The following is an 81,081-nucleotide window of genomic DNA, read 5'->3' on the forward strand; positions in this document are numbered from 1 at the left end:
GGCAAGCGACGGCTGTTCGTCCCTTCCCACCTGGCCTACGGCGAACGGCAGGTCGGCGCGCACATCAAGCCCCACTCCAACCTGCTGTTCGAGATCGAACTGCTGGAAGTGCTCACCCGCGACGACTGAGCCGAGGGACGGCGGCGGCCTCTGGCCGCCCGTGCCGAACCAATGCGCAGGACGAATAGTCGCTCGGCTACCCGCCCTGCACGAAGCCGGTTTCTCTTCTAATCCGCGGGGCGAGCCGCGGAACCCGTGGCAATGGCGCGAGGCAGGCCGTCCAGCGCACGCAGCAGGCAGAACCCCAGGACGGCCCCCGCCGCGCCCGCGACCAGCATCAGGCCGATCGCGCCCGACCAGTCGAAACGGCTGACGATCAGGCCGATCAGCAAGGGGCCGATCACCTGCCCCAGGTAGTTGCCCTGCATTACCCAACCGATGGCCAGTGGCGTCAGCGAAGGCGCGGGCGAGGCCAGCGGCGCGGTCGCCAGCACGGTGGTGGGGAGCATGCCGGCGACCGCCGAGAAGACGAACCCCAGCGCAATCGCCAGGAGCCCCGGCGTCGCGGCATGGAAGAACGCCGCACCGGTGAGTCCCATCAGGATCGCGGTGCTCGCCAGCAAGGCGCCGGGACGTATGCCGCGGGAAAGGATGAAGCCCGCCGCGACATTGCCCAGGGCGTTCGCCGCGACGATGGCCGCGCCGATGAGTCCCGCAGTCTCCAGGGCGACGCCCAGGCGCTGCATGAGGAACACGGGGAGGAACGTCATCAGGGCGAAGAACTGCAGGTTGTAGGTGGTGAAGCCGAGCGCCAGCAGGGTGATCGCCGGAACCTTGAGCAACGTGCCAAGACCGGCCGGCCTCACGCCTGCCGCCCTGCACCCATCGTCGGCAGGGACGCTGAGCGGCAGCAGCAGCGCCGCGACCAGTACCAGCAGTGCGCTCAGTTGCCAGTCGGCACGCCAGTCCGCGAGCAGCGGCCCGAACAGCATCGAGAGGGCGATTCCGCCTGCCATGAAGGTGCTCCACAGACCGAACACCACGCTGCGCCGCGTCTCGCTGGTGATCCTGTGCAACACGGCGGGCGCCGCCACTACCACGATGAGGAAACCGAGCCCCTCGACGAAGCGAGTGGCAAGCAACCAGGCGAAGTCCTGCATCGACGCACCGAGGAGGCTCGCCCCGCCGAGAATCGCCAGCCCACCGGTCAGCAGCCGGCGGTCTCCCCAGCAACGCACCAGGAGGCCGGCGGCGATGCCGCCGAATACGCCGACGAACGGAAAGGCGGACATGATCCAGCTCAGCGCGGCGAAGTCGCCGCCGAAGCTCCGTTGCAGCGACGGCAGGGCGATGGTCGCCTTGCCGACATGCAGGGCAGCGGCGATGCCGGCGAAGATCACATTGGCAACTGCCAGCCATCGCGGGCTGGCCTGGGGGTGCGGACGAGCGGGAGTGGACGGGCTATCCATCGTTGCCTCCGGGCATGGAGTGGCGCCCGGCAAGATCGCCAGACGCTCTGCGCGGATTCTGATAGCTCAAGTTAACTTGAGGTAAAGAGCCCAGGAATCAAACGATGTGTTCCATCGCCCGCACCAATGGCAATCCGGCACGCCCGCTCAGTAGAAGTGCTCGCCGTAGAGGTCCCAGGCATTGCGCCGGGCTGCCCGGCGCAGTTGCTCGGTGTAATCCCGCCGACCGACGGCGGATCGTCCCGAGCTGGCAGCGACAGCTTCGGTCTCGGTGCGGGACGGTTTGTTGCGCGGAGTGTTCAGGGACATGGCGGCGTCACCAGTTCATCCCCGTCGCCGGCCCGCTCAGCAGTGCCTTCGCCATGCCGCGGGCGGACGCCAGGTCCGGCGCCACGCTCACCGGCGGGCCGTAGACAGCCTGCAGCACCGGCGCCAGTTGCTGCAGGTCGGCGAGGTTGTCCGGCTGGCCGTTGGCACTGAGCAGGATGCCCCGGCAATGCTCGACGAAGCGCTGGCGATTTTCCTTGAGCCACAACACCAGGCGCTTGCGCGCCTGCTGGTCGCCTTCAGCTGTTTCCTGCGGGAGCGGCGGATAGACCAGGGCGAAATCGCGCTCGACGGCCAGCAGCGCCTCGACCTCCTCCAACCAGCGCTCGACATCGGCCAGCTCGCGGGGCATCTCGCGGACCTGGACCAAGGGAAAGGCATCGATATCCAACAGGCTCTTAGCGGGGGCATTCATGGGGGGACTCCTGCGGGGAGGCAAGGCGGAGGAATGAGCGGAAGTGCTTGCCAAAACAGTACTGTACGATACAGTTCTTAAATGACCAGCGTCAACCCTAACGAGAAACGCTCTCAGCAAACCGCCTGGAGGCTTGAACGGACCGTCCCGACGGCCCACCATGCGCACCTTCCGACCGCCACCCCGCGAGGCCCGATACCGCTCATGAACGATGCTTCTCCCCGTCTGACCGAACGCGGCAGGCAACGCCGCCGCGCCATGCTCGACGCCGCTACCCAGGCCTTTCTCGAACACGGTTTCGAAGGCACCACCCTGGACATGGTGATAGAACGGGCCGGTGGTTCACGGGGGACCCTGTACAGCTCCTTCGGCGGCAAGGAGGGCCTGTTCGCCGCGGTGATCGCCCACATGATCGAGGAAATCTTCGACGACAGCGCCGATCAGCCGCGCCCCGCCGCCACGCTGAGCGCCACCCTCGAGCATTTCGGCCGGCGCTTTCTCACCAGCCTGCTCGATCCCCGCTGCCAGAGCCTCTATCGCCTGGTGGTGGCGGAATCCCCGCGGTTTCCGGCGATCGGCAAGTCCTTCTACGAGCAGGGGCCGCAGCAGAGCTATCTGCTGCTCAGCGAGCGACTGGCCGCGGTCGCTCCTCACATGGACGAGGAAACGCTCTACGCGGTGGCCTGCCAGTTTCTCGAGATGCTCAAGGCCGACCTGTTCCTCAAGGCCCTCAGCGTGGCCGACTTCCAGCCGACCATGGCGCTGCTGGAAACCCGCCTCAAGCTGTCGGTGGACATCATCGCCTGCTACCTGGAACACCTGTCGCAGCGCCCCGCGCAGGGCTGAGCGACGCGCCGATCAGGCGGAGGGCGGCAGCGCCTGGCCCGGCAGTTCGGTGAGGTGGATCTCGGTGACCAGGGGTTCCTGGCGCGGCAGGGTACGTTCGAGCAGGGGTGAGAAACGCGCCAGCGCGCCGATCAGGTCCCACTGGGTCTCCAGGGCGGCCCCCAGCTCCGAGAGTTCGTTCAGGACCCGATGACCGACCCGTTGCAGGCGTGGCTCTTCGCTCTGGCTGAGCTCCACCGAAAGGTGCGCCAGCATGGTGGTCATGTTGTTCATGTTGCGTGTCGCCAGGACCAGGATATTGGCCAGCAGGGCGACATCGCTGTCAGGCAGGGAGGCGTGGGGAGAACCGGCGTTGGCGTGCATGCGAGCATCCTTTCTCGAAGTGCGGTCCGGAGCGAACGTCGCGGGAGAATAACATCATATTGCCATTACGCAATATCTCCCACGAAACGCTCAGGTTGATTTCCTGATGCCAGGCAGACCGCCAAGGTCGGCAAAGGTTTCCATCAGGTGGGCCGCCAGCGCCTCGCCGCGCCGACGGCCCCGACGGCTCACTGCATTTCCAGGGATTTGCGCGGCGGCGTGCTGCGATGAGCGGCTCGCAGGTACTGCGGCGGCCAGGGCATCTGCTCGTTGCGCAATTCGTCGGCGGCGTGCAACGGCCAGTACGGATCGCGCAACAGTTCACGGGCAAGCAGGATCAGGTCGGCCTGACCGGTGCGCAGGATATGCTCGGCCTGCACAGGCTCGGTGATCATGCCCACCGTGCCGCTGGCGATGCCGGCCTCCTTCTTCACCCGTTCGGCGAACTCGGTCTGGTAGCCCGGTCCTACCGGGATTTCCGCATTCGCCGCGGTACCGCCGGAAGACACGTCGATCAGGTCCACGCCCAGGTCCTTCAGGCGCCGGGCCAGTTCCACGGTCTCGTCGGGGTTCCAGCCATCCTCCACCCAGTCGGTGGCGGACAGCCGCACGAATAGCGGCAACTCTTGCGGCCAGGCCTTGCGCACCGCGGCGGTGACCTGCAGAAGCAGGCGGATGCGGTTCTCGAAGCAGCCGCCGTACTGGTCGCGACGCTGGTTCGACAGCGGCGAGAGGAACTGATGCAACAGGTAGCCGTGGGCCGCATGCACCTCCGCGACCTTGAAGCCGGCAGCCAGGGAGCGCTCGGCGGCGCGTACGAAGGCCTGCACCAGCGCCTCGATCTGCGCCTCGCTCAGGGCCTCGGGGGTCGTGTGCTGGGGATCGAACGGGATCGCCGACGGCGCCACCGGTATCCAGCCGCCGTCGCCGATCGGCACGCTGCCGTGCTTGCCCAGCCACGGCCGCCAGGTACTCGCCTTGCGCCCGGCGTGGGCCAGCTGGACCCCGGCGACCGCGCCCTGGGACTCGATGAAACGGGTGATGCGATGCAACGGCTCGACATGCGCGTCGCTCCAGATGCCGAGGTCGTCAGCGGTGATGCGCCCCTCGGGCAACACCGCGGTGGCTTCGACTATCACCAGGCCGGCGCCGCCCACCGCGCGGCTGCCCAGGTGCACGAGATGCCAGTCGTTGGCCAGGCCCTCCTGCGCCGAGTACTGGCACATGGGCGATACGGCGATGCGGTTGGGCAAGGTGATTTGACGCAGGCTAAGAGGCTCGAACAGCAGACTCATGGCAGGACTCCCGGTCGGTCTTGGAATAAGTGCTCACACCTGAACTTTAGACCGGGTTCGCGGAGGCCAACGGCCCAAGCGACATAAAGCAGCCGCCCTCCTGGCGGAAGACGGCTTGAGCGACCCCGACCGGCATTCCTTCCTGGAGTGCCGGCCGGGACCACCGAGCTTACAACGCGCTCGGGCAGGTCACGCCGACGGTGCTGAACGCCCGGGTGACGTCAGCCGCCGAGTAGTTGCGGTTCTGCGCCGAGCGAATCACCCCGCAGGCGCCGCTGTTGTAGTTGCTGGTGGCGGTCCAGTAATAGCGGTTGGCGTCGACGAACACCTCGAAGGCCTTGCGGGTATCCCAGCCCGGCGAATTGGCCAACAGGTAGAACGCACGGTTGTACACGCCGCTGGAGTGGTGCACGTCGATGCCGTTGTAGTACTGCGACGCGTTGTCGATGGATCGCCCGTCGCGGCTGGGCTGGTCCATGTAGCGCAGCGCACCGCTGCCCTTCTTGATGTCGTAGCCGATCAGGAAGTCGTTCTTGCCGCGCATGTAGAACTCGGCTGCCTCGCCGGCCATGTCGGAGAACGCTTCGTTCATTCCGCCTGATTGCCCGCGGTAGATCAGCCCGGAGTTCTGCTCGGTAAAGCCGTGGCTGACCTCGTGGGCCGCCACGTCCAGCGACACCAGCGGATAGAACATGGTGGCGCCGTCGCCGAAGAGCATCGCCGTGCCGTCCCAGTAGGCGTTCTCCACGCTGCGCCCGTAGTGCACCTTCATGTACAGCTTGTGGGTCAGCGGGCTGGTGCCGAACCAGTCCCGGTACAGTTTGAACACCACGCCGCCGAAGAAATGCGCGTCGTTCAGCGGCGAATAGGCGCCGTTGACCTGCTTGTAGGTGTTGGTCGGGCAGGCGAAGCGGAACGGCGTGGTCTTGCTGTCGTCGGTGCTGCTGTTCATGTCGACGGTGATGACGTTGCCGTCGTCCATCTCGCAGCGGTCGTTGACGATCAGCGGACCGTAGTCGCTACCGTAGGTGTACTTGCCGATCTTCTGGTTGCCGCCGGGGCCGCCCGCCTCGGCGTGGGCCAGGCCTTCCCACTGATCGAGCACTTCGCCGGTCTTGGCGTCGATGACGAAATGCGGCCGCGACAGTCCCTCGCCGGGAATCAGGTAGGAGACGTTGTAGACCAGTTGGGCGATGTTGTTCTCGCCCAGGCGGATCACCAGTTCCACTTTGTCATTCTCGGTCTTGCGGCCCTGGGCCTTCAGGCTCTTGGCCTGGGCCAGCACCTGCTCGGCGGATACCGCCGCGGTGGTGCTGCCCGGCAGGTCGGCGGCGATGTTGGCGACGAAATGGCCGCTGCGCTGCGCCGCCACGCTCTTGCCGGGACCCTTGACTTCGGTGATGGCTTCGCCGACCACCCGTACGCCGTTGTGGAATTGCTCGTAGCGGGTGACCTGCTTGCCGTTGGGCAGGGTCGTGCTGCGGATCGCTTTCAGTTCGTCGGCACCGCCAGCGCCGACCGCGGCTTGCAAGGTGACCGGGCCGGGCGCGCCCTGGGCAGCCTTGCTGGGGAGTTTGGACACGTCGATCAGGTCGGCGGCAAAAGCGGCCGGCGAAACACCCATGATCGCAACGAACAACAGGTCAAGCGTAGAAACCTTCTTCATCTTGTTCAGTTCTCCTGGTTTTTTCAGGCCGAAGTACTCGGCCGACGCTTACCGCCGCCTTGTGGGCTGATCGGAACAGCCGTATCAGTCCTTCGGGTAGAAGGAACTGCACTCCCCTGGCTCGGTCCCGTTTTCGACGGTGCTTTCGTGTACCAAAAAGAACCCGCGGCCAAACCTGCCAGAACTGGCAGGTAGCCTTGATTTCGCCGGAAATCTGTATGTTTTCGCTGGAATAGCTAACAGAAAAGCAGGGGGCAGCTAGGTTGCCCGTGGCCCCGTGGCGCGTTCAGCGAGGAGCCATGTGGACGATCATCAACTGCACGCTTTCCTGGCCGCGGAATTCGTTGACGTCGAGTTTGTAGGCCAGTTCGGCCCAGCGCACGGTGGGGTTGGGCCACTGCTCGCGGTCGATGTTGAAGGCAATGCCATCCAGTTGCAGCGAGCCGCATTCGCTTTTCAGCACCAGCTTCAGGTGACGCTCGCCGACGATCCGCTGCTGCACCAGCTGGAACACCCCGTGGAACATCGGCTCGGGAAAGTGCTGGCCCCAGGGACCGGCCTGGCGCAACGCGCGCGCCAGCTCCAGGTGGAACTCCTGGATGCTCAACTGGCCATCGGAGAGCAGGCGCCCGGCCAGGTCCTCCTCGGCCAGTTGGCGGCGTACTTCGGCATCGAAGGCGGCGGAGAAAGCGCCGAAGTTTTCCTGCGGCAACGATAGTCCGGCAGCCATCGCGTGGCCGCCGAACTTGCTGATCAGCCCGGGATGACGGGCGGCTACCGCGTCCAGCGCGTCGCGGATGTGGAAGCCGGGAATCGACCGTGCCGAGCCTTTCAGGCTGCCGTCGCCGGCATCGGCGAAGGCGATGGTCGGCCGGTGGTAACGCTCCTTCAGGCGCGAGGCGAGGATTCCGATCACGCCCTGGTGCCAGTCGGCGTCGAACAGGCACAAGCCGAACGGCAGTTGCTCCAGGCTCAGCTCCTTGAGCTGCGCCAGCGCCTCGCGCTGCATACCCTGCTCGATGGCCTTGCGGTCCTGGTTCAACTGGTCGAGCTGCACCGCCATGTCGCGGGCCAGCGCTTCGTCGTCGCAGAGCAGGCATTCGATGCCGAGGGACATGTCGTCGAGCCGACCCGCCGCGTTCAGGCGCGGACCGAGGATGAAACCCAGGTCGGTGGAGGTGATCCGTACCGGAGGCCGCCCGGCCACCTCCAGCAGCGCGCGCAAGCCCGGCCGGGCGCGGCCGGCGCGGATGCGCGCGAGGCCCTGGTGGACCAGGATGCGGTTGTTGGCATCGAGCGGCACCACATCGGCGACGCTGCCCAGCGCCACCAGGTCGAGCAGCTCGGCGAGGTTCGGTTCCTTCAGCCCGCGCCGGGCGAACCAGTCCAGCTCGCGCAGGCGCGCCCGCAACGCCAGCATCACATAGAAGATCACCCCGACCCCGGCCATGGCCTTGCTGGGGAATTCGCAGCCCGGCTGGTTGGGGTTGATGATCGCATCCGCCGCCGGCAGTTCCGGGCCAGGCAGGTGGTGGTCGGTGACCAGCACCTTGAGCCCCGCGGCTTTCGCCGCCTGGACGCCGTCCACGCTGGAGATGCCGTTGTCCACCGTCACCAGCAGGTCGGGACGCTTCTCCAGGGCCACGCCGACGATCTCCGGGGTCAGGCCGTAGCCGTACTCGAAGCGGTTCGGCACCAGGTAATCGACCCAGGCCGCGCCGAGCATGCGCAGGGCCAGCACGCCGACGCTGCTGGCGGTGGCGCCGTCGGCGTCGAAGTCGCCGACGATGAGAATCCGCTGGCCGCCCTCCAGGGCGTCCACCAGCAGCGCCACGCCCTCTTCGATGCCTTTCAGCCGCTGGTAGGGAATCAGCCGCGCCAGGCCCTTGTCCAGCTCCTCGGCGCAACGCACGCCACGAGCCGCGTACAGGCGCGCCAGCAATGGCGGAAGGTCGCCGAGATCGGGCAGGGTTTCGGGCAGAGGGCGGGGTTCGATACGCATCAGGTCACTCGTTCGGCTCGACGGAAGGAAACGGCGGCGGCGATCAACGCTCGCCCTGCAGCCACTCCAGCTGCAACTCGTGCTGGCCGTTCTCGTCGGTGACGAACAGGGTGCCCTCGCTGATCATCACGGTCCAGTTGATCGAACGCGGCAGGTCGCGGGACAGGCTCTCCAGGGGTTCCTGGGGCACTGCCGCGACGTTGATGTTCTTCAGGCTGCGCACGCTGTCCAGCACCTTGGTCTGCCAGACCCGCAGGTTGCCATAGGCGAGCAGGCTGAAGCGCTCGCAGCGACGCGAGCACCAAGTGATGCGCTCGGCGTCCGGCTGGCCGACTTCGATCCAGTGCAGGACCCGGCCGTCCAGGCTCTTTTCCCAGAGCGCCGGTTCGTCCACGTCCGACAGGCCACGCCCGAAGGCGATCTGCTCGCCGTACCACAGCACGTAGGCCAGCAAGCGCACGGCCAGGCGCTCCTCGGTCTCGGAGGGGTGCCGGGCCACGGTCAGGCGCAACGTCTCGTAGACCCCGCGGTCCAGGTCGGTGAGGGAAATATCGGCTTTATAGGGCGTGGATTGCAGGGCCATGGGAATACCGGCGTGGGAAGCGAAAGGGCGCAAGTCTAACCTGAAACCCGCCCGCGTGCGGTCCGCCGGCCGACCGCCTGCCCTGCCTTTCTCGCGTCGCTGCCGCTCAGCGCGGGGCGTAGCGGCCCCAGAGTTCCTCGAACTCGCGCCGATAGGCGCCGATCAGCACGGCGTCGTCGGTTACCAGCAGGTTCTCTTCGTTGTTGACGCTGGCGCTGCGGGTCCAGTTGAAACTGCCGTTGAGCAGCCAGGCGCCATCCACCAGGGCGAACTTGTGGTGCATGTGGAAGGGACTGTCGTCGATTCGCAGCGGTACGCCGGCCTCGCGCAGCGCATGGATGTCGCTGCCTTCGTCGAACTGCTTGTCATCGTCGCTGATGATCCGCACCGGAACGCCGCGCCGATGGCAGGCCAGGATTTCCGCACTGAGCTGGTCGTCGGAGATGGTGAACACGCAGATGTCCAGGCTCTGCCTGGCCTGCCGGCACAGTTCGCGGATCTTCCGCCGACACTCCTCGCCGGGACTGAAATAGGCGCTGGCGCGGCTGCGCGGCGGCGCCGCGGTAACCTCCAGGGTGCGCACCACCTGCTCCAGCCACTTCAGGGCGGCTATCCGTTCGCCCTGCTCCTCCAGGAGGACCAGCTCACGCACCAGGTCGAAGGCACGGTTGCGCAGGAAACGCACCTGGTCGGGTGCCAGCTCGCTGCCCAGTTGGCGCAGTTCGTCCCGCTCCTCGTTGCTCAGCTTCAGATCGGCCAGGCTGTCGCGCAGCTGGCGGTCCAATCCGTCGAAGTCCATTTCCCGCTCCTCGTGTCCTCAGGGTTGATCGTTCTCCAGCGGCCTCTGCTCGCCGCCCAGCAACCGGCCCAGTTCGTCGAGGCGGCTGGATATCTCGTTGATGCGGTTGTGCGTGCGCAGGTCGACGTCGATCTTGCGGTCCATCACCTTGATCAGCGGCAGGAAACTGTCCTGCAGGCAGGCGGCAAGGCTCTCCAGCACCTGCTGCACGCCCGGCTGCGCAGGCGCCGTCACCTCGACGTTCAGCGCCGGCGCACCCTGGCCGAGCTGGCGCAATCCAGCCAACAACTCGTCCCAGGGCGCCGGTTGTACCGGCTGGGGTTCGCGAGCCAGGCCACGGACGCTTTCCACAAGGTCGTTGAGCTGCGCAACCAGCCGTCCGCCGACGTCGGCGTCGCTGCCGCCCATGGACTTGTTGCGCAGGAAGTCACGCTTGATCTGCGCCCAGCGCTCGGCCTGCTCGGGGCTCTGGTTGCCGCGCAGTTCGGCGAGCTTCAGCAGGTTCTCCTCGGCTCCGGTGGTCAGCAGTTGCGACTCGCCCTGGTAGTGGTCGGCGATCAGTTGCAGCAGCTCGGCATCGTTCATCACCGCGGAGATCTTCTCCGCCATCTTGTTCATGTTGCGGTAGCTGCCCTGCAGCTTGAACGGCGGCTCGCTGCGGTACTGGTCGGCCTGGGCGGCGCTGGCGATGTACTGCTGGTTGACCTTGAGCACCACGTCGCGCACCTGCATGAGGCGTTGCAGGGTGCTGCTGATCTCGTTGATCTCGGCACCGCTGTAGCCGTGGGCCAGCTCGTTGCTGGAGAACGGCTTGCCCTCGGCCTTGGCGACGAAGCGATAGACGTCGGCCATGTCGCGGGTGGCCAGCGGCGCGAGAACCGGGTTGGAGGTCAGGGCGTTCTCGATGTAGCTGAGGGAGAACGCCTCCTGCATGCCGCTGAGGGTGTCGCCGAGGTTGTAGATGTCGGCGCGGTTGGCGAGCATGTCGGGAATGCGGAAGACCTCGCCGGACTCGGTGTAGGGGTTGCCCGCCATCACCACGCAGAACTTCCGCCCACGCATGTCGTAGGTCTTGGTCCGGCCCTTCCACACCCCTTCCACCCGGCGCGTGCCGTCGCAGAGGGAGATGAACTTCTGCAGGAACTCCGGATGGGTGTGCTGGATGTCGTCGACATAGAGCATCACGTTGTTGCCCATCTCCAGCGCCAGGTTGAGCTTCTCCAGTTCCTGCCGCGAAGTCGCGTCCGGCGCCTGCCCGGGGTCGAGCGAGCGCACCTCGTGGCCGAGGGCAGGACCGTTGATCTTCATGAAGATCAGCCCCAGGCGATGCGCCACGTACTCCATCAGGGTGGTCTTGCCGTAGCCTGGCGGGGAGATCAGCATCAGCAGGCCCATCAGGTCGGTGCGCTTGTTCTCGCCCACCGTCCCCATCTGCTTGGCCAGGTTGTCGCCGATGACACCCAGGTAGACGTCATTGATCAGCTTGTTGCGAACGAACGAGGACAGCGGTCGCGGCTTGAACTCGGCCAGGCGCAATGCCTCGCGCTCGCGTTCGACGATCTCCTGGCGCAGCGCCTGGTAGCGCCGCAGCCCCGGCAGGAATTGCTGGCGATGGCGACGCAGGCGGCCGAAGAAGTCGTCCACCGCCAGCGCCAGGCCGCGTTCGAAGATGCGCGGATGCTCGCCCATCAGGCCGTCGACCTGGAAGCGCAGGTCGACCTCGGTGATCCGTCGTGGCATCTCCTCGTCCAGCAACGAGAGCGCCACCGCCTCGTCCAGGTAGGCCGCCAGCGGCTGGAACTCGGCGTCGCCACATAGTCCGCGCAGCCAGTTGCCGGCCAGTTCCCACTGGGCGGCGGGCCGCTCGCCGAGACGCTCCAGGGTCTGCCGGTAGTCGTCCCATAGACGCGCGCCTTGCAGGCGCAGCTTGAGTCCTTCCTGCAATTGCCGGGCATATTTGCTGAAGGTGAATTCGGGACGCTCGGCGGACAATTCCCAGACCAGGTACTCGGCCGCCTCGTCGATATGCTGCGGGTCCAGCGCGATGGGCTGTTCGGCGAGCAGCGCACGCATCGCCGCGGCCACTTCGCCGCGAAGGGCGAGCAGGCCGTCGTCACGACCGAACATCTGCTGGATGCTGCGGCTGCTGCGTGCCCGCTCGGGCCAGCCGGCGACTTCCCGCTCCTCGCGCCGGCGGCTCCAGAACAGGCTGGCGAAGGCCCGCGCCGAGGGTGCGTAGCGTAGCAGTCCGGCGCTCTCGCGCAACGGCAGCAGGCGAACCAGGATCGCCGCCGCATCGTGGTCGTGAATGCCTTTCTCGTAGCCCTCCTTGTAGCGCGGTGCGGCGAAATCGCGGATCGCCCGCGCCAGCTCGTCCGGCTGCGCCAGCAGCGCCTGCAAGCGCTCCAGGCTGAAGCCATCGCGGCCCGCGTCGGCGGCGGCGAGCACTTCGCCGGCGAGATATTCGGCGCGGTACAGCGTCTCCGATTCGGATTCCAGGTTCACCTGCCAGAACTCGCGCAACTCATCGAGCCGCGGGTCCTGCAGCGGTTCGAGGAAATCGGTGCCGGTCAGGTGCAGGTACAGCGCGTCGCCGCGCGGCATCAGGGTCAGGTCGAGTTCCTGGGTGTTGACGCTGAAGCGGTGGCGCGGGCCCAGGCGGATGACGTCGCCGCCCTCCTCGAACAGCTCGCTCTTGTCGCGCAATGCGCGGACCGCCTGGTCGCGCGCGGCCTTCAGGCGCGCCTCGACGTCGTCGGCCTTGACGCTGTCCTTCAATTCGCGAAGACGTTCGGCCAGTTCGCGCAACTTGAGGATCAGCGGGTCGGCGGCGAAGAACGCGTTCAGTTCCTCCGCCTGGGTGAAGCGCGCGGTGCGTCGTTGCAGGCTGTCGAGGATTCGCCGGGCGGCGTCGAGCAGTCCCTGGGCCTTGCGCTGGCGCTCGTCGAGCAGGGTCTGCTTGTGCGCTTCGAAGGTTTCCAGCAGCTCCTCGCGCTTGGCCAGGATGTCGCCGAGGAACTGCTCATGGTCGCCGAACTGGCTTTCCAGTTCCTCCAGTTGCACCAGCAGACGCGACAGTTGCTCGTCGCAGCGCTCGGGGTCCTGGGCCTGGGCCAGGGCGTTGGTGATGCCCTGGCCGAAGAGTTTGAACTGGGCACCGAACTGGGCCACGGTCTCGCTCGAACCGAGTCCCTTGCGCCGCTGCTCGGCGCGCGCCTTGGCCTGGTTCAGGCGGGCGTAGATCTCCGAGATCGACTCGATGATGCGGGTCCGCTGGGTCGCGTCGTCGATGCGCAGCGAAGCCATCAGCGAGGACAGCATGTCGAGGTCGCCGGCCATCGCCTCCAGGGCCGCCAGCGGCTCGCCGAGCTGGGCCACGGTCTCGGCTTTCTGCGCCTCGCCATCGAGGCTCTGCAGGCGCTCCAGCAAGGGCTGCAGGGCCTGTTCGCTGGCGAGGAAGGTCGCGGTGGCGGCGGCCACCCGCTCGTGGGCCGCGAGCAGTTCGGCCTCCATGGCGTCGAGTCGCGCCACGTCGATGTAGCGGTACTCGCGGATGGTCAGCAGCAACCCACGCTGGGCGGTGATGCCGTTGAGCCCGTCGACGAACTGCTGCACCCGGTCCCAGCCGTCGGGCAGCAAGCCGGAGAGGAGCGCCTTGTGCCGCTCCTCCGCGTCGACCATCGCCTGGGCCGACTGGCGGCGGATACTTTCGACCTTCTCGTACTCGTCGAGCACCAGCTCGGCGGTCGCCGCCACTTCGCGCAACAGCGGCGCCAAGCCGTCCAGTTGGTCGCTGCCGAGCCAGTGGTAGACGTCGAACAGGCGCTGGGTGTTCTGGCACAGCAGCGAGTAGCGCTGGATCGAAACCGCCGGGGTCTCGATCTCCCGGCACAAGTCGTAGAGGTCGGAGACGCCGCGCACCAGCTCGGCATTGCCGATCCGCCCGAGAAAACCGCTACGCGCCGGTTGGCGGGCCGCGTACTCCTCGGTGCAGAACGGCGTCTGCCAGACCTGCATCGGATGGATGCGGGTCGGTTCCTCGCCTTCGGCGGCGAAGATCACCATGCGCCCGTCCTCCAGGCGCGCGTAGCCGTGGCCGAACAGCGGATTCTGCAACTGGCGGTTGATCAGGTTGTAGGTGAGCAGCACGTTCCGCCCCTGCTCGGGATGGTAGAAAACGTACTGCACGTCCTCGCCGTTGGGCGAGCGTACCGAGCGCTTGAAGCGCATGCCTTCCATGGATTGCTCGAAGGTGCGGTACTCGCCGTTCTGCAGGTAGTAGCCGCCGGGGAAGATGATCCCGTGGTCCTCCGGCAACTGGATGCAGGCCAGGCCGATGGCGTCGATGCGCTCGACCTTGCCGGTCAGGCTGTTGAACACCAGGTAGCGCCACTGCTCCTCGCGATAGGGCAGGACCTTGAGCAGCAGCAGGCTGCCGAGGCGGGCGAACTCAACCTGCGCGTCGTCCAGCGACTGGGTCTTGTCCATCACCTCTTCGCGATAGATGCCCAGGCCGACCTCGGTGTTGTTCTCGACCTTGATGGTCAGGTCGCCGCCAATGGTCTCGACGAACAGGGTGTCGAGGATGTTCAGGTGCGGGAAGCGGCCCTCCACCACCATCTCGCGGGTAGCCCGCTGCCATTCGAAGTCGAACGGTGCCGGCAAGGCGATGTCGCGCTCGCCGCGGTTGTCGATGTAGCGGACCTCGCTGCCGTCGCTGGAGATCGACCAGCGGAACACGCGGATGTCGGTGATCCGCTCGCCGATCTGGAAGCTGGCCAGCAGCTTGCCGTCGCGGATCGCCAGTTGCAGCAGGCGGGTGTTCTTGTAGTAGGTGTAAAGCTCGTTGAAGTCGTTGACGAAGCCCGGCGCGGCGAGAAAGCTGTCCCCCAGTGGCACAGGCTCCGCCTCGTAGCCTTCGCTGCCCTCCACCAGGCGGTAGAGGGAGAACACGTCGGCCACGCCGGTTTCCTTGCGCAGGCCGATGAACACGTTGTAGCCGAACAGCAGGCAATCGCCGACCTGGACGATATCGCGGGCGATGCAGTTGTTCTCGGTACGGATGCGGACCCGGCCGATCACATCCATCTGGCTGTCGCCGAACTCCTCCAGGCGACTGGCGTTGAGCCTTTCGGCGGTCTGCCGCAGGCGCTGGCCCTGCTCCAGCAGGCGCTTGTGCAGCACCTCGTAGGCGCCGCCCTCGGCAACGGCCTTGTCCAATACGTCCTGCGCGGGAGTTGCGGCTTGAGTGTCCGACATCCTGGTCTTCCTGGGTCTACGGCGGTCATCGATGGAAACCGGCCCGAGCGGCCTGCCCCGGGCGCAGCCAACAGGCCACGCCAGGGGCTGCGCCGCTCAGGGCGCGGGCGGAACGCCTCCGCAGTTGGCGGAGGAGGCTGCGGGTCGACTCAGACTTCCGCCGCCGGCTCGTTCTCGTGGCCGCTCTTGCGTTCCGGCATCACCGCAGCGGCTGCGCCACGGCCGTTGAGCAGGCGGGCGAGGACGTCCTGCACCACCGGGCTCTTGCCGACCACACCTTCGATGGCCTTGCCCACCGACAGCGACTTGGCGAAGGAGTTGAAGAAGTCGCCCTCGCCGCCGACGATCTCGATGTTCGCCTTGCCCAGCGCGGTGGCGAGCACCTCGGCCTGCTCCTTGGCGATGTCCTTGTTCGCGGCGATGGCCGCCATGGCCTCCTCGAAGCTCTTCTCCAGCTGCATGCGGAACTCTTCGTGCTGGCGAGCGCTGTCGCTGAGGGCATCCAGGGCGCCGAACTTCTTGCCAAGCCCCTCGGCCTCGGCATTCAGGCGCTGCAGCAGTACTTCCGCTTCCGCGCTGCCCTGGTCCTTGGTGGCCTTGGCCTTGGCCGCGCCGAGCTGCTCCTCGCCGCGCGCCTGGGCGCCGAGCTTCTCGGCCAGCACCTTGGCTTCGGCCAGGCCGTCCTTCTCCTTGGCCGCGGCCTGCGCCTCGAGCACCCGGGCGTCGGCCAGGCCGCGCTCCTCGTCGCCCCTGGCTTCGGCGATCAGTTGTTCGGCACGTACCCGCGCCGCTGCCAAGCCATCCTTTTCCTTCGCCGCGGCGGTGACTTCCAGCACCCGCGCATCGGCCAGGCCCGGCGCTGCGCGCTCGGCCTCGATGCCCTCGGCCAGACGCTTCTTCGCCTCGGCCTGCTTCGACGCCGCTTCCAGCTCGGCCTGCGCCATGGTGTTGATTTCCACCGCCTTGTGCTTGGAGCGGGCCTCGTCGGCTTCCGCCTGCTTGACCTGGCGTACCAGCTCCTGCTCGGCTTCCGCCTGGGCCTGCAGCAGGATCACCTGCTTGACCCGCTCGGCCTCGGAAACCTCGCGCACCTCCTTGATCCGCTCCTCCTCCTGGGCCACGGTCTTTTCCACCGCGACGCGCTCGCGAATCACATTGGCGATGTTCTTGCGCTGCTCTTCCAGCGCCTTTTCCTTCTCGATCTTCTGCAGCTCCACCTCACGCTCGCGGGCGACGATCTCCAGGTCCTTGGCGCGGGTGACCTTCTCCACCTCGATGACCACCGCGCGCTGGCGGTTCTGCTGCGCCACCTCGACCTCGCGCTGGTGGTTCTCGGTGCGCACGTCGATTTCCTGCTGCGCCTGGATCCGCGCCTGCTCGGCCTTCAGCCGCTCCTCTTCCTTGACCCGCGCGGTTTCCGCTTCCTCGCGGGCACGGATGGTCTCGATCTCGCGCTTCTGCCGGGCCTCGGCGTCAGCCTGCTGGCGCTCCAGGGCCAGGGCCGCCTCGCGGGTCTCGACGTTCTTCTTCTTGATCGCCAGCTCTTCGTTGCGCTCCAGTTCGTTGGTGATGACGTTCTGGGTGGCGGTCAGCTCGGTGATCTTGCGGATGCCCTCGGCATCAAGGATGTTGCTCGGGTCCAGCGAGTTCTTCGCGGTCTGCTCCAGGTAGTCGATGGCGACGTCTTCCAGGACGTAGCCGTTCAGGTCGTTGCCGATCACCTCGATGATGCGGTCACGGAAGTCCTGGCGATTCTCGAACAGCTGGACGAAGTCGAACTGCTTGCCGACGGTCTTCAGCGCCTCGGAGAACTTGGCATTGAACAGCTCGTTCACCGCCGAACGGTCGGAAGCACGGTCGACGCCGATGGCCTTGGCCACCTTGAGCACGTCGTCCTGGGTCTCGTTGACCCGCAGGTAGAAGGCAACGGTGATGTCCGCGCGCATGTTGTCGCGGCAGATCAGGCCGTCCTTGCCGCGCCGGTCGACCTCCAGGGTGATCAGCGAGATGCGCATGAACTCCTTCAGGTGGATCACCGGATAGACCAGCGCACCGGTGAAATGCACCTTGGGCGTCGACGACATGTCGTTGACGATCAGCGCGGTGCCTTGCGGGACCTTGATGTAGAAGGCCTTGAACAGGGCCAGCAGGCCCACGACCAGCAGAACGACCAGGCCCACTCCCAGCAGGAGGGGCATCAGCGACGTCATATCCATAGCAGCAGTTCTCCTTGATTCTCACCGAGCCCGGGTCAGATACCGCGGAACTCTTCCTCGGTAACGACCCGATAGGCGTGCTCCGCCTCCAGGTACTCCAGCAGCACGACGCGATCGCCGCGCTTGAAGCCTTTGTTTTCTTCCGCACGAACTTTCAGGATCAGCCCGGCGCCGCCGTCTTCCAGCAACGCCTCGCCATGTTGCAGGGTGACCCGCCCGCTGCGCACCACCGCGACCTGGCCCAGCACCGACTTGCTGCTGGTGCTTTCCAGCTTGCGGAACAGCGGCCGCAACGGCCGGCACAGCGTGGCCGCCAGCGGCGCCGCCAGGAACAGCGCGCCCACCGCCACCACGGCGCCCAACGGGTAGCGCAGCCAGCCGAGCGGCAATGCGCTGAGCAGCCACAGCTGGACGAAGTAGCAGAGGAACCAGGCGAAGAAGGACAGCAGGGTCAGCACCAGGGTGACCGGTACGCCGTTGAGTTTCAGCTTCGCCAGCAGCGCGGCGAGGCCTTCGGCCTGGCCGGCGCCATCGACGACCGACTCGGCGTCGAGATCGAGCACATCGATCTCGACCATGCCCAGGGCGACGATGCCCCAGTAGATGATCGCTAGGATCAGAAGAAAGCTGAACAGCACGGTCGGGAACGACAGCGCCGTCTGCAGGAAACCTTCCATTGTCGCTCTATCCCTGAAAAACGGGCCCGGACGCCTTCGCCGGGCCGCGGGCCTATCAGGCCTTGCCCTTTTCCTTCAGGCGCGCCAGCACGCCATCCACGCTGTTGCCCGAGGCCTTGATCCCAGCCGCGCGCAGCTTGGCGTCCAGCGCATCGTCCGGCGCCGCCGCGCTGGCCAGTTCGGCCGCGGCATCCATGGTCGCCGCGCGTTCGGCCTGGCGCTGCTTGATCCGCTCCAGGGAGTCCACCGCGGTCTGCAGCTTGCTCTTCGAGTTGCCGTAGCGCTGGGCAACGGCCATCTGCGCCTTCTGCACGCTCTCGGTGGCCTTGACCGTATCCACCTGTTGCTTGAGCTGGCGGATGTTGCCCTCGGCCTGGCTCACCGACTTGCGCAACTGGGCTACGCTGGCGGCGAATTCCGCGACCTGGGCACGCTCGCCCTCGAGCTGGTTCTCCAGGGTCGCGATCTTCTCCGCGACCTCCCGGGCCAGCTCCTCGTTGCCGGCCTCCAGTGCCTTGATCGCGTATTGCTCGTACTCGGCGACCTGGGCCGCGCCCTTCTCGACGCGCTCCTGGGCCAGGCGGTGGCCGGCCATGATCGAGGCCAGCGCTTCCCGCGACTTGCGCAGTTCGACGTCGGCGTCGCGGATCTCCTGGTCGAGGATGCGCAGCGCCTGGCTGTCGACGATCGCCTCGCCAACCTCGTTGGCTCCGCCGCGCAGGGCGCTCAGCAGCTTGCTCCATACCGTCATGATGGTGTCCTCCCTCAGGCCCGGGCTTTCAGGTAGCCGGCGTAGACTTCCGTGGCGCGGATCACGTTGCCGGCCAGGGTTTCGATTTCGTGCAGCACGCTGGCCAGCGACGAAGTCGTGCTCAACGCGCCGAACATGCTGTAGCAGCGCTCCTCGCCCGGCAGGTTGAGCAGGCCGATGCTCGACAGCGGGAACAGTTGCCGGCTGAGCAGGACCTCTTCGTTGAAGGCGGTTGCGTCGGTAACGTCGCTTTCCGGCCAGAGCAGCGCCTCGACGATGATCTGCTCGCCCTGGGGCGCGACGAACACCGGCAGGTCGCCGTATTCGCGCATGATCACATAGAGACTCGCTTCCGCCCCCTCGATCAGCTCGATCTGGGCCTCGCCGCTGCTGAACAGCTCGGTGCCGCTCAGGGCCTCGGCCAGCGAGCGAGCGTTCCATACCCGGGCTTCCGTCATGTCTTCCTCCTTCTCCAAATGAGCCGCTCCGGCAGCCGGGCGACGCAGCATCCGCTCGATGCCGGCGAGCGCCGCGGCGTTCTCCGGCAAGATCCAGACTTCCTTCTTCACCAGGCCCTGCTCGCGCAGGCGCTGGCGAAAGACACGCTGATAATGGGCTGATGATTTCCGTTGCATGGACTCACACTACGAGATCACATGTAATATTTCAACAGCTCACATGTAATAAAATCCAACGCACGCGCATATCTACGCCGGGCCGGCCGGAGCATGGAAAAGAAACACGGGGAGGAAAGAGAGAAAGAAATGGCACGAGGGGCCTCCCTGGCTCGGTGTCTGGCGCGCTACATCCTGTATCGACTCCCGCATTAAACCCTCTATGCAAAAGGAATTGAAGGACCGCCGGGCATATCGGGAAAAAACGGGAAACGTCTCACCCTACCGCGGCACCCGCCCGCACCGCCGGCAAATGCTCTAGGCTATGCGCACACTGCAGCCTGACGGACACCGCATGGAACATTCGCCCAAACCGCTGGCCGGCCTGAAGGTGGTCGAGCTCGGCACCCTGATCGCCGGCCCTTTCGCCTCGCGGATCTGCGCCGAGTTCGGCGCCGAAGTGATCAAGATCGAGTCGCCCGACGGCGGCGATCCACTGCGCAAGTGGCGCAAGCTCTACGAAGGCACCTCGCTGTGGTGGTTCGTTCAGGCACGCAACAAGAAATCCCTGACCCTCAATCTCAAGCACGTCGAAGGCCAGGCGATCCTGAAACGCCTGCTCGGCGATGCCGACATCCTGATCGAGAACTTCCGCCCCGGCGTACTGGAAAAGCTCGGCCTGGGCTGGGATGTCCTCCACGCGCTGAACCCGCGCCTGGTGATGGTGCGCCTGTCGGGCTTCGGCCAGACCGGCCCCTACAAGGACCAGCCGGGCTTCGGCGCGGTCGGCGAGTCGATGGGCGGACTGCGCTACATTACCGGCTTCGAGGACCGCCCGCCGGTTCGCACCGGGATTTCCATCGGCGACTCGATCGCCGCCCTGTGGGGCGTGATCGGCGCGCTGATGGCGCTGCGACACCGCGAGGTCAACGGCGGCGAGGGACAGATGGTCGACGTCGCCCTCTACGAGGCGATCTTCGCCATGATGGAAAGCATGGTTCCGGAATTCGACGTGTTCGGTTTCATCCGCGAGCGCACCGGCAACATCATGCCGGGCATCACCCCCTCCTCCATCCACACCAGCGCCGATGGCCGCCACGTACAGATCGGCGCCAACGGCGACGCGATCTTCCGCCGCTTCATGCAGGCCATCGGCCGCGACGACCTGGCCAGCGACCCGCAACTGGCCAGCAACGACGGGCGCGATGCGCGCCGCGACGAACTCTATGGGGTTATCGACCGCTGGGTCGCCTCGCAGCCCCTGGAGGAAGTGCTGGCGGTGCTGGCGCGAGCCGAAGTCCCGGCCAGCCGAATCTACTCCGCCGAAGACATGTTCCGCGATCCGCAATTCCTTGCCCGCGAGATGTTCCTCTCGGCACGCTTGCCGGACGGCAAGCCATTCCGCATGCCTGGCATCGTGCCCAAGCTGTCCGCCACGCCAGGCTCGGCGGATTGGGTAGGCCCGGAACTGGGCGAGCATACCGATGCCCTGCTCGCCGAGCTGGGCTACGACAGCGAGGGCATCGCCGCCCTGCGCCGGGAAGGCGCCATCTGAACGGTACGCGGAGCCCTTCATCGGTGCTCCGCGGACAGGGCGGCCCCTCTCCCCTATCCAGCCAGGGAGAGGGGGTTATCCGCACGCTTCCACGAGCATGGCGCCATCCGGCAAGAGCCGCTGCACCGGCGCGCGCCTTCGGCCTGACCGCCCGATGCGCAACGCGCCCTCGAACGAGACGGTGCTAGCGCGACGAATACAGCAGCACGTGATCCCGCTCGCGGAAGGTCGCCAGCACGTCTTCCTCCATCCGCCCGACCAGCACCTGCAATTCCCGGCGAATGGTCTGCACGGCATCCTCGAGATAGCTTTCGTCGTTCAACTGCACCTTGGCGATGACCCGCTGCAACAGGGTTTCCCCCTGCGGATCGACCAGCGTGACCACCCGTCCGCCATCGGGCCGGGGCTGGCTGAGGGTGAAGGGATGGGGAGCGAAGGCATCGGCCAGTCGTTGCTTCAGGCTGTCCAAATCAGGTCTCCTGTTTCGACGAATAAGACTCGTCAAAGACCGAAAAAACGCGAATAGGGTTCGTCGATGCAAGCATTTACCGGACTAACGGCAGCATCTGGCGAAAGGCCACGTGCCGGCGCAAATAGCCATTCGAGCCGAACCAGGCCAACGCAACGATCAGCCCGCTATAAGGGAAGCACCGGGAAAAACTCCAACCATCCCACCCTCGCGCAACGCCTTCACCTGCTTGAAATTGCAGTATCCGGCGCGTCCGTCAGGCAGTAACAACGAGACTTCCCCCTGCGCATCGAACAGCGAGGATCTCATGACTGCCTTCGCATCCCCCCGCGGCGCCTGGCGCGCCTTCATCCTCGCGCTGGCATTCGCCGCCGGCACGGCACAGGGCTCGCTGCTGTTCGGCGCCGTCGGCCTGGCCAACGACCAGTACGCGCGTCCGGTCGCCGACACCGAGATCGCCAGCACCGCCGTGCTCGCCGATTGTCGTGGCTTCGTCGGGACCATCGCCAGGATCGTCCTGCTGGACGGCTCGATCCGCTGCAACGAGGCTTTTCCCTATGGCTTCGCCAGCCCGATCAGTACCAGCGTCTACTATCCGGCGGACATCGCCGCGTCCGACGCCAAGCTTCCGGTCATCACTTTCGTCGGCGGCATACTTTCCAACGCCGGCAACTATCACGAACTAATGAAACTGTGGGCCAGCCACGGCTTCATCGTGGTGATCTCCTCCGACTTCATCAATTCCTTCCCGCTGATGCACGCCCTCGGCATCCTCGAGGTCGCGAAACTGGACAGGGACCCGACCTCGGCCCTGCATGGCAGGGCCGACTTTTCCCGGACCCTGGTCGCCGGGCACTCCGCCGGCGGCCAGGCCACGCTGCAGAGCGCCAGCCTCTCTGCACAAGCCCTGCAATTCATCGAGCCACGGTTGAAGCTGGTCGGCGCCCTGCCGATCGAGCCAGGCCCCCTGGCCATCGGTTCCACGGTAAAGACCCCGACCCTGCTGCTGACCGGACTGGCCGATGTGGTCGTGCCGCCACTCAGTTGGCCGATCCTCTGGCAGGGCCCGTTGATCCGCGACGTGCCCGCCTGGGGCGCCACGGCCACCACGGCGACCCACTTCAGCCCGCTGCGACAGATCGAGTACAACGAGTTCGCCGGCATCAGCGTCGCCTGGGCGCTGTACCAGGGAAAGAACGATGCCCAGGCCCGCGACTATTTCGTCGGGCGCTACTACAAGCTGGCCAGCGACATCCAGTTCAACGATCCGCTGAGACTGCTCCGCCCCTCGCGCAACAAACTCGCCGCCGCCCTTTGAGAAGACATGAAAAAGCCCGCCATCAAGGCGGGCTTCTTCCTTTCACGACAGGCTCAGAGCGGCTTGCCGCGATTGCCGTGCTGGCTGACGAAGGCCTGTACCTTGGCCAGCTCGTTCGGCAATACGGTGCAGCGCTCCTCGCGCTCGAACAGGTCGGCGAGGTGCGCAGGCAGCGCCGGCGCCTGGCCGATGCCGGCCTTCTCCACCGCTTCGGGGAACTTGACCGGGTGCGCAGTGCCCAGGGTCACCATCGGCACGCTCAGGCTGCGCCGGCATTCGCGGGCGGCACGCACGCCAATGGCGGTGTGCGGGTCGAGCAACTCGCCACAGGAGCGGTATACCTCGGCGATGGTCTCGCAGGTCTGCTCGTCGCTGACCGCCAGGGAGTCGAACAGCTTGCGCGCCTCGGTCCAGCGCTGGTCTTCCACCGACAGCTTGCCGCTGGCCTTGAAGGCATCCAGCAGTTCGGCGACGGCCTTGCCGTTGCGGCCGTGCAGGTCGAACAGCAGGCGTTCGAAGTTGGACGAGACCATGATATCCATCGACGGCGACAGCGAGGGATGCAGGGTGTCCTTGTCGTAGCGGTTGCCGCTCATGAAGCGGTGCAGGATGTCGTTGCGGTTGGTCGCGACGATCAGTTGGCTGACCGGCAGGCCCATGTTGCGCGCCAGGTAGCCGGCAAAGATGTCGCCGAAGTTGCCGGTCGGCACCGAGAACGCCACCGAGCGATGCGGCGCGCCGAGCTGCAGCGCGGCATGGAAGTAGTAGACGATCTGGGCCATGATCCGCGCCCAGTTGATCGAGTTCACCGCTACCAGGCGGGTACCCTTGAGGAAGCCCTGGTCGGCGAAGCTGGCCTTGACCATCTCCTGGCAGTCGTCGAAGTTGCCTTCGATGGCGATGTTGTGGATGTTGTCGCCGAGGATGGTGGTCATCTGCCGGCGCTGCACCTCGGACACGCGGTTGTGCGGGTGCATGATGAAGATGTCGACGTTGTCGCAACGGCGGCAGCCTTCGATGGCCGCGGAGCCGGTATCGCCGGAGGTGGCCCCCATGATCACCACGCGCTCGCCGCGCTTGGCCAGCACATGGTCGAGCAGGCGGCCGAGCAGTTGCAGGGCGAAGTCCTTGAAGGCCAGGGTCGGGCCGTGGAACAGCTCCAGCACCCATTCGTTGCCGTTCAACTGGCGCAGCGGCGCCACTGCGTCATGGGCGAAGACGCCATAGGTTTCCTCGAGGATCTTCTTGAAGTCGGCATCGGCGATGCTGCCGGCGACGAACGGGCGCATCACCCGGAAGGCCAGCTCGTGGTAGGGCAGGCCGACCCAGGAGGCGATCTCCTCGAGGGTGAAGCGTGGCAGGTTTTCCGGGACGTAGAGGCCGCCGTCGCTGGCCAGGCCGGCGAGGAGGACATCTTCGAAGTTCAGGGCGGGCGCTTGGCCGCGGGTGCTGATGTAACGCATGTTCAAAACCTTCGCTGTTGACGCGGGCCCGCGAGCGGCGCCCGGCGTTCGATCAATTCAGTTGTTCGACACGGATGCGGACCACCGGCCCGGACACGCCTTCCAGCGCTTCCAGGGCGGCGATGGCATCGTTGATGCGTTGTTCGATGACCCGGTGGGTAACCAGGATCATCGGCACCAGGCCGTCCTGTTCCTCGGCCTCCTTCTGCATGATCGATTCGATGTTGATGCCGCGCTCGGACAGGATGGTGGCCACCTGGGCCAGTACGCCCGGGTGGTCCTTGGCCTGGATGCGCAGGTAGTAGGCGCTTTCGCAGGCTTCGATCGGCAGGATCGGGTGGTCGGACAGCGCGTCCGGCTGGAACGCCAGGTGCGGTACGCGGTTCTCCGGATCGGAGGTCATGGCGCGGACCACGTCGACGAGGTCGGCCACCACCGAGGAAGCGGTCGGCTCCATTCCGGCACCGGCGCCGTAGTAGAGGGTCGAGCCGACGGCGTCGCCGTTGACCATCACCGCGTTCATCACGCCGTTGACGTTGGCGATCAGGCGATCCGAGGGAATCAGGGTCGGGTGCACGCGCAGCTCGAAGCCGCTCTCGGTGCGACGCGCCACGCCCAGGTGCTTGATGCGATAGCCGAGGGCGTCGGCGTAGTTGACGTCGGCGCTGGTCAGTTTCGAGATGCCTTCGGTGTAGGCCTTGTCGAACTGCAGCGGAATGCCGAAGGCGATCGAGGCGAGGATGGTCAGCTTGTGGGCGGCGTCGATGCCTTCCACGTCGAAGGTCGGGTCGGCCTCGGCATAGCCCAGGGCCTGGGCCTCGGCGAGCACGTCGGGGAAGGTACGGCCCTTCTCGCGCATTTCGCTGAGGATGAAGTTGCCGGTACCGTTGATGATCCCGGCCAGCCAGTTGATGCGGTTGGCCGACAGCCCCTCGCGGATCGCCTTGATCACCGGGATGCCGCCGGCGACAGCGGCCTCGAAGGCGACGATCACGCCCTTCTCGCGGGCCTTGGCGAAGATCTCGTTGCCGTGCACGGCGATCAGCGCCTTGTTCGCGGTGACCACGTGCTTGCCGTTCTCGATGGCCTTGAGCACCAGCTCGTGGGCCAGGGTGTAGCCGCCGATCAACTCGACGACCACGTCGATCTCGGGATTGCACGCTACGTCGAAGATATCGGCGGTGATGGGAGTCGCACCGGTATCGCACTTCGGGTTCGGCCGGCGGGCGGCGATCTGCGCAACCTCGATACCGCGCCCGGCACGGCGGGCAATCTCCTCGGCGTTGCGTTTGAGTACATTGAAGGTACCGCCACCGACGGTCCCCAACCCACAGATGCCTACTTTGACCGGTTTCACGCTGGAACTCCCCATCTCACCTACGACGGCCGGACGCGCCGGCCTGCTATGGTTCCCCGAGCGAATCGAGGTTGACGCGACCACTGTACGGGCCACGACACATCCTGGCGATGGATTCCGCCAGCGGGCGGCGGAAATCGCCAATGATGAAAACAAAAGAGCCGCACATTACGAAGCGGCTCTTTATTAGTCAATTGTTCGGCAGACCCGGCGCTATTTGGCCTCCAGCGCCAGCTTGGCCAACTGCTTGGCCGGCTGGTAGCCGGGGAGCAACTGGCCGTTGGCAAGGACGATCGCCGGCGTTCCCTGCACCCCGACCATCTGGCCCATCTGGAACTGCTTGTCGACCGGGTTCTTGCACTCGGAAGACTTGATCTCCTTGCCGTTCATCATGGCGTCCATCGCCTTGGTCGGCTCCTTCGCACACCAGACCGCCTGCAGTTGCTTGTCGCCCGCCGACTGCGGCCCCTGGCGCGGGAACGCCATGTAGCGCACCTCGATCCCCTGCTCGGTCAGGTCCGGCACCTCGGCATGCAGCTTCTGGCAGTACGGGCAGGTGGTATCGGTGAACACCGTGATGTGCGCCTTGGCCTGGCCCTTGGCCGGATACACCACCATCTCGCTGGCGGGCACGCCGTTGATCGCCTTGGCGATCGCCTGGCTCTCGGCCTTCTCGGTCAGGTTGACCGGCTTGCCGTCCTTCACCTGGTAGAGGTAGCCCTGCATGACGAACTGGCCGTCGGCGCTGGCGTAGAGCACCCGGCCGCCCTTCAGCTGCACCTGGTAGAGCCCCTGCAGCGGGCTGCTGGCGATGGAGTCGATGGGCAGGTCCGGTTGCAGGGCCTGCAGGGTCTTGCGGATGTTCTGATCGGCATTGTCTGCCAGGGCCAGGGTACTCATCAGGCCGAGGGCGGCAGCAGCCAGAAAACGGGTCACGCGCATGTGTCACTCCTGTCGTGCGGTCGGCGAAGCCTACCATAGACCGCTATCCCGACGGGCCCGACGCTTGTCGCAGAACGCTACGAAAGCGCCTCTTTTCGGGTAGGTACGGATTTTTCGGACAAAGCGTCAGCCTCGCGGGTGGTGGCGTGCGTGCAGATCCTGGAGGCGGGCCCGGGCGATATGGGTATAGATCTGGGTGGTCGACAGGTCGCTGTGGCCGAGCAGCATCTGCACCACCCGCAGGTCGGCGCCATGGTTGAGCAGGTGGGTGGCGAAGGCGTGGCGCAGGGTGTGCGGCGAAATCGACGTGCCGATCGCCGCCACCTGCGCGTGATGCTTGATGCGATGCCAGAAGGTCTGGCGGGTCATCTGTTCGCCGCGCAGGCTGGGGAACAGCACGTCGCTGGGCCGCCCGCCGAGCAGGTCGCCGCGGGCCTCGCGCAGGTAGCGTTCGAGCCAGCCGATGGCTTCCTCGCCGAGCGGCACCAGGCGCTCCTTGCTGCCCTTGCCGAACACCTTGACCACGCCCTGGCGCAGGTTGACCTGCTCCAGGGTCAGGCCGACCAGTTCGCTGACCCGCAGGCCGCAGGCATACAGCACTTCGAGCATGGTGCGATCGCGCAGGCCCAGCGGGTCGTCGACTTCCGGCGCCGCCAGCAATGCCTCGACGTCCGCTTCGGAGAGGGATTTCGGCAACGGCTTGCCCAGTTGCGGCAGGTCCACCTGCAAGGTGGGATCCTCGGCGATCAGGCCGTCGCGCAGGCAATAGCGATAGAAGCCACGCAGGCCGGAGAGGAAGCGCGCGGTCGAGCGGGCCTTGTAGCCCTGCTCCAGGCGCCAGGCCAGGTGATCGAGGATCGCGTCGCGGCCGATGCCCTCCAGGCGCAGCCCGCGACCATCGAGCCAGGCGTTGAACTGCTGGAGGTCGTTGCGATAAGCCTCGCGGGTGTTGTCGGCAAGGCCTTTTTCCAGCCACAGGGCATCGAGGAAACGGTCGATCAGGGGATGTTCGAGGGTACTCATGGATGAAGGCTGCGAACCAAATGAAAGCGCGGCTAGTCTTTCATAGCCTGGGCGCTATCGCGAGCGTTGGCCGTCATCGCCACGTAATGGTTAGTCAGGCCGGTCGACAGGAGGTCGGCCGGCTTCCCGTGCCCGCGGGAAAAAGCGGAGCCATGTGGCTCGATGGTTCGCCCCGGCTCAGGACGAGCGGAGCGACGCTGACAAGGAATCCTCGATGGACCAGAACGCTATCCTGCTCGCCCTCGGCGGCATCGGTGCCGCCGCCCTGCTCAGTCAATGGCTGGCCTGGCGCCTGCGCCTGCCAGCCATTCTTTTCCTGCTGCTGTCCGGGATCGTCGCCGGCCCGCTACTCGGCTGGCTCGATCCGGACGAGATGTTCGGCCCCCTGCTGTTCCCACTGGTATCCCTGGCAGTGGCGCTGATCCTCTTCGAGGGCAGCCTGACCCTGCATTTCAGCGAATGGAAGGAAATCGGCACCGTGGTGCACCGAATGGTGACCATCGGCGCGCTCTCGACCTGGGGCGTGATCGCCCTGGCCGCCCACTACCTGCTCGACTTCAGCTGGGAAATGGCCCTGCTGTTCGGCACCCTGACCCTGGTCACCGGGCCCACGGTGATCGTTCCGATGCTGCGGGTGGTCCGGCCCAAGGCCGCGGTGGCGAACATCCTGCGCTGGGAAGGTATCGTCATCGATCCCATCGGCGCCCTGCTGGCGGTAGTGGTGTACAGCTTCATCATCTCCAGCGGCGAAGGCGATGGCTGGCTACACAGCCTGCAGACCTTCGGTGGAGTGATCCTCTGCGGCAGCCTGTTCGGCATCCTCGGCGGCTGGGCGCTGGGCATCGTCCTGCGCCGCCACTGGCTGCCGGACTACCTGCACAACCTGGCGACGCTGGCCGCGGTGCTGGGCGTATTCATCGCCTCGAACCGGGTGATGCACGAATCCGGGCTGCTCGCCGTCACCCTGATGGGCATGGGCCTGGCCAACATGAAGGGCGTCGACGTACGGCAGATCCTGCACTTCAAGGAAAACCTCAGCGTCCTGCTGATTTCCGGCCTGTTCATCCTCCTGGCCGCGCGCCTGGACATCAATGCCCTGCTCGGCCTGGGCCCGGCGGCGCTGCTGGTGCTGCTGCTGATCCAGTTCGTCGCCCGGCCGCTGAACGTGGCGCTGTCGACCTGGGGTTCGCCGCTGAGCTGGCGCGAGCGCGCCCTGCTCAGTTGGATCGCCCCGCGCGGGATCGTCGCCGCGGCGGTCTCGGCGATCTTCGCCATCCGCCTGAGCGCCGAAGGCCATGCCCAGGCGGCGCTGCTGGTGCCGCTGACCTTTCTGGTGATCATCGGCACGGTGGTCCTGCAAAGCGCCACCGCCCGCCCCCTGGCGCGCCTGCTGAAGGTCGCCGAGCCCTCGCCCAGCGGCTACCTGATCGTCGGCGCCAATCCGGTCGGGCGCGCCATCGGCAAGGCCCTGAAGAGCCTCGGCAGCCGCGTGCTGCTGACTGATTCGAGCTGGGAAAACATCCGCGCCGCCCGCATGGACAACCTGCCCACCTATTTCGGCAATCCCACCTCGCAGCACGCCGAAGCCCACCTCGACCTGGTCGGCATCGGGCATTTGCTGGGGGTTTCTCCAGCCGGCGAGCTGAATACCCTGGCGGCCATGCGCTTCCGCCACGAGTTCGGCCATCGCCAGCTGTTCGGCCTGCCGACCAGCCAGGAAGCCAAGCGTACCGACAAGCACCGCTCCAGCGACGAACACCGTGGCCGTCCGCTTGGCCAGCGACCGCTGACCTACGCGCAGTTCGCCAGCCTGCTGTCGCGCGGCGCCGAAATCCGCACCACCCTGCTCACCGACACCTTCGGCTGGAACGACTACCAGGCGCTGCACGGCGAGTCCGCGATCCTGCTGTTCGCCCGCGATCCGAACGGCAGGATGCACGTCGCCACGCCACAGTCCACGCTGGCGCCGGGCACCGGCTGGACGCTGCTGTCGCTGATCGACGCGGAACCGTCAGTCAGCAAGTCGCAGGCCACGGAAATCGCCGACTAGACTTCAACGAACCGACGAAAGACCGTCGTCACCCTATCCAAGGTTGGGTGACAAACGAAGCCCACGAAGAGGATGATTGCATCTAGCCATCATCCTCTTTTTTCATCAGGCCATGACCATGTCCAATCAACAACATTCCCGCCTGGGCCAGATCCTGATCAACAAGGGGCTGATTAGCGCCGCCCAACTGGACGCCGCGATCCAGGCGCAGTTGAGCAACCACAAGCGCCTGGGCGAAACCCTGATCGAGCAGGGCCTGCTGAGCGAACGGCAACTGAAGAAGGCGCTGAAGAAGCAGACCAACCTGCGCCTGGCCGCGACCCTGGTCGCCGCCCTGCTCAGTCCGTTCCAGATGGCCAGCGCCGACATCCAGCGTATGCAGCCGCCAGCGGCCATGAGCCGCCAGGAACTGCCGAAGAACCTGCGTCCGCTGACCGACGTCGAGATGAGCAACGTCAACGCCCAGGGCCTCAACGAAAGCCTCGAGGGCCTGTTCCTGAAGGCCGAGGGCGGCGACGGACTGGCCGCGGTGAAGCAACTGGCGAAGCTGGTGATGCCGATGCTCGACAGCCTGGAGGCGGAAACCTCGATGAGCGACGTTCGCTACGAAACCGGCAAGACGCAAAGCACGCTCAACCCCGACGGCTCGGTCAACCTGCGCCTGCCGAGCAGTATCGGCGAGGTGCGCTTCGACAATATCCGCATTGCCGGCGCGCCGCGCGAGCAGACGTTCGGCAGCGTCAGCCTGCAACAGATCGACCTGTCCCAGGCCTCCCTGAAGATCAGCCTGCGGCCCTGATCCCAACCCAGGGCCGGATCGTCCGGGGATATGGAAAAGGCACCCGTGGGTGCCTTCTTTCTGCCTGTATCAAGCCGCCTGGCTGGCCGGGAACCCCGGCAGGACCGGAACCGGCCGCTTTTCGTCGTCGATGGCAACGAAGCTGAACAGGCCGTGTATGGCCTTCTCGCGACCGTCGGCGTACATGCTTTCCAGGTACACCTCGACCTCCACCTTGAGGCTGGTGTTGCCGACCTTGACCACCCGTCCGACCAGTTCGACGATCGAGCCCGCCGGGATCGGGTGGTTGAAGTCGATGCGATCGGTGGAAACGGTCACCAGCGGCAGGCGGCAGAAACGGGTCGCGGTGATGAACGAGACCTCGTCCATCCAGGCCAGCGCAGTCCCGCCGAACAGGGTGTTGTGGTGATTGGTGGTGGGCGGGAATACCGCCTTGGTCACACGGGTTTCGGAAAGCTCGGTGCGACGCAGGATTTCTTGCTCTCTGGGGGTCATGCCACGAATACCGGATGGAGTGGCTGCCTGGGTGCCGCGGATGTTGTACTGGTTATGCGCTGCCGTGGGCAGTAGGAAGCGCCGCCGGAAAGGCGAACGCCAGACATGAAAAAAGCAGCCCTCGGGCTGCTTTTCTCGGAGAAGAACCGGATTAGACCAGTTTTTCCTTGATGCGCGCGGCCTTGCCGGACAGGGCGCGGAGGTAGTACAGCTTGGCCTTGCGCACGTCGCCGCGACGCTTGACGCTCAGGCTGTCGACGATCGGGCTGTAGGTCTGGAAGGTACGTTCCACGCCCACGCCGTTGGAGATCTTGCGCACGGTGAAGGCGCTGTTCAGGCCACGGTTGCGCTTGGCGATAACGACGCCTTCGAAGGCCTGCAGACGCTGACGGTCGCCTTCCTTCACCTTGACCTGGACGATCACGGTATCGCCGGGGGCGAACGCCGGGATCTCTTTGTTCATCTGTTCAGCTTCGATCTGCTGAATGATCTTGTTGGTCATGCTGTGCTCCTAAGACCGGCAATCGGCCAGCCATCGATACGTTAACTATCGTCCCGCTGACGGATATATTCCGCCAGCAGCTTCTGCTCTTCTCCAGAAAGCGAGCGGCTATCCAGAAGATCGGCGCGTCGTTCCCAGGTCCGCCCAAGGGCCTGCTGCAAACGCCAACGCCGGATGTGTTCATGGTTGCCACTGAGCAACACTTCAGGAACACGTTTGTCCGCGTACACCTCGGGTCGGGTGTAGTGCGGGCAGTCGAGCAGGCCATCCGTGAAGGAGTCCTCCTCGGCGGAATCTGCATGACCCAATGCACCGGGCAGCAACCGCGTCACTGCATCGACCAGCACCATGGCCGGCAACTCACCGCCGGACAGGACATAATCGCCGATCGACCATTCTTCATCGACGTGCTCTTCGATGAAGCGCTCGTCGATGCCTTCGTAGCGCCCGGCGATGAGGATCAACGCTTCCTCTTCGGCCAGTTCGCGTACGCCCGCCTGCGTCAGCTGGCGGCCTTGCGGCGAAAGGTAGATCACCTTCGCCTTCCTGCCCCCGGCGGCTTGCCTGGCATCCGCCAGCGCGCCCTCCAGAGGCTTGATCTTCATCACCATGCCAGGGCCACCGCCGAAGGGCCGGTCGTCCACCGTCTGGTGGCGGTCCTCGGTGTAGTCCCGTGGATTCCAGCAGGCCAGCGTGAGCAACCCCTGCTTTACCGCACGGCTGGTGATGCCATAGTCACTGATCGCGCGGAACATCTCCGGAAAGATGCTGACGACGCCCACCCACAAACGCTTGTCCATGGATGATCAGAAGTCCGCGTCCCAGTCCACCCGCATCTCGCCAGCGGCCAGGTCGATCGACAGCACGCACTGCCCGGTGTAGGGCAACAGGCGCTCGCGGTCGTCCAGGCTGCCCGCGCAGGGCTTGACCACCATGACATCGTTGGCACCGGTTTCCAGCAGATGGTCGATCACGCCGAGCAACTGCCCGCCCTGATCGATCACCTTCAGGCCTTCCAGCTGGTGCCAGTAGTACTCACCTTCCTCGAGAGAGGGCAACTCGCTACGCGGGATGCAGATCTCGTAACCGGTGAAGGTGCGGGCTTCTTCGCGATCGTCGAGCCCCTTGAGCTTGGCGGCCAGGACCTTGCCATGCAGGCGCCCCCTGACCAGCTCGGCCTGCCGAATCTCGCCGTCGCGCCGGAGCGTCCAGCGGCGATAGTCCAGCAGGTTGTCCAACGGGTCGGTAAAGGAATACACCTTCACCTCACCGCGGATGCCGTACACCGAAACGATCTTGCCGATCACGACCAGGTCGTCGGCGGGTGTCGGCATTTCACTCATGACGGCTTAGGCGTTTGCCTTGGCAGCGTCCTTGAGCAGCTGAGCAACGCGCTCAGACGGCTGTGCACCCTGGCCGAGCCAGTAGGTAGCACGCTCCTGGTCGACGGACAGACGCACTTCGCCACCAGTCGCAACCGGGTTGAAGAAACCGATGCGCTCGACGAAGCGACCATCGCGCGCATTGCGGCTGTTGGTCACGGTCAGGTGGTAGAAGGGGCGCTTTTTGGAGCCGCCACGAGCAAGACGGATGGTTACCATGTGAACTTCGTTCCTGTAGTCGGTGCTTGCAAAATGAATGCACGCTGGGCCCACGGCCCGAAAGGCCGCATATTCTAAGGATTATCGGGGAATTTGCAAATCTCTTTTTCGGCCACCCATCGGCCGGCGCGGAGAGCGCGGGAAGCACACGGTCCGCCCGCCGGCCGACGGCGCGAAACCGTCGGCGTGGCCAGCGGCCGCGCGTCCGATCAAAGCTTGGGCATGCCCCCCGGGAACATGCTGCCCATGCCTCGCATCATCTTGGCCATGCCGCCCTTGGCGGTGACCTTCTTCATCATCTTCTGCATCTGCTTGTGCTGCTTGATCAGCCGGCCGACGTCCTGCACCTGGGTACCGGAGCCAAGGGCGATGCGGCGCTTGCGCGAGCCGCTGATCATTTCCGGATCGCGCCGTTCGCCGGGCGTCATCGAGTTGATGATCGCCTCCATCTGCTTGAACTGTTTCTCCGCAGCACCCTGGGCATTGCCCATCTGCGCCAGGTTGACCCCGCCGAGCATCGGCAGCTTGTCCATGAGCCCGCCGAGGCCGCCCATGTTCTTCATCTGTTGCAACTGGTCGCGGAAGTCTTCCAGGTCGAAGCCCTTGCCCTTCTTGATCTTCTTCGCCAGCTTCTCGGCCTTGTCGCGGTCGAGGTTCTGCTCGGCCTGTTCGATCAGGCTGAGCACGTCGCCCATGCCGAGGATGCGCGAGGCCACGCGGTCGGGATGGAACGGATCGAGCGCTTCGCTCTTTTCGCCCATGCCGAGGAACTTGATCGGCTTGCCGGTGATCGCCCGCACCGAGAGCGCGGCACCACCACGCGCGTCGCCGTCGACCTTGGTCAGGACCACGCCGGTCAGCGGCAAGGCGTCATTGAAGGCCTTGGCGGTGTTGGCGGCATCCTGGCCGGTCATGGCATCGACCACGAACAGGGTTTCCGCCGGCTTGATCGCCGCGTGCACCTGCTTGATCTCGTCCATCATGTCGGCATCGATGTGCAGGCGGCCTGCGGTATCGACGATCACCACGTCGATGAACTTCAGCCTCGCCTCGCGGATCGCCGCCTCGGCGATGGCCACCGGCTTCTGGCTGACGTCGGAAGGGAAGAAGGTTACGCCGACCTCGCCCGCCAGGGTTTCCAGCTGCTTGATAGCGGCGGGTCGGTAGACGTCGGCGGAAACCACCATCACCGACTTCTTCTTGCGTTCCTTAAGGAAGCGCGCCAGCTTGCCCGCGGTGGTGGTCTTGCCCGCGCCCTGCAGGCCGGCCATCAGGATCACCGCCGGCGGCGCGACGCTCAGCGCCAGGTCCTCGTTGGCCGCCCCCATCAGCTCCTCGAGCTCGGCGCGGACGATCTTCACGAACGCCTGTCCCGGGGTCAGGCTCTTCGAGACCTCGGTACCGACGGCGCGCTCCTTGACCTTGTTGACGAAGTCCTTGACCACCGGCAGGGCCACGTCGGCCTCGAGCAGGGCCATGCGCACTTCGCGCAGAGTGTCCTTGATGTTGTCCTCGGTCAGCTTGGCCTTGCCGGTGACATGGCGAAGCGTCTGCGAGAGGCGGTCTGTAAGGTTTTCGAACATGCGCGATCCTTCCACGGGGGTTGCGGCAAGCGGCGGATTATAACCAAGAGCGCGTCGCGGGACACGCGATGAAAGACGGAGTGTGTGTCCGGCGACGACCGGAGGCCAGCCTCAAGTCCTTGATTTGCCGATGCGTTCCGTCTTTGCCGAAGCGACTGCCGGGCCAGGAGGTCGCGGCGCCCGCGGCAGGCGGCCCGCCAACCCGGCCACAGGTACGAGAGAACTGTTCGCAACGGCTTTCTCGCGACGCTCGATCTATGCCAAACTCCCTTCCTTTCGGGCCCGCGATTACAAGGACTTATGCATCCCCTGCTGCCCAGCCTCATCGCTGCTGTTCTCTATCTCGGCACCGCCGCCTACCAGGGTGCCTGTGTGTCCAAGCGCACCGCGCCGGGCAAACCCCTGCTGCTCCTGTTCGGACTCCTGGCACTGGTCGCCCACGCCTTCAGCCTCTACCAGCAATTGCTGACCCCGGCCGGCCTGGTGCTGGACTTCTTCAACGCCGCCAGCCTGATCGCCGCCGCGGTAATTCTCCTGACCCTGCTGGCGACCTTGCGGATACCGGTGGAGAACCTGCTCCTCCTTCTATTCCCGCTGGGCGCCCTCACCACCCTGCTGGCGGTACTCATCCCCCACGGCACCGTCGAGCCGATCAACGAACAGCCGGGCATCCTGGCCCACATCCTGCTCTCGATCCTGGCCTACGGCCTGCTCACCATCGCGGTATTCCAGGCGCTCTTGCTGCTGCTCCAGGACTACCGCCTCAAGCACAAGCATCCGTCCGGGCTGATCCGCAACTTCCCGCCCCTGCAAACCATGGAAAGCCTGCTGTTCGGCTTCCTCTGGGGCGGCTGGTCGCTGCTTTCGCTGTCGCTGCTGTCCGGATGGCTGTTCGTCGACAACCTGTTCGCCCAGCACCTGGCGCACAAGACCATCCTGTCCTGCTTCGCCTGGGTGGTCTTCGCCGTGCTCCTCTGGGGTCGCCACCAGCTCGGCTGGCGGGGCCACAAGGCGATCCGCTGGACCCTGGCCGGTTTCTGCCTGTTGATGTTGGCGTACTTCGGCAGCAAGCTGGTGCGGGAATTCATCCTGCACATCTGATGGGCCTCCTTCATGGATGAGCTGCACCCCGGGTACCTGGTCGGCCTGCTGGTTCTCCTGGTCGCCTGCTCGGCGTTCTTCTCCTGCGTCGAGACCGCCCTGCTCAACCTCGACCGTTACCGCCTGCGCCTGCAGGCCAAGCAAGGCCTGCGCGGGGCCCGGCGCAGCAGTTGGCTGCTGCTGCACGACGACCGCCTGCGCGGCACCCTGTTGTTCGGCCGCACCCTGGTCAACGTCAGCGCCGCCGCCCTGGCCAGTTGGGCCGCGCTGCGCCACTGGGGCGTCATCGGCCTGGCCGTCGCCATCCCCGGCATGACCCTGCTCCTGCTGCTGTTCGGCGCCCTGCTGCCGCGCCGCTACGGCGCCCTTCGCTCGGAACGCGTCGCCCTGCCGCTCAGCCTGCCGCTCCTGATCCTGCAGCGCCTGTGCTGGCCCCTGCTGTGGCTACTGACCCTGCTGAGCAACGCGCTGCTGCGCCTGCTCGGCGTCGCCGCGGCGGAACAGGACGACAGCGGACGCAGCCGCGACGAAGAGGCCCTGCATCCGGCCGACAATTCCCAGGCCAGCGAGGTCAACCGGCATGACATGCTGCTCGGCCTGCTGGACCTGGAGAAGGTCACGGTCAACGACCTGATGATCCCGCGCAACGAAATCGAAGGCATCGACCTCGACGACGAACTCGAGGTCATCGTCGAGCAGTTGCGCACCACCAGCCACACCCGCCTGCCGGTCTACCGCGACGACGTCAACCAGATCGAAGGGGTCGTGCACATGCGCCAGATCGCGCGCCTGCTGACCCAGGGCCGCCTGACCAAGGAGAATCTCCGCCAGGCCTGCATGGAGCCGTATTTCGTGCCGGAAAGCACGCCGCTGTCGACCCAGCTGGTGAACTTCCAGAAGGAGAAGCGCCGTATCGGCGTGGTGGTCGACGAATATGGCGAGGTGATCGGCATCGTCACGCTGGAGGACATCCTCGAAGAGATCGTCGGCGACTTCAACGACCTCGACAGCCTCGACAACCCGGATATCCAGGCCCAGGAAGACGGCAGCTTCGTCATCGACGGCAGCGCCAACCTGCGCGAGCTGAACAAGTCGCTTGGCTGGCAATTGCCCTGCGACGGCCCGAAGACCCTCAACGGCCTGGTCACCGAAGCCCTGGAGCAGATCCCCGATTGCGCGGTGTGCCTGCGCATCGGCCCCTACTGCCTGGAAATCCAGCAGTCGGCGGAAAACCGTGTGAAAAGCGTGCGCGCCTGGCATCCCCGCGCGCTGACCCCGCTGGTCGAAAGCGACGCCAGCGTCTGATCCGGGATTGCCGAACCCGCCCTGCGGCGCTCTATAATCGACCCCAGCTTATCCAGCCCTGCCGCCGGTTCCGCCGCTACCCGCAGCCCGAGCCCCGGCCAGTCACCCGCCAGTCCCGCCTGCCCGCCCGGCCCCGATGCCGACGGTACCAGCCGGCGCACGGCGCGCAGCCCCATCCTCCCTGCGCGACCGATCTCGTCCGCCCCACCCGGGCGCCGCGCCGCCGCATCGGCGCACTGGCCATAACCATCCGGCCGCACGGAAGCACTCCGTCGTGCCCCGACTGCCAGGGACCTTCCCACCATGACCGCCGCCACCCTCGCCGCCGACGCCGCTCCGGAACCGGCCAACTCGACCACCCGGGTCGCAGTCGCCAGCTTCATCGGCACCGCCATCGAGTTCTACGATTTCTACGTCTATGCCACTGCCGCCGCCCTGGTGATCGGTCCGGTATTCTTCCCGCAGACATCCGGCACCGCGCAGATGCTCAGCGCCTTCCTCACCTTCGGCATCGCCTTCCTCGCCCGTCCGCTGGGCTCGGCGCTGTTCGGCCACTTCGGCGACCGCATCGGGCGCAAGTCGACCCTGGTCGCCTCGCTGCTGCTGATGGGGGTATCCACTACCCTGATCGGCGTCCTCCCCGGCTACGACAGCATCGGCTACTGGGCGCCGTTGCTGCTCTGCGTGCTGCGCTTCGGCCAGGGCCTCGGCCTCGGCGGCGAGTGGGGCGGCGCCGCGCTGCTGGCCACGGAGAACGCGCCGGCCGGCAAGCGCGCCTGGTTCGGCATGTTTCCCCAGCTCGGCCCGTCGATCGGCTTCCTCGCCGCCAACGGCCTGTTCCTGGCCCTGGCGATGCTGCTCAGCGAGGAGCAGTTCCGTGAGTGGGGCTGGCGGATCCCGTTCCTGCTCAGCGCGGCGCTGGTTGTGGTCGGCCTCTACGTACGCCTGAAGCTGGCGGAAACCCCGGTGTTCGCCAAGGCCATGGCCAAGCACGAGAGGGTCCGCCTGCCGATCGCCGAGCTGTTCGCCCAGCACTGGCGGCCGACCCTGCTCGGCGCCCTGGCGATGGTGGTGTGTTATGCGCTGTTCTATATCTCCACGGTGTTCTCGCTGAGCTACGGGGTGGCCAGCCTCGGCTTCAGCCGAGAGGAGTTCCTTGGTCTGCTGTGCCTCGCGGTGCTCTTCATGGCCGCCGCCACGCCGCTGTCGGCCTGGCTCAGCGACCGCTTCGGACGCAAGCCGGTACTGCTGCTCGGCAGCCTGGCGGCGATCGCCTCCGGCTTCGCCATGGAGCCGCTGCTCAGCCAGGGCTCGACGTTCAGCGTCGCCCTGTTCCTCTGCATCGAGCTGTTCCTGATGGGGGTCACCTTCGCCCCGATGGGCGCGCTGCTGCCGGAAATATTCCCCACCCACGTGCGCTACACCGGCGCGTCGGCGGCCTACAACCTGGGCGGCATTCTCGGCGCCTCGGTGGCGCCCTATATCGCCCAGAAGCTGGTCGGCATCGGCGGCCTGGGCTGGGTCGGCGGCTACGTCTCCGCAGCGGCGCTGCTCAGCCTGCTGGCGGTGCTGTGCCTGAAGGAAACCCGCGACAACGACCTCGGCGCAGTGTCCTGAGTCTCGCTCAGGCTACCGCGACGCCGCCCTTCTCCCTCGCCGCCAACCAGTCGGCGAGGGCCCCGGCCCAGACCTGGTAGCCCAGCTGCGACGGATGAAAGCCGTCGATGGCCAGGTAGCCCGGAAGCAGGTCCAGCGAGATCGGGCAGTAGCCGGCGCCGGTCGCGCCAGCGAGATCGCGCAGCGCCTCGTCGAGCAGCCGCCCGCGCCACCCCAGCAGGGCCCGCAGCAACCCGGGCAAGGCGGAAAAATGCCGCAGCGGCGGCACCGCGGTGCAGGTCACCTGCGCGCCGGCCGCCTGGAAGCCGTCGATCAGGGCCGCGCAGTCGGCACGCCAGCGTTCGAGGGAGCGCAGGCTGGTGGTGTCATTGACGCCGAAGACCAGGATCACCTGGTCGAAGAAACGTCCCGCCACCTGCGGTAGCAGGCGTTCGCGCGCCTCGCCGCTGGTGATGCCGTTCTCGCCCAGCGCCTGCCAGGCCACCGGGCGCCGCAGACGCTCGCCCAGCGCCGCGGCCAGGCGGCCGGCCAGGGCGTAGTCCAGGCAACTGGCGCCGACCCCGGCCACTGTCGACTCACCGAACAACAGCAAGCGCAGCGGCTCTTCGGCACCGGACCCACCGACCAGCCCTTCGCGAGGTCCCGCCGCGGGCGCCAGGCGCAAGGCTCGGCGGCGGGTGCGGATAGCCAGCGGCACCGCCAGCGGCAGCAACGGCAGAGCCGCCGCCCACCAGGCCAGCGTTGCCAGCCGGCGCATCTCAGAGTTCGACGCGAACCGCCTGGGCGGCCCGGGTCGCCTTGGCGCGGGCGGCGTCGATCGACTCGTCGCGCGCCAGGGCCACGCCCATCCGCCGCTGGCCATCCACTTCCGGCTTGCCGAACAGGCGTAGCGCCGTATCCGCCTCGCTCAGCGCGGCGCCGAGGTTGGCGAAAGCGACCTGCCGGGACTTGCCTTCCACCAGGATCACCGCCGAGGCCGACGGGCCGAGCTGGCGGATCACCGGGATCGGCAGGCCGAGGATCGCCCGCGCGTGCAGCGCGAACTCGGAAAGATCCTGGGAAATCAGGGTCACCAGGCCGGTATCGTGCGGGCGCGGCGACACCTCGCTGAACCACACCTGGTCGCCCTTGACGAACAGTTCGACGCCGAACAGCCCGCGTCCGCCGAGGGCCTCGGTCACTGCCCAGGCGACCCGCTCGGACTCGGCCAGGGCCTGCGCGCTCATCGCCTGCGGCTGCCAGGACTCGTGGTAGTCGCCCTTGACCTGGCGGTGACCGATCGGCGCGCAGAAAGTGGTGCCGTCGACGTGGCGCACGGTGAGCAGAGTGATCTCGTAGTCGAAATCGATGAAGCCCTCGACGATCACCCGGCCCTTGCCGGCGCGCCCGCCTTCCTGGGCATAGTCCCAGGCCGCCTGCAGGTCGTCGGGGCCTTTCAGGACGCTCTGGCCCTTGCCCGACGAACTCATGATCGGCTTCACCACGCAGGGGTAGCCGACGCGCTCGACGCCACGGCGGTAGTCCTCGAAGGTATCGGCGAAGTGATAGGGCGAGGTCGGCAAGCCGAGCTCCTCGGCAGCCAGCCGGCGGATACCCTCGCGGTTCATGGTCAGTTGCGCGGCGCGGGCGGTGGGCACCACGGTGTAGCCTTCGGCCTCCAGCTCGACCAGGGTCGCGGTGGCGATGGCCTCGATCTCCGGCACGATGTAGTGCGGCTTCTCCTGCTCGATCACCGCGCGCAGGGCGGCGCCGTCGAGCATGCTGATCACGTGGCTGCGATGTGCCACCTGCATGGCCGGCGCGTTGCCATAGCGATCGACGGCGATCACTTCGCAACCCAGGCGTTGCAGCTCGATGGCGACTTCCTTGCCCAGCTCGCCGGAGCCACAGAGAAGGACGCGGGTCGCGCTCGGCGACAGGGGGGTACCGATACGGGTCATGGAAGAACCTCGGAAATGAAAGAAAACGGAATCCGCTTCAGGCGGAACCGCTGACCAGCCCTTGCGCCTTGGCGCGCTCGAAACAGCGACCGAGCACCTCGCGGCGCTCGTCGTTGCTCATCAGGCCCCAGCGGGTGATCTCGGCCGCCGTGCGCTGGCAGCCGATGCAGATGTCCTGCTCGTCCAGCGCGCAGACATGCACGCAGGGCGAAGCCACCGGTCGCTCGTTCACGCCGGGTCCTCGACGAGGTCGCGGGCGTAACGGCGGGCATTGTGCACATAGTGGGCGGCGCTGGCCTCGAGCATTTTCTTCTGCGGCTCGCTCAGCTCGCGCACTACCTTGCCCGGCGAGCCCATCACCAGCGAGCCGTCGGGAATCTCCTTGCCCTCGGGAATCAGCGCGTTGGCGCCGATGATGCAGTACTTGCCGATCTTCGCCCCATTGAGGATCACCGCGTTGATCCCCACCAGGCTGTAGTCGCCCACGCTGCAACCATGCAGCATGGCGTTGTGGCCGACGGTGACGCCCTTGCCGAGGGTCAGCGGATAGCCCATGTCGGTGTGCATCACCGAGCCGTCCTGGACGTTGCTGTGCTCGCCGATATGGATCAGCTCGTTGTCGCCGCGCAGCACCGCGCCAAACCAGACGCTGGCGCCGGCATCCAGGCGAACCTTGCCGATCACCGCTGCGCTGGGCGCGATCCAGCTGTCGGGATGGGTTTCGACGCGGGCATCGCCCAGGCGGTATTTCATCGCGATCTCCTCATGGCCGGGGTCTGCGCCCCGTCGGTCAACTCAGTTTGATGAACGAAGCCGGCGGCGTGTGCAGGTCGATGGGGTCGTCGTACAGCAGGTTGACCAACTCCACCACCATGATGGCCGTCAGGCCCCAGATCTTGAACTCGCCGAAGCGATAGCTGGGCACGTACCAGCTGCGGCCGAAGTAGTCGATACGGTGGGTGACCTCGCGCGGGTCGTCGCGAAAGAAACTCAGCGGCACGTTGAACACCGCGGCGATCTCGCCGTCGTTGGGCTGGTACTCGACGAAGTCGGGAATGAAGGCGACATAGGGAGTGACCTCGATGCCATGCCGCGAGACCAGGGTGCTCAGCGGCCCGACCACTTCCACCAGGCCCGGCGGCAAGGCGATCTCCTCCTCCGCCTCGCGCAGGGCGGTGCGCACCAGGTCGGCATCTTCCGGGTCGCGCCGCCCGCCGGGGAAGGCGACCTCGCCGCCATGGGTGGACAAACCGGCGGCGCGCAGGGTCAGCACCAGCTCCGGATCGTCGCTGCGGGTGATGGGCACCAGCACGGCCGCTTGGGGGAAGCGCTGGTCGGTATCCAGTTGGCGGGGGCGGTGCGCCTCGATGCGTTGGCGCAGCTCGTCGAGCGTGCAGTTCATACTGCCGGGGTTTCCGAGGTCTTGTCGTTTCCCCGAGATCATGGCACGAAAGCCCCGGCCAGCCCACCCCTCCCGCACGGGGCCTTGTCGCCTCCCGGCCAGCCGAGCAAGATAGGCCTTTCCCCGAAGAAGAACCTGGCATGAAATTCTGCAGCCTGTGCGGCGCCACGGTGGTCCAGCGCATCCCGGACGGCGACAACCGCCTGCGCTACGTCTGCGACGCCTGCCACACCGTGCACTACCAGAACCCGCGTATCGTCGCCGGCAGCCTGCCGGTGTGGGACGGCCAGGTCCTGCTCTGCCGTCGCGCCATTGCGCCGCGCCTGGGCTACTGGACGCTGCCGGCCGGCTTCATGGAGAACGGCGAGACCCTCGCCCAGGCGGCGGCCCGCGAGACAGAGGAAGAAGCCAACGCGCGGATCGGCGACCTGCAGCTCTATACCCTTTTCGACCTGCCGCACATCAGCCAGGTCTACCTGTTCTTCCGCGCCGAGCTGCTCGACCTGGATTTCTCCGCCGGCGATGAAAGCCTGGAGGTGCGGCTTTTCGACGAAGCGGAGATTCCCTGGTCGGAGCTGGCTTTTCCGACCATCGGCCGTACCTTAGAATGCTACTTCAGCGACCGCCGCGAAGGCTGCTTCCCGGTGCGCAACGAAGCCATTGCACCTATGCTGGCTTCCTATAAGAAAGACTGAACGCCAAACACTCGAACACCGCCGCCGTTGCGGCTCAAGGGAACATCGGGGATTTCACTTCCATGCGCTGGTTGCTTGCTTTGCTGTGCTTGACCTTCGCCAGTCTGACCCAGGCCAATGCCGCGCCGAGCCTGGAAGGCAAGGTGGACAAGGTCCTGGTGCTCAAGTCCGAGCGAAAACTGCTGCTCCTCAACAAAGGCAACGTCCTGAAAAGCTACCGTGTCTCGCTGGGCAAGCGCCCGACCGGCCCGAAGCTGGCCGAAGGCGACAACCGCACCCCGGAAGGCTTCTACTGGATCGACTGGCGCAAGACCAGCAACAACTACAACCTCTCCATGCACATTTCCTACCCCAACGCCCGCGACGTGGCCAAGGCCCGGGAAAAGGGCCTGCCGGCCGGTGGCATGATCATGATCCACGGCACCCCGCTGGATGACGAATACCCGGAGTGGTACTTCTCCACCCTGGACTGGACCAATGGCTGTATCGCCATGAACAACACCGACATGCGCGAAGTCTGGAGCGTGGTGAAAGACGGCACGCTGATCGAGATCCGCCCCTGACAGAACCAGGCTGATACCACTCGTCAGCCGTCAGCCACACCAGGAACGCCGCCGCGAGATTTTCCGGCGGCGTTTTCTTTTATCCGTCAAACCTTTGCATCCCTTACTCAGGCCAAGTCAATCGACGGGACGGCTGGCTGACGCGTGCGCGACGCACAACTGGCATTGACGTGGTATTCAAGTGGTATTAGTTTTCCCAGCATTACCGGGCGACAACAACACAATCCGCATCGGAACCTCTCATGAAGACAGCCCACGACCTGCTCCTGGCCCTGCGTCCCGACGAGGCGCAACCCACCCCCCTCTATCTGCAGCTGGCGCGCAATCTCGAGAGCGCGATCCATGCCGGCCAGTGGAAAGCGGAGGAAGCGCTGCCCTCCGAACGCAACCTCAGCGAAACCCTGAACATTTCCCGCGTCACCGCGCGCAAGGCCCTCGAAGTACTCTTCGAGCAGGGGCTGATCCGCCGCAACCAGGGCTCCGGCACCTTCATTACGCCGCGTCTCGAACAACCGCTGTCGCGTCTCTCCAGCTTCAGCGAGATGCTCCGCCTGAAAGGCTTCACCCCCGGCTCCACCTGGCTGGAGCGCGGCATCGCCCTGCCCACCCACGACGAACTGATCCGCCTCGGCCTCTCGCCGACCGAAAAGGTCGCGCGCATGAAGCGCCTGCGCAAAGCCGACGGCACGGTGATGGCGATCGAGAACAGCACCCTGCCGGCACGCCTGCTGCCGGATCCGACAGCGGTCGGCGATTCCCTCTACGAATACCTGGACGGCATCGGTCGCCCGGTGGTCCGCGCCCTCCAGCACGTGCGCGCGATCAACGCGTCCGCGTCCGATGCCGCGTTGGTCGGCATCGCGCCGGGCACCGCGATGCTGCTGATGACCCGGATCGGCTACCTCGAGGACAACACCCCGATCGAGCTGACCGACACCTACTGCCGCAACGACTACTACGACTTCGTCGCCGAACTGCGACGCTGACCGACACGGAGCCGCCATGCTCGAAGGCAACATCCTCACCCCGCAAGGCTGGGTCCTCGGCCGCCTGCACATCCAGGACGGACGTATCCAGCGGATCGAAGGCGAGCCCTGCGATCCGGCCGGCAACGCCGATCCGTACCTGCTGCCAGGCTTCATCGACCTGCATGTGCACGGCGGCGGCGGCCGCGACATCATGGAAGGCGGCGACGCCTTCGCCACCATCGCCCGCACCCACCGGCGCTTCGGCACGACCTCGCTGCTGGCCACCACCATGACCGCTCCGCGCGAGGAGATCGCCGACATCCTCAGCCAGCTCGGCGATTACTGCCGCCGCTCGCTGGAGGGCGGTTCACGGATACTCGGCGTGCACCTGGAAGGCCCCTACATCAACTCCGGCAAGCTCGGCGCGCAGCCCAACTTCGCCCATGCCGCGGTGCTCGAGGAAGTCGAGGACTACCTGCGCCGCGCGCCGATCCGGGTGATCACCATCGCCCCCGAGATCGCCGGTCACCGGCCGCTGATCCGCGCCCTCGCCGAGCGCGGCGTACGCCTGCAGATCGGCCATACCCTGGGCAGCTACGAGGATGGCGTGGCCGCACTGGAAGCCGGCGCCAGCAGCTTCACCCACCTCTACAACGCGATGACCGGCCTGCACCACCGCGAACCGGGTATCGTCGGCGCGGCCCTGGCCCACGCACGCTACGCCGAGCTGATCCCCGACCTGCTGCATGTCCATCCCGGCGCCATCAGGGTGGCCCTGCGTTCGATCCCGTGCCTGTACTGCGTGACCGACTCCACCGCCGCCGCCGGCATGCCCGACGGCCAGTACAAGCTCGGCAGCCACACGGTGACCAAGTGCCTGGGCGGCGTGCGCCTGCCCGACGGCACTCTGGCCGGCAGCACCCTGACCATGGACCAGGCGCTACGCAACCTGGTGAAGATCGGCCTGCCCCTGGCCGAAGCCTCGCAACGCCTTTCGCAATTCCCCGCCGATTACCTCGGCCTCGCCGAGCGCGGCCGCCTGGCGCCCGCAGCCTGGGCCGATGTGGTGCGCCTGGATCGCTCCCTGGAACTCGACGCCGTGATGGTGGAAGGAGAACTCGAATGACTTCGCTGATGCTCGAGGAAGCGCTCTCCGCCGCCACGGTGGCGAGCCGTCAACTGGCCGTGCTCGACGCCTGCCTGCCGGCGCTTGGCCAGCGTCTGCGGGAGGTCGATCCGAACCTGGCACTGACTGTCGCGCGCGGCAGCTCCGACCATGCCGCCAGCTACTTCGCCTACCTGGCCATGCAGCACGCTGGCTTGCCGGTGGCCTCGCTGCCCATGTCGGTAGTGACCCTGAACCGCTCGCCGCTGCGTGTCGCCGGGCAGACCGTCTTCGCTTTCTCGCAGTCAGGACAGAGCCCCGATCTCGTGGACAGCCTGCGCATCCTGCGCGAACGCGGCGCCCTGGGCATCGCCCTGGTGAATGCCGAAGATTCGCCGCTGGAAGCCGCCAGCGAATTCGTCGTGCCGCTCTGCGCCGGCACCGAGCGCAGCGTCGCAGCGACCAAGAGCTTCATCGCCACGCTCGGCGCCAGCGCCCGCCTGCTCGCCCACTGGCAGCGCGACAATGCCCTGCTGGCCGCCGGCCAGGGCCTGGCGGCCGGGCTGGAGCAGGCCGCCAGGCTCGACTGGTCGCCGGCCATCGAGGCCCTGCGCGACTGCCAGCGGCTGATGGTGATCGGTCGCGGCGCCGGCTACGCCATCGCCCAGGAGGCCGCGCTGAAATTCAAGGAAACCTCGGCGATCCAGGCCGAGGCCTTCAGCAGCGCCGAGGTCCGCCATGGACCGATGGCGCTGGTCGAGGAGCGCTATCCGCTGCTGGTGTTCGCTCCCCGCGGCCCGGAGCAGGAAGGCCTGCTGGCGCTCGCCGAGGATATGCGCCAGCGCGGTGCGCAGGTATTGCTCGCCGCCCCGGACGACATCGCCGAACGCGACCTGCCGCTGCAGCGCGCCGCGCATCCAGCGCTCGATCCGATCCTGGCGATCCAGAGTTTCTACGTCATGGCCGCCGGCCTGGCCGAAGCCCGCGGCATGGACCCGGACCAGCCACGGCACCTGAGCAAAGTCACCCGAACCCACTGAGCCTGAGCGCGCGCCCATGAACAACAAGAATCTCGCCCTCAAAGCGCCCCTGAGCGGCCCCGTGATGCCGCTCAACCGAGTACCCGACCCGGTGTTTTCCAGCGGCACCCTGGGCGAAGGCATCGCCATCGACCCACTCAACGACTGCCTGCACGCGCCCTGCGCCGGGCTGGTCAGCCACCTGGCGCGAACCCGCCACGCGCTCAGCCTGCGCGCCGACAACGGTGCCGAGCTGCTGCTGCACGTCGGCCTCGATACCGTACAGCTGCAAGGCGAAGGCTTCGAGGCGCTGGTCGAGGAAGGTACGCGGGTGATCGAGGGCCAGCCGCTGCTGCGCTTCGACCTGGACCGCGTCGCCCGCGGCAGCCGCAGTCTGATCACGGTGATGATCCTGACCAACGGCGACGGCTTCCAGGTACGCCCGCTGACCACCAACCCGGTGGAGGTCGGCGCGCCGCTCCTGCAACTGAGTCCGGAGAAGGCCGAGCAACGTCCGGCCAATCCCGCGCCTGGCGAAGGCTCCGCGCAGCGCCAGGTCCGCGGGCGGGCGCGGGTCGCCCATCATGGCGGTCTGCACGCACGCCCGGCAGCGCTGCTACGGAAGACCGCGCAGGGCTTTTCCAGCCAGGCCGAACTGCACTTCGCCGGGCAGGTGGCCAGCGTCGACAGCCTGGTCGGCATCATGGGCCTGGGGGTCGCCGAACAGGACGAGGTAGAGGTGATCTGTCGCGGCGAAGACAGCGAGGCGGCCCTCGGCGCCCTGCTCGCGGCCCTCGCCAGCGCCACCGCGGGGGCTCCGAAGGAGGCCCCGCGCGCCATCGCCCCGGGCGAGCCGGCGCGACCTGCGGCTGTCGCCGGTACCCTGGCCGGCGTCTGCGCTTCGCCCGGCCTGGCCAGCGGTCCCCTGGCGCGGCTCGGCGCCATCAGCCTGCCGGCGGATGACGGCCGGCATCGTCCCGAGGAACAGCACCTCGCCCTGGACCAGGCCCTGCAACGGGTGCGCGACGACGTACAGGGGAGCCTGCAGCAGGCCAGGCTCGGCGGCGACGAGAACGAAGCGGCGATCTTTTCCGCGCATCTCGCGCTGCTGGAAGACCCGGGTCTGCTGGACGCCGCCGACATGCTGATCGACCAGGGCGTCGGCGCCGCCCACGCCTGGCACCGGGCGATCCAGGCCCAGTGCGAGATTCTCCAGGCGCTGGGCAACCTGCTGCTGGCCGAGCGCGCCAACGACCTGCGCGACCTGGAAAAACGCGTGCTGCGGGTACTGCTCGGCGACACCGCGCCATTGCGGGTGCCTGCTGGCGCCATCGTCGCCGCCCGGGAGATCACTCCCTCCGACCTCGCGCCGCTGGTGGATGCCGGCGCGGCTGGCCTGTGCATGGCCGAAGGCGGCGCCACCTCCCACGTGGCCATCCTCGCCCGCAGCAAGGGCCTGCCGTGCCTGGTGGCGCTCGGCGCCGGGCTGCTGGAGCTGGAGGAAGGCCGGCAGGTGGTGCTGGACGCCGGCCAGGGCCGGCTGGAACTCAGCCCCGACGCTCGACGCCTGGAGCAGGTCGCCTTGCAAGTGGCGCAGCGCGAGGAACAACGCCGCCGCCAGCAGGCCGATGCGCAGCGCGAGGCGCTCACCCGCGACGGCCGGCGCATCGAGATCGGCGCCAACGTCGCCTCGCCGCGCGAGGCCGCCGAAGCCTTCGCCAACGGTGCCGACGGGGTCGGCCTGCTACGCACCGAGTTTCTCTTTCTCGAGCGCCGCGCCGCGCCCGACGAAGAGGAGCAGCGCAACGCCTACCAGGAGGTCCTGGACGCCATGGGCCAGCGCAAGGTGATCATCCGCACCATCGATGTCGGCGGCGACAAGCACCTCGACTACCTGCCGCTGCCGGTGGAAGAAAACCCAGCACTGGGCCTGCGCGGCATCCGCCTCGGCCAGGCGCGCCCGGAGCTGCTCGACCAGCAGTTGCGCGCGCTGCTGAGGGTCGAACCACTGGAACGCTGCCGGATACTGCTGCCGATGGTCAGCGAGGTCGATGAACTGCGCGCCATCCGTGGCCGCCTCGGCGAGCTGGCCACGCAGTTGGGGATCGAGCGCCTGCCCGAACTCGGGGTGATGATCGAGGTGCCCTCCGCCGCCCTGCTCGCCGATCAACTGGCCGAACACGCCGACTTCCTCTCCATCGGCACCAACGACCTGTCGCAGTACGCCCTGGCCATGGACCGTTGCCACGCCGGCCTGGCCGACCGCATCGACGCCCTCCACCCGGCGCTGCTGCGACTGATCGCCCAGACCTGCGCCGGAGCAGCCCGCCACGGCCGCTGGGTCGGCGTCTGCGGTGCGCTGGCCTCGGACCCGCTGGCGACACCGGTACTGGTCGGCCTCGGGGTCGAGGAATTGTCCGTCGGGCCGAACCTGGTCGGCGAGATCAAGACCCGGGTGCGCCAGCTCGACGCCGCTGGATGCCGCCGCCACGCCCAGGCGCTACTGGACCTGGGCAGCGCCCGGGCGGTGCGCGACGCCTGCCTGCAACACTGGCCGCTGGCCTGACAAGAACAATCGGAGACCACCGCCATGCCCCCGTTCCTGATCGAAAGCCTGCAACGCCTGGGCCGCGCCCTGATGCTGCCGATCGCGATCCTGCCGATCGCCGGCCTGCTGCTGCGCCTGGGCGACGTCGACCTGCTCGACATTCCGCTGGTCCACGACGCCGGCAAGGCGATCTTCGCCAACCTGGCGCTGATCTTCGCCATCGGCATCGCCGTCGGTTTCGCTCGCGACAACAATGGCACCGCCGGCCTCGCCGGCGCCATCGGCTACCTGGTGATGATCTCGGTGCTCAAGGTGATCGATCCGGGCATCGACATGGGCGTGCTCTCCGGTATCATCAGCGGCCTGGTGGCTGGCGCCCTGTATAACCGCTTCAAGGACGTGAAGCTGCCGGAATACCTGGCGTTCTTCGGCGGCCGCCGCTTCGTGCCGATCGCCACCGGGATCAGCGCGGTCTGCCTGGGCCTGCTGTTCGGGGTGATCTGGCCACCGCTGCAACAGGGCATCAACGGCCTCGGCCAACTCATGCTGGAAAGCGGCAGCTTCGGCGCCTTCGCCTTCGGCGTGCTGAACCGCCTGCTGATCGTCACCGGGTTGCACCACATCCTCAACAACCTGGTGTGGTTCGTCTTCGGTAGCTTCACCGACCCGGAAACCGGGCGCGTCGTCACCGGCGACCTGGCGCGCTATTTCGCCGGCGACCCGAAGGGCGGCCAGTTCATGGCCGGGATGTTCCCGGTGATGATGTTCGGCCTGCCCGCCGCCTGCCTGGCGATGTACCGCAACGCCCGTCCGGAGCGGCGCAAGCTGATCGGCGGGCTGCTCCTGTCGATGGCCTTGACCGCCTTCCTCACCGGCGTCACCGAGCCGGTGGAGTTCGCCTTCATGTTCCTCGCGCCGCTGCTCTACCTGCTGCATGCGCTGCTCACCGGCCTGTCCATGGCCCTCACCGACCTGCTCGACATCCGCCTCGGCTTCACCTTCTCCGGTGGCGCCATCGACCTCGCCCTGGGCTGGGGCCGTTCCACCCACGGCTGGATGCTCTGGCCGCTGGGCCTGCTCTATGCCGGCATCTATTACCTGGTGTTCGACTTCTGCATCCGCCGCTTCAACCTGAAGACCCCGGGCCGCGAAGACGACGCGAGCAGCGAATCGGGCGACAACGCCGAAGCCGAGCGCGCCCCGGCATTCATCCGCGCCCTGGGTGGCGCAGCCAACCTCGAAGTGGTGGACGCCTGCACCACGCGCCTGCGTCTGCGCCTGGTCGACCGCGACAAGGCCTCGGACGCCCAGCTCAAGGCCCTCGGTGCGATGGCCGTGGTACGTCCGGGCAAGGCCGGCAGCCTGCAGGTGGTGGTCGGCCCACAGGCCGACAGCATCGCCGACGAGATCCGCCGCGCCCTGCCCTTCGATACGCAACCGGGCGAAGCCGTACCGCCGCTGGGCAGTCCGAACGCAGCCGAAGAGGTGGTGTCGATGCAGGCCACCGTCGACGCCGCCGAAGCCCAGGCCTGGCTCGGCGCCCTCGGCGGCGCCGGCAACCTGCGCGAGGTACGGGACGTCGCACTGACCCGCCTGCGGGTCAGCGTGGCGGACGAACGCAAGCTGGCCACCGAGCAACTGCGTCGTCTCGGCGGACAGGGCGTCAGCTCCCTCGCCGGCGGCATCTGCCATATCCTGGTGGGCCCCCGCGCCGCGGCCCTGAGCCAGGCCCTGCAACCGCTGCTGCGGCGCTGACGGCAGGAGGGCTGGACCTCGGCCAATCGGCGGATAACCGCCAAGCGGTTATTCGCCCTACGCCACAGCTCCCCCGTTCGGGTTCGATAATCGCGAAGCGGTTGTTCGCGCCACGCCACAGCCCCGGGTCGGGCTCTCCCCGTGAGGCGGATAACGAAAAGGGCGGCAACTGGCCGCCCTTCTTGCTTGTCCGAGGAAAACTCAGAAGACCATGTCGGTCAGGCGCCAGACTTCGTAGGCCGGGGTCTCATAGGGATGCGCCGCCTTCAGCGCCTTGACGCTGGCGTGGATGAGCTCGTCGGCCACCACCAGCTCCACTTTCCACTCCGCCACGTGCTCGACTTGGCCGACCTGGCCCAGGTAGGGTTGGCTACCGTCCAGGGGCCGGAACTGGCCCTGGCCAAGGGACTGCCAGCAGCAACTGTCGTACGCCCCGATGCGCCCGCCACCCGCGGCGAACACCGCTTGCTTGACGACATCCAGATGGCTCTCAGGCACATAGAAACACAGCTTGTACATCGTTTTCTCCGCACGAATCGAATGCTGCACGAGGCGGTCGGTGGTTGTGCGACTGCCGACGCCAAATAATGGCACTTTGCCTTGATATGATGAATATTTGACGCTGCCTTTACGACAGATAAGCGCAACATTTGTTCGCTCGTCACAACACCTTCGTGCGGGCGTTCACAGATTTACGTTCAGCCGCGGAAACGCCGCCACCTGGCCTTCAGCCCGGAGGCGGAAGGCGCATGGCTGCCGTCGCAATACGGCAGGTCGGCGGAGCGCCCGCAGCGGCACAACAGCAACAGGCGCTCGCGGGTCGCGTGGAGCGTCAGGCCGTTGCGGCAGTCGGCGGGACAATCGGGAAGCGAAGCCGAAGCCCCGCAGGTACAGAGCCGCAAGGTGTCGCCGGGAGAGACCCGGCGAACCTCGGGAAGAAGGTCGGGCGACGAGTTGGAGTCCGCATCGCCCGCCATGCCGGATCAGTCCACCCAGACCCGGGCGTTGCGGAACATGCGCAGCCAGCCGCCGTCTTCCTGCCAGTCGTCCGGACGCCAGGAATTCTGCACGGCGCGGAACACCCGCTCGGGGTGCGGCATCATGATGGTGACCCGGCCGTCGCGGCTGCTCAGCCCGGTGATGCCGCGCGGCGACCCGTTGGGGTTGGCCGGGTAGGCTTCGGTGACCTTGCCGTGGTTGTCGACGAAACGCAGCGACACGCAGCCGGAAAGGTCGGCCTCGAGCAACGCTTCCTCCGACTCGAACTCCGCATGGCCTTCGCCATGGGCGATGGCGATCGGCAGGCGCGAACCGGCCATGCCCTGCAGGAAGATCGACGACGACTCCTGCACCTGGACCATCGCCACCCGCGCCTCGAACTGCTCGGAACGGTTGCGCACGAAGTGCGGCCAGAACTCGGTGCCGGGAATCAGCTCGTGCAGGTTGGACATCATCTGGCAGCCGTTGCAGACGCCGAGGGCGAAGCTGTCCTTGCGCGCGAAGAACGCCTGGAAGCCGTCGCGGGCGCGGGCGTTGAAGAGGATCGACTTGGCCCAGCCCTCGCCGGCGCCGAGCACGTCGCCGTAGGAGAAGCCACCGCAGGCCACCAGGCCCTTGAAGGCGTCCAGGTCGACCCGCCCGGCGAGGATGTCGCTCATGTGCACGTCGATCGCGGCGAAGCCGGCGCGGTCGAACGCCGCGGCCATCTCCACCTGGCCGTTGACGCCCTGCTCGCGGAGGATCGCCACTTTCGGCCGCACGCCCTTCTTGATGTAGGGCGCGGCGATGTCGTCGTTGACGTCGTAGCTGAGCTTGATCGACAGCCCGGGGTTGTCTTCGTCCAGCAGCGCGTCGAACTCCTGCTCGGCGCAGTCGGCGTTGTCGCGCAGACGCTGGATCTGGTAGCTGGTCTCGCTCCAGATGCGTTGCAGGATGCGGCGCTGGGCGCTGTAGACGGTCTCGCCGTTGTAGTTCAGGTTGATCTCGTAGCCGTTGACCGGCTGGCCGATCACCGCCACGCAGTCGTCGAGACCGGCGGCGCTGAACTGCGCGAGGACTTCCGGAGTGGCGCCCTCGCGAACCTGGATCACCGCGCCCAGTTCCTCGCTGAACAACACGGCCGCCAGCTCTTCGCGGCTATCGGCCAGGGCATCGAGGTTCAGCTCGACGCCGCAGTGACCGGCGAAGGCCATCTCCAGCACGCTGGTGATCAGGCCGCCGTCGGAACGGTCGTGGTAGGCGAGGATATGGCCGTCGGCATTGAGTCCCTGGATCACCGCGAAGAAGGCTTTCAGGTCCTCGGCGTCGTCGACGTCCGGCACGGCGCGGCCGAGCTTGCCGTGGACCTGGGCCAGGATCGAGCCGCCGAGACGGTTCTTGCCGCGGCCGAGATCGATCAGGATCAGGTCGGTCTCGCCCTTGTCCAGGCGCAGTTGCGGGGTCAGGCTCTGGCGCACGTCGGCGACCGGGGCGAAGCCGGTGACGATCAGCGAGACCGGAGAAGTGACGCTCTTGTCCTCGCCATTGTCCTGCCAGCGGGTCTTCATGGACATCGAGTCCTTGCCCACCGGGATGGTGATGCCCAGTTCCGGGCACAGTTCCATGCCCACGGCCTTGACCGTGTCATACAGGCGCGCGTCCTCGCCGGGGTGGCCGGCGGCGGCCATCCAGTTGGCGGAAAGCTTGATGTCGGACAGCTTGCCGATACGCGCGGCAGCCAGGTTGGTGACCGTCTCGCCGATGGCCATGCGTCCGGAAGCCGGGGCGTCCAGCAGCGCCAGCGGGGTACGTTCGCCCATCGCCATGGCCTCGCCGGTGTAGACGTCGAAGCTGGTGGCGGTGACGGCGCAGTCGGCCACCGGCACCTGCCAGGGCCCGACCATCTGGTCGCGGGCCACCAGCCCGGTGATGGTGCGGTCGCCGATGGTGATCAGGAAGCTCTTGCTGGCCACGGCGGGATGGCGCAGGACGCGCTCGACGCTTTCCTGCAGCTCCAGCCCGGCGGCGTCGAAATCGTCGCCCAGCTCGGCCTCGCGGGTAACCGCGCGGTGCATGCGCGGCGCCTTGCCGAGCAGGACTTCCAGCGGCATGTCCACCGGCTTGTTGTCGAAATGGCTGTCGGCGACGGTCAGCTGGCGCTGCTCGATGGCCTCGCCGACCACCGCGAACGGGCAGCGCTCGCGCTCGCAGATGGCCTTGAAGGTCTCGAAGTCGGCGGCGTCCACCGACAGCACGTAGCGCTCCTGCGACTCGTTGCACCAGATTTCCAGCGGGCTCATGCCCGGCTCGTCGTTGGGCACCGCGCGCAGCTCGAAGCGACCGCCGCGGCCGCCGTCGTTGATCAGTTCCGGCAGGGCGTTGGACAGGCCGCCGGCACCGACGTCATGGATGAAGCTGATCGGGTTGCGCTCGCCGAGCTGCCAGCAGCGGTCGATCACTTCCTGGCAACGTCGCTCCATTTCCGGGTTGTCGCGCTGCACCGAGGCGAAGTCGAGGTCGGCGGAGCTGGCGCCGGTGGCCATCGAAGAGGCGGCGCCGCCGCCCAGGCCGATCAGCATGGCCGGGCCGCCAAGGACGATGAGCTTGGCGCCGACGCTGATCTCGCCCTTCTGCACGTGTTCGTCGCGAATGTTGCCCATGCCGCCGGCGAGCATGATCGGCTTGTGGTAGCCGCGCACTTCCTCGCCGTGAGGGGTAGCGATCTTCTGCTCGAAGGTACGGAAGTAGCCGGTCAGCGCCGGACGGCCGAACTCGTTGTTGAACGCGGCGCCGCCCAGCGGGCCCTCGACCATGATGTCCAGCGCGGTGACGATGCGCTCGGGCTTGCCGTAGGGCACTTCCCAGGGCTGTTCGAAACCGGGGATCTGCAGGTTGGACACGGTGAAGCCGGTCAGGCCGGCCTTCGGCTTGGCGCCGCGGCCGGTGGCGCCCTCGTCGCGGATCTCGCCGCCGGAACCGGTGGAGGCACCGGGGAACGGCGCGATGGCGGTCGGGTGGTTGTGGGTCTCCACCTTCATCAGGATCTGCACCGGCTCGCGGCTGGCGGCGTATTCGCGGGTCTGCGGATCGGGGAAGAAACGCCCGGCGACATGGCCGACGATGACCGCGGCGTTGTCCTTGTATGCGGACAGCACGCCTTCGCGGTTCATCTCGTAGGTGTTCTTGATCATGCCGAACAGGCTCTTGTCCTGGGCCTGCCCGTCGATGTCCCAACTGGCATTGAAGATCTTGTGCCGGCAATGCTCGGAGTTGGCCTGGGCGAACATCATCAGCTCGACGTCGTGCGGATTGCGCCCCAGTTCGCCGAAGCTCTTCAGCAGGTAGTCGATCTCGTCCTCGGCCAGGGCCAGGCCCAACTCGACGTTGGCCTTCTCCAGCGCGGCGCGACCGCCGCCAAGCACGTCGACGGCGGTGAGCGGGCGGGGCTGCGCATGGCTGAACAGCTCGGCGGCGCCTTCCAGGCGGTCCAGCACCAGTTGGGTCATGCGGTCATGCAGGCGGGCGGCGACCTGCTGGGCGTCGCTCTCGGACAGTTCGCCCTGCACATAGTAGGCAATGCCGCGCTCCAGCCGGTCGATCTTCGCCAGGCCGCAGTTGCGGGCGATGTCGGAGGCCTTGCTCGACCACGGCGAGATGGTGCCGAAGCGCGGCACCACCAGGAACAGCCGTCCGCTGGGCTCCTGCACCGGCACGCTCGGGCCGTATTTCAGCAGCCGCGCCAGCACCTGCTCCTCGTCGGCGGTGAGCGCGCCGGTGACGTCGGCGAAATGCGCGAACTCAGCGTACAGCCCGGTAACGGCAGGTACGTGCTGGGTCAGTTGCTCGAGCAGTTTGCCGTGGCGGAAAGCGGAAAGGGCGGGAGCGCCGCGCAGGATCAGCATTGTCGGAACAGCCTCTGGAGACGGGAAGGTGTGGGGGCCGGCCGGGCCGGCCCGCAGAGGCCGTGCATTCTACCGTAAAGCACCGTCCGGCGGCACCCGCGCCGATGGCTATCGCATAGCCCTCCATCGGATCCGCGGCGGCCCGCTTCGAAGCACTTCGAGAACGGCGCCGCAGCGCTCTGCGACGGGGCAAGCGAAACGGCGGACGAACGGTATCCCGGCGATAGCAGAGAAGGTCCCGGCTGTCGAGATATGGCGCCGTCTCGCCTTTGCGTATACTGCGCCGATGTTTGCCCTGACCGCGTACCGCTTACGTTGCGCCGCCTGGCTGTTGGCGACCGGCATCTTTCTGCTGCTTGCGGGCTGTAGCGAGGCGAAAGCCCCTACCGCCCTGGAGCGCGTGCAGAAGGAGGGCGTACTGCGCGTGATCACCCGCAACAGCCCGGCCACCTACTTCCAGGACCGCAACGGCGAAACCGGCTTCGAATACGAACTGGCCAAGCGCTTCGCCGAGCGTCTCGGCGTCGAGCTGAAGATCGAGACCGCCGACAACCTCGACGACCTCTATGCCCAGCTTTCCCGCGAGGGCGGCCCGGCGCTCGCCGCGGCCGGCCTGACCCCGGGACGCGAAGACGACGCCAGCGTGCGCTACTCGCACACCTACCTCGACGTCACCCCGCAGATCATCTACCGCAACGGCCAGCAGCGCCCGACCCGCCCGGAAGACCTGGTCGGCAAGCGCATCATGGTGCTTAAGGGCAGCAGCCACGCGGAGCAGCTCGCCGAGCTGAAGAAGCAGTATCCCGAACTGAAGTACGAAGAATCCGATGCTGTCGAAGTGGTCGACCTGTTGCGCATGGTCGACGTCGGCGACATCGACCTGACCCTGGTCGACTCCAACGAACTGGCGATGAACCAGGTGTACTTCCCCAACGTCCGCGTCGCCTTCGACTTCGGCGAAGCCCGCGGGCTGGCCTGGGCCTTGCCGGGGGGCGACGACGACAGCCTGATGAACGAGGTCAACGCGTTCCTCGACCAGGCCAAGAAGGAAGGCCTGCTGCAACGCCTGAAGGACCGTTACTACGGGCATGTCGACGTACTCGGCTACGTCGGCGCCTACACCTTCGCCCAGCACCTGCAGCAACGCCTGCCGCGCTACGAAAGCCACTTCAAGCAGAGCGGCAAGCAGTTGGATACCGACTGGCGCCTGCTCGCCGCCATCGGCTACCAGGAATCGCTGTGGCAGCCCGGCGCCACCTCCAAGACCGGCGTGCGCGGCCTGATGATGCTGACCAACCGGACCGCCCAGGCGATGGGCGTGTCCAACCGGCTCGACCCGAAGCAGAGCATCCAGGGCGGCAGCAAGTATTTCGTGCAGATCCGCAGCGAACTGCCCGAGAGCATCAAGGAACCGGACCGCAGCTGGTTCGCCCTGGCCGCCTACAACATCGGCGGCGCGCACCTGGAAGACGCGCGCAAGATGGCCGAGAAGGAAGGCCTCAACCCGAACAAGTGGCTGGACGTGAAGAAGATGCTGCCGCGCCTGGCGCAGAAGCAGTGGTACGCCAAGACCCGCTACGGCTATGCGCGCGGCGGCGAGACCGTGCACTTCGTACAGAACGTGCGGCGCTACTACGACATCCTCACCTGGGTGACCCAGCCGCAGATGGAAGGCAGCCAGATCGCCGAGAGCGGGTTGCACCTGCCCGGCGTGAACAAGACGCGCCCGGAAGAAGACAGCGGCGACGAGAAACTCTAGCCGCCCCCTCCCCTCAGGATTCTCTGTCGCTTGCCAGCCAGGCGGCGTGCTCGCGCACATCGGTCGGCCAGCCGGCGATCCGCTCGGCGAAGCCCTCGCGATCCCCGGCGAACAGCGCACGCGTCGCCTCCTCGAAGCCCGGCAGGTCGCCGGCCATCGCATTCATGAAATGGTAGGCGCGCTCCTGCGCCTGCCGCGCACGCCCGGACTGGCTGCGGCGCGCCTCCTCGACCAGCTTGCGCAGCGCCACCGAGGCGCCCCCGGGCTGCGCGGCGAGCCATTCCCAGTGGCGCGGCAACAAGGTCACCTCGCGCGCCACCACGCCCAGCTTCGGCCGCCCGCGCCCGCGCGGCGCGGCCTCCTCCGCCGGTTGCCGCTCGCCTGCGACGACCAGGCGCGCCAGCAGGTCCTCGCTGGAACCACGGATATCGAGATCGACGGAGCGCCCAGTGGCATTGTCGAATACCAGCAGCGGTCCGGCTGCACCGCCGGCGACCGCTTGCTTCAAGGCCAGCGCGACCTCCGGCAGCGCCGCCGTCAGCAGCCGGCGCGTGCCGTCGAAGCAGGTGAAGGATTGGATGTATGGATCATTGGCCATGACAGGCTCCCATGGATGGAACGCCCGAATAATACCCGGATATAAATAGAGCGACAATATTATCCGGATAAAATAAATCCCATGAAAAAGGCCGCCCTATGGCGGCCTCTTCCGGCAGCGATGACCTACCAGCCGGCCGGCAGCAGGTTCATGGCGCTACAAATGGCGTAGGCGGCGCTGGCCAGGTAGATCGTCACGATCACCGCCTGGATCGCCGGATGGGCGATCCAGCCGCATTTCCAGGCCGGCTCGAAGTCGCCGTTCCTACGCGCCGAGCGCAGCATCAGGATCGGCATGATCGAGAGAATCACCCCGCTGAAGGCCCCGGCGAAGTACAACGCGTTGACGAAGCCGACCAGCCCGCTGTAGGCCAGGACGAACGGCGGCAGCGCGACGATCGCCAGCACCAGCAGGCGGGTCTTCGGCCGGTTCTCCGGACCGAGCTTGTGGAACTTGTCGAAGATGTTGGTCAGGAAGCTACCGCCCAGGCCCCAGTAGGACGTCAGCATGGCGCACAGGGCGAAGGTGTTGGCGGTGAAGAAGGCCCATTCGCCGAGCGCCTTGCCCCAGGCCAGGGTGGCGACTTCGGACTGGTTCTCCAGGCCGGTCAGGGCGATCACCGAGAGCGGCACGATGCTGAGCAGGACGAAGGTGGTCAGCATCCCGGTGATCACCGCCTTCGGCAGGCGCTCCGGGGCGTGGCTGAAACCACGGGCCATCTCCGGGACGATGTACTGGGCGGAGAAGCAGAACACCGCGATGTTGAATACCGGGACCATGTAGATCCAGTCGCCTTCGAGCAGGCGAGCGAACTCGGTATTGTCGTTGAGCAGGGTGGCCGCCACCAGGATCAGGATCATGCTGACCATGCCGATGCTGATGAACTTCTCGCCCTTGCCGATGGCGCTCAGTCCCAGGTACAGCACGCCGGCGGCCGGAATGAAGAACAGCACGCTGCCCAGGGCCGGGCTGATGCCGAAGAAGGCGCTGAGGATCTTGCCGCTGCCGCTCATGTAGGCGATCAGCGCGCCGATGCTGTTGACCGCCACGGACAGGAAGATCGCCCAGGCGCCGAAGGAGCCGACATAGCGCTGGGCAAGGCCGCTCAACTGGTTGTGGGTGCGCGTGCGCAGGGCGGTTTCCGAGACGTAGAGCATGGAAATGGTGGTGAACAGGCCGGCCACCGCCAGCCAGAGCAGCAATGGCATGAAGCCGGCCTTGCGGCTGGCGTAGGCCATGGACAGCACGCCTGCGCCGATGTTGGTTCCGACGATCATCGCCACCGCCTCGAGGAACGTCAGGCGCTTGACCTCCAGTCCCGAGGAATCGACGGCTTCCGCCCCGGCGTGATCCTGATACTGCTGGACCCGGGTATCACTCATGACAACAACTCCCTGCATTTCGAATTGGCATTGTGCGGGAGGCGGCCAGGACCGCCGTACCGATGGCCTTCTTCGAGGACAATGCAGGGCCGGGAATCGCGGACGCCTCCGGACCGGCCGCGCTTTTCGGCTGCGCGGTCCGGCGGGGGTATCCGCAGGCGGGCTCGCTCTCACCTGAAGCCATTGCCTGCGGGCCGCTTGCTCAAGCGGCCGTGCAAAATATCACACAATTCGACGAAGGAAGCGCGCGGCGACTACGACTTTACGCCTATGCCGATCGTCCGAAATATCCGGATAAATAATTGATGCAGATGGCTTTTGAAGGAGAGGAAGGGGCAAGGACGTGCTTTAACGTTTCAGCCGGAGCGTTCGAAAAGAGAAACATCCGTCAGTCTTCGCGAGGCTTCTTCGCCGCTTCGCGCCGCGCGCGGAAGAACGCCGAGAGCACCTGGCTGCATTCTTCCGCCAGCACGCCACCCTCGACCATGACCCTATGGTTGAGATGCTCCTGCTCGAAGAATCGCCCACGGCTTTCCACTGCGCCCGACTTGGGCTCGACCGTGCCGTACACCAGGCGCTGGATGCGTGCGTGCACCAGCAGTCCGGAACACATGCTGCAGGGTTCCAGGGTCACATACAGGGTGCTGCCTGGCAACCGGTAGTTGCCCGCCTCCGCCGCTGCCATGCGGATCGCCAGCATTTCGGCGTGGGCACTGGGATCGTGGCTACTGATCGGCCGGTTGAAGCCCCGCCCGATGATCTCGCCCTCGCGCACCAGGACCGCGCCCACCGGCACTTCGCCGAGGGCCGCGGCCTTTTCCGCCTCTGCCAGGGCCTCGCGCATGAAATGCGGGTCCCGGCTGCGATCGATGATCGGACGCACGCCTTTTACCGTCGGGTAGCCCTTGCCGTTGCTGATCAGCTTAGTCACCCGCACCAGGCCTCGCCGACCGCGATGGTCCCCATCAGGCCGGTCTCCATATGGTCGATGACGTGGCAGTGGAACATCCACAGGCCCGGATTGTCCGCCACCAGCGCGACGCGGGCAGTCTCGTTCTTGCCCAGCAGGTAGGTGTCGGTGAAGTACGGGATGATCTCCCGGCGATCCGAATCCAGCACCTTGAAGGCCATCCCATGCAGGTGGATCGGATGCTGGTACTGCGCCATGTTGCGCAGCTCGAAGATGTAGCTCTGGCCTTCCTTGAGCTTGGCCAGCGGCGGCGCGTTGTGCTTGTGCTCCTCGCCGCCCTCCCAGGCCTTGCCGTTGATCTGCCAGAACGACGGATAGGGATTCTTGCCGCTGGTATCGGACATCGCCCCGACCCACTCGAAACGGAAACCGATCTTCTCGGCATTGGCCAGGTCCGGTTCGCTCACCGGATTCGCCGGCAACGGCTTCGGCCAGTCGCCGGCAGGTGCCTCGGCGCTGGCCACGCTGCGGATCGTCGCCAGGCGTACCGGCCCGTCGCGCAGGGACAGCTCGGTGCCCGCTTCCGGCACCTTCAGCGCCAGCTCCAGGCGCATCCCGGGACCGATCCAGTACTGCCCCTCGAAGCCGCGTGGTTCCACCGGATGGCCATCGATGGCATAGATCCTCGCCTCGCCGTTGGGCAGGTTGAGACGGTAGGTGACGGTGTTGTCGACGTTCAGCAGGCGCACCCGGACGATCTGCCCGGCCGGCAGGTCGATGGTCGGCACATGCTTGCCGTTGATCGTCGAATAGCGCCCGCGGGTGCCTTCTCGCGCGGCCTGGCGCGGCACGCTGAAGGGGGTGAAGGCGCCCTGCTCGTCCACGTGCCAGGTCTTCAGGCAGAGAACCTTCTCGTGGCGGAACCCGGTGGGTTCGCGCTCCTCGATGATCAGCGGGCCGACCAGTCCGCGGCCGAGCTGCTCGCTGCTCATCAGGTGCGGGTGGTACCAGTAGCTGCCGGCGTCCTGGGTCTTGAACTGGTAGATGAAGCTCTCGCCCGGCTGCACCGGCGGCTGGGAAATGTACGGCACGCCGTCCATCTCGATCGGCAGGCGGATGCCGTGCCAGTGGATGGTGGTCGGTTCGTCCAGCCTGTTGGTGAAGCGCACCCGCAGCCACTCGCCCTGCTTCGCCCGCAACTCCACGCCGGGGCACTGGCCGCCATAGGCCAGCGCCGGACTGCTGAAGCCCGGGACGATCTCCAGGTCCAGCGGCGCGGCGATCAGTTCGTAGTCGTACTCCTGCGCCACCTGCGGACGCGCCAGCCAGAAGCGCGCGCCGCCGGCGCCGAGGCCGACCACCGCCAGCCCGGCGAGGCCGCCGAGCACTTGTCTACGGGTAAATGTCATGGAGCCTTCACCTTCGCGGTACTGCGGCTGGGAAATGATAGATTTTCTCATTTCCACGCCCACAAGGCGAGTTCTCGCTCGGAACAAATACACTCCCGCTGACCTGCAGCAAGCAAAAGAGCTCCCCAGCGCCAGCGGCGGATCGCTGGTCGCGGACTGCGCTCAGGCTACCTTCACGATGCGCTTGCCGAAGTTCTCGCCATTCAACAGGCCGACCAGAGCCGCCGGCAGGCTTTCCAGTCCGTAGAGCACATCCTCGTATACCTTGATCTGCCCGGAGTCGACCCATGCCTTGAGATCGGAGAGCGCCCGCTCTCTGCTCTCGAGAAAGTCGCCAAGAAGGAATCCGCGCAACGTCAGGCGCTTGATGATGAGCAGCCCGGGGATCCCGGCAGGACCGGCGGCGGGTCGGTCCAGGTTGTATTGCGAAATCGCGCCGCAACAGGCGACCCGTCCATGCTCCGCCATGTTCGGCAGACAGGCATCGAGGATTGCACCGCCGGTGTTGTCGAAATACGCGTCGATCCCGTCCGAACAGGTCCGCCGCAAGTCATCGGCCAGCGTCCCCGTCTTGTAGTCGAGTGCCGCGTCGAAACCCAGTTCACGAACCAGCCAGGCGCATTTGCTGGCGCCTCCCGCAATGCCGACAGTACGGCAGCCCCTGATCCTGGCGATCTGCCCAACGATAGAGCCGACGGCACCGGCGGCGGCTGACACCGCCAGCGTTTCGCCCTGCATCGGCCTCACGCATTCGAGAAGGCCGAAATAGGCCGTCAGGCCTGCTACGCCGTAGACGCTGAGCAGGTGCGTGAGGGGCTCGAGGCACGGCAGCCTGATGAGCCCGGCCGCCGGCACGACCGCGAAAGTCTGCCAGCCGGTCTCGGCACAGACCAGGTCGCCGGGCTGGAACGACGCCGAGCACGATTCCACCACCTCGGCCAGCCCCAACCCCGCCATCACCTCCCCGGCCACGAGGCCGGGGCGATAGGTCGCGCCTTGCATCCAGGCCCGGCTGGCGGCGTCCAGCGATATGTACAGGACACGAAGCAACAGCTCACCGTCGGCCGGAACCGGATAACGCACCTCCCGCCCCTGAAAATGCCGGACAGCGAGCGCAGTCCGGGGAAGCTCGCTCAGAACGATCTGACGGTTGATCATCGCTTCTCTCCCGCCGCGAGAGCGACACTGTCGCTGGCCTCACCGCCGAAAGCGGGAGGCATGTGAAACTGTCTGTCGTGCATGCTGTTCTCCGAGTCGATGGCAACCTGATGCAATCTCATTGTGAGAAAACATCTCCGGACTTAGAATGCAAAAAACTCCTATCTTCTATCGCGATCGTCCAGCATCAATGGATCCTCTCTCCGAAGTCCTTTCCCTGGTCAACAGCCAGGACTCCTCCTTCGGCGCCCTGAAGACCGGCGGCGATTGGGCACTCCGCTTTCCGGCACCGGAAGGTGTGAAGTTCAACGTGGTAGTCCGTGGCGCTTGCCTGCTGGCCACCGACGGCATGGAAGAGCCGATCCGACTGGAAGCGGGCGACTGCTTTCTGGTGTCCTGCCGCAGTCCGCTGCTGGTCGGCAGCGATCTATCCCTTCCCGCCGCCGACGCCACGCTGCTCTACCGAGATGCCCCTGACGGCGTCGCGCACTATGGGGAAAGCGAGGATTGTTTCCTGATCGGCGGTCGCTTCGCCTTTGGCGAAGAAGCCAACCTGCTGTTCGACGGGCTGCCTCCGGTGACCGTCGTGAAAAGCGATTCGGACCAGGCATCCGTACTGAGCTGGGCGCTGCACCGACTGGCCCATGAGTTTTCCTGCCCGTCACCCGGTAGCGCGCTGATCGCTCACCACCTGGGCCACATCATGCTGGCGCAGGTGCTGCGCCTCTATCTCGCCGGCAAGGGCAGCGACACGCCCAGTTGGCTGCTGGCGTTGTCCGATCCGCGCATAGGCGCGGCGATCCGGGCGATCCACGCCGAGCCGGCCAAAGTCTGGACGGTCGAGCGCCTGGCCGACGTAGCGGGTACCTCGCGCTCCACGCTGGCCCTGCGTTTCAAGCAAACCGCGGGACTGGCGCCGCTGGAATATGTATCGCACTGGCGTATGCAATTGGCGGCTCGCGCCCTGCGCGACAGCAAAGCGACGATTTCCTCGATCGCGCAAACCCTGGGCTACGGCTCGGACAGCGCCTTCAGCAACGCCTTCAAACGCATCATGAAATGCTCGCCCAGAGACTATCGCAGCCGACAGGCCAGCAGGGCATAGCGCTCGGCGAACCGCCCATGCGGCAGGTTCCCCGAGCGGTCGAGCGCATGGTCAAACGACCGACGGAGCTTGCCACGGTATCTTTCCCGCCCGAAGGATGATCCCGATGGCCAGGACCACGCACGCGCCGAAGGCATAACGCAGGCCGAACGCTTCGGAGAGAAAGCCGATCAGCGGCGGGCCGATCAACGTGCCCAGGAATCCGATCGTCAGAACGGCTGCGATAGCCGAACTCGGCGCCATGCTCGAGGAGCGGGCGGCGGCCCCCGCCACCAGCGGAATGACGGTACAGATGCCGAGACCGACAAGGCAGAAGCCAATGATCGACGCCAGCAGGCTCGGATAGGCGATCGTCGTGACCATGCCGATCAAGGCGAGCCCCCCGCTCCACTGCAAGGTGCTGCGCGTACCGAAACGGTCGGCGACTCGGTTCAGCAGAAGCCGGCCGACAGTCATGGCGCCCATGAACACCATGAAGCCGACTCCGACCAGTTGCCGCTCGGCCGAGACCACGTCCTGGAAATAGACGACGCTCCAGTCATACATGATGCCTTCGCAGGCCATCGAGAAAAAAACGATCAGCCCGTAGTTGAAAAGCCTCCTGTCCGGCATCGTGAAGGCCCGCCCGACCCGCTCCGCGCCAGGCTGGTCGTGGAGAAAGCGCCAGCAGGCCAGGGCGGCCAGGAAGGCGATCACCGATATCACGCCGAAATGCGTGGACAAGGCAAAGTCCTGCCCGATCATCAACGCCCCGAACCCGGCGCCGACGAATCCCGCCAACCCCCATATACCGTGGAAAAACGGTAACTCGGTCTTTCCGATGAGCGCCTCCGACAGGCTTGCCTGGGTATTGTTCGACACATTGACCGCGCTATAGGAGAACCCCGATACGAACAACAGAGCAGCAAGCTGGTAGACGCTAGAAGCCAAGGGAACCAACGACAGCAGAACGGCGTTCGCGAGAATCGCCGTTACTCCAACGTTTCTGCTGCCGAGCTTCGCGATCATCCAGCCGGATACCGGCAACGAGAGCACCACCCCGGCCGACATGGCGAAAAGCGCACTGCCGAACACCCCGTCGGAAAGCTGGAGTCCGTCTTTTATCGTGGCCATCCGGGAGCTGAGGCTCCCGAAACACAATCCGAGCATGAAGAACATGCCGGAGATGGCAATACCTTTCCCTACGCTGCTGGAGGTCATTCGATCGATCCCGGTGCTTGTTTGATGGACAGAAAGCGCGGTATCCGCGACGTCTTCCGTGTGCTCGACTAGGACGCGAATGCGTCGATCCCGGTGAGCGTCGCCGAAAGCCTCCAGAGGCGGCGGGCCTGCTCCGGATCGATCGCATGCTCGCGTACGCCGGCCAGGGTGCGCGAGTCGTCCGGCGCGATGCCTGCGATGTCGCAATCCTCGCAGTAGAGCCCGCCCATCCCCGCCAGCAGCGGAGAGGTCGCAGCCCACAGCTGGGTGGCAGCCCCCTGCTGCGGGGTCTTGAGCGTGTCGGGGCTGGCCGGATTGCCGGCTTCGTCCATCCAGCCCAGGGCGATCATCTCCGCCCGTGGAACATGGCGTTGCAACGGTGTGGCGATGCTGCCCGGATGCAATGCGAAGGCATGCACACCCCTCTCGCGACCCAGCGCATCCAACTGGATGGCGAACAGGGCGTTGGCAGTCTTCGACTGCGCATAAGCCAGCCACTTGTCGTAGCCCCGTTCGAACTGCACGTCGTCCCAGCGGATCGCCGAGTAGTGGTGCCCGGCGGAGGACACGGCGACCACTCGCGCATCATCCGCGAGCGACGGCCACAAGAGGTTCACCAGGGCGTAGTGGCCAAGGTGATTGGTCGCGAACTGCGCTTCCCAGCCCGGGCCTACGCGGGTCTCGGGACAGGCCATCACACCGGCGTTGTTGATGACGATATCGGCACGACGGCGCGAGGCGGAGAAGGCCTCGGCGAACCGACGCACGCTGGCCAACTCGGCCAGGTCGAGCGCCTGCACCTCGACTTCGTCGAGCCCGAGCAGCGCCTCCCTTGCCACATCCGGTCTGCGCGCCGTAACAATGACCCGCGCGCCCGCGTCGGCCAGCGCCTTCGTGGTTTCCAGGCCAAGACCGGAGTAGCCGCCGGTCACGATGGCGGTCTTTCCGGAGAGGTCTCGCCCCGCCATCACCTCGCTGGCCTGCGTTTTCGCTCCGAATCCCGAATTGATGGGGGTTTGCCTGATAGTCATGAGAATTCTCCTCGCATGCGGAAGCGGCCAGGCGGATAGCGCTGGCTCTTGGGACGAGGGTCATTATCGAAGTGGAAAACTGGATTCTGAATGCAGCAGAATCCAGTTTCCTGTCGAGATCGTCCGACCCCGTAAGCAACTGTTTCATCTCCGCTGCAAGAAAAGCGTGGGATGGCGGAGCTTCAGCGCGAAAGACGCTCAGTGGCGGAGCGCAACGGTAGACTCGCCGGGCGGCGCAGGGGGCACCCGTGGACCGGGGGGGGCGAACGATGATCGGCGGGACGCTGCAACGGGGAGGCAGGCGCTAGCCCTCGAGGAACCTGGCGACGGACGCAAAGGCATGGCGTCGCCGATACGTGGGCTGAATGGAGAAAGCGGGACGACATCGCCCCGCTTCCCGTCCGTGGCAACTTCCAGTGTCACGAACGGATAGACACTGCGGGAAAGCCGCATGAGATCATGCGGCTTGCGGGATCACTCCCACTCAGCTATCAATAAGAGGATAAAACTTCGCTAAATCAAGGCATTGCGAGTGCAGACTTAGCCGATACCGCGAAAAATACCACACCTGACCAATGGGGGCCGCCTATAGGCAGCTCAGGCGAACAACTGCGTCGATCCGCCCATACGAGAGTCAGTGGCGGTCACACCAAACTGCGGATCTGATCACCATCTCAACGCAGACGTCAGAACAAAGAGAGACACCGACGTGCCTATCCGGTCGGTGTATTCGATATCATATGTCGGCAATGAAACATGGAGTTACGATCTTGAAAGTAAGTGAATTGTCAGGCCAAACCGCACGCCTCTCCGGCTTGAACAACATCAACATACTTGTAGGCCGCAACGGCGCGGGAAAGAGTCGTTTCTTTCGTGATATCGACGAAATGGCCAGCCGCAGTACGCAACTATTTTATGTCCGGTATGTCAGTCCAGAGCGAGCGGGGTCGTTCAAGCGTGATGGCAACGTCCTCACAAATATGAGCAACGACCCCGAATGGCTGCGGCACACGCGTGCAGTCAATCAGGCCAGCGACTTCAAAGCTGCATCGGCGATGCTCTTTCGCGAGGCTGAAACGCTTTATCTGCGCCGGCTCGCACGCACACCAGAAATCCGCTTGGATCCGACACGCAATTTCGAGACAGACCGGTTGAGCAAAGTAAATCAACTGCTCACTAATATTTCTCTAGAGATGGGTAATGCCGATTTCGAGTTTCGCTCGCTCCTCAATGGTGAAACAATCGCTCCGCAACAAATCAGCAGCGGCGAATCAGAAGCTGTGGCCTTGGCCGCTGAGATTCTCTATTTTTTCGATACGATTGATCCCGCGAAGTTCAACGTACTCCTCCTTGACGAGCCGGACGTACATCTTCACCCAGATCTGCAGGCACGGCTTGGCAAGCTAATCATCTCTATGCTTGATGAGTTCAAAGACCACGCAGACAGCATAGCCGTATGCATCTCCACACACAGCTCCCCGCTAGTCTGTTCTCTCGCAGCTTCGCCGTATGTGTCGATCGGCACAAAGAGTTTCGCGGTCGATATAGTTGAACTGAAACCGGCCAGCGCCGAGCTTCGCAAGATTGCTCCGTTCCTCGGACATCCCCTCTCCCTTTCGCTTAGCGATGATGCAGCTCTGATCCTCGAAGGAGAAGACGATGAGCGCGTCTGGCAGCAAGCTGCAAGAACGTCACAGGGCAGGATCAAAGTCTTTCCAGTGCTGGCCGCCAGCGTCGATCAGCAGGGCGCTCTTGAGACTTTCTGCATCCAACTGCTAGACACACTCTACGACAACCCAGTCGCCTTTTCGATTCGCGACGGCGACGGTGTGGTGGACCAGCCGCTCGAACACCGCCCCCCCCTCAAGCGTTACCGCCTCCAGTGCTACGCGATCGAGAATGCTCTATTGACTGACTCATGTCTTGCCGTAATGGACACGACCTGGGAAGACTTCATCGCCACATCAAGGAAATGGATCAAGGACAATCCAGACCATCGTGACACCGCTCTCATTGAGGAGCTCGCCGGATCGAGCGACCGCCTACGGCACAAGAAGATAAAAAAAATCCGTAACCTCATCTGCGACGTCGCCGGTTGCAAGAAGCCTTGGGAGATCGTAGTTGGTCAAGCGATCGCAGCACTGACAAGAGAAGATCTTGCAAATCCAAACATGCTAATCGACTTCCTCGGTGCGGAAATGGTCAGCAACGTTATCTTCAGGGATGCGGTAAATCCATGAGAGTTGCCCGATACCATGACAGCACTAGGCTCGCCCTCATGGTATCAGTATTTATTTTATGCCCCGCCCCTCAACATGCCATGAAAAACACCATTGATAATGCGGGAGACATAGTTATTGAGAATATTATTTTCCGATTAATCAACGACTTATAAATCCACCTCACTCCCACTCGATCATCAATAGATCGCCTGAACCCGCATGGCTAAAGGGATTGGCTGTGATCGACAAAGGGGCTTACCGTCGCTTTTACCGTCAACCGCGCAGAGCTTTTGCTGACGCTGGAGATGGAGCGTTTTGCGAGGCGACGACTCTTGCAACACCATCATCAATCAGCAAGAAGGATACAGTAAGACGAGAGCGTCCGCCCGCAGAGCTCATCTGGACATTTCCCACCTAATTTATAGCCGCCTACTCATCCTCAAGTTCCATCGAGCGCTTCTCGTCTGCCTGCCGCTCAATGTTGTCCTTTGCGTACTGAAGAAGCCAGCCGTAGAGTCGGTAAGCCGGGTCCATCCTGCTCATTCCCTTGAGAGTTTTTTCTGCGTACTCCTGCAATAGCACATCCTCCCTGAAAGGCTCTCCGGCAAGCCCAGTACGCCCACCTGAGACTGCGGACGACCATAACGCCGAGGAGATATCTTTTACGGCTTTATCGCTGATGAGTTCCGCTTGACTTAGTAGCTCCCGAACAAACGGTGTCTCATCAATCACGAACGATTGATAAGCACTTCGTAGCGTACTCGCGATGACATTCACGTGAGCCTGGCCACCACCTTTTAGAAGGTTCAGCAGTAAATCGAGAACCTCAGAACCATACTTACCGCAAAGCCCCGATACACAGGCCCCTATATCCATCGCTAGCTTTTCGTCTGCCTGGCTATCCACAGCCCATGTAAGAAGCTCCTGCAATAGTCGACGTCCGTCAGGATGAGACAGCAACCCAAGCCCAGCACCGTTACGATCCCTGCGCATCGACCTATACCCGAGGCAGCGGCCAACGTCTTGCAATCTTCGTTTCAGCATCTCAACAACGTCTGCCGGAACCGTCTCAATAGCTTGCTTGAGAAACTCGATCACCCAATGATCATCGAGTTCAAGCAGCCGCTCTAACGCTCCCAATAGGATCCGCCACTGAACAGAGCTGATGTTCCCTGCCGGAAGGGTACTGCGATGCGCCAGGAGCATGAAGAAGTCATGGGTGGCGGAAGGACAAGCAATCAGGTTGGCTGTGCAGATCAGCTCTACCGCTAATGCTGGATTACGCCTAGCGACCTGACGAGAAATAGATGCAGCGTTGCGTAAAACTGAAGGTTCATTTGACTGGAAAATGCGTCGTAGAACCGGCAAATCCGCATCGGTGAAGAAGTCATCGGCCTGACGCGCATACGCCTCCGACACCATCTCCCAAGCACGCATCGAATCAGACGCCAACAACTCAGCAATCAAATCATGGCGGTTCTGATGTGCCATAAGAACCGCTAGTGCAGCCCCCGAGAAATTGTCCAAGGGAGACTGAGTATCAGACTGCATGGCCATGACCACTTTGGCCAAGTCCGCACGGTCTTGTAGCAAGCGACTAACAAAAATATGCGAGTTACCCCACCCTTTACCTGTCGCCTTATCTATCTCACAAAGCCAGTGATCCAAAAACTTGTATAAGTCCATCGCATTCGGAAACTCGACCGCAAGGTTAGTTATCAGCTTGAGGGTCTCCGTTTCGTGAGCCTTGCGCTCAAATGATTCGTCGCTATCCCACGTTTGATGCCCCCACGCATCGCCGATAAGCCTAATCAGGCGGGTCGGGAGGTCACGAGCCAACAATGCGACTATAGCCCGCGCCCTAGAACGACACTCTGGCTTGTCACTGTAAAAAGCATGCCAACTAACAGATATCCCTGCCTGAACCAACACCACCGGATGAACTGTGGCACCGTCGAGCACACGATGCACACGTTCAAGCAATTCAGCGTGCGCCGCATCCCATGCCTCATGATCTTCGCCGCCATGAATAGGGCCGCGAAGCGCTTCAGACAGCAGCCCCGCAGCAAGAAATGCCTTACGTGGGAGACTTTTCTCTATGGAGCTCACTATCACGTCGATTACTCGCGCCCGCACAGTCTTGGCGAGCTCGAAGTCCAGTTGGTATCGAGTAATCGTTAAACTGCGATTACTCGACGTAACCTCCTCCATCTCGGTCCCTAACGCCCCTTCTAATATGGTGAAAGGTGTGTAAAACCCAGACAGGGCTACAGGACGATCCAAGAGCTCAATAGCAAAAGCCACCACCCGCTCCACATAATCCACGGGCTTATTTGGTGAAAATTCAGCGAGTTCCCTCAGAATCCGAATTCCGTGATTCGGTTGCGAGTTTAGTGCACGGGAGTCTCCTCGCCCTGCCCGCCATAGCAGCACGCACCCATCTTCCAGAACATCCGAGTTGAAGACTGCATTTCGAATCATCCCGCACACGCCGTCGTCATCACCATGGCCTTCTTCTATAAGCCGCTCAGCGAAATTTAATGCCAAGCGTGGCTGGTAGTAGGCCACCGCCTCGACGGCGTGAATATGCGGATTGTGATACTTACCATGCCACTGGAGCTTACGGACGATACTGGACAGCAATGTACCGCCCTCGGTATCCCCGTTGCGTAAACGCCAGTCGAGACGACCCAGGTTGACCAGCAGATGCTTCAAGTACTCCGCATCAGCGAGATCAAAGACGTACTCAACTTTAGAGGTTACTGCCCCGCCGACACCTATGAAATTACGCTGAATGATGGAGTCAGCCAGCAAATCTGGAGCCAGCCGGTGACGAAGGCCGCGCTTAAAGAGAACCCCACCCTCACTCAGAAGGCGAAGAAGGCGCTGAGAATCTTCGTGCTCCAGCCCCTCTACCTCCCGCAGGATGCTAAGAAAACCCGGATCATCGAACACCACCGGCTGCAACAATGCGACCATCCGAAGAACGGCTTGAAGCTTGGGTACATCCTGCCCCGTCACGATCTTGCCAGAGATAATGTCTTCAAGCCTGGCAAGCACGTGCCCCTGGAAGTCCTCGCTGTTGCCAATCAATGCCGGCGAAACGTTCTCTTTGGCGACAATCTGAGCAGCTAACACCGTCACGAGGGGTGTGGGATAGGTCAACTCCGCGATGATCTCCGCCGCCTCAAGCGGCCCTTCGGAGGCCTGCAATACCTGCGTGGCGAGCACCTTCGCGTCCTGCTTAGAGCGTGGTTTTAATTCCACAGTCGCTACCTGGGGACTGTCCATCGCTACAAGTGCCGCTTGGTTACGTACCATAGCCCGACCGTATGATCGCAGCGATATCAGCAGCCTCGCTTCGTTCTCTGCCACTGACGCATACCGCATCAACTGAGCCAGGTCATCACGGTCATGAGCATCATCAATAATCAACAGCTTCGTACCGCGGCCCAATTCTTCTAAATGCTGCGCCTTTACGTCTTCCGTTGGAGAGACGAAAAGAATGCCGATATCTGGCTGTTGTTCGCGCACCCTCTCAACGACTTCTCGTAGCAATCGAGTCTTACCGTTACCCGGCGCCCCCAAGAGCATCGTAACCAACAGGTTGTCATCGAGGACATACTCTGTCAGCTTTTCGAGCTCTTCTTCTCTGCCCACCAACGACCACGCGTGATTGAAAAAACGATCACGATCGGTGAAGCCCTTAAAAAAATCTTCGGGCTTCTGAAACGGCCCCGATTCAGGCTCACCAAGAAGAGCTTGGCGCTGCCCACGAAAATATATGTCGACCAAATCTCTTCGATCGACCAGAGATAACTCACGAAATTTCGCAGAGATATCTATCCGATCCCATAGCTGCCAACCCGCATGTTGCACGATGGCCGTGCGGGCCTTCGGACTCGCAATATTGGAAAGCAACAAGACCTTAAGGTCTGATACATATGTGTGCTCAGCCACAGCAGCATGAACCTTTTGCGCCCCGAACTCCTCAACTCGCTTGCACTGGAAGGTATGCACGCCGAAGGAGCTTCCACGCACCTCGATATCAATGCCGTACTGTTTGCTGCCAGTACCGCCAAAGCGATTCACCACACCAGCACGACTGCGGTAATAGCGAGCTAGGAAGTCAGCACTGAAATTCTCGAAGCTGTCCGGCCGCAAGGAATGCAACGGGAGGGGAACGTCATATGTCGGTGCACCTTCAGGCTGGCTACTACTGGAATCCGGCAGCGCATATGCGGCGGCGGCCGTCATCGCACTCAACTCTGCACCAAGCAAGGCAGCGAGGTTCGGCAGTTCCTTCGCCCTTGGACGGGAGACTCCTTGCTCCCATCGACTTACCGTCTGCTGGGTGACGCCTGCTGTGATGGCAAACTCTTTCTGCTTCCAGCCCTTAGCCTTTCTAAGGGCAACAAGGAGCACCGCGAATTCAGGATATTTGACTAAGCTCATTGCCGCCCTATGCAGAAACACATTAAGTGTGTTTCAGATTACAGACAGGTACTCAAACGTCAAGCCCGCCTCGCTCAAGGCTGGGGCTTAGAGCGTTGATTCTCAGCCCGCTTGAACCCCCGATCACCTGCTAGGAATGCCTCAAGCATGTATGGGATCAACGTCACCGCATCGACCACCTCGCCGTAGGCCTGTGCATGTATCGCGGCATAGTGGTCGAGGTCAGCCTTCAAGCTGGCCGGGCATGTGAAGTTCAGTTTGACGCTCTCGGTCTTGGGCAACGGGCCCAGCCGCAGCTTTTTGGTTGTACTCATCATAGAGTCCCTCTACTGAAAAACAGCGGTTGGTAAGGTCGAAGCACCAGATCTCGGTTGACGATGATGCGCACCGGCAAGCCAGGCCGCTCGGTCAATGTGGGCTGGATATTCATGTTGCGCCGGGTCATCTCCTGTCCGACCTGGTTCACGCTGTCCTGTAGGCCGTCACGGCCGGCGATGATGATGCGATCGCCATCCTGGCGGTTCTCGGGCGCAGCCAGCTCGGCGCCGATACCCAGAAGCGTCGTCAGCGCAGCACCGGCGAAAACGCGATCCCAGTGCCAATCCACGCCGTCCCCCAGGCCGGCGTAGCCGGCTGGGTCTGTGCCCACAAGGTTGTCCAGCGTCAGCGAGGATGTGTCCGGCAGGATGATGCGGTTCCACACCACCTGCACACGGCTCTGTCCGTAGCTGACCTGGCTGTTGTAGCGGCCGAGAATGCGTGAGCCCTGCGGGATCAGCAGATGCTTGCCGGTCGCCGTGTCGTAGACCGGCTCCGTCACCGTGCCGATCACGTCGCCCGGAAGATCCGACTTGATGCCCGTCACCAGCGCGCCAGCGATCACAGTGCCGGCCATGACCTGGTACGGCGACACCGGTAGCTGCAGGCTCCCGGAATTGCGGGTATCCGTAGTGCCGGCTTGAAGGAATGCCTCTTTCTGCTCCTGCCGGTTCTGTACGGCTGTCGGGTCTACGGGTTGAGCCGCCGTCGAGGCGGGACCGTCGGCCAGCGGATCGAAGCCCGCCAGTGTTGTTCCATCTGCGACAGGTTGTGCCGGTGCAGCCATGGCTGGGCGCTGGCCGCCCGTGCGGAAAAATACCGACGAGGCTGCCGCTTCCTCCGCCTCCTTCAATCGCGCCAACCGTTCAGCCCCGGAGGGATCGTGTCCAGGTGTCGTATAGCTGGGTACCGCAGGTCGTTGCGACTGCACGATGGCGGGGCCAAGGTCGCCCGGTAGCGGCGGCCCCAGTTCGGGCGGCGGCAGCTTGGAGTAGTCCGAGGGCAGTCGGTCGAGCCCTTCGGAGCGCGAAACCCGGTCGACGTTGTACAGTTCGGCCGGATCGTTGCCGCCCCGTGGCTTCGATGGTTGCAAGGACCAGATGGTAGCTCCCAGCACCGCGGCGGAAAGCCCGCCGGCAAGCACGGCCAGGGTACGCCGGTTCAACCGCGTGACCGGGCGTGGCTGAGCGCGGAGCGCGACTGTTTCGGGCGGGACCTTGCCGGCTGGCGGCACGGCCAGATCGAGGGTATCGTCCTGGCTCATGCTCAGTTCCCTCGCGCCACGCCATCCGTGCGCTCGATGCGCACCACGTCGCCCTTGTCCCCTCCCAGGCGCAGCTCGGCCGCGCCGAACAGCCGGTCCACGATGTAGTACGGCGAACGGAAACGGTAGTTGACCAGTTGCCCATCGCCCTGCGCGCCGATCACGAACAGCGGCGGTAGCTCGCCCTGGGCGATGCCGGTGGGAAACTGGATATAGACCTTCTCGCCGTCGTCGAAGGCGCGCAGCGGCTGCCACGGCGGCTTGCTGCCGCTGATCGCATAGCGGAAGCGGATCTTCTCCAGCGAAAGGCCGGTATCGACCGGAGCGCTCGCCTGTGCGGCCTGCGCCTGGCGCTGCAACGCCAGCATCCGGTCCTTCGGGTAGTCCCAGGATACCGAGGCCATCCAGGCTTTCTCGGTCGAGGTCAGCTCAATCAGGTAGGTGCGCCGGCTGGTGGTGATAACCAGGTTGGTCTTGAGGCCTGAGCGGATCGGCTTGACCAGCACGTTGACGCGCAACGTATCGCCAGCGCCGCTGGATGTATCGCCGACGATCCAGCGCACCGTGTCGCCGGCAGCCACCGTCACCAGCTCCTCGCCGGCCTGCAGCGCGATCACGGTCACGCGTCCCGGCGCGGCATAGACCTGGTACAGCGCTCCATCGCTATAGGGCCAGACCTGGATCGCATTGACGTAACCCTCGCGCGTGGGCGCCACCCTCGCCTCCTGGTTCGCGCGCGACACCCTCACCTTCTCGTCGGCCGGCTCTGGGGCGGGACCGGCCTCGTCCGGCAATGGCTTCATCTGCCCCGGCATCGGCAGCACCTTCGGCACCGCCACCACTTCCACCGGCTTCGGCGGCTCGGGCAGCGGCTGCGCCCGCACCGGCTCGTCGAGCGAGATGCGCGGCGGCGGCTTGCCCTGGCTGGAGCAGCCAGCCAAGGCCAGCAGGACCAGGGGGAACGCGGACTTACGGAAGGACAGATTCATGGCTTGGCTCCTTCGGACGTATCGAGCTCGCGGCTCCACGACAGCCCGTTGACGTAGATGCCCAAGGGGTTCTTGCGCAAGCGCTGCTCGGTGCGTGGGGTTTGCAGAACCGTGGAGATCACCGCGTTCCAGCGCTCGGTGCCGGCAGGCGCGCCGTTGACGAAACGCCGCTCCGTCCAGCGCACGTTGAAGGAGGCGTCGCTGGCCCGCACGACGCTGCTGACCTGTACCGTCACCGACTCCTTGCCCACGCGGACGAACGGATCGTTGGTGCGCGCATAGTCGTTGAGCGCCGCCGCACCACGGTCGGTGGTGTAGTCGTAGGCTTCGAGCCAGTTCTGCCGCACCACGATCGGGTCGATCGACAGCGAACGCACCAGCGTGACGAAGCGCGCCAGGTGATAGGCGACCTGTGCATCGGCTGGCCGATAGGGTGTGGCGACCTCGCCGACCGCGCGCACCTGGCCGGTCCTGTCCACCTCCACCACGTAGGGCGTGACGATGGACTGCGCCGAGCGCCAGACCAGGCCGCCCGCCATCAGCAGCGCAAGCGCCAGGCAGCCGAAGGCCATCAGACGCCAGTTCTTCGCCCGCATGCGGGCCGAGCCGATGCGCTCGTCCCATGCCTGGGCGGCAGCCTGGTACGGGGTCGCGGGTTGTGGCGTCTCGGCGTAACGCACCCACGGTCGTTTGAAGCGCATGGCTTACCCTCCTTATGAGTCCGAATCCCGCAGGCTCGGACCACTGCCCGCTCCACCGCCGTCTCCACCGCGCAACGTGTGCGCGACGGTGGTGGCGGCATGGCTGATCTGCTGGCGCCTCTGCAAGCGTTTGGCCCAGGCAGGCTGCGCCGTTGCAGCGGGGGTTGCGTCGACAGACTCCCCCTGGGTCGCATTGCCTTGAATGCCCCTGCCGGTGCCAGAAGCGGCACCAGCCCCTTCGGTTTGGAAGGCGGAAGCAGCGCGTGACTTGAGCGAACGCATACCAGCGGCAACCCTCTGTCCTGCTGCCTGCGTGCCGACCTTGGCAACGCTGCCCAAGCCGGCCGCGGCGCCCTTGAGGCCGCCACCGGCAGCGGAAGATCCGAGTTGGAATGCGGCACGCGCACTGCTAGCTGTCGAGGTGGCGGCACGCACGCCACTGCCAGCCATCCTGGCGGCGGCCGGCGCCATACGCGCCCCGGCCGCAACCGCAGCACCGACACCAGTCGCATCGGCGCCGACGGCGACGGCCGTACCCGCCACGCCGAGTGCGGCGCCCGCCATAGCCCCCGCCCCCAACTGCGGGCCGCCGGAAATCAGCCCGGTGGCGATGCCCGGGCCGAAGATGCCCAGCGCGAGCAACGCCAGCGAGGCCAGCATGACCACCAACGCGTGGTCGATGGACGGCTCGTCGGGATGCACCTGGAACTCGGCGAACAGCCCCGTGCCGATGCCGACGATCACCGCCAGCACCAGCACCTTCACGCCGGAGGACACCACGTTGCCCAACACCTTTTCGGCCAGGAACGCGGTCTTGTTCCACAGCGCGAAGGGCACCAGCACGAATCCCGCGAGCGTGGTCAGCTTGAACTCGATCAGGGTGATGAACAGCTGCACCGCCAGCACGAAGAAGCAGACGATGACCACCAGGTAGGCCAGGAACAAGATGACGATGGGGTCGAGGTTGACGAACACCTCGGGGAAGCCGGTCAGTTCGCCGATCTGCTCCAGGATCGGCGCGCCGGCGTCGATGCCGGCCTTCGCCAGCCGCCCGGGTTGCAGGAAAGTCTCCATGCTGAGCGCGCCGGTCGCCGTCAGGCCCAGCCCGGCGAAGGAGCGGAAGACGATGCCGGCCAGCCAGTTGAAGTTGCCGATGATGTAGGCAAAGGCACCGACGTAGAGCACCTTGCGGATCAATTTCGCCATCACGTCCTCGCCCTGGCCGGTGGCGTGACCGAGCGACCAGTAGAGCCCGGCAATCGTCATGTCGATCGCTATAAGCGTGGCGGTCAGGTAGGCGACTTCACCTTGCAGCAGCCCGAAGCCCGAGTCGATGTAGCGCGAGAAGGTATCGAGGAAACGGTCGATGACCGTAACGTCGTTCATGGTGCGTCCTCCTTGAAGACAACCAGCCACGCAGCGCTTTCGGCCACCTCGTCGCCGGGCTCATCGAAGGTCGGTGGAACCGGCGGTACCGCCTCCAGAACAACGTACTCGCCCGGGCCGGAGTGGCCGGTGAAGAAGCGGCGCCGGTACGCTTCGGCGGCGGCCCTACAGATACCCTCGCCCACCGCCTGCCAGTCGGCCGAACACTCCGCACGCAACGTCGCGAGCCGCGCGGGATTGGCGGCCAGCGTTTCGGCCAGATACTCGCAGGGCGACCGACCCCAAGCCGCCAGCAAGGCAACCGAGAGCACGAGAACGCTACGCATGGCGGCCACCCTCAGTTCCCGTAGAACCGGACCGCCTGCGGCGTGTACGGCGTGCCCTCGCCCAGGAAGCGCCGCCGCACCTCGCGGGCGCGCTCGGTCGCCGCCGCCTGCCGCGCCAGCTCCAGCGAGGCGGCGCGATCTTGGGTGAGCTGGAGCTGCTGCGCCTGGATGGACTGCTTGGCCTGCAGGGCCAGCAACTGGTTGGTCGCCTGCATGGCCTGCAGGGCACCCGTCGCCGATTGGCTCTGCCCCACCAGGTCGGCCAGCGCGCTTTCGTCCTCACTCAGGTTCCGCGACACCTGCGCCTGCAGACGCATCGAGGTGTGCAGGCCGTCGAGCGTGTGCTTCCAGCGCTCGCGGGCGTCCCGGTACATTTGGTCGCCGCTGACGGTGGCGGCGTACTCCTCCGGGTACAGCCGCGCGAACTCTCGGTCGAGATTCTGCACGTTATAGGCCAGCCCCTGCGCCTCGGCGATAAGTTGCTCGCTCCTCGCCAGCGACGCGCGCAGCCGGTTGACGACATTGAAGTCCAGGCTCGCCAGGTTGCGCGCCTGATTGATGAGCATCTGCGATTCGTTCTGCAGTTGCTGCACCTGGTTGTTTACCTGCTCCATCGCGCTGATAGCAGTCAGGGTGTTCTGCACGAGGTTCGTCGGGTCGATGACGGTGAATGCCGACACGGGCTGAACAGCCAGCAACGACACCGAGAGCACGACGGCGAGCACGCGGGTTTTCATGGCGAAACCTCCAGGGCTTGGGCGGCCAGAGAAGGGACGGCGGATGGCGCGGACGGCAGCAGCTCGGCCGCCCAATCGAGGCCGCGATGGCGCAACCAGGCTCCGGCGAAACCCGGCACTCCGGCATCGCGCAGCACGTCGTCGATGGCGCGCTGGTCCTGGGGCATCGAGGCGCCGGCGAACGCGAGCGCGACCGGCCCCAGATCGAGGTCGAACAGGCGGTTGCCCGCACGGGACTGGTAGTAGTAATCGCGCTTGGGCTGCGCGGTGGCGACGATCTCGATCTGCCGGCCGTTGAGGCCGAAACCCTCGTAGATCGAGCGAATCTGCGGCTCGGTCGCCTGCGGGTTGGGCAGGAAGATGCGGCTCGCGCAGCTCTCGATGATCGCCGGGGCGATGGTCGAGTCCTTGATGTCGGCGAGCGACTGCGTGGCGAAGATCACGCTGACGTTCTTCTTGCGCAGCGTCTTCAGCCACTGGCGAATGCGCGCGGCGAACACAGGGTCGTCGAGGAACAGCCAGGACTCGTCGAGGATCAGCAGCGTCGGCGTGCCATCGAAACGCTCCTCGAAACGCGCGAAAAGGTAGCCCAGCACGGCCAGCACCGCCGCCTTGCTGGGCATCAGCTCCTCCATCTCGAAGCACTGCACATCAGCCATGCCCAGATAATCCAGGTCGGCATCGAGCAGCTTGCCGTGCGCCCCGCCCAGCACATAGGGCGCGAGCGCCTGGCGCAGCGCGTTCGATTGCAGCAGCACCGACAGGCCGGTGAGCGTGCGCTGTTCGACCGGCGCGCCGGCGAGGCTACCGAGCGCCGACCAGATGGCCGCCTTCTCGTCGGGGCCGATGGCCACGCCCTCGTGTGCCAGGCGACCCTCCACCCATTCGGCCGCCCAGGTGCGGTAACCCGCCTGGTCGATGCGCGCGAGCGGCTGGAAGGCGATCGCGCCATCAGCGCCCAGGTCATAGTGCTCGCCGCCCAGGCCCAACACCGTCGCCCGCATGGAACGCCCCATGTCGAAGGCGAAGATGCGCGAACCGGGGTAGCGGCGGAACTGCATCGCCAGCGTGGCGAGCAGGACGGACTTGCCCATGCCAGTCGGGCCGACGACCAGCGTGTGCCCCACATCGCCGATATGCGTCACAAGCCGGAAGGGCGTCGCGCCCTCCGTGCGGGTGATGATCAACGGTGGGCCGTCGAGATGAGCGTTGCGCTCCGGCCCGGCCCAGACCGCCGATACTGGTATCAGATGGGCAAGATTCAGCGTCGAGACGATGGGCTGGCGCACGTTGGCGTAGGCATTGCCCGGCACCGACGACAGCCACGCCTCCACCGAATTGAGAGTTTCCGGGATGGTCACGAAGCCCCGGCCCTGGATTACACGCTCCACCCTGCGCAGCTTCTCGTCGGCCAAGGCAGCGTCAGCATCGAGCACCACCACGGTGGCGGTGACAAAACCGAAGGCGACCTGGTCGCTTCCCAGCTCCTGCAGAGCGGCATCCGCGTCGGCCGCCTTGTTGCTGGCGTCGGTGTCGACCAGCGGGCTCTCCTGCTGGAAGAGGGTTTCGCGCAACAGCGCCAGGATGTTCTTGCGCTTGGCGAACCACTGGCGGCGCAGACGGCCAAGTTCCTTTTCCGCCTCGGCCTTGTCCATGCAGAGGAAGCGTGTGCTCCAGCGATAGGCGAAGCCCAGCCGGTTGAGGTCATCCAGAATCCCCGGCCAGGTCGAGGTAGGGAAACCACGTACCGTCGCCACGCGCAGGTGCGCGTCGCCCAGCATCGGCGCCAGGCCGCCGAACAGCGGAGTATCAGCCAGCAGCGTGTCGAGGTGGAACGGTACTTCCGGCGTGTCGATGCGGTAGCGTCGCGTCGAAACGGTCGCGTGCAGGTAGGTCAGCGTTTCGTCGTCATCGAGCCAGTCGAGCTCCGGCATCACGCCCATGAGCAGATCGAAGATGCGTTCGATCTCCGCGATAAAGGCCGTGAGGCGCTCGCGCCAGTCCACGCCGGCGGTAGGCGTGTGCTCGTACAGCAACCTGGCCGCGCGGGCATGCGACTCCTCCGGCGGCAGGTATTGCAGCGTGAGGTGGTAACCGCTCTCGAAGTGCTCGCCGGACTCCTCGAACGTAGCCCGTCGCTCCTCGTCCACCAACCACGACAGCGGTTCGGGGAAGTCCGAGTGCGGGTAATCTGCCGCCGGCCTACGCTCGGCCTCGACGAACAGCGCCCAGCCCGCGCCGAGCCGACGCAGCGCGTTGTTCAGCCGCGCGGTGGTGGCCATCAGCTCCCCTTGCGTGGCGCTGTCCAGGTCAGGCCCACGAAAGCGCCCCGTGCGCTGGAACGAGCCGTCCTTGTTCAGCACCACGCCGGGCGCCACCAGGCCGGCCCACGGTAGCCAGTCGGCGAGCAAGGCCGGGCGCTGGCGGTACTCGGTGAGGTTCAGCATCGTGGCCCCCTCCCCTCACACGTCCAGCAGCGGTTTGTGCTTGAGGTGCCGGGCGAACACCTGCATGAACTGCGGGTCGACACGCGCGCCCCATACCGCGAGCGCATGGCCGACCATCCACAGCGCCAGGCCCGGCAGCCAAAGCTGCAGGCCCAGCCCGACGGCGGCGGCCAGCGTGCCGTTAGCGATCGCCACGGTGCGCGGCGCACCACCGAGCAGAATCGGCTCAGTCAGCGAGCGGTGCAACGGTACCTCGAAGCCCGGCAGGTCGCTTCCCGTGCTCATACGACGGCCCCGCCGGAGAAGCTGAAGAAGGACAGGAAGAACGAGGACGCGGCGAAGGCGAT

Annotated in this window: 70 protein-coding genes (1 of these 70 cut by a window edge); 20 read left to right on the forward strand and 50 right to left on the reverse strand. The window is 65.4% G+C overall.

Annotated features, from left to right (window positions below):
• Positions 1 to 129, forward strand: the 3' end of a protein-coding gene (locus HMPREF3014_RS28120; protein WP_003092567.1) for an FKBP-type peptidyl-prolyl cis-trans isomerase. 213 nt of this gene lie to the left of the window's left edge; the window shows 129 of its 342 coding nt (coding positions 214–342); its start codon lies off the left edge, out of view; the stop codon is at positions 127 to 129.
• A gap of 98 nt (positions 130 to 227) precedes the next feature.
• Here HMPREF3014_RS28120 and HMPREF3014_RS28125 read toward each other — a convergent pair whose 3' ends face one another.
• The 3 genes from HMPREF3014_RS28125 to HMPREF3014_RS28135 all read right to left on the reverse strand — a co-directional run bounded on the left by HMPREF3014_RS28125 (position 228) and on the right by HMPREF3014_RS28135 (position 2,211).
• Positions 228 to 1,469, reverse strand: coding sequence for an MFS transporter (locus HMPREF3014_RS28125; RefSeq protein WP_023087091.1), 1,242 nt, complete (start codon positions 1,467 to 1,469; stop codon positions 228 to 230).
• 147 nt (positions 1,470 to 1,616) lie between these two features.
• Positions 1,617 to 1,778 (reverse strand): MexR antirepressor ArmR, encoded by a 162-nt coding sequence (gene armR, locus HMPREF3014_RS28130; protein WP_003100689.1) that lies wholly within the window; start codon positions 1,776 to 1,778, stop codon positions 1,617 to 1,619.
• A 7-nt stretch (positions 1,779 to 1,785) separates the two neighbouring features.
• Positions 1,786 to 2,211: a hypothetical protein gene (locus HMPREF3014_RS28135; RefSeq protein WP_003100688.1), complete on the reverse strand. Its 426-nt coding sequence runs from the start codon at positions 2,209 to 2,211 to the stop codon at positions 1,786 to 1,788.
• Positions 2,212 to 2,415: 204 nt separating this feature from the next.
• Here HMPREF3014_RS28135 and nalC point away from each other — a divergent pair, with 204 nt between their 5' ends.
• Entirely contained in the window at positions 2,416 to 3,057 is a 642-nt protein-coding gene (gene nalC / locus HMPREF3014_RS28140) for an efflux system transcriptional repressor NalC (protein ID WP_003109635.1), read from the forward strand.
• A 12-nt stretch (positions 3,058 to 3,069) separates the two neighbouring features.
• Here nalC and HMPREF3014_RS28145 read toward each other — a convergent pair whose 3' ends face one another.
• The 11 genes from HMPREF3014_RS28145 to HMPREF3014_RS28195 form a co-directional block, all read right to left on the reverse strand.
• Positions 3,070 to 3,420 (reverse strand): hypothetical protein, encoded by a 351-nt coding sequence (locus tag HMPREF3014_RS28145; RefSeq protein ID WP_003100685.1) that lies wholly within the window; start codon positions 3,418 to 3,420, stop codon positions 3,070 to 3,072.
• Positions 3,421 to 3,608: 188 nt separating this feature from the next.
• Positions 3,609 to 4,715 (reverse strand): NADH:flavin oxidoreductase/NADH oxidase, encoded by a 1,107-nt coding sequence (locus tag HMPREF3014_RS28150; protein ID WP_003100683.1) that lies wholly within the window; start codon positions 4,713 to 4,715, stop codon positions 3,609 to 3,611.
• Positions 4,716 to 4,884: 169 nt separating this feature from the next.
• Entirely contained in the window at positions 4,885 to 6,381 is a 1,497-nt protein-coding gene (gene lasB / locus HMPREF3014_RS28155; protein ID WP_003113835.1) for a M4 family elastase LasB, read from the reverse strand.
• Between the two features lie 286 nt (positions 6,382 to 6,667).
• On the reverse strand, positions 6,668 to 8,383 hold the full coding sequence (gene recJ, locus HMPREF3014_RS28160; protein WP_003100681.1) for a single-stranded-DNA-specific exonuclease RecJ: 1,716 nt from the start codon (positions 8,381 to 8,383) through the stop codon (positions 6,668 to 6,670).
• Positions 8,384 to 8,426: 43 nt separating this feature from the next.
• Positions 8,427 to 8,966, reverse strand: a complete 540-nt coding sequence (locus tag HMPREF3014_RS28165; protein WP_003092594.1) for a YaeQ family protein — start codon at positions 8,964 to 8,966, stop codon at positions 8,427 to 8,429.
• A 106-nt stretch (positions 8,967 to 9,072) separates the two neighbouring features.
• Positions 9,073 to 9,765 carry a phospholipase D-like domain-containing protein gene (locus tag HMPREF3014_RS28170; protein ID WP_003100680.1) on the reverse strand — a complete coding sequence of 231 codons (693 nt, stop codon included), beginning with the start codon at positions 9,763 to 9,765 and terminating at the stop codon, positions 9,073 to 9,075.
• A gap of 18 nt (positions 9,766 to 9,783) precedes the next feature.
• Positions 9,784 to 15,024, reverse strand: a complete 5,241-nt coding sequence (locus HMPREF3014_RS28175; RefSeq protein WP_003143198.1) for a DNA repair ATPase — start codon at positions 15,022 to 15,024, stop codon at positions 9,784 to 9,786.
• A gap of 149 nt (positions 15,025 to 15,173) precedes the next feature.
• Entirely contained in the window at positions 15,174 to 17,240 is a 2,067-nt protein-coding gene (locus HMPREF3014_RS28180; RefSeq protein ID WP_003119319.1) for a flotillin family protein, read from the reverse strand.
• Positions 17,241 to 17,275: 35 nt separating this feature from the next.
• Complete coding sequence (locus HMPREF3014_RS28185; protein WP_003100672.1) at positions 17,276 to 17,917, reverse strand: hypothetical protein; 642 nt, start codon at positions 17,915 to 17,917, stop codon at positions 17,276 to 17,278.
• Between the two features lie 55 nt (positions 17,918 to 17,972).
• Complete coding sequence (locus HMPREF3014_RS28190; protein ID WP_009876945.1) at positions 17,973 to 18,668, reverse strand: PspA/IM30 family protein; 696 nt, start codon at positions 18,666 to 18,668, stop codon at positions 17,973 to 17,975.
• Positions 18,669 to 18,682: 14 nt separating this feature from the next.
• A complete protein-coding gene (locus HMPREF3014_RS28195; RefSeq protein ID WP_003092612.1) occupies positions 18,683 to 19,303 on the reverse strand; it encodes a biofilm formation regulator BacA in 621 nt (206 codons plus the stop codon).
• A gap of 304 nt (positions 19,304 to 19,607) precedes the next feature.
• On the opposite strand from HMPREF3014_RS28195, the gene HMPREF3014_RS28200 reads away from it, so the two are divergent.
• A complete protein-coding gene (locus HMPREF3014_RS28200; protein ID WP_020989247.1) occupies positions 19,608 to 20,837 on the forward strand; it encodes a CaiB/BaiF CoA transferase family protein in 1,230 nt (409 codons plus the stop codon).
• A gap of 184 nt (positions 20,838 to 21,021) precedes the next feature.
• Here the strand turns inward: HMPREF3014_RS28200 and HMPREF3014_RS28205 are convergent, their stop codons facing one another.
• Positions 21,022 to 21,306, reverse strand: a complete 285-nt coding sequence (locus HMPREF3014_RS28205; RefSeq protein ID WP_003092618.1) for a DUF3509 domain-containing protein — start codon at positions 21,304 to 21,306, stop codon at positions 21,022 to 21,024.
• A 112-nt stretch (positions 21,307 to 21,418) separates the two neighbouring features.
• Here HMPREF3014_RS28205 and HMPREF3014_RS28210 point away from each other — a divergent pair, with 112 nt between their 5' ends.
• Positions 21,419 to 22,624: a poly(ethylene terephthalate) hydrolase family protein gene (locus HMPREF3014_RS28210; RefSeq protein ID WP_025982363.1), complete on the forward strand. Its 1,206-nt coding sequence runs from the start codon at positions 21,419 to 21,421 to the stop codon at positions 22,622 to 22,624.
• 53 nt (positions 22,625 to 22,677) lie between these two features.
• Here HMPREF3014_RS28210 and thrC read toward each other — a convergent pair whose 3' ends face one another.
• From thrC to xerD, 4 genes are all read right to left on the reverse strand, one after another.
• Positions 22,678 to 24,087 carry a threonine synthase gene (thrC, locus tag HMPREF3014_RS28215; protein ID WP_003092622.1) on the reverse strand — a complete coding sequence of 470 codons (1,410 nt, stop codon included), beginning with the start codon at positions 24,085 to 24,087 and terminating at the stop codon, positions 22,678 to 22,680.
• A 52-nt stretch (positions 24,088 to 24,139) separates the two neighbouring features.
• Entirely contained in the window at positions 24,140 to 25,444 is a 1,305-nt protein-coding gene (locus tag HMPREF3014_RS28220; RefSeq protein ID WP_003100657.1) for a homoserine dehydrogenase, read from the reverse strand.
• Between the two features lie 213 nt (positions 25,445 to 25,657).
• Positions 25,658 to 26,386 carry a bifunctional protein-disulfide isomerase/oxidoreductase DsbC gene (gene dsbC, locus HMPREF3014_RS28225; protein WP_003092626.1) on the reverse strand — a complete coding sequence of 243 codons (729 nt, stop codon included), beginning with the start codon at positions 26,384 to 26,386 and terminating at the stop codon, positions 25,658 to 25,660.
• A gap of 126 nt (positions 26,387 to 26,512) precedes the next feature.
• A complete protein-coding gene (gene xerD / locus HMPREF3014_RS28230; protein ID WP_003092629.1) occupies positions 26,513 to 27,409 on the reverse strand; it encodes a site-specific tyrosine recombinase XerD in 897 nt (298 codons plus the stop codon).
• 214 nt (positions 27,410 to 27,623) lie between these two features.
• Here xerD and HMPREF3014_RS28235 point away from each other — a divergent pair, with 214 nt between their 5' ends.
• The gene (locus HMPREF3014_RS28235; protein ID WP_003100653.1) at positions 27,624 to 29,459 is read left to right on the forward strand and encodes a cation:proton antiporter; all 1,836 of its coding nucleotides are present in this window, start codon (positions 27,624 to 27,626) and stop codon (positions 29,457 to 29,459) included.
• Between the two features lie 112 nt (positions 29,460 to 29,571).
• The gene (locus HMPREF3014_RS28240) at positions 29,572 to 30,258 is read left to right on the forward strand and encodes a cyclic di-GMP-binding domain-containing protein, MshE-related (RefSeq protein ID WP_003119314.1); all 687 of its coding nucleotides are present in this window, start codon (positions 29,572 to 29,574) and stop codon (positions 30,256 to 30,258) included.
• 69 nt (positions 30,259 to 30,327) lie between these two features.
• Here HMPREF3014_RS28240 and HMPREF3014_RS28245 read toward each other — a convergent pair whose 3' ends face one another.
• From HMPREF3014_RS28245 to ffh, 6 genes are all read right to left on the reverse strand, one after another.
• Entirely contained in the window at positions 30,328 to 30,753 is a 426-nt protein-coding gene (locus HMPREF3014_RS28245; protein ID WP_003092635.1) for an acyl-CoA thioesterase, read from the reverse strand.
• A 151-nt stretch (positions 30,754 to 30,904) separates the two neighbouring features.
• Complete coding sequence (rplS, locus tag HMPREF3014_RS28250) at positions 30,905 to 31,255, reverse strand: 50S ribosomal protein L19 (RefSeq protein WP_003092637.1); 351 nt, start codon at positions 31,253 to 31,255, stop codon at positions 30,905 to 30,907.
• Positions 31,256 to 31,296: 41 nt separating this feature from the next.
• Positions 31,297 to 32,055 (reverse strand): tRNA (guanosine(37)-N1)-methyltransferase TrmD, encoded by a 759-nt coding sequence (trmD, locus tag HMPREF3014_RS28255; RefSeq protein WP_023087090.1) that lies wholly within the window; start codon positions 32,053 to 32,055, stop codon positions 31,297 to 31,299.
• A 6-nt stretch (positions 32,056 to 32,061) separates the two neighbouring features.
• Complete coding sequence (rimM, locus tag HMPREF3014_RS28260; RefSeq protein WP_003092640.1) at positions 32,062 to 32,589, reverse strand: ribosome maturation factor RimM; 528 nt, start codon at positions 32,587 to 32,589, stop codon at positions 32,062 to 32,064.
• A 15-nt stretch (positions 32,590 to 32,604) separates the two neighbouring features.
• Positions 32,605 to 32,856 carry a 30S ribosomal protein S16 gene (rpsP, locus tag HMPREF3014_RS28265; protein ID WP_003092643.1) on the reverse strand — a complete coding sequence of 84 codons (252 nt, stop codon included), beginning with the start codon at positions 32,854 to 32,856 and terminating at the stop codon, positions 32,605 to 32,607.
• A gap of 209 nt (positions 32,857 to 33,065) precedes the next feature.
• The gene (gene ffh, locus HMPREF3014_RS28270) at positions 33,066 to 34,439 is read right to left on the reverse strand and encodes a signal recognition particle protein (RefSeq protein ID WP_003092645.1); all 1,374 of its coding nucleotides are present in this window, start codon (positions 34,437 to 34,439) and stop codon (positions 33,066 to 33,068) included.
• A 300-nt stretch (positions 34,440 to 34,739) separates the two neighbouring features.
• On the opposite strand from ffh, the gene HMPREF3014_RS28275 reads away from it, so the two are divergent.
• From HMPREF3014_RS28275 to HMPREF3014_RS28285, 3 genes are all read left to right on the forward strand, one after another.
• Positions 34,740 to 35,540 (forward strand): cytochrome C assembly family protein, encoded by an 801-nt coding sequence (locus HMPREF3014_RS28275; protein ID WP_003092649.1) that lies wholly within the window; start codon positions 34,740 to 34,742, stop codon positions 35,538 to 35,540.
• A gap of 12 nt (positions 35,541 to 35,552) precedes the next feature.
• Positions 35,553 to 36,845, forward strand: a complete 1,293-nt coding sequence (locus tag HMPREF3014_RS28280; RefSeq protein WP_023087089.1) for an HlyC/CorC family transporter — start codon at positions 35,553 to 35,555, stop codon at positions 36,843 to 36,845.
• A gap of 303 nt (positions 36,846 to 37,148) precedes the next feature.
• Complete coding sequence (locus tag HMPREF3014_RS28285) at positions 37,149 to 38,462, forward strand: MFS transporter (protein ID WP_003113829.1); 1,314 nt, start codon at positions 37,149 to 37,151, stop codon at positions 38,460 to 38,462.
• Positions 38,463 to 38,469: 7 nt separating this feature from the next.
• Here the strand turns inward: HMPREF3014_RS28285 and HMPREF3014_RS28290 are convergent, their stop codons facing one another.
• The 5 genes from HMPREF3014_RS28290 to HMPREF3014_RS28310 are packed head-to-tail and all read right to left on the reverse strand — an operon-like array spanning position 38,470 to position 41,804.
• Entirely contained in the window at positions 38,470 to 39,219 is a 750-nt protein-coding gene (locus HMPREF3014_RS28290) for an SGNH/GDSL hydrolase family protein (protein WP_016562208.1), read from the reverse strand.
• Position 39,220: 1 nt separating this feature from the next.
• Positions 39,221 to 40,402 (reverse strand): formate-dependent phosphoribosylglycinamide formyltransferase, encoded by a 1,182-nt coding sequence (purT, locus tag HMPREF3014_RS28295; protein WP_016562209.1) that lies wholly within the window; start codon positions 40,400 to 40,402, stop codon positions 39,221 to 39,223.
• A 37-nt stretch (positions 40,403 to 40,439) separates the two neighbouring features.
• Positions 40,440 to 40,634, reverse strand: a complete 195-nt coding sequence (locus HMPREF3014_RS28300; RefSeq protein ID WP_003092660.1) for a DUF1289 domain-containing protein — start codon at positions 40,632 to 40,634, stop codon at positions 40,440 to 40,442.
• The gene (locus HMPREF3014_RS28305) at positions 40,631 to 41,155 is read right to left on the reverse strand and encodes a gamma carbonic anhydrase family protein (RefSeq protein WP_003092662.1); all 525 of its coding nucleotides are present in this window, start codon (positions 41,153 to 41,155) and stop codon (positions 40,631 to 40,633) included. The genes HMPREF3014_RS28300 and HMPREF3014_RS28305 overlap by 4 nt, the downstream gene beginning before the upstream one ends.
• A gap of 37 nt (positions 41,156 to 41,192) precedes the next feature.
• Complete coding sequence (locus HMPREF3014_RS28310; protein WP_003092664.1) at positions 41,193 to 41,804, reverse strand: CoA pyrophosphatase; 612 nt, start codon at positions 41,802 to 41,804, stop codon at positions 41,193 to 41,195.
• Between the two features lie 140 nt (positions 41,805 to 41,944).
• Here HMPREF3014_RS28310 and HMPREF3014_RS28315 point away from each other — a divergent pair, with 140 nt between their 5' ends.
• The 7 genes from HMPREF3014_RS28315 (at position 41,945) to nagE (ending at position 50,457) form a co-directional block, all read left to right on the forward strand.
• The gene (locus tag HMPREF3014_RS28315) at positions 41,945 to 42,499 is read left to right on the forward strand and encodes an NUDIX hydrolase (RefSeq protein ID WP_003092665.1); all 555 of its coding nucleotides are present in this window, start codon (positions 41,945 to 41,947) and stop codon (positions 42,497 to 42,499) included.
• A gap of 62 nt (positions 42,500 to 42,561) precedes the next feature.
• Complete coding sequence (locus HMPREF3014_RS28320; RefSeq protein WP_003092667.1) at positions 42,562 to 43,062, forward strand: L,D-transpeptidase family protein; 501 nt, start codon at positions 42,562 to 42,564, stop codon at positions 43,060 to 43,062.
• Between the two features lie 242 nt (positions 43,063 to 43,304).
• Positions 43,305 to 44,048 carry a GntR family transcriptional regulator gene (locus HMPREF3014_RS28325; protein WP_003092669.1) on the forward strand — a complete coding sequence of 248 codons (744 nt, stop codon included), beginning with the start codon at positions 43,305 to 43,307 and terminating at the stop codon, positions 44,046 to 44,048.
• A 16-nt stretch (positions 44,049 to 44,064) separates the two neighbouring features.
• Positions 44,065 to 45,156: an N-acetylglucosamine-6-phosphate deacetylase gene (gene nagA, locus HMPREF3014_RS28330; protein WP_003104817.1), complete on the forward strand. Its 1,092-nt coding sequence runs from the start codon at positions 44,065 to 44,067 to the stop codon at positions 45,154 to 45,156.
• Positions 45,153 to 46,175 carry an SIS domain-containing protein gene (locus HMPREF3014_RS28335; protein ID WP_023087088.1) on the forward strand — a complete coding sequence of 341 codons (1,023 nt, stop codon included), beginning with the start codon at positions 45,153 to 45,155 and terminating at the stop codon, positions 46,173 to 46,175. The genes nagA and HMPREF3014_RS28335 overlap by 4 nt, the downstream gene beginning before the upstream one ends.
• Before the next feature lie 16 nt (positions 46,176 to 46,191).
• Positions 46,192 to 48,720, forward strand: coding sequence for a phosphoenolpyruvate--protein phosphotransferase (gene ptsP / locus HMPREF3014_RS28340; protein WP_023087087.1), 2,529 nt, complete (start codon positions 46,192 to 46,194; stop codon positions 48,718 to 48,720).
• Between the two features lie 24 nt (positions 48,721 to 48,744).
• Positions 48,745 to 50,457: an N-acetylglucosamine-specific PTS transporter subunit IIBC gene (gene nagE, locus HMPREF3014_RS28345; protein ID WP_003117449.1), complete on the forward strand. Its 1,713-nt coding sequence runs from the start codon at positions 48,745 to 48,747 to the stop codon at positions 50,455 to 50,457.
• Between the two features lie 201 nt (positions 50,458 to 50,658).
• On the opposite strand, the gene HMPREF3014_RS28350 is transcribed toward nagE, so the two are convergent.
• From HMPREF3014_RS28350 to purL, 3 genes are all read right to left on the reverse strand, one after another.
• Complete coding sequence (locus HMPREF3014_RS28350) at positions 50,659 to 50,976, reverse strand: YqfO family protein (protein WP_003092679.1); 318 nt, start codon at positions 50,974 to 50,976, stop codon at positions 50,659 to 50,661.
• Positions 50,977 to 51,155: 179 nt separating this feature from the next.
• Positions 51,156 to 51,434, reverse strand: a complete 279-nt coding sequence (locus tag HMPREF3014_RS34105) for a CDGSH iron-sulfur domain-containing protein (protein ID WP_003113822.1) — start codon at positions 51,432 to 51,434, stop codon at positions 51,156 to 51,158.
• Between the two features lie 6 nt (positions 51,435 to 51,440).
• The gene (gene purL, locus HMPREF3014_RS28355; RefSeq protein ID WP_003137917.1) at positions 51,441 to 55,337 is read right to left on the reverse strand and encodes a phosphoribosylformylglycinamidine synthase; all 3,897 of its coding nucleotides are present in this window, start codon (positions 55,335 to 55,337) and stop codon (positions 51,441 to 51,443) included.
• Between the two features lie 286 nt (positions 55,338 to 55,623).
• On the opposite strand from purL, the gene mltF reads away from it, so the two are divergent.
• On the forward strand, positions 55,624 to 57,096 hold the full coding sequence (gene mltF / locus HMPREF3014_RS28360) for a membrane-bound lytic murein transglycosylase MltF (protein ID WP_003104806.1): 1,473 nt from the start codon (positions 55,624 to 55,626) through the stop codon (positions 57,094 to 57,096).
• 13 nt (positions 57,097 to 57,109) lie between these two features.
• On the opposite strand, the gene HMPREF3014_RS28365 is transcribed toward mltF, so the two are convergent.
• A complete protein-coding gene (locus tag HMPREF3014_RS28365; protein ID WP_009876950.1) occupies positions 57,110 to 57,694 on the reverse strand; it encodes a DUF2239 family protein in 585 nt (194 codons plus the stop codon).
• Positions 57,695 to 57,819: 125 nt separating this feature from the next.
• Positions 57,820 to 59,076, reverse strand: a complete 1,257-nt coding sequence (locus HMPREF3014_RS28370; protein WP_003092694.1) for an aromatic amino acid transport family protein — start codon at positions 59,074 to 59,076, stop codon at positions 57,820 to 57,822.
• A 62-nt stretch (positions 59,077 to 59,138) separates the two neighbouring features.
• Between HMPREF3014_RS28370 and HMPREF3014_RS34110 the strand changes: the two genes are divergently transcribed.
• Complete coding sequence (locus HMPREF3014_RS34110) at positions 59,139 to 59,378, forward strand: hypothetical protein (RefSeq protein ID WP_152959661.1); 240 nt, start codon at positions 59,139 to 59,141, stop codon at positions 59,376 to 59,378.
• A gap of 86 nt (positions 59,379 to 59,464) precedes the next feature.
• Here the strand turns inward: HMPREF3014_RS34110 and tadA are convergent, their stop codons facing one another.
• From tadA to HMPREF3014_RS28385, 3 genes are all read right to left on the reverse strand, one after another.
• Positions 59,465 to 60,013, reverse strand: coding sequence for a tRNA adenosine(34) deaminase TadA (gene tadA / locus HMPREF3014_RS28375; protein WP_009876951.1), 549 nt, complete (start codon positions 60,011 to 60,013; stop codon positions 59,465 to 59,467).
• A complete protein-coding gene (locus tag HMPREF3014_RS28380) occupies positions 60,004 to 61,395 on the reverse strand; it encodes a multicopper oxidase family protein (RefSeq protein ID WP_003092698.1) in 1,392 nt (463 codons plus the stop codon). Before HMPREF3014_RS28380 ends, tadA begins: the two co-directional genes overlap by 10 nt.
• 162 nt (positions 61,396 to 61,557) lie before the next feature.
• Positions 61,558 to 62,553, reverse strand: coding sequence for an NADP-dependent oxidoreductase (locus HMPREF3014_RS28385; protein ID WP_023087085.1), 996 nt, complete (start codon positions 62,551 to 62,553; stop codon positions 61,558 to 61,560).
• Positions 62,554 to 62,743: 190 nt separating this feature from the next.
• On the opposite strand from HMPREF3014_RS28385, the gene HMPREF3014_RS28390 reads away from it, so the two are divergent.
• Positions 62,744 to 63,658: an AraC family transcriptional regulator gene (locus HMPREF3014_RS28390; RefSeq protein ID WP_003162432.1), complete on the forward strand. Its 915-nt coding sequence runs from the start codon at positions 62,744 to 62,746 to the stop codon at positions 63,656 to 63,658.
• A gap of 51 nt (positions 63,659 to 63,709) precedes the next feature.
• Here HMPREF3014_RS28390 and HMPREF3014_RS34865 read toward each other — a convergent pair whose 3' ends face one another.
• Both HMPREF3014_RS34865 and HMPREF3014_RS28400 read right to left on the reverse strand, forming a co-directional pair.
• On the reverse strand, positions 63,710 to 64,858 hold the full coding sequence (locus HMPREF3014_RS34865) for an MFS transporter (protein WP_016852510.1): 1,149 nt from the start codon (positions 64,856 to 64,858) through the stop codon (positions 63,710 to 63,712).
• Between the two features lie 68 nt (positions 64,859 to 64,926).
• Positions 64,927 to 65,889, reverse strand: a complete 963-nt coding sequence (locus HMPREF3014_RS28400) for an SDR family NAD(P)-dependent oxidoreductase (protein ID WP_023087084.1) — start codon at positions 65,887 to 65,889, stop codon at positions 64,927 to 64,929.
• A 770-nt stretch (positions 65,890 to 66,659) separates the two neighbouring features.
• Here HMPREF3014_RS28400 and HMPREF3014_RS28405 point away from each other — a divergent pair.
• A complete protein-coding gene (locus HMPREF3014_RS28405) occupies positions 66,660 to 68,129 on the forward strand; it encodes an AAA family ATPase (protein WP_025982364.1) in 1,470 nt (489 codons plus the stop codon).
• Between the two features lie 411 nt (positions 68,130 to 68,540).
• On the opposite strand, the gene HMPREF3014_RS28410 is transcribed toward HMPREF3014_RS28405, so the two are convergent.
• The 10 genes from HMPREF3014_RS28410 to HMPREF3014_RS28455 all read right to left on the reverse strand — a co-directional run bounded on the left by HMPREF3014_RS28410 (position 68,541) and on the right by HMPREF3014_RS28455 (position 81,019).
• Entirely contained in the window at positions 68,541 to 72,566 is a 4,026-nt protein-coding gene (locus HMPREF3014_RS28410; RefSeq protein ID WP_023087082.1) for a helix-turn-helix domain-containing protein, read from the reverse strand.
• Between the two features lie 74 nt (positions 72,567 to 72,640).
• On the reverse strand, positions 72,641 to 72,880 hold the full coding sequence (locus HMPREF3014_RS28415; RefSeq protein ID WP_031633563.1) for a DUF2274 domain-containing protein: 240 nt from the start codon (positions 72,878 to 72,880) through the stop codon (positions 72,641 to 72,643).
• Positions 72,880 to 74,148, reverse strand: coding sequence for a TraB/TrbI/VirB10 family type IV secretion system protein (locus tag HMPREF3014_RS28420; RefSeq protein WP_023087080.1), 1,269 nt, complete (start codon positions 74,146 to 74,148; stop codon positions 72,880 to 72,882). Before HMPREF3014_RS28420 ends, HMPREF3014_RS28415 begins: the two co-directional genes overlap by 1 nt.
• Positions 74,149 to 74,150: 2 nt before the next feature.
• The gene (trbG, locus tag HMPREF3014_RS28425) at positions 74,151 to 75,137 is read right to left on the reverse strand and encodes a P-type conjugative transfer protein TrbG (RefSeq protein WP_023087079.1); all 987 of its coding nucleotides are present in this window, start codon (positions 75,135 to 75,137) and stop codon (positions 74,151 to 74,153) included.
• Positions 75,134 to 75,838: a conjugal transfer protein TrbF gene (gene trbF / locus HMPREF3014_RS28430; RefSeq protein WP_023087078.1), complete on the reverse strand. Its 705-nt coding sequence runs from the start codon at positions 75,836 to 75,838 to the stop codon at positions 75,134 to 75,136. Before trbF ends, trbG begins: the two co-directional genes overlap by 4 nt.
• Before the next feature lie 12 nt (positions 75,839 to 75,850).
• Entirely contained in the window at positions 75,851 to 77,224 is a 1,374-nt protein-coding gene (gene trbL, locus HMPREF3014_RS28435) for a P-type conjugative transfer protein TrbL (RefSeq protein ID WP_023087077.1), read from the reverse strand.
• Entirely contained in the window at positions 77,221 to 77,550 is a 330-nt protein-coding gene (locus tag HMPREF3014_RS28440) for a hypothetical protein (RefSeq protein ID WP_023087076.1), read from the reverse strand. The genes trbL and HMPREF3014_RS28440 overlap by 4 nt, the downstream gene beginning before the upstream one ends.
• Before the next feature lie 11 nt (positions 77,551 to 77,561).
• Positions 77,562 to 78,287 carry a P-type conjugative transfer protein TrbJ gene (trbJ, locus tag HMPREF3014_RS28445; protein WP_023087075.1) on the reverse strand — a complete coding sequence of 242 codons (726 nt, stop codon included), beginning with the start codon at positions 78,285 to 78,287 and terminating at the stop codon, positions 77,562 to 77,564.
• Positions 78,284 to 80,734: a conjugal transfer protein TrbE gene (gene trbE, locus HMPREF3014_RS28450; RefSeq protein WP_023087074.1), complete on the reverse strand. Its 2,451-nt coding sequence runs from the start codon at positions 80,732 to 80,734 to the stop codon at positions 78,284 to 78,286. The genes trbJ and trbE overlap by 4 nt, the downstream gene beginning before the upstream one ends.
• A 15-nt stretch (positions 80,735 to 80,749) precedes the next feature.
• Positions 80,750 to 81,019 (reverse strand): VirB3 family type IV secretion system protein, encoded by a 270-nt coding sequence (locus HMPREF3014_RS28455; protein ID WP_023087073.1) that lies wholly within the window; start codon positions 81,017 to 81,019, stop codon positions 80,750 to 80,752.
• Positions 81,020 to 81,081 lie beyond the last annotated feature (62 nt).

This window comes from Pseudomonas sp. HMSC065H01 (assembly GCF_001815235.1).
GTDB lineage: Bacteria > Pseudomonadota > Gammaproteobacteria > Pseudomonadales > Pseudomonadaceae > Pseudomonas > Pseudomonas aeruginosa.

What these genes read in the sequence shown, in the direction of transcription:
- ptsP (WP_023087087.1), top strand. Translation starts at nt 46,192, where the DNA reads ATGAACAACAAGAATCTCGCCCTCAAAGCGCCCCTGAGCGGCCCCGTG.
- HMPREF3014_RS28245 (WP_003092635.1), bottom strand. Translation starts at nt 30,753, where the DNA reads ATGACCCCCAGAGAGCAAGAAATCCTGCGTCGCACCGAGCTTTCCGAA.
- HMPREF3014_RS28415 (WP_031633563.1), bottom strand. Translation starts at nt 72,880, where the DNA reads ATGAGTACAACCAAAAAGCTGCGGCTGGGCCCGTTGCCCAAGACCGAG.
- HMPREF3014_RS28315 (WP_003092665.1), top strand. Translation starts at nt 41,945, where the DNA reads ATGAAATTCTGCAGCCTGTGCGGCGCCACGGTGGTCCAGCGCATCCCG.
- trbE (WP_023087074.1), bottom strand. Translation starts at nt 80,734, where the DNA reads ATGCTGAACCTCACCGAGTACCGCCAGCGCCCGGCCTTGCTCGCCGAC.
- HMPREF3014_RS28200 (WP_020989247.1), top strand. Translation starts at nt 19,608, where the DNA reads ATGCGCACACTGCAGCCTGACGGACACCGCATGGAACATTCGCCCAAA.
- purL (WP_003137917.1), bottom strand. Translation starts at nt 55,337, where the DNA reads ATGCTGATCCTGCGCGGCGCTCCCGCCCTTTCCGCTTTCCGCCACGGC.
- armR (WP_003100689.1), bottom strand. Translation starts at nt 1,778, where the DNA reads ATGTCCCTGAACACTCCGCGCAACAAACCGTCCCGCACCGAGACCGAA.
- HMPREF3014_RS28385 (WP_023087085.1), bottom strand. Translation starts at nt 62,553, where the DNA reads ATGATCAACCGTCAGATCGTTCTGAGCGAGCTTCCCCGGACTGCGCTC.
- trbG (WP_023087079.1), bottom strand. Translation starts at nt 75,137, where the DNA reads ATGAATCTGTCCTTCCGTAAGTCCGCGTTCCCCCTGGTCCTGCTGGCC.
- purT (WP_016562209.1), bottom strand. Translation starts at nt 40,402, where the DNA reads ATGACCCGTATCGGTACCCCCCTGTCGCCGAGCGCGACCCGCGTCCTT.
- nagE (WP_003117449.1), top strand. Translation starts at nt 48,745, where the DNA reads ATGCCCCCGTTCCTGATCGAAAGCCTGCAACGCCTGGGCCGCGCCCTG.
- ffh (WP_003092645.1), bottom strand. Translation starts at nt 34,439, where the DNA reads ATGTTCGAAAACCTTACAGACCGCCTCTCGCAGACGCTTCGCCATGTC.
- HMPREF3014_RS28170 (WP_003100680.1), bottom strand. Translation starts at nt 9,765, where the DNA reads ATGGACTTCGACGGATTGGACCGCCAGCTGCGCGACAGCCTGGCCGAT.
- HMPREF3014_RS34105 (WP_003113822.1), bottom strand. Translation starts at nt 51,434, where the DNA reads ATGGCGGGCGATGCGGACTCCAACTCGTCGCCCGACCTTCTTCCCGAG.
- HMPREF3014_RS28410 (WP_023087082.1), bottom strand. Translation starts at nt 72,566, where the DNA reads ATGAGCTTAGTCAAATATCCTGAATTCGCGGTGCTCCTTGTTGCCCTT.
- HMPREF3014_RS28185 (WP_003100672.1), bottom strand. Translation starts at nt 17,917, where the DNA reads ATGGAAGGTTTCCTGCAGACGGCGCTGTCGTTCCCGACCGTGCTGTTC.
- HMPREF3014_RS28380 (WP_003092698.1), bottom strand. Translation starts at nt 61,395, where the DNA reads ATGACATTTACCCGTAGACAAGTGCTCGGCGGCCTCGCCGGGCTGGCG.
- lasB (WP_003113835.1), bottom strand. Translation starts at nt 6,381, where the DNA reads ATGAAGAAGGTTTCTACGCTTGACCTGTTGTTCGTTGCGATCATGGGT.
- HMPREF3014_RS28365 (WP_009876950.1), bottom strand. Translation starts at nt 57,694, where the DNA reads ATGGCCAATGATCCATACATCCAATCCTTCACCTGCTTCGACGGCACG.
- HMPREF3014_RS28285 (WP_003113829.1), top strand. Translation starts at nt 37,149, where the DNA reads ATGACCGCCGCCACCCTCGCCGCCGACGCCGCTCCGGAACCGGCCAAC.
- mltF (WP_003104806.1), top strand. Translation starts at nt 55,624, where the DNA reads ATGTTTGCCCTGACCGCGTACCGCTTACGTTGCGCCGCCTGGCTGTTG.
- HMPREF3014_RS28280 (WP_023087089.1), top strand. Translation starts at nt 35,553, where the DNA reads ATGGATGAGCTGCACCCCGGGTACCTGGTCGGCCTGCTGGTTCTCCTG.
- dsbC (WP_003092626.1), bottom strand. Translation starts at nt 26,386, where the DNA reads ATGCGCGTGACCCGTTTTCTGGCTGCTGCCGCCCTCGGCCTGATGAGT.
- HMPREF3014_RS28180 (WP_003119319.1), bottom strand. Translation starts at nt 17,240, where the DNA reads ATGGATATGACGTCGCTGATGCCCCTCCTGCTGGGAGTGGGCCTGGTC.
- HMPREF3014_RS28190 (WP_009876945.1), bottom strand. Translation starts at nt 18,668, where the DNA reads ATGACGGTATGGAGCAAGCTGCTGAGCGCCCTGCGCGGCGGAGCCAAC.
- nagA (WP_003104817.1), top strand. Translation starts at nt 44,065, where the DNA reads ATGCTCGAAGGCAACATCCTCACCCCGCAAGGCTGGGTCCTCGGCCGC.
- xerD (WP_003092629.1), bottom strand. Translation starts at nt 27,409, where the DNA reads ATGAGTACCCTCGAACATCCCCTGATCGACCGTTTCCTCGATGCCCTG.
- rplS (WP_003092637.1), bottom strand. Translation starts at nt 31,255, where the DNA reads ATGACCAACAAGATCATTCAGCAGATCGAAGCTGAACAGATGAACAAA.
- HMPREF3014_RS28320 (WP_003092667.1), top strand. Translation starts at nt 42,562, where the DNA reads ATGCGCTGGTTGCTTGCTTTGCTGTGCTTGACCTTCGCCAGTCTGACC.
- trbJ (WP_023087075.1), bottom strand. Translation starts at nt 78,287, where the DNA reads ATGAAAACCCGCGTGCTCGCCGTCGTGCTCTCGGTGTCGTTGCTGGCT.
- HMPREF3014_RS28455 (WP_023087073.1), bottom strand. Translation starts at nt 81,019, where the DNA reads ATGAGCACGGGAAGCGACCTGCCGGGCTTCGAGGTACCGTTGCACCGC.
- HMPREF3014_RS28420 (WP_023087080.1), bottom strand. Translation starts at nt 74,148, where the DNA reads ATGAGCCAGGACGATACCCTCGATCTGGCCGTGCCGCCAGCCGGCAAG.
- HMPREF3014_RS28400 (WP_023087084.1), bottom strand. Translation starts at nt 65,889, where the DNA reads ATGACTATCAGGCAAACCCCCATCAATTCGGGATTCGGAGCGAAAACG.
- HMPREF3014_RS28165 (WP_003092594.1), bottom strand. Translation starts at nt 8,966, where the DNA reads ATGGCCCTGCAATCCACGCCCTATAAAGCCGATATTTCCCTCACCGAC.
- HMPREF3014_RS28305 (WP_003092662.1), bottom strand. Translation starts at nt 41,155, where the DNA reads ATGAAATACCGCCTGGGCGATGCCCGCGTCGAAACCCATCCCGACAGC.
- HMPREF3014_RS34865 (WP_016852510.1), bottom strand. Translation starts at nt 64,858, where the DNA reads ATGACCTCCAGCAGCGTAGGGAAAGGTATTGCCATCTCCGGCATGTTC.
- HMPREF3014_RS28240 (WP_003119314.1), top strand. Translation starts at nt 29,572, where the DNA reads ATGACCATGTCCAATCAACAACATTCCCGCCTGGGCCAGATCCTGATC.
- HMPREF3014_RS28175 (WP_003143198.1), bottom strand. Translation starts at nt 15,024, where the DNA reads ATGTCGGACACTCAAGCCGCAACTCCCGCGCAGGACGTATTGGACAAG.
- HMPREF3014_RS28335 (WP_023087088.1), top strand. Translation starts at nt 45,153, where the DNA reads ATGACTTCGCTGATGCTCGAGGAAGCGCTCTCCGCCGCCACGGTGGCG.
- rimM (WP_003092640.1), bottom strand. Translation starts at nt 32,589, where the DNA reads ATGCCGACACCCGCCGACGACCTGGTCGTGATCGGCAAGATCGTTTCG.
- HMPREF3014_RS34110 (WP_152959661.1), top strand. Translation starts at nt 59,139, where the DNA reads ATGGCCTTCTTCGAGGACAATGCAGGGCCGGGAATCGCGGACGCCTCC.
- HMPREF3014_RS28390 (WP_003162432.1), top strand. Translation starts at nt 62,744, where the DNA reads ATGGATCCTCTCTCCGAAGTCCTTTCCCTGGTCAACAGCCAGGACTCC.
- HMPREF3014_RS28290 (WP_016562208.1), bottom strand. Translation starts at nt 39,219, where the DNA reads ATGCGCCGGCTGGCAACGCTGGCCTGGTGGGCGGCGGCTCTGCCGTTG.
- HMPREF3014_RS28145 (WP_003100685.1), bottom strand. Translation starts at nt 3,420, where the DNA reads ATGCACGCCAACGCCGGTTCTCCCCACGCCTCCCTGCCTGACAGCGAT.
- trbL (WP_023087077.1), bottom strand. Translation starts at nt 77,224, where the DNA reads ATGAACGACGTTACGGTCATCGACCGTTTCCTCGATACCTTCTCGCGC.
- trbF (WP_023087078.1), bottom strand. Translation starts at nt 75,838, where the DNA reads ATGCGCTTCAAACGACCGTGGGTGCGTTACGCCGAGACGCCACAACCC.
- HMPREF3014_RS28440 (WP_023087076.1), bottom strand. Translation starts at nt 77,550, where the DNA reads ATGCGTAGCGTTCTCGTGCTCTCGGTTGCCTTGCTGGCGGCTTGGGGT.
- HMPREF3014_RS28125 (WP_023087091.1), bottom strand. Translation starts at nt 1,469, where the DNA reads ATGGATAGCCCGTCCACTCCCGCTCGTCCGCACCCCCAGGCCAGCCCG.
- HMPREF3014_RS28195 (WP_003092612.1), bottom strand. Translation starts at nt 19,303, where the DNA reads ATGCAACGGAAATCATCAGCCCATTATCAGCGTGTCTTTCGCCAGCGC.
- HMPREF3014_RS28135 (WP_003100688.1), bottom strand. Translation starts at nt 2,211, where the DNA reads ATGAATGCCCCCGCTAAGAGCCTGTTGGATATCGATGCCTTTCCCTTG.
- HMPREF3014_RS28370 (WP_003092694.1), bottom strand. Translation starts at nt 59,076, where the DNA reads ATGAGTGATACCCGGGTCCAGCAGTATCAGGATCACGCCGGGGCGGAA.
- recJ (WP_003100681.1), bottom strand. Translation starts at nt 8,383, where the DNA reads ATGCGTATCGAACCCCGCCCTCTGCCCGAAACCCTGCCCGATCTCGGC.
- HMPREF3014_RS28150 (WP_003100683.1), bottom strand. Translation starts at nt 4,715, where the DNA reads ATGAGTCTGCTGTTCGAGCCTCTTAGCCTGCGTCAAATCACCTTGCCC.
- HMPREF3014_RS28325 (WP_003092669.1), top strand. Translation starts at nt 43,305, where the DNA reads ATGAAGACAGCCCACGACCTGCTCCTGGCCCTGCGTCCCGACGAGGCG.
- HMPREF3014_RS28235 (WP_003100653.1), top strand. Translation starts at nt 27,624, where the DNA reads ATGGACCAGAACGCTATCCTGCTCGCCCTCGGCGGCATCGGTGCCGCC.
- trmD (WP_023087090.1), bottom strand. Translation starts at nt 32,055, where the DNA reads ATGGACAAGCGTTTGTGGGTGGGCGTCGTCAGCATCTTTCCGGAGATG.
- rpsP (WP_003092643.1), bottom strand. Translation starts at nt 32,856, where the DNA reads ATGGTAACCATCCGTCTTGCTCGTGGCGGCTCCAAAAAGCGCCCCTTC.
- HMPREF3014_RS28310 (WP_003092664.1), bottom strand. Translation starts at nt 41,804, where the DNA reads ATGAACTGCACGCTCGACGAGCTGCGCCAACGCATCGAGGCGCACCGC.
- HMPREF3014_RS28350 (WP_003092679.1), bottom strand. Translation starts at nt 50,976, where the DNA reads ATGTACAAGCTGTGTTTCTATGTGCCTGAGAGCCATCTGGATGTCGTC.
- HMPREF3014_RS28275 (WP_003092649.1), top strand. Translation starts at nt 34,740, where the DNA reads ATGCATCCCCTGCTGCCCAGCCTCATCGCTGCTGTTCTCTATCTCGGC.
- thrC (WP_003092622.1), bottom strand. Translation starts at nt 24,087, where the DNA reads ATGCGTTACATCAGCACCCGCGGCCAAGCGCCCGCCCTGAACTTCGAA.
- nalC (WP_003109635.1), top strand. Translation starts at nt 2,416, where the DNA reads ATGAACGATGCTTCTCCCCGTCTGACCGAACGCGGCAGGCAACGCCGC.